Annotated in this window: 108 protein-coding genes, 1 other RNA gene and 1 pseudogene (2 of these 110 running past the window's edge); 36 read left to right on the plus strand and 74 right to left on the minus strand. The window is 64.6% G+C overall.

Annotation, left to right across the window (positions count from 1 at the left end; all coding sequences use genetic code 11):
- Window positions 1–345 carry the 5' portion of a TetR/AcrR family transcriptional regulator gene (locus IVB13_RS28145; protein WP_026232596.1) on the minus strand. It extends 336 nt beyond the left edge of the window, so only the first 345 of its 681 coding nucleotides appear in the window; the start codon lies at window positions 343–345; the stop codon falls past the left edge of the window.
- 268 nt (window positions 346–613) lie between these two features.
- On the opposite strand from IVB13_RS28145, the gene IVB13_RS28150 reads away from it, so the two are divergent.
- Window positions 614–1597, plus strand: coding sequence for a phosphatase PAP2 family protein (locus tag IVB13_RS28150; RefSeq protein ID WP_018453800.1), 984 nt, complete (start codon window positions 614–616; stop codon window positions 1595–1597).
- 229 nt (window positions 1598–1826) lie between these two features.
- Here the strand turns inward: IVB13_RS28150 and IVB13_RS28155 are convergent, their stop codons facing one another.
- A complete protein-coding gene (locus IVB13_RS28155; RefSeq protein ID WP_007614256.1) occupies window positions 1827–1991 on the minus strand; it encodes a Flp family type IVb pilin in 165 nt (54 codons plus the stop codon).
- A 298-nt stretch (window positions 1992–2289) separates the two neighbouring features.
- Here IVB13_RS28155 and IVB13_RS28160 point away from each other — a divergent pair, with 298 nt between their 5' ends.
- Together IVB13_RS28160 and IVB13_RS28165 are read left to right on the plus strand one after the other, a co-directional pair.
- The gene (locus IVB13_RS28160) at window positions 2290–3804 is read left to right on the plus strand and encodes a hypothetical protein (RefSeq protein ID WP_204512217.1); all 1515 of its coding nucleotides are present in this window, start codon (window positions 2290–2292) and stop codon (window positions 3802–3804) included.
- Window positions 3805–3866: 62 nt separating this feature from the next.
- Window positions 3867–5051, plus strand: coding sequence for a glycosyltransferase family 87 protein (locus IVB13_RS28165; RefSeq protein WP_018453798.1), 1185 nt, complete (start codon window positions 3867–3869; stop codon window positions 5049–5051).
- A 330-nt stretch (window positions 5052–5381) separates the two neighbouring features.
- Here the strand turns inward: IVB13_RS28165 and ftsH are convergent, their stop codons facing one another.
- From ftsH to tolQ, 10 genes are all read right to left on the minus strand, one after another.
- On the minus strand, window positions 5382–7304 hold the full coding sequence (gene ftsH / locus IVB13_RS28170; RefSeq protein WP_007596301.1) for an ATP-dependent zinc metalloprotease FtsH: 1923 nt from the start codon (window positions 7302–7304) through the stop codon (window positions 5382–5384).
- A 214-nt stretch (window positions 7305–7518) separates the two neighbouring features.
- Window positions 7519–8634 (minus strand): tRNA lysidine(34) synthetase TilS, encoded by a 1116-nt coding sequence (tilS, locus tag IVB13_RS28175; protein ID WP_018453796.1) that lies wholly within the window; start codon window positions 8632–8634, stop codon window positions 7519–7521.
- A 74-nt stretch (window positions 8635–8708) separates the two neighbouring features.
- The gene (gene ybgF, locus IVB13_RS28180; RefSeq protein WP_018453795.1) at window positions 8709–9767 is read right to left on the minus strand and encodes a tol-pal system protein YbgF; all 1059 of its coding nucleotides are present in this window, start codon (window positions 9765–9767) and stop codon (window positions 8709–8711) included.
- 187 nt (window positions 9768–9954) lie between these two features.
- Window positions 9955–10443, minus strand: a complete 489-nt coding sequence (gene pal / locus IVB13_RS28185) for a peptidoglycan-associated lipoprotein Pal (protein WP_026232595.1) — start codon at window positions 10441–10443, stop codon at window positions 9955–9957.
- A 236-nt stretch (window positions 10444–10679) separates the two neighbouring features.
- Window positions 10680–11444 carry a hypothetical protein gene (locus tag IVB13_RS28190; protein WP_026232594.1) on the minus strand — a complete coding sequence of 255 codons (765 nt, stop codon included), beginning with the start codon at window positions 11442–11444 and terminating at the stop codon, window positions 10680–10682.
- Window positions 11445–11606: 162 nt separating this feature from the next.
- The gene (locus tag IVB13_RS28195) at window positions 11607–13937 is read right to left on the minus strand and encodes an EAL domain-containing protein (protein WP_018453792.1); all 2331 of its coding nucleotides are present in this window, start codon (window positions 13935–13937) and stop codon (window positions 11607–11609) included.
- Window positions 13938–14179: 242 nt separating this feature from the next.
- On the minus strand, window positions 14180–15526 hold the full coding sequence (tolB, locus tag IVB13_RS28200; protein WP_026232593.1) for a Tol-Pal system beta propeller repeat protein TolB: 1347 nt from the start codon (window positions 15524–15526) through the stop codon (window positions 14180–14182).
- A gap of 41 nt (window positions 15527–15567) precedes the next feature.
- On the minus strand, window positions 15568–16530 hold the full coding sequence (locus IVB13_RS28205) for a hypothetical protein (protein ID WP_018453790.1): 963 nt from the start codon (window positions 16528–16530) through the stop codon (window positions 15568–15570).
- 3 nt (window positions 16531–16533) lie between these two features.
- Window positions 16534–16983 carry a protein TolR gene (tolR, locus tag IVB13_RS28210; protein ID WP_018453789.1) on the minus strand — a complete coding sequence of 150 codons (450 nt, stop codon included), beginning with the start codon at window positions 16981–16983 and terminating at the stop codon, window positions 16534–16536.
- 43 nt (window positions 16984–17026) lie between these two features.
- The gene (gene tolQ / locus IVB13_RS28215; protein WP_007596319.1) at window positions 17027–17743 is read right to left on the minus strand and encodes a protein TolQ; all 717 of its coding nucleotides are present in this window, start codon (window positions 17741–17743) and stop codon (window positions 17027–17029) included.
- A gap of 496 nt (window positions 17744–18239) precedes the next feature.
- On the opposite strand from tolQ, the gene IVB13_RS28220 reads away from it, so the two are divergent.
- Window positions 18240–18758: a DUF2231 domain-containing protein gene (locus tag IVB13_RS28220; protein WP_018453788.1), complete on the plus strand. Its 519-nt coding sequence runs from the start codon at window positions 18240–18242 to the stop codon at window positions 18756–18758.
- A gap of 35 nt (window positions 18759–18793) precedes the next feature.
- Here the strand turns inward: IVB13_RS28220 and IVB13_RS28225 are convergent, their stop codons facing one another.
- On the minus strand, window positions 18794–19561 hold the full coding sequence (locus IVB13_RS28225) for a serine acetyltransferase (RefSeq protein ID WP_247294056.1): 768 nt from the start codon (window positions 19559–19561) through the stop codon (window positions 18794–18796).
- Between the two features lie 314 nt (window positions 19562–19875).
- Between IVB13_RS28225 and IVB13_RS28230 the strand changes: the two genes are divergently transcribed.
- Window positions 19876–21039 carry an acyl-CoA desaturase gene (locus IVB13_RS28230; RefSeq protein ID WP_018453786.1) on the plus strand — a complete coding sequence of 388 codons (1164 nt, stop codon included), beginning with the start codon at window positions 19876–19878 and terminating at the stop codon, window positions 21037–21039.
- Window positions 21040–21243: 204 nt separating this feature from the next.
- Here IVB13_RS28230 and IVB13_RS28235 read toward each other — a convergent pair whose 3' ends face one another.
- The 5 genes from IVB13_RS28235 to IVB13_RS28255 all read right to left on the minus strand — a co-directional run bounded on the left by IVB13_RS28235 (window position 21244) and on the right by IVB13_RS28255 (window position 24011).
- Entirely contained in the window at window positions 21244–21729 is a 486-nt protein-coding gene (locus IVB13_RS28235) for a DUF2852 domain-containing protein (RefSeq protein ID WP_018453785.1), read from the minus strand.
- Window positions 21730–21849: 120 nt separating this feature from the next.
- A complete protein-coding gene (locus IVB13_RS28240; protein WP_085348908.1) occupies window positions 21850–22590 on the minus strand; it encodes a TetR/AcrR family transcriptional regulator in 741 nt (246 codons plus the stop codon).
- A 96-nt stretch (window positions 22591–22686) separates the two neighbouring features.
- On the minus strand, window positions 22687–23049 hold the full coding sequence (locus tag IVB13_RS28245) for a YciI family protein (RefSeq protein WP_018453783.1): 363 nt from the start codon (window positions 23047–23049) through the stop codon (window positions 22687–22689).
- 38 nt (window positions 23050–23087) lie between these two features.
- On the minus strand, window positions 23088–23489 hold the full coding sequence (locus tag IVB13_RS28250) for a YciI family protein (protein ID WP_247294054.1): 402 nt from the start codon (window positions 23487–23489) through the stop codon (window positions 23088–23090).
- 159 nt (window positions 23490–23648) lie between these two features.
- Window positions 23649–24011 carry a nuclear transport factor 2 family protein gene (locus IVB13_RS28255; protein ID WP_018453781.1) on the minus strand — a complete coding sequence of 121 codons (363 nt, stop codon included), beginning with the start codon at window positions 24009–24011 and terminating at the stop codon, window positions 23649–23651.
- Window positions 24012–24168: 157 nt separating this feature from the next.
- Between IVB13_RS28255 and IVB13_RS28260 the strand changes: the two genes are divergently transcribed.
- The 3 genes from IVB13_RS28260 to IVB13_RS28270 all read left to right on the plus strand — a co-directional run bounded on the left by IVB13_RS28260 (window position 24169) and on the right by IVB13_RS28270 (window position 26264).
- Complete coding sequence (locus IVB13_RS28260) at window positions 24169–24957, plus strand: SDR family oxidoreductase (RefSeq protein WP_018453780.1); 789 nt, start codon at window positions 24169–24171, stop codon at window positions 24955–24957.
- Window positions 24958–25038: 81 nt separating this feature from the next.
- Window positions 25039–25476, plus strand: a complete 438-nt coding sequence (locus IVB13_RS28265; RefSeq protein ID WP_018453779.1) for a hypothetical protein — start codon at window positions 25039–25041, stop codon at window positions 25474–25476.
- A gap of 434 nt (window positions 25477–25910) precedes the next feature.
- Window positions 25911–26264, plus strand: a complete 354-nt coding sequence (locus tag IVB13_RS28270; RefSeq protein ID WP_018453777.1) for a hypothetical protein — start codon at window positions 25911–25913, stop codon at window positions 26262–26264.
- Window positions 26265–26360: 96 nt separating this feature from the next.
- On the opposite strand, the gene IVB13_RS28275 is transcribed toward IVB13_RS28270, so the two are convergent.
- The 4 genes from IVB13_RS28275 to IVB13_RS28290 all read right to left on the minus strand — a co-directional run bounded on the left by IVB13_RS28275 (window position 26361) and on the right by IVB13_RS28290 (window position 29126).
- Window positions 26361–26774: a VOC family protein gene (locus IVB13_RS28275; protein ID WP_204512222.1), complete on the minus strand. Its 414-nt coding sequence runs from the start codon at window positions 26772–26774 to the stop codon at window positions 26361–26363.
- Between the two features lie 38 nt (window positions 26775–26812).
- Entirely contained in the window at window positions 26813–27349 is a 537-nt protein-coding gene (locus IVB13_RS28280) for an SRPBCC family protein (RefSeq protein WP_018453775.1), read from the minus strand.
- A gap of 95 nt (window positions 27350–27444) precedes the next feature.
- Window positions 27445–28761: an RNA polymerase sigma factor gene (locus IVB13_RS28285; protein ID WP_018453774.1), complete on the minus strand. Its 1317-nt coding sequence runs from the start codon at window positions 28759–28761 to the stop codon at window positions 27445–27447.
- Window positions 28758–29126 carry a YciI family protein gene (locus IVB13_RS28290; RefSeq protein ID WP_247490992.1) on the minus strand — a complete coding sequence of 123 codons (369 nt, stop codon included), beginning with the start codon at window positions 29124–29126 and terminating at the stop codon, window positions 28758–28760. The genes IVB13_RS28285 and IVB13_RS28290 overlap by 4 nt, the downstream gene beginning before the upstream one ends.
- 144 nt (window positions 29127–29270) lie before the next feature.
- Between IVB13_RS28290 and IVB13_RS28295 the strand changes: the two genes are divergently transcribed.
- Both IVB13_RS28295 and IVB13_RS40500 read left to right on the plus strand, forming a co-directional pair.
- A complete protein-coding gene (locus tag IVB13_RS28295) occupies window positions 29271–30236 on the plus strand; it encodes a glyoxylate/hydroxypyruvate reductase A (RefSeq protein ID WP_018453772.1) in 966 nt (321 codons plus the stop codon).
- 190 nt (window positions 30237–30426) lie between these two features.
- A pseudogene (locus IVB13_RS40500) lies at window positions 30427–32394 on the plus strand (cache domain-containing protein).
- Window positions 32395–32515: 121 nt separating this feature from the next.
- Here IVB13_RS40500 and IVB13_RS28310 read toward each other — a convergent pair.
- A complete protein-coding gene (locus IVB13_RS28310; protein ID WP_018453770.1) occupies window positions 32516–33160 on the minus strand; it encodes a TetR/AcrR family transcriptional regulator in 645 nt (214 codons plus the stop codon).
- A gap of 116 nt (window positions 33161–33276) precedes the next feature.
- On the opposite strand from IVB13_RS28310, the gene IVB13_RS28315 reads away from it, so the two are divergent.
- Window positions 33277–33921: a glutathione binding-like protein gene (locus IVB13_RS28315; protein WP_018453769.1), complete on the plus strand. Its 645-nt coding sequence runs from the start codon at window positions 33277–33279 to the stop codon at window positions 33919–33921.
- 52 nt (window positions 33922–33973) lie between these two features.
- Here the strand turns inward: IVB13_RS28315 and IVB13_RS28320 are convergent, their stop codons facing one another.
- From IVB13_RS28320 to IVB13_RS28355, 8 genes are all read right to left on the minus strand, one after another.
- On the minus strand, window positions 33974–35278 hold the full coding sequence (locus IVB13_RS28320; protein WP_018453768.1) for a TRAP transporter large permease subunit: 1305 nt from the start codon (window positions 35276–35278) through the stop codon (window positions 33974–33976).
- Window positions 35279–35312: 34 nt separating this feature from the next.
- The gene (locus tag IVB13_RS28325) at window positions 35313–35906 is read right to left on the minus strand and encodes a TRAP transporter small permease (RefSeq protein ID WP_018453767.1); all 594 of its coding nucleotides are present in this window, start codon (window positions 35904–35906) and stop codon (window positions 35313–35315) included.
- Between the two features lie 9 nt (window positions 35907–35915).
- The gene (locus IVB13_RS28330; protein ID WP_018453766.1) at window positions 35916–36914 is read right to left on the minus strand and encodes a TRAP transporter substrate-binding protein; all 999 of its coding nucleotides are present in this window, start codon (window positions 36912–36914) and stop codon (window positions 35916–35918) included.
- Window positions 36915–36953: 39 nt separating this feature from the next.
- Entirely contained in the window at window positions 36954–38612 is a 1659-nt protein-coding gene (locus tag IVB13_RS28335; RefSeq protein ID WP_018453765.1) for a hydantoinase B/oxoprolinase family protein, read from the minus strand.
- A 2-nt stretch (window positions 38613–38614) separates the two neighbouring features.
- Window positions 38615–40699 carry a hydantoinase/oxoprolinase family protein gene (locus IVB13_RS28340; RefSeq protein WP_018453764.1) on the minus strand — a complete coding sequence of 695 codons (2085 nt, stop codon included), beginning with the start codon at window positions 40697–40699 and terminating at the stop codon, window positions 38615–38617.
- Window positions 40700–40840: 141 nt separating this feature from the next.
- Window positions 40841–41647 carry an NAD-dependent protein deacetylase gene (locus tag IVB13_RS28345; protein WP_018453763.1) on the minus strand — a complete coding sequence of 269 codons (807 nt, stop codon included), beginning with the start codon at window positions 41645–41647 and terminating at the stop codon, window positions 40841–40843.
- Between the two features lie 52 nt (window positions 41648–41699).
- Entirely contained in the window at window positions 41700–42536 is an 837-nt protein-coding gene (locus IVB13_RS28350; protein ID WP_247294038.1) for an SDR family oxidoreductase, read from the minus strand.
- A gap of 80 nt (window positions 42537–42616) precedes the next feature.
- A complete protein-coding gene (locus IVB13_RS28355; protein WP_085394694.1) occupies window positions 42617–43930 on the minus strand; it encodes a solute carrier family 23 protein in 1314 nt (437 codons plus the stop codon).
- Window positions 43931–44054: 124 nt separating this feature from the next.
- Here IVB13_RS28355 and IVB13_RS28360 point away from each other — a divergent pair, with 124 nt between their 5' ends.
- Window positions 44055–45389, plus strand: coding sequence for a dicarboxylate/amino acid:cation symporter (locus IVB13_RS28360; RefSeq protein ID WP_247490994.1), 1335 nt, complete (start codon window positions 44055–44057; stop codon window positions 45387–45389).
- Window positions 45390–45576: 187 nt separating this feature from the next.
- Here the strand turns inward: IVB13_RS28360 and IVB13_RS28365 are convergent, their stop codons facing one another.
- From IVB13_RS28365 to IVB13_RS28410, 10 genes are all read right to left on the minus strand, one after another.
- Window positions 45577–47190, minus strand: coding sequence for an ABC-F family ATP-binding cassette domain-containing protein (locus IVB13_RS28365; protein WP_247294036.1), 1614 nt, complete (start codon window positions 47188–47190; stop codon window positions 45577–45579).
- Between the two features lie 171 nt (window positions 47191–47361).
- Window positions 47362–47709 (minus strand): RidA family protein, encoded by a 348-nt coding sequence (locus IVB13_RS28370; RefSeq protein ID WP_007596366.1) that lies wholly within the window; start codon window positions 47707–47709, stop codon window positions 47362–47364.
- Window positions 47710–47723: 14 nt separating this feature from the next.
- Entirely contained in the window at window positions 47724–48845 is a 1122-nt protein-coding gene (locus IVB13_RS28375) for an FAD-dependent oxidoreductase (protein ID WP_018453758.1), read from the minus strand.
- On the minus strand, window positions 48842–50260 hold the full coding sequence (locus IVB13_RS28380) for a (2Fe-2S)-binding protein (protein WP_018453757.1): 1419 nt from the start codon (window positions 50258–50260) through the stop codon (window positions 48842–48844). The genes IVB13_RS28375 and IVB13_RS28380 overlap by 4 nt, the downstream gene beginning before the upstream one ends.
- The gene (locus IVB13_RS28385; RefSeq protein ID WP_018453756.1) at window positions 50257–50553 is read right to left on the minus strand and encodes a (2Fe-2S)-binding protein; all 297 of its coding nucleotides are present in this window, start codon (window positions 50551–50553) and stop codon (window positions 50257–50259) included. Before IVB13_RS28385 ends, IVB13_RS28380 begins: the two co-directional genes overlap by 4 nt.
- A gap of 19 nt (window positions 50554–50572) precedes the next feature.
- Window positions 50573–51709 carry an FAD-dependent oxidoreductase gene (locus tag IVB13_RS28390; protein WP_018453755.1) on the minus strand — a complete coding sequence of 379 codons (1137 nt, stop codon included), beginning with the start codon at window positions 51707–51709 and terminating at the stop codon, window positions 50573–50575.
- Window positions 51710–51717: 8 nt separating this feature from the next.
- The gene (locus tag IVB13_RS28395) at window positions 51718–52524 is read right to left on the minus strand and encodes an ABC transporter permease (protein ID WP_018453754.1); all 807 of its coding nucleotides are present in this window, start codon (window positions 52522–52524) and stop codon (window positions 51718–51720) included.
- Entirely contained in the window at window positions 52521–53396 is an 876-nt protein-coding gene (locus IVB13_RS28400) for an ABC transporter permease (protein WP_018453753.1), read from the minus strand. Before IVB13_RS28400 ends, IVB13_RS28395 begins: the two co-directional genes overlap by 4 nt.
- A complete protein-coding gene (locus IVB13_RS28405; RefSeq protein ID WP_026232591.1) occupies window positions 53393–54427 on the minus strand; it encodes an ABC transporter ATP-binding protein in 1035 nt (344 codons plus the stop codon). The genes IVB13_RS28400 and IVB13_RS28405 overlap by 4 nt, the downstream gene beginning before the upstream one ends.
- A gap of 23 nt (window positions 54428–54450) precedes the next feature.
- Window positions 54451–55485 (minus strand): ABC transporter substrate-binding protein, encoded by a 1035-nt coding sequence (locus IVB13_RS28410; protein WP_018453751.1) that lies wholly within the window; start codon window positions 55483–55485, stop codon window positions 54451–54453.
- Between the two features lie 272 nt (window positions 55486–55757).
- On the opposite strand from IVB13_RS28410, the gene IVB13_RS28415 reads away from it, so the two are divergent.
- Window positions 55758–56672 (plus strand): LysR substrate-binding domain-containing protein, encoded by a 915-nt coding sequence (locus tag IVB13_RS28415; protein WP_018453750.1) that lies wholly within the window; start codon window positions 55758–55760, stop codon window positions 56670–56672.
- Here the strand turns inward: IVB13_RS28415 and IVB13_RS28420 are convergent.
- From IVB13_RS28420 to IVB13_RS28460, 9 genes are read right to left on the minus strand one after another with little or no spacing between them, the layout of a single operon-like run.
- Window positions 56662–58035 (minus strand): amidohydrolase family protein, encoded by a 1374-nt coding sequence (locus IVB13_RS28420; protein ID WP_247490996.1) that lies wholly within the window; start codon window positions 58033–58035, stop codon window positions 56662–56664. The genes IVB13_RS28415 and IVB13_RS28420 overlap by 11 nt on opposite strands.
- Entirely contained in the window at window positions 58032–59615 is a 1584-nt protein-coding gene (locus tag IVB13_RS28425; RefSeq protein WP_018453748.1) for an ABC transporter substrate-binding protein, read from the minus strand. The genes IVB13_RS28420 and IVB13_RS28425 overlap by 4 nt, the downstream gene beginning before the upstream one ends.
- Window positions 59616–59637: 22 nt before the next feature.
- Entirely contained in the window at window positions 59638–60288 is a 651-nt protein-coding gene (locus IVB13_RS28430; RefSeq protein WP_247294022.1) for an aspartate/glutamate racemase family protein, read from the minus strand.
- Window positions 60289–60296: 8 nt separating this feature from the next.
- Window positions 60297–61181 (minus strand): polysaccharide deacetylase, encoded by an 885-nt coding sequence (locus tag IVB13_RS28435; RefSeq protein ID WP_018453746.1) that lies wholly within the window; start codon window positions 61179–61181, stop codon window positions 60297–60299.
- Window positions 61168–61983 (minus strand): ABC transporter substrate-binding protein, encoded by an 816-nt coding sequence (locus IVB13_RS28440; protein ID WP_026232589.1) that lies wholly within the window; start codon window positions 61981–61983, stop codon window positions 61168–61170. The genes IVB13_RS28435 and IVB13_RS28440 overlap by 14 nt, the downstream gene beginning before the upstream one ends.
- A 14-nt stretch (window positions 61984–61997) precedes the next feature.
- Window positions 61998–62762 carry an amino acid ABC transporter ATP-binding protein gene (locus tag IVB13_RS28445; RefSeq protein ID WP_018453744.1) on the minus strand — a complete coding sequence of 255 codons (765 nt, stop codon included), beginning with the start codon at window positions 62760–62762 and terminating at the stop codon, window positions 61998–62000.
- Window positions 62759–63616: an amino acid ABC transporter permease gene (locus tag IVB13_RS28450; protein ID WP_018453743.1), complete on the minus strand. Its 858-nt coding sequence runs from the start codon at window positions 63614–63616 to the stop codon at window positions 62759–62761. The genes IVB13_RS28445 and IVB13_RS28450 overlap by 4 nt, the downstream gene beginning before the upstream one ends.
- Complete coding sequence (locus IVB13_RS28455) at window positions 63613–64437, minus strand: ABC transporter substrate-binding protein (protein WP_247294020.1); 825 nt, start codon at window positions 64435–64437, stop codon at window positions 63613–63615. The genes IVB13_RS28450 and IVB13_RS28455 overlap by 4 nt, the downstream gene beginning before the upstream one ends.
- 35 nt (window positions 64438–64472) lie before the next feature.
- The gene (locus IVB13_RS28460; protein WP_083926347.1) at window positions 64473–65429 is read right to left on the minus strand and encodes an N-carbamoyl-D-amino-acid hydrolase; all 957 of its coding nucleotides are present in this window, start codon (window positions 65427–65429) and stop codon (window positions 64473–64475) included.
- A gap of 151 nt (window positions 65430–65580) precedes the next feature.
- Between IVB13_RS28460 and IVB13_RS28465 the strand changes: the two genes are divergently transcribed.
- The gene (locus IVB13_RS28465; protein WP_018453740.1) at window positions 65581–66507 is read left to right on the plus strand and encodes a LysR family transcriptional regulator; all 927 of its coding nucleotides are present in this window, start codon (window positions 65581–65583) and stop codon (window positions 66505–66507) included.
- A 23-nt stretch (window positions 66508–66530) separates the two neighbouring features.
- Window positions 66531–67244, plus strand: a complete 714-nt coding sequence (locus IVB13_RS28470) for a type 1 glutamine amidotransferase (protein ID WP_247490998.1) — start codon at window positions 66531–66533, stop codon at window positions 67242–67244.
- A 207-nt stretch (window positions 67245–67451) separates the two neighbouring features.
- Here IVB13_RS28470 and IVB13_RS28475 read toward each other — a convergent pair whose 3' ends face one another.
- From IVB13_RS28475 to IVB13_RS28505, 7 genes are all read right to left on the minus strand, one after another.
- Window positions 67452–67919 carry a nuclear transport factor 2 family protein gene (locus IVB13_RS28475; RefSeq protein ID WP_018453738.1) on the minus strand — a complete coding sequence of 156 codons (468 nt, stop codon included), beginning with the start codon at window positions 67917–67919 and terminating at the stop codon, window positions 67452–67454.
- Window positions 67920–67996: 77 nt separating this feature from the next.
- Window positions 67997–68401 (minus strand): tol-pal system-associated acyl-CoA thioesterase, encoded by a 405-nt coding sequence (ybgC, locus tag IVB13_RS28480; RefSeq protein WP_247483532.1) that lies wholly within the window; start codon window positions 68399–68401, stop codon window positions 67997–67999.
- A gap of 114 nt (window positions 68402–68515) precedes the next feature.
- On the minus strand, window positions 68516–69433 hold the full coding sequence (locus tag IVB13_RS28485; RefSeq protein WP_018454588.1) for a metallophosphoesterase: 918 nt from the start codon (window positions 69431–69433) through the stop codon (window positions 68516–68518).
- A 128-nt stretch (window positions 69434–69561) separates the two neighbouring features.
- Complete coding sequence (gene ruvB, locus IVB13_RS28490) at window positions 69562–70620, minus strand: Holliday junction branch migration DNA helicase RuvB (RefSeq protein ID WP_026232771.1); 1059 nt, start codon at window positions 70618–70620, stop codon at window positions 69562–69564.
- Window positions 70617–71234, minus strand: a complete 618-nt coding sequence (gene ruvA, locus IVB13_RS28495) for a Holliday junction branch migration protein RuvA (RefSeq protein WP_018454590.1) — start codon at window positions 71232–71234, stop codon at window positions 70617–70619. The genes ruvB and ruvA overlap by 4 nt, the downstream gene beginning before the upstream one ends.
- Window positions 71231–71758: a crossover junction endodeoxyribonuclease RuvC gene (gene ruvC, locus IVB13_RS28500; RefSeq protein ID WP_018454591.1), complete on the minus strand. Its 528-nt coding sequence runs from the start codon at window positions 71756–71758 to the stop codon at window positions 71231–71233. The genes ruvA and ruvC overlap by 4 nt, the downstream gene beginning before the upstream one ends.
- A 71-nt stretch (window positions 71759–71829) precedes the next feature.
- Complete coding sequence (locus IVB13_RS28505; protein ID WP_018454592.1) at window positions 71830–72576, minus strand: YebC/PmpR family DNA-binding transcriptional regulator; 747 nt, start codon at window positions 72574–72576, stop codon at window positions 71830–71832.
- 205 nt (window positions 72577–72781) lie between these two features.
- Here IVB13_RS28505 and IVB13_RS28510 point away from each other — a divergent pair, with 205 nt between their 5' ends.
- Window positions 72782–74530, plus strand: coding sequence for a methyl-accepting chemotaxis protein (locus IVB13_RS28510; protein ID WP_247336586.1), 1749 nt, complete (start codon window positions 72782–72784; stop codon window positions 74528–74530).
- Window positions 74531–74639: 109 nt separating this feature from the next.
- Complete coding sequence (locus IVB13_RS28515; RefSeq protein WP_247294131.1) at window positions 74640–76064, plus strand: methyl-accepting chemotaxis protein; 1425 nt, start codon at window positions 74640–74642, stop codon at window positions 76062–76064.
- A 742-nt stretch (window positions 76065–76806) separates the two neighbouring features.
- On the opposite strand, the gene IVB13_RS28520 is transcribed toward IVB13_RS28515, so the two are convergent.
- Together IVB13_RS28520 and IVB13_RS28525 are read right to left on the minus strand one after the other, a co-directional pair.
- Complete coding sequence (locus IVB13_RS28520; RefSeq protein ID WP_231191003.1) at window positions 76807–77196, minus strand: hypothetical protein; 390 nt, start codon at window positions 77194–77196, stop codon at window positions 76807–76809.
- Window positions 77162–77425 (minus strand): hypothetical protein, encoded by a 264-nt coding sequence (locus IVB13_RS28525; protein WP_083926371.1) that lies wholly within the window; start codon window positions 77423–77425, stop codon window positions 77162–77164. The genes IVB13_RS28520 and IVB13_RS28525 overlap by 35 nt, the downstream gene beginning before the upstream one ends.
- Before the next feature lie 877 nt (window positions 77426–78302).
- Between IVB13_RS28525 and IVB13_RS28530 the strand changes: the two genes are divergently transcribed.
- From IVB13_RS28530 to IVB13_RS28545, 4 genes are all read left to right on the plus strand, one after another.
- The gene (locus tag IVB13_RS28530; RefSeq protein ID WP_247336589.1) at window positions 78303–80207 is read left to right on the plus strand and encodes an ATP-binding protein; all 1905 of its coding nucleotides are present in this window, start codon (window positions 78303–78305) and stop codon (window positions 80205–80207) included.
- Window positions 80208–80645: 438 nt separating this feature from the next.
- Window positions 80646–81110, plus strand: coding sequence for a (2Fe-2S)-binding protein (locus IVB13_RS28535; RefSeq protein WP_018454596.1), 465 nt, complete (start codon window positions 80646–80648; stop codon window positions 81108–81110).
- Between the two features lie 8 nt (window positions 81111–81118).
- Window positions 81119–83296 carry a molybdopterin cofactor-binding domain-containing protein gene (locus IVB13_RS28540; RefSeq protein ID WP_247491000.1) on the plus strand — a complete coding sequence of 726 codons (2178 nt, stop codon included), beginning with the start codon at window positions 81119–81121 and terminating at the stop codon, window positions 83294–83296.
- A complete protein-coding gene (locus tag IVB13_RS28545; RefSeq protein WP_018454598.1) occupies window positions 83293–84636 on the plus strand; it encodes a cytochrome c in 1344 nt (447 codons plus the stop codon). The genes IVB13_RS28540 and IVB13_RS28545 overlap by 4 nt, the downstream gene beginning before the upstream one ends.
- Before the next feature lie 190 nt (window positions 84637–84826).
- Here IVB13_RS28545 and IVB13_RS28550 read toward each other — a convergent pair whose 3' ends face one another.
- The 5 genes from IVB13_RS28550 to IVB13_RS28570 all read right to left on the minus strand — a co-directional run bounded on the left by IVB13_RS28550 (window position 84827) and on the right by IVB13_RS28570 (window position 87332).
- A complete protein-coding gene (locus tag IVB13_RS28550; RefSeq protein WP_018454599.1) occupies window positions 84827–85651 on the minus strand; it encodes a TIGR00282 family metallophosphoesterase in 825 nt (274 codons plus the stop codon).
- Window positions 85629–86225 (minus strand): 5-formyltetrahydrofolate cyclo-ligase, encoded by a 597-nt coding sequence (locus IVB13_RS28555; RefSeq protein ID WP_018454600.1) that lies wholly within the window; start codon window positions 86223–86225, stop codon window positions 85629–85631. Before IVB13_RS28555 ends, IVB13_RS28550 begins: the two co-directional genes overlap by 23 nt.
- 228 nt (window positions 86226–86453) lie before the next feature.
- Window positions 86454–86613: non-coding RNA, 6S RNA (ssrS, locus tag IVB13_RS28560), on the minus strand.
- A gap of 48 nt (window positions 86614–86661) precedes the next feature.
- On the minus strand, window positions 86662–87045 hold the full coding sequence (locus IVB13_RS28565) for a cell division protein ZapA (RefSeq protein WP_007599950.1): 384 nt from the start codon (window positions 87043–87045) through the stop codon (window positions 86662–86664).
- Window positions 87042–87332 carry a DUF4164 domain-containing protein gene (locus IVB13_RS28570; RefSeq protein ID WP_007599949.1) on the minus strand — a complete coding sequence of 97 codons (291 nt, stop codon included), beginning with the start codon at window positions 87330–87332 and terminating at the stop codon, window positions 87042–87044. Before IVB13_RS28570 ends, IVB13_RS28565 begins: the two co-directional genes overlap by 4 nt.
- Here IVB13_RS28570 and IVB13_RS28575 point away from each other — a divergent pair.
- The 9 genes from IVB13_RS28575 to IVB13_RS28615 all read left to right on the plus strand — a co-directional run bounded on the left by IVB13_RS28575 (window position 87331) and on the right by IVB13_RS28615 (window position 97251).
- The gene (locus tag IVB13_RS28575; protein ID WP_018454601.1) at window positions 87331–87489 is read left to right on the plus strand and encodes a hypothetical protein; all 159 of its coding nucleotides are present in this window, start codon (window positions 87331–87333) and stop codon (window positions 87487–87489) included. The genes IVB13_RS28570 and IVB13_RS28575 overlap by 2 nt on opposite strands.
- A 185-nt stretch (window positions 87490–87674) precedes the next feature.
- Entirely contained in the window at window positions 87675–89660 is a 1986-nt protein-coding gene (gene tkt, locus IVB13_RS28580; protein ID WP_018454602.1) for a transketolase, read from the plus strand.
- A gap of 147 nt (window positions 89661–89807) precedes the next feature.
- Entirely contained in the window at window positions 89808–90815 is a 1008-nt protein-coding gene (gap, locus tag IVB13_RS28585) for a type I glyceraldehyde-3-phosphate dehydrogenase (RefSeq protein WP_018454603.1), read from the plus strand.
- Between the two features lie 152 nt (window positions 90816–90967).
- The gene (locus IVB13_RS28590; RefSeq protein WP_018454604.1) at window positions 90968–92164 is read left to right on the plus strand and encodes a phosphoglycerate kinase; all 1197 of its coding nucleotides are present in this window, start codon (window positions 90968–90970) and stop codon (window positions 92162–92164) included.
- A gap of 67 nt (window positions 92165–92231) precedes the next feature.
- Window positions 92232–93299, plus strand: a complete 1068-nt coding sequence (gene fba, locus IVB13_RS28595) for a class II fructose-bisphosphate aldolase (RefSeq protein WP_018454605.1) — start codon at window positions 92232–92234, stop codon at window positions 93297–93299.
- A gap of 274 nt (window positions 93300–93573) precedes the next feature.
- Window positions 93574–94599, plus strand: a complete 1026-nt coding sequence (locus IVB13_RS28600; RefSeq protein WP_018454606.1) for a class I fructose-bisphosphate aldolase — start codon at window positions 93574–93576, stop codon at window positions 94597–94599.
- Window positions 94600–94602: 3 nt separating this feature from the next.
- Window positions 94603–95277 carry a thiamine phosphate synthase gene (locus tag IVB13_RS28605; protein ID WP_018454607.1) on the plus strand — a complete coding sequence of 225 codons (675 nt, stop codon included), beginning with the start codon at window positions 94603–94605 and terminating at the stop codon, window positions 95275–95277.
- Window positions 95278–95285: 8 nt separating this feature from the next.
- Complete coding sequence (locus IVB13_RS28610) at window positions 95286–96380, plus strand: tetratricopeptide repeat protein (RefSeq protein ID WP_018454608.1); 1095 nt, start codon at window positions 95286–95288, stop codon at window positions 96378–96380.
- An 85-nt stretch (window positions 96381–96465) separates the two neighbouring features.
- The gene (locus tag IVB13_RS28615; protein ID WP_018454609.1) at window positions 96466–97251 is read left to right on the plus strand and encodes an inositol monophosphatase family protein; all 786 of its coding nucleotides are present in this window, start codon (window positions 96466–96468) and stop codon (window positions 97249–97251) included.
- 33 nt (window positions 97252–97284) lie between these two features.
- Here IVB13_RS28615 and IVB13_RS28620 read toward each other — a convergent pair whose 3' ends face one another.
- The 4 genes from IVB13_RS28620 to IVB13_RS28635 form a co-directional block, all read right to left on the minus strand.
- A complete protein-coding gene (locus IVB13_RS28620) occupies window positions 97285–98424 on the minus strand; it encodes an AAA family ATPase (RefSeq protein ID WP_018454610.1) in 1140 nt (379 codons plus the stop codon).
- Between the two features lie 262 nt (window positions 98425–98686).
- Complete coding sequence (locus IVB13_RS28625) at window positions 98687–101839, minus strand: efflux RND transporter permease subunit (protein ID WP_018454611.1); 3153 nt, start codon at window positions 101837–101839, stop codon at window positions 98687–98689.
- A 6-nt stretch (window positions 101840–101845) separates the two neighbouring features.
- Window positions 101846–103039: an efflux RND transporter periplasmic adaptor subunit gene (locus IVB13_RS28630; protein WP_085351844.1), complete on the minus strand. Its 1194-nt coding sequence runs from the start codon at window positions 103037–103039 to the stop codon at window positions 101846–101848.
- Window positions 103040–103270: 231 nt separating this feature from the next.
- On the minus strand, window positions 103271–104290 hold the full coding sequence (locus tag IVB13_RS28635) for a cyclopropane-fatty-acyl-phospholipid synthase family protein (protein ID WP_247491002.1): 1020 nt from the start codon (window positions 104288–104290) through the stop codon (window positions 103271–103273).
- Between the two features lie 216 nt (window positions 104291–104506).
- On the opposite strand from IVB13_RS28635, the gene IVB13_RS28640 reads away from it, so the two are divergent.
- The 4 genes from IVB13_RS28640 (at window position 104507) to IVB13_RS28655 (ending at window position 107334) form a co-directional block, all read left to right on the plus strand.
- Entirely contained in the window at window positions 104507–105526 is a 1020-nt protein-coding gene (locus IVB13_RS28640) for a flagellar motor protein MotA (RefSeq protein ID WP_018454614.1), read from the plus strand.
- A gap of 4 nt (window positions 105527–105530) precedes the next feature.
- Window positions 105531–106559, plus strand: a complete 1029-nt coding sequence (locus IVB13_RS28645; RefSeq protein WP_018454615.1) for a peptidoglycan -binding protein — start codon at window positions 105531–105533, stop codon at window positions 106557–106559.
- Window positions 106559–107005 carry a GNAT family N-acetyltransferase gene (locus IVB13_RS28650; RefSeq protein WP_018454616.1) on the plus strand — a complete coding sequence of 149 codons (447 nt, stop codon included), beginning with the start codon at window positions 106559–106561 and terminating at the stop codon, window positions 107003–107005. Before IVB13_RS28645 ends, IVB13_RS28650 begins: the two co-directional genes overlap by 1 nt.
- Window positions 107006–107115: 110 nt before the next feature.
- Window positions 107116–107334, plus strand: coding sequence for a hypothetical protein (locus tag IVB13_RS28655; protein WP_018454617.1), 219 nt, complete (start codon window positions 107116–107118; stop codon window positions 107332–107334).
- 15 nt (window positions 107335–107349) lie between these two features.
- Here IVB13_RS28655 and IVB13_RS28660 read toward each other — a convergent pair whose 3' ends face one another.
- The 4 genes from IVB13_RS28660 to IVB13_RS28675 all read right to left on the minus strand — a co-directional run bounded on the left by IVB13_RS28660 (window position 107350) and on the right by IVB13_RS28675 (window position 110324).
- A complete protein-coding gene (locus tag IVB13_RS28660) occupies window positions 107350–107520 on the minus strand; it encodes a hypothetical protein (protein WP_247491004.1) in 171 nt (56 codons plus the stop codon).
- A gap of 146 nt (window positions 107521–107666) precedes the next feature.
- Window positions 107667–107840 carry a hypothetical protein gene (locus tag IVB13_RS28665; protein WP_018454619.1) on the minus strand — a complete coding sequence of 58 codons (174 nt, stop codon included), beginning with the start codon at window positions 107838–107840 and terminating at the stop codon, window positions 107667–107669.
- Window positions 107841–107865: 25 nt separating this feature from the next.
- Window positions 107866–108075 (minus strand): hypothetical protein, encoded by a 210-nt coding sequence (locus IVB13_RS28670; protein WP_018454620.1) that lies wholly within the window; start codon window positions 108073–108075, stop codon window positions 107866–107868.
- A 422-nt stretch (window positions 108076–108497) separates the two neighbouring features.
- Window positions 108498–110324, minus strand: coding sequence for an ABC transporter ATP-binding protein/permease (locus tag IVB13_RS28675; protein ID WP_018454621.1), 1827 nt, complete (start codon window positions 110322–110324; stop codon window positions 108498–108500).
- Between the two features lie 220 nt (window positions 110325–110544).
- On the opposite strand from IVB13_RS28675, the gene rpmE reads away from it, so the two are divergent.
- The gene (gene rpmE / locus IVB13_RS28680; RefSeq protein WP_018454622.1) at window positions 110545–110772 is read left to right on the plus strand and encodes a 50S ribosomal protein L31; all 228 of its coding nucleotides are present in this window, start codon (window positions 110545–110547) and stop codon (window positions 110770–110772) included.
- 88 nt (window positions 110773–110860) lie between these two features.
- On the opposite strand, the gene IVB13_RS28685 is transcribed toward rpmE, so the two are convergent.
- Together IVB13_RS28685 and IVB13_RS28690 are read right to left on the minus strand one after the other, a co-directional pair.
- Window positions 110861–111370 (minus strand): DUF1465 family protein, encoded by a 510-nt coding sequence (locus IVB13_RS28685; protein WP_018454623.1) that lies wholly within the window; start codon window positions 111368–111370, stop codon window positions 110861–110863.
- Window positions 111371–111894: 524 nt separating this feature from the next.
- Window positions 111895–112086 carry a DUF1192 domain-containing protein gene (locus tag IVB13_RS28690; RefSeq protein WP_018454624.1) on the minus strand — a complete coding sequence of 64 codons (192 nt, stop codon included), beginning with the start codon at window positions 112084–112086 and terminating at the stop codon, window positions 111895–111897.
- Window positions 112087–112197: 111 nt separating this feature from the next.
- On the opposite strand from IVB13_RS28690, the gene IVB13_RS28695 reads away from it, so the two are divergent.
- On the plus strand, window positions 112198–112850 hold the 5' portion of the coding sequence (locus tag IVB13_RS28695; protein ID WP_018454625.1) for an NAD(P)H-quinone oxidoreductase. It continues 346 nt past the right edge of the window; only the first 653 of its 999 coding nucleotides appear in the window; it begins with the start codon at window positions 112198–112200; the stop codon falls past the right edge of the window.

Consider the following 112850-nt stretch of genomic DNA (forward strand, 5'->3'; position numbering starts at 1 on the left):
GGCCAGGATGCCCCAGGCGAGCCTGCGCTGTGACAGGGTATGGACAGCCACGGTGGTGACCGCCGCCGCCAGCGCCGAGGACGGCCCCGGCGCGGCATCGGCGGCTCGCCGGATCGCCGTGAGCTCGTCGCGGGAGACTTCGGCAATCAACTCGGAGATCAAATCGGCCTTGGAGGGGAAGTAGCGGTAGACCGTACCCGCAGCGACGCCGGCGCGAACCGCGACTGGCGCAATCTGCACCGCCGCCATCCCGCCTTCCGCCGCCGCCTCCCGCGCCGCCGCCAGTATCGCACTGCGCCGGGCCGCAAGGCGCTTCACCACTTGATGCGTCCGCCGATAAACCATGGCGCGCTTCCTGTCCCACACGCCGGTCGCACGCCTTGCGGCCGAACGCTTCGTCACTGATATCGCAAATCGCCCCGCAAGGACTGAACAACTATTCAGAGTGGATGACAAGGTGCAAATGCATGAAGCGTCACGCAAAAAAAACGCGAGCTCAAACAGCTAAAAACGTCGCGAACTGCTTTGGTGAAGGGGTAACCACGATCGTTACCGCCATCTTAAACCTGCTCCGCGACTGTGCTGCGGTATCGCGATCCCACCTCGGTGCAGCATGGTCGACACGGACGCCAGGACCGCCTGGCAGCTCTTCCACCTGAACTGGCTTCCCATCGCAGCCATGGGCAGCCTGCTGGCGCTGGGCCTCGCCTTCACCGGCCTGAGCCTCGAACCAGTCGCCTATTGGGTGACGCTGGCAGTTGCTGCAGTCTTGCTCGCGCTGGCCTATGGCCACCGCATCGTCAAAGGCGAGCTTGCCGACCCGAAGCTGCTGTTTTCGCTCGGAACGATCGGACAGATCATTCTCACCTGCGCCATCGTCGGACCGCTCAGCTATGTCGCGGCTAAGCTGAACTGGCCGCTGCAGGACCAGGCGCTGCTTGCGATCGACCGTGCACTCGGCCTCGATCCCGAACCGATCGCGCGATACGTCAACGACCATCCCTGGCTCGCGGACTGCCTGGCTCGCGGATATGGGCTGATCAAATTGCCGCTGCTCGGCATTCCCGTCGTGCTGGCACTGACGGCGCACTATATGCGGCTGCAATTGTTCATGCTCGCGATGAGCCTCGCGCTCGCGGTCACCATCGCGATCTCCGCCGTCGTGCCCGCGATCGGCACCTATTGGGGGCTGCAGCTGTCCGCCGCGCATTTTCCCGAAATCAACACCGCGGTCTATGCCGGGCAGTTGCGCGACATCCTCGCGCTTCGCGACGGTAGCCTGCACGAGCTCCAGTTGTTCTTCCTCGCCGGCGTTGTCTCGTTTCCGAGCTTCCACGCCGCATCCGCCGTGCTCTACATGTGGGCGCTGTGGCCGGTGCGCGGCCTCGGCGGCATCGCGGCTGCGCTCAATCTGCTGATGATTGCGGCAACACCGGTGATCGGCGCGCATTACGTCATCGACGTCGCCGGCGGAATCGCAGTCGCCGCAGCGTCGATCTGGGCGGCGAAATTCTATCTCGAATGGCACCGCCGCGCGCAGCAGACGTCTGCCGCGCCTGCGCCGTCGGCGGTCTGGCAGCCCGGCCTCGCGGAATGACAGCCGACAAGTTGCCCTAGGGTCCGCGCGTAGCGGCGTGCCCGCCGGCAACTTTCAATGTTCAATGTTCTCGACGGTGGGAACGCCTGCGCTTTCGGAGCCGCGGCAGACGCTTTGCCGCCCTACAAGCTTGCTACAGCTTCACGACTTCCCAGATCCGGAAATCGTCCGCCAAAAGAAAAGAGCCCCGTCAAGGACGGGGCTCTTTGAATTCGCGATTCGTACAGCGTTACTTGAGGCTGCTCGAGATCGAGGTGAACTTGGCGTTCAACGTGGTGCCCAGGTTATTGACGACAGTGATGATCGCCAGCGCAATGCCGGCGGCGATCAGACCGTATTCAATAGCGGTGGCGCCGGATTCATCTTTCGCAAAACGCGCAACGAGGTTCTTCATAAAGAGCTCCAAATGAGTACACGAGGCTACAACTGATCTGGTCTTTTGGGCTTCCCAGCGCCGCTTGACCATGGAACCGAACGTAGAGGCAAAGAATTGCGCCGCAGTTAATTCGACTGCGGAAACACAGAGCGGTTTGCGTGTATGCGTCGATGGTAAACCGAAATCTAAAACGATCCGTTAAATTGTCGAGACATCAAGCCGGCCCCGCCTCACCGGTTTACCCGGAATTATGACCGCCGTGGTCCAATGTCGATCGCTCGGCACAACGACAAAAACACCAGGACGACGAGGCGGCATGTCCCTTTCCTTTGCCAACAGCATCACGGTGCAGGGTCGTGCGCGAGCCCTGGTGCCGCTGTGCGTCGGTGCGGGCGCCTATCTCTTCTTCGCGTATGTCGGCGACACGCTGCTTCAGGACTCCGACTCGCTCTGGCAGATCAAGATCGGACAATGGATCCTCGATCACCAGGCGCTTCCCTACACGGACTTCTATTCCTTCACCCGTCCGGGGGCGCCCTGGGTTTCGACCTCATGGCTGTCGCAGGTCCTGTTCGCCCTCTCCTATGCGCAATGGGATTGGGCCGGCCCGGTGGTCCTCACCGCGCTTGCGGTCGCATTGTCGGCGGCGATGCTGGTCGGCCTGCTCGAGGCCCATCTGGAAATTCCGCGAGCGGTCCTGTTCGCGATGTTCGCGCTGTTGCTGTCGCTGCACCACGTTCTGGCGCGGCCACACATGCTGGCGCTGCCCGTGATGATCGCGTGGGTCGGCGTATTGATGGCCGCAGCCGACCGCAAGGGCGCCCCGTCATGGTACTGGCTGCCGCTGATGTCCCTGTGGTCGAACCTGCATGGCGGCTTCGTGCTGGGCCTGGCCCTGATCGGCCCGATGTCATTTGTGGCGCTCTGGGGCATGGAGTCCGGCAAGCAGGTCCGACTGCTGTCGCGCTGGTTCCTGTTCGGTGTTGCGGCACTCGCCGCAAGCTGCGTCACGCCTTATGGCTGGCGCACATTGCTCGGCGCGATCAACATCCTCAATCTGGGCGAGCTGCTGACGATCATCTCCGAGTGGGCGCCCGCGAACTTCGCCTCCTTCAACGCATTCGAAGGCGCGCTGTTCGGCCTGATTGCGATCGGGCTGTATCGCGGCCTGACGCTCTCGCCCCCGCGTATTCTTCTGATCCTGCTTCTGACCTGGATGGCGCTCACCCACGTCAGGAGCATCGAGGCCTTCGCCTTCCTGGTGCCGCTGGTGCTGGCCAAGCCCCTCGGCGAACGGTCTGCGCTGCCGCAGCCTGGCACGCAGGGCGGCGAGAGTTGGGCTGCCCGTTACGTCACCGCGACCGGCGCGCTGATGATCGTGGCCGCAGGCTGGACCTCGACCTCACTCTACATGGCGCATCACCGCTTCACCTTCACGATGGATCAGACACCGGTCGCCGCCGTCGATCTGCTCGAGAAACGCAAGGCGCAACGCATCTTCAACGCCTACCAGTTCGGCGGCTATCTGATCTCGCGTGACATCCCGGTCTTCATCGACGGCCGCGCCGAGCTCTACGGCGAAACCTTCGCCATGGACGTCTTCAAGGCCGTGGAGCTCAAGAAGCTCGACAGTCTGACGCGGCTGCTCGACGCGTACCAGATCGACGCCACGCTCATGGTCGCGGACGCACCGGCCGCCCAGGTGCTGGACCACATCAAGGGCTGGAAGCGGCTCTACGCGGACAACATCGCCGTGATCCACGTGCGAACCGGCGGCACAGAGGCCGGCGCGATGCCGGAAGCGGAGTCCTCGAGGGAAGCCGTCAAGTGAGCGCGTCAGCTCAGCAGCCGATATCCGGTCCATCGCGCCGCTGGATCGGAATTCCTCTCGTGATGCTGCCAGCGTTTTCGATCGCAACGCTCTTCGCCTGGGGCGTCCTGATCTCCACCTTCACCCATCCCGGTTGGATCGGGCTGAACCACGTCGCTCCCGGCACCGACTGGATGGTGTTTTACGGCGCCGTCAAATCGTCGCTCGCCGGCAATCTTGCGCTGGTCACCGATGGTGACGCGTTCACGGCCTATCTCAACCAGTCGTTCGCATCATGGCTCACGGTGCCTCTGGAGTTCCGTCCATGGTTCTATCCGCCCGGCTTCCTCGTTCTGCTGCTGCCATTCGCGCCGCTTGGCTTCATCGGCTCCTATGTCGCATTCCAGGCCGCGACCGCAGGCTTCCTGGCCTGGGCGCTTCGCAACCGGTCCGATCAGCCGCAACTGACGCCCTACATCATCGCGGCCGTGCTGGTCTCGCCATCGGCATCTCTCAACCTGGCCGATGGACAATGCGCCTTTCTCGTTGCCGCACTGCTGGTCGCGGGCGTCAGGCTGCTCGGACCGCGACCGCTCCTGGCCGGGGCAATCCTCGGGCTGCTGAGTTTCAAGCCGCAATTCTTCCTGCTCGTCCCGCTCGCGCTAATGGGGGCGCGCCGCTATGGCAGCCTGTGCGCTGCTGCATGCTCGGCATTCGCATTGGCGGCTGCAAGTGCCATGATTTTTGGCGTCGAATTGTGGCTCTGGTGGATACCGCAGGCGTACAACAATCTGGTCAGCCCCGACGCGAAATGGCTGGCCTATGGCCGCATCTGGGGTCACAGCGTGTGGGCCTGCGCGATGCTGCTAGGCCTGCCGGAGCGGCTGGCCTCCATCCTGCAGCTGGCCGCGATCCTTTCGAGCGCGGCGGCAACGTTCGCGGTCTTTCGCTCCTCGCTCCGTACCAACAACAAGCTGATCGTACTGCTTGCGGCAACCGTGCTGGCAGCCCCGCATTCGGGCCCTTATGACGCGACGCTGCTGACGGTCGCCGTCGTGCTGTGGCTTGCCGCATCGATCGATGCTCCACGCTTTCGCGACTGGCTGATCGGGCTCGGCATCTGGATGGTGCCGTTGCTCAGCCCGGCGGTGTATATTCCGGCGGGACGACTATCGCCGCTCCTCATCGTCGCTCTCATCGGCGTCGTGTTCGGCGCGTTGCGCAGTCCGGCAGGGTCTGGCGAGCCGGCAATGTCGCCGCATTCCTGAATCCAATCTGCGGCTGGCGATGCGGGCGCCGAAGTGATGACGCAAACTCCGGAGCGTGTGCCACCACTTCTAGCGTGATTGGCGAGAGATGGTGGGCCCGGCGCTTAGGCACCTTTGCCTGCCGTACTTCTGAGTTTCCAGTGCAACTGCATCAAAATCGTCAATGCGAGCGCAGTGAAGCAAATCCAGACTGTCACCGCGGATCTATTCTGGATTTCTTCGCTGCGCTCGCAATGACGGGCGCTGAGTTGGCACCACCCGCAAATCACCATCACCAACAAAAAACGCGGCGTTTCCGCCGCGTTTTTCAATTCGATCTGCCGTACGCGATTACGCCTGCGGCTGCGGCTCCAGGCCGGGATCCGGATCGGGTCGCGGGCGCGACTTGCCGGCCGGCGGCACGGCCGAGGCGCGCGGTGTGGTCGGCTCGAGCACGGATTCGCGGTTCGGCTTCTTGCCCTTGAGCAGGTCGATGATCTCGTCGCCGGAGAGCGTCTCGAATTCGAGCAGGCCCTTGGCGAGAGCTTCGAGATCGGCGCGCTTCTCGGTGAGAATACGCGTTGCCTCGTTATAGCCTTCTTCGACGAAGCGCCGGATCTCGGTATCGATCTTCTGAACCGTCGCTTCCGATGCGTTCTGGGTGCGCGACACCGACATGCCCAGGAAAACCTCGTCCTGATTCTCGCCGTAGGACACGGTACCGAGCGCCTCGGACAGGCCCCAGCGCGTCACCATCATGCGCGCCAGACGCGTCGCCTGTTCGATGTCGGACGACGCACCCGAGGTTACCTTCTCGCGACCGAAGATCAGCTCTTCGGCGACGCGGCCACCCATCATGATGGCAAGGCGCGAGGTCATCTGCTCCAGCGACATCGACAGCTTGTCACGCTCGGGCAACTGCATGACCATACCCAGCGCACGCCCGCGCGGAATGATGGTCGCCTTGTGGATCGGATCGGTCGCGACGACGTTGAGGCCGACGATGGCGTGGCCGCCCTCGTGATAGGCCGTCAGCAGCTTCTCTTCCTCGGTCATGACGAGCGACTTGCGCTCGGCGCCCATCATCACCTTGTCCTTGGCTTCCTCGAACTCGGCCTGGGTCACCATCCGCTTGTTGCGGCGGGCGGCGGTGAGCGCGGCTTCGTTGACGAGGTTCATCAGGTCGGCGCCGGAGAAACCCGGGGTGCCGCGCGCGATGGTCTTGAGGTTGATATCCGGCGCCAGCGGCACCTTGCGGACGTGGACCTTGAGGATCTGCTCGCGGCCGACGACGTCCGGGTTGGGCACCACGACCTGACGGTCGAAGCGGCCGGGACGCAGCAGCGCGGGATCGAGCACGTCGGGACGGTTGGTCGCGGCGATCAGGATCACGCCCTCGTTGGCCTCGAAGCCGTCCATCTCGACCAGCAACTGGTTCAGCGTCTGCTCGCGCTCGTCATTGCCGCCGCCGAGGCCGGCGCCACGGTGACGACCGACGGCGTCGATTTCGTCGATGAAGATGATGCAGGGCGCGTTCTTCTTAGCCTGCTCGAACATGTCGCGGACGCGGCTGGCGCCGACGCCGACGAACATCTCGACGAAGTCAGAACCCGAAATGGTGAAGAACGGCACGTTGGCTTCGCCCGCGACCGCACGCGCGATCAGGGTCTTGCCGGTGCCGGGAGGTCCGACCAGCAGCACGCCGCGCGGAATTCGGCCGCCGAGGCGCTGGAATTTGCCGGGGTCGCGCAGGAATTCGACGATCTCCTGCAGGTCCTGCTTGGCCTCGTCGACGCCCGCGACGTCCTCGAAGGTGACGCGGCCATGCGCTTCAGTCAGCATTTTTGCGCGCGACTTGCCGAAGCCCATCGCCTTGCCGGCGCCGCCCTGCATCTGCCGCGACAGGAATATCCACACGCCGATCAGCGCGATGAAGGGCAGCCAGGAGACCAGCAGCGAGACGAACCACGGCACGTTGTCGCCGGGCGGCTTCGCGGTGATCTGCACCTTGCTGTCATAGAGGCGCTTCACGAGCGTCGGATCGCTCGGCGCATAGGTCTGGAAGCTCGAGCCGTTGGTGAAGGTGCCGTGAATGTCCGGCCCCTGGATTACGACGTCGCGCACATTGCCGCGGTCAACCTCGCTCAGGAGCTGGGAGAAGGCGATGTCCTGCGAGGAGGCGCGCTGACCCGGATTCTGGAAGAGCGTGAACAACGCCAACAGCAGCAGGACAATGATGACCCAGAGGGCGAAATTGCGCAGATTGGCGTTCATCGATCTTCCTTCGTGGTCGCGCGGATCGCGGCCTGAGCCTTGGGCAGTTATTTGGGCAGCGCGAGGAAATCCCCAAGGAATCCTCTCGGTTAGACGCATACAATCTAGGTGTCGCTCCGGTCGCTGCCAAGGGAACGAGATGGGACTATTTAGCCCATCTTAGTCCGATTCCCGCTGAAATAATGGCGCCCGGATCCGGGTTTTTCCTGCCTGGTTAAGGTGTCCTCACGGCGCGGTCTCGAAATGGCCGGTGCCATGATCCGCCCTTATCCACCCTTGATCCACCCTTGCGCCGGGCCGGCGCCGGGGCGATGCGGATACGTCCCCCGGCAAGGCTGATCAAGGCTCCCGCAAGCGTCTGCTTCAGGGCCGGCCGGCCATTTGCGGGTGCGCGGGCACTTGCGGCAATGGCCTGATCGAGCACGGCCAGGAGGGATTCGACCTTGCCGAGTTCCGCCGGCCCCTCATGCCCGAACGCGTTGATGGCCCGCAGCAGGATCCGCAGCCGGACCTCCTCCGGCAGGGCGGCAAACCCGGAGGCCTCGAAGCTTCGAACGCCGGCCTGCGGCGCATCGCCGCGATCCCGCAAACGGAGGAAGCGCTCGGCTCCATCGGTCAGCACCTCGACGGCCAAATTGGCGCGCGCCAGCCTTGCCGCGAGCCGAGCCAGGCTGCGGGCATCACCGCCCTCCGCCGCGAGCTGCGGCAGCAGCGCACGCAGCCGCGGCCGGGTAAAGGCAGCGTCGTGGTTGGTGGGATCGTCGGCAAAGCCGATCTTCGCCCGCTTCAAGGTCGCGATCAGCTGCGACTTCGGAACATCGAGTAGTGGACGCGCAAGAACGACGCCGTCGCGCTCGGTGAGACGGGCCATCGCCGACAGCCCGGCTAATCCGCTGCCGCGCACAAGCCGCATCAACAGGGTCTCGGCCTGGTCGTCGCGGGTGTGGGCGGTCAGCACGTGGCTCGCACCGGCGAGGCGCGCGGCCTGCACAAGCAGGCGGTAGCGAGCTTCGCGCGCGGCGGCCGGCAGTCCCGTTTTCGGCTTTGCCCCGCGCCAGCGCACGGTCCGGTGCGGCAGGCCAAGCCCGGTTGCGAGACGCTTGACCGCGCGCGCCTCGCGCGCCGCCTCCGGCCGCAAGCCGTGGTCGATGGTGACTACGGTGAGACGCGGGCCGCGCGAAAGGCTGCGATGCCAGCGCGCCGCAAGCCACATCAGCGCCACCGAGTCGGGCCCGCCGGAGACCGCGAGCAGCAGTCCCTGCGCGCCTTTCAGGCCTGCGAAGAGGCGCTTGGCCTCACGCGCCGAGATCGGTGAATTGTCCTCTGACATGACACTGCAATCGTCCGCGGATGGACACTGTTTAGCGCAGCGCCATCCGTCTTGTCAGGATCAATCGCCGCGCCTCAGCACTTCACCCGCTTCTGCTCGCGGTCGACCGCAGCTTTGACGCCGGCGGAAGCGCGCGGATATTTGCGCCCGACTTCACCGAAGGCGGCACACGCCGCCTCCTTCTCCTTCAGCGCCGCCAGCGACTGGCCGAGCCGCAGCAGGGCATCCGGTGCCTTGGCGGATTTGTCGTATTTCGTGGTGACGGCGAGGAAGGCTTCCGCGGAGTCGCGATATTGCTGGCGCTGGAAATAGCTCTCGCCGAGCCAGTATTGCGCGTCACCGAGCAGCGGGTCGCTCGGATATTTCTGCGAGAAATTCTTCATGGTCTGCTCGGCCAGCGCGTAGTCCTTGCGCTGCATGTAGCCGATTCCGAGGTCGAATTCGTCGCGCGGCGTTGCCGAGGGCGGCAGGGTCGCAAGGCCCGTGCCGCCTGATGGCGCGGGAGAGCCGGATGAGACCGGCGGATAGCCGGGCTGCGCAGCCTGAGGCCCGACCGCCTGCGGATAGCGGGGGCCGCTGTTGGCGAGATCAAGCGGTTCGCCGGCGCCACGGCCGCCGGGCGCGCCGCTCGGGGCACCTGCAGGCATCGGTTGCTGCCCGCCGCCGAGCGCGCGCGGCGCACCCGGCGCATTCGGACTCTGGTTCGGGTCGAAGGCATCGCCGCGGCGGCGCGTGCCCGGCGCGCCGGGCGCAGGCTGCTCCTGAACGATCGGTGCCGGAGAGGCGATCTGCGGCTGCTCGTAATTCGGCTGGGCCGCTTGCTGGTGCGGCGGCTGCTGGCGATAGGCCGGCGCGGCTTGTGCGGGCGGCATGGCCGCGACATTGGGCTGGACCGGCGTCTGGCCGGGCGAAGCTTGCGCGCCGCCCTCGAGCGCTCTTAGCCGCTCTTCGAGCTGGCGGTTGCGATATTGCAGCTCTTCGTTCTGACCGGTGAGCTGGCGCAGCTGGTTCTCCAGCCGCTCGATCCGCATCTCGGGATCTGCATCGTCCGATTGTGCGAGGGCGGGCGAGCACAACGAAAGCAGCGCGGCGATCGCCACGGTGCCGGTGAAGACCTTAAATCTGGATGACATCTTGCCCTGACGACGAAAGCGAAATGGCCTGCGACCGAACATTCGACGCGCCACACATTGAAGGGGAGTACGCCAAAACTGTGACTGTAACAAACGGGTTTCTGTCACAGATCGCTGAAACGAAACCGGCGCCCGAGAGGGCGCCGGCATAATCGCTATCTGAAGATGAACGGCGCCTGACCGATCGTCAGGAGCTCGCGTTCAGCACGGTGACGGCGCGGCGGTTCTGCGACCAGCAGGAGATGTCGTTGCAAACGGCCACCGGCCGCTCCTTGCCGTACGAGATCGTGCGCATGCGGTTCGGATCGATGCCGCGCGAGGCGAGGAACGAACGCACCGATTGGGCGCGGCGAGCGCCGAGCGCGATGTTGTATTCGCGGGTGCCGCGTTCGTCGGCATGACCTTCGACGGTGAAGCTGTAGCGCGGATAGCTCTGGAGCCACTGCGCCTGCTTCTCCAGGGTCACGATCGCCTGCGGGGTCAGATCGGTCTGGTCGCTTTCGAAGAACACGCGGTCGCCGACATTGACGACGAAGTCTTGCTGGCTGCCCGGCGTCGCCGCGTTGGCCATCGCATCCGTGGCAGAGTTCTTGTTGGCGCAGGCACCCATCGACAACGCGACGGCAAGCACCGCGGCCAGCTTCAATCCCTGGAGGATGCGCATAGGATGTTTCATTCCGGAGCCTCCACGCTCACGTTTCGTCCACTGCTGTCCGGTCTACAGGGGGTTGGTTAAGCGAACGTTCCGTCAACCTTGATGGAACCTTGCCACAGCCGGTCAAATGCCCCCAACCAGCGAAAAGCAACCGTCATGGTTAATGGGTTGTAAATGTGGCGCGACGGTGAAGGCAAGCCGCAACGACCGGCAAAAACCGCGGCCTTTGCTGGAATTTTAGGCTCGTCGCGTGGGGCCTAGCGGGCAGAACCCGTTGCCGAGACGGCTACGTCCGGGGGCCGCTGCGTGGCCAGCGACACCGGGCGCGCGGCAGCCTGGCGGGGGCTGCTGCGTTGAAACAGCATGCGCCGCTCAAACGCGCTGGAGCGCATGATCGGAAAGCGCGTCAGGACCTTTTCCCGCTGGTTCCGGAAATCGGACGCCATCAGCACGGCCTTCTTGGTGGGCCAGCCCGGAAACCCGCGTGGCTCCGGTGAAATGGTCTCGTGCAGGAAGATGCGACGATAAAACGCCTGGTGGTCGGTCCGGATCATGGCCAGCCCGGTATCGGCGTTGAAATGATCGCAGGCCACAAAGGCCAGCCGCACCGTCAGATAGGGCAGCTCCGGAAAACGCTGGTGCTTTTCGGGATCGGCAACAAACCGGCATGGATCGATGAGAACTTCGCCGCGGTCGAGGCGGGGATGCAGCACGTCGCCAAACACTTCGGTCGTGTAGGACATCCGCCAGTCCGACGTCAGGACGTGAATGCGAACGGAGCTGCAGAGCTCTCCATCGACATAGACCCCGAAATTCCAGGTGTTGGGCGCATCGTCGAAGCGATCGGTTACGCGCCGCGACTCCGACGGCTCGATCAGACCGGCGTGCAGATAGGCCCGGTACCGCATCAAATAGAGGTTGTCTCGGTCCTCGGGAGTTTCGATCAGGCGGTAATCGATGCGGTCAAACAGAGCGGCTCCCCGCGGAAGGAGCACCGTTTGCGGTTCAGCTCCAGACGTCATCCAGTACCCCTACACTCCAAAGCAACTTCTGCGAGTGTGAGGAGATTAATGGTTCATTAACGGAATTGCAAAGGCTTAGAAACGTTAGGGTTAACCTTTGCAGCCCGCAAAAACACGGGCGAACGAGAGCTAAATGCGTTGAAGGAGCGAGGCGGAGAAAGATCAGGCGATCGATCGCGAGGACACCATGACGATGTGGTCCTCAGCCCCGCGGCGGCCATGCGAGGCATTGAGCAATTGGCGAATCCGGACTGCCGGCACCGGCCGGCTGAACAGATAGCCCTGCCCTTCGGTCACGGTGCCGTCGGCGCTGATCAACTCGAGCTGATCATTGGTCTCGATGCCCTCGACCACGACCGCCATGCCGAGATCGGCCGACAGCCGCGCTACGCCGCGCAGCAGCGTCAGCGGCCGGTCGGCATCGATGCCCTCGAGGAAGGAGCGGTCGATCTTCACCTTCTGCATCGGGAAATTGTGCAGGTAGCTGAGGCTCGAATAGCCGGTGCCGAAATCATCCAGCGAAATGCGCACGCCGATCGCATGCAATTGCGACAGGATGTCGTGCGTGAGCTGGGTGTTGCGCAACAGGGAGGATTCGGTGATCTCGATCTCCAGCCGATGCGCCGGGAGCCCCGAAACCTCGAGCGCGTAGCGGATTTCGCTCAAGACGTCGCGCTGGTGGAATTGCTGCGGCGAGAAGTTGACGGCGACGCTGACGCCCTCCGGCCATTTCATGCATTCCATGCAAGCGCGGCGCAGGATCCAGCGGCCGAGATCGACGATCAGCCCCATGTCCTCGGCGACCGGGATGATGTCGATCGGCGAGACCGTGCCGCGCACCGGATGATTCCAGCGCAGCAGCGCCTCGCACGTCGTGATCTTGCCGGATTTCAGATTGACCAGCGGCTGATAGAACAGCTCGAACTCCTCGTTGGCGAGCGCCTTGCGCAGATCGAGCTCGAGGATGCGGCGCGCCTCGACGGTCGCCGCCATCTCGTCGCGGAAGAAGCAGAAGGTGCCGCGGCCGTCGGCCTTGGCCCGGTACAGCGCCATGTCGGCATTCTTGAGCAGCGTGTCTGCGCTGATGCCCTCCGGCAAGGTCAATGCGATGCCGACGCTGGCGCCGATCTCGACCAGATGATTGTCGATGCGGTAACGCTCGCTCAGCCGTTCGACGATCCGGCGCGCCAGCGCAGCGGCGTCCTCGGGCGAGGAGATGTTCTCCTGGAACACGACGAATTCGTCACCGCCGAAGCGGGCGACGAAATCCTCGGGGCGCAGCATCTCGCGCAGACGGTTGGCGACCGCGCACAGGAGCTGGTCGCCGCAGGGATGGCCGAGCGTGTCGTTGACCTGCTTGAACTGGTCGAGGTCGACGAACAGCAGCGCGGACAGGCGCTCGGCGCCGTGCGAGATCGCCAGCAGCCTTTCGATCTCATCGCGGAAATGAACGCGGTTGGGCAGCGCGGTGAGGTCGTCGTAGCGCGCCAGATGCGTGATCTTGGCCTCGGCGCTACGTCGCTCGGTAATGTCCTCGAGCAGCACCACCGCGCCACCGTCAGCCATCGGCTGGACAGTCCAGGACAACGACCGGTTTCGCTGCGTATCGGGATCGGCGGTGATGATCTCCTTGGCTTGCGAACTCTCGATGTCCGCGACGATTCGCTCGCCGCTCCCAGCGGAGATGGATCCCGCGCTCACGCACGCCGCGACGATGTCACGCGCGTTGACCCCGCGCTGCGCGAGACCTTCCGGCAGATTCATCATTGCGCCGAAGCGGTGGTTCATGACCGCCAGCTGTCCGTCGACGCGGAACATGCAGAGGCCGTGCGGCATGTTGTTCAGAGCCGTATCGAACTGGCCGGCGAGCGCGGCTTCACGCTCACGTGCCACGACCGCTCCCATGAAGATTCGATGCAGATTCACCGAGAGCTGCATGATCGCCATCAGGAACGCGGCGCTGACCAGCGCCATCGCGATGTAGTAGGGTGTTCCACGCAGCGCCAAGGCAAGCACGGCCGGGCCGAAGATCAGCACGGCCTGGAGGTGGAAGATCGCAGGCCGGCCATATGCCCTGCCCGCGCCGCCTGCCGCGATTCCGGTCGTGACGGACAAGGCGATCATGTGGGCCACGGCGTCGTCCGTGGCCAACAGGGTGGTGGCGCACCAGATGCCGATCGCAGCCGCCTGGATCTTTGCTCCGATCTGATAGCGCTTCTGCCAGCGTGCGGCCGCCTCGACGGTCATGACCGCGTGACGTGCCTGATAGAGGCGCAGGTCGATCGCCCGCGCGGTCCCGGCCAGGATCAGAAGTGCGACGCACGCCCAGATCAGCGGCTCGCCCGTCCTCAGCGCGGTGAGGGCCGCACCAATCGACACGAAAATGAGTCCCGCCAGCAACGGGCCAGGCGCTTCGAACAGCGAATCGATTTGCGCCGCCGAAGTTTTCGGCGGCCGCTGTTCCGGCTCTCCGCTCTGACTTGCAAACTGCATCTGGTGTTTACGCGCGTCCTGTCTGGAGCGCAGTTTTACCGATCCGGTATGAAGTCTTTCTGAGGGAACATCGTTAAAGTCGAGTTGTTTTGAATGACCAATAGTCGGAATACATCAATAGAAACAAACCCATGGGAAAAGTTTGCCTAGTGCAACCTTAAAGAACAATTATCGCGGGGAAACATCTCGCCAAGTTTTCGGAAAAGGCGCGCGGTCAAATCATCGCGCGCCGGGGGCGGCGGCTAGCCCGATGTCGAGGACAAGAGCGGCGACCATGCCGGGTCGGAGGCGAAGCCCGGCGTCGGCACTTTCAGCTCGTTGCGCCCCGAGATGTCGACGGAGAACAGCGACGGCCCGCCGCTGCCGCCCGGATCGCGGAAGAACATCAGCACGCGGCCGTTCGGCGAGAAGGTCGGACCTTCGTTATGATAGCCGGAGGTGAGAAGCCGTTCGCCGGAGCCGTCCGGCTTCATCACGCCGATCGAAAACTGCCCGCCACCTTGCCTGGTGAAGGCGATGTAATCGCCCCGCGGCGACCACACCGGCGTCGAATAGGTGGCGTTGTTGTCGTCCTTGGAGAAAGAGATGCGCTGCGCCGCTCCGCCGCCCGCGGCCATGACATAGATCTGCGATCTGCCGCCGCGATCGGACTCGAAGCAGATGCGGGTGCCGTCCGGGGAGTAGGAAGGCGAGGTGTCGATCGCGGGCGTGTCGGTGAGGCGCGTGGTCGAGCGCGAGCGCAGATCCATCACGAACAGGTTGGAATTGCCGCCCTGCTGCAGACTCATGATGACGCGCTGGCCGTCCGGCGAGAACCTCGGCGCAAAGGTCATGCCGGGGAAGTTGCCGACGATCTCGCGCTGGCCGGTCTCGATGTTGAACAGGTAGACCTTCGGATCGCCCTGGCCAAATTCCATGTAGGTGATCTCTTGCGAGTTCGGCGAGAAGCGCGGCGTCAGCACGAGGTCGGAGCCGCGGGTCAGATAGCGCACATTGGCGCCGTCCTGGTCCATCATCGCGAGCCGCTTGACGCGGCGCTCTTTCGGCCCGGTCTCGTCAACGAACACCACGCGGCTGTCGAAATAGCCCTTCTCGCCGGTCAGCTTCTCATAGATCTGGTCGGAGATGATGTGGGCGATGCGACGCCAATATTCCGGCGAGGTGAAATATTGTTGGCCGGCGAGCTGCTGGCCCGTGACGACGTCCCACAAGCGGAATTCAGCCTTGAGGCGGCCGTCCGGCTGCCGCGTCATGCGGCCGGTGACGAGGGCCTGCGCGTTCAGGGTCTTCCAGTTCTCGAACTGCGGCGCGACGTCGATGTTGCTGATGCGCTCGATGAAGGCGGCCTGGTCGACCGGCGCAAACAGGCCCGAGCGCTTCAGATTGTTGGTGATGACCTGGGTGACGCCGTTGCCGACGTCACCGTCGGCCGGCGAGCCCGGCACAAAATTGGTGATCGCAATCGGAATCGGCCGAAACTCGGTGGGATCGATGCGGAGCCGTCCCTGCGGCTGCTGGGCCAAGGCTTGTCCGCCCCCCAGCATCGCGAGCGTCGATCCGGTCAGGGTCATGAAGCGGCGGCGGTTCATCGATCGAACGTCATTCATCGCAAAATTCTTTTGTTCGGATGTCACAACATGTCTTTCAGGCCGAAAGTCATCGGAATGAGCTTCCAGCTCTCGTATTGCTGCTTCGGCATGAACGAATAGACCTGACACTGCACGATGGCGCGTCTGGCACTCTCCGCCACCGCCTGTGCGATCGATCGCGACGGTCCCCTCACCGCGACGACGATCGGCTCGGACGCGAGCGATCCGTCGATCTTCATGGGAATGTCGATGTCGGCTTCGTATTGATCCGCATCCTGGCCGTTATAGGTCGGCGTGAAGCAGCGCTTCACCGCCCCCTGGAACGCGCCCCGCCAGGTCGCAATGTTGTTGGCGGCCGTTCCGGTCGTCGATCCCAGCGAGGCCGACGCATTCAGCGTCGAGCCGGCGAGTTCGTGCCGGGTCGCGGCGCGCTTGTCGAGATCGCGCTGGATCTGCGCGGGATCGAAGCTGCGCTCCTTGGGCTTCGGCAGCTGCTGTTGCGGCTGCACCGCCGCGACCTTTTGCTCCGGCGGCTTGGGCGGCGGCTTCTTGGTTTCGAGCTTTTTCTGCAGCTCGGCGATCGGATCTTCCTTGGCCGGGTCAGGCTTTTTTTCCGGCGGCTTCGGTTCTTCCTTGGGCTTCGCCTCAGCGACGGGCTTGGGCGGCTCGGGCTTCTTCTCGACCGGCTTCTCCACGGGTTTTGGCGGCGGCTCCGGCGTCGAGTTGGTCTTGATCAGCTCTTTCTTCTCGGTGACCTTGCCGACAGCGTCTTCCTCGGGCTTGGCTTCCGCGATCTTCTCGACCTTCGGCTTCGGCTCTTTCTTGTCGCCGGTCTTCTGCCCCGACATCATCTGCGCGAGTTGATCGGTGGAGATGATGTCGATCGGCAGCGACTCTTCCGCCGGCACAAAAGCCCTGCTGCTAAAGGTGACGAGCCCCCATCCCAGCACGAGGACGTGGAGGGCAATCGACGCAACGAGTGTCTTGTCGACCTTCACCTTCACGGTTTACCCCTGATCCGCTTCCGTGACGAGCGCCAGCTTCTTGAAGCCTGCGCCGGACAACTGGCCCATGACCTTGGCCACCGTCCCGTAATCCGCCTTCTTGTCGGCACGCAAATAGATGCGTTCCTCGAGCCCGCCGCGCGCGTCCGTGATCGCCTTCAGCTTGGGGATCAGTTCGTTGATCGCGATCTCGGCGTCGTTGATGAACACCTTGCCCTTGATGTCCACCGACATCTGGATCGGCTTCTGGTCGTTGTTTTCGAGGCTCTTGGCCTGGGTCTGCGGCAGGTCGAGCGGCACGCCGACCGTCAACATCGGCGCCGAGACCATGAAGATGATGAGCAGCACCAGCATCACGTCCACCATCGGCGTGACGTTGATTTCGGCCACGACCGGCTTGCGCCGGCCACGGCGCCCACCGCCTCCGGACGAACTCGCAACGTTCATGCCCATGGTCTGGTGCCCAAATTGCCCTTCACACTATACATGCCGTCCGTCAGCCCCGCTCGTCGATCTGGCGCGACAGGATGGCTGAAAATTCATCGGCGAAGCCTTCGAGCCGCTGGGCCTGCCGGTTCACCTCGGAGGTGAACTTATTGTAGAAAATAGTGGCAGGAATGGCGGCGATAAGGCCGACGGCGGTCGCAAACAGCGCCTCCGCGATGCCAGGGGCCACCACCGCCAAAGAGGTGTTTTTCGACGCCGCGATCGACTGGAAGCTCGACATGATGCCCCAGACGGTGCCGAACAGGCCGACGAAGGGGCCTGCGGAGCCGACGGTGGCGAGCACCAGCAGCCGGCGTTCCAGCCGCTCGACCTCGCGGGCGATCGAGACATTCATGACCTTGTCGATGCGCATCTGAAGGCCTGCGACCGAGCGGGCCTGGCTCTCGAACGAACGCTTCCACTCGCGCATCGCGGCGACGAAGCAGGCCGCCATGGAATGTGTCGGCTTGGCCGAGAGCGTGCGATAGAGGTCCTCGATCGACTCGCCGGACCAGAAAGCCTGCTCGAAACGGTCCATCGAGCGGCGGGTGCGGGCAAACAGGAAGATCTTGTCGATGGCGATCGCCCAGACCCAGACCGAGCAGGCGAGAAGCCCCAGCATCACCGCTTTCACGATCCAGTGAGCCTGCCAGAACAGCGCGATCAGCGACACGTCCGCGGAAGCGGCAACCGGAAGGGCTGACTGAGCCACGTCGGCCGGATTCATAAGCAGTATCCTCTCAAGGCGATCGTTACCTGATGTCCCGACCTAATGTCCCGGCCAGCAAATGGCCGCCGGTTCCCCAATAGCCGCGCTAGAACCGGCGCGGCCGGCAAGCCCGCTCAAAGCCTTGTCTTTCTGGGGTGCAGGGCTCGTCCAAAGCCGGCCGCCTGCATTCCCTGCCAAGATGTCAAAACTATGGGCCCGACCCCAAGGCTCAGACTTCAGGCTTTGGGCGCGCGATTGTCCGCAATTACCAGAGCCCGGCGATGGTTAATGCTGGGTTACCGCAGACGAATTTGAGTGCGGGAAAGGGAGGTCGCACAGGGGGATGGGAGGCGCGGCGGGCGGGCCGTGTTCCCGACGGGACGGTGCGCTGCGCCCGGGACAGCAGAGTTCCGCTTTCCCGTGCGCATCAGGAGCGGAGCCCGCTATCCCGGTCAGAGGAACCAGCCTCCGTCCGAAAAATTGTCTGGAAAATCACTTCTCGCGAGGTTTTGCCATGAGCATCAACCCCAAGACGACCGCCGCGGTCGGCGATCATCCGCTCCACCCCATGATCATCCCGTTCCCCGTCGCCTTCCTGGTCGGCGCGCCCATCGCCGATCTCGCCTTCATCGGCACCGGTGACGGCTTTTGGGCCAGAGCCGCGATCTGGCTGATCGGCGCCGGTATTGTGATGGCGCTCGTTGCGGCCGTGGCCGGCTTCACCGACTTCTTCAGCGACGCCCGCATCCGCAGCCTCAATGACGCCTGGTATCACATGATCGGCAATCTCGTAGCCGTCGTGCTGGCCCTGATCAATTTCTACCTCCGCTACGCGCAAGGCGCGGAAGCTGCAATCAAGCCGTGGGGCGTGGCGCTGTCCCTAGTCGTGGTCGGCATTCTGCTTTTCACGGGCTGGAAGGGCTGGGAGTTGGTCTACCGGCATCACGTCGCGGTGCTGGACGCGCCGGGCCAGACCAGTTCGGAGCCGGTCAGCCCGCGTCATGGCGGCGAGAGCCGCCGCCGCGCCGCGTGAACGAGGAGCACGTCGCCTGATGACGTGACGGCGAGTCAGGCCGCGGAAGCGGGCTCTGGGCAATTGGTCAGCCGCGCCGGATTGCCGATTGCGGTGCAGCCCCGGGGCACGTCGCTCGTCACGACGGTGTCGGCGCCGATCTTTGCAAAATCGCCGATTCTGACGTTGCCGAGAATTGTCGCGCCGGAGCCGATGAACACGCCGCGACCAATGCGAGGCGAGCGCGCCGGCAGTTCCGTGCCACGACCGATGCTGACGTTCTGAAGGATGGTGGCCTCGTCGCCGATCACCACATCGGCACCGATCACGATGCCGGTGGCGTGGTCGAGATACACCGACGATCCCAAGCTCGCCGCCGGATGAATGCTGACCTGCAGGACGTTCGACGCCTCGTTCTGAAACAGCAGCGCCGCGTCACCATGGTCGTGATGCCAGAGCCAGTTCGAGACGCGCCACGCCTGCAAGGCGACGTAGCCCTTCAAGTGCAGCAGCGGCGCCAACACTCCGCTGATGGCGGGATCGCCAAGCACGATGGCCTGCAAGTCGCGGCCGGCCGCCTCGATCAGATCCGGCTGACCATTGAAGGCGTCGCGGGAAAATGTCGTGAAGCGCGCGCGTTCGACCTCGCTGTCGCCAAGCCGGCGTCCGATCAGGTCGGACAGTGCGGCGGTAAAATCGTCATGGACGAGGATGAGTCCGACAAGAGCCTTGCCGAATATGGCGTCGGCTGCCGCGGTGCGCTGCGCCTCGTCGCGGATCTTCTGCCAGAGGGTTTCGCTCGCCATCATCGCCGCTTCCGCCATCGTTGCTGCCTGCGGTATTTTGACGCTTCCTTTTCACTGTCGGCTATAGGCCGTCGGCAGCCCGCGCGCCACGCACCCCGTGAGGCTACGAGCTTGCATGCCAAGCAGTCGGGATCATATATATGGAGGCAGCCGAGTTCCGCCCGTAGCTATGGTCTCAGGTTCGTGCTGCCGCGCTGGCCCGGGTTGCTCAGGCAAAGCATCTCGTTCAAAGCCCCGCAGTGGTCCGCCATCCCCGGGATTGTCGCACACAGCGGCCCTCAGTGCTGCCGAAGCGAATCCCGAATCCCCGTCCTCCAAGGTCACGCCAATACATGTCGCCCAACGCCCCCGCTGACGACCAACACGACGACATCATGTATCCCTCCGCCCTGCCGTTCCTGCTGGTCCATCTCGGCTGCATTGCTGCGATCTGGACCGGCGTTACCTGGCAGGCCATCGCGATCTGCGCCTCACTCTATGTCGTCCGTATGTTTGCGATCGGAGCAGGCTACCACCGCTATTTCTCCCATCGGGCTTTTGCGACCGGTCGAGTGTTTCAGTTCATCCTGGCCTGGCTTGCGCAAAGCACCGCGCAGAAAAGCGTTTTGTGGTGGGCGGCCAAGCATCGACATCATCATCTGCATTCCGATACCGAAGACGACGTGCATTCGCCGCGTCATCGAGGCTTCCTCTACAGTCATCTCGGCTGGATTTTTTACAGGGAGCACGATGGCACCGACCTCGTGAAAGTCGGAGATTTCGCCGCCTATCCGGAGTTGATGTGGCTGCATCGCCTGGAACTCCTGCCAGCCGTCACGCTGGCTGCGCTCTGCTTCCTGGTTGGCGGATGGTCCGGTCTCGTCGTCGGCTTCCTGTGGAGCACCGTGCTGGTCTATCACGCGACCTTCTGCATCAATTCCCTCGCCCACGTGCATGGACGCAAGCGGTACGTGACCGGCGATGATTCACGCAACAATTGGCTGCTGGCCTTGTTCACTCTCGGTGAGGGCTGGCACAACAATCACCACGCCTACCAGAGCAGCGTGCGGCAGGGTTTTCGCTGGTGGGAAATCGACGTCACCTATTACATCCTGAAGGTGCTGTCCTGGTTCGGCATCGTCTGGAACATGAAGTCGCCACCCGAGCAGGTGCTGCGCAACGAGCAGCCGCTTGGCGCACGCGTCATCAACCGGGCGGCCCGCGAGCTTGCCGGACGGTTCGATGCGCAGACCCTGGCGCATGCGATTTCGTCGGCGCTCCGCCGAGCCGATTTGGCCCAGTTGCAACTGCCGACGCTGCACGACATCCTGAGTCGCGCGCACGAAGGTGTCGATGCACTGACGCATCTGCATTTGCCGAAGATTCCGACCCGCGACGAGTTTCTCGCCGAGGCCAAGGCGATGTTTGCGCGAACGCGATCACTGAACGAGATCGTGGACTATGCCTACGAACACTTCCTGGAGTCGGTTCGCGCGCAGCTCGCCACGGCGCGCTGACCAAGTCTCTCTGGACCAGGACTTTCCAGATCAAGACTTTTCCAAACCAAGGCAATCCGGACGGTCGCGGCAGCCTGACGCGCATTCCCAAAATCAAACCGCCCGCCTGCGGGTTGCGCAGGCGGGCGGCTCGGGGCCATCAGGACTTTGGGGGCATGCGCCTGACGGCTTTGAGAGGCGTCAGTCCCGAGATCAAGCTTGAGATCAACCTTGCTGCTGGTCGGTCGGCGGCGGGGTCGGGCGTGTCTTGTGTTGCGCCATGAACTGGTCGAACTCTTCCTTGTCCTTGGCGTGACGCAGACGGTCGAGGAAGTTCTTGAACTCGACCTGCTCCTCCTCGAGCCGCTGCAATGTCTCGGTGCGGTACTCGTCAAAGGCGCGGTTGCCGCTCGAGGGCGGACCGAAGCCAAAGCCGAAACCGTGGCGCTCCATGCGGCCGCGCATACGATCCATCTTGTACTGCATCCGCTCCATCTTGTTCTGCCAGCGATCCTGGTTGCTCCAGCACGACATTCTTCTGCTCCCGAGTGTGAAAAAGAGAAGGGCAAGTCCGATCGGCCACCAGATGATGAAGCCGAGGATGGTCACGGCGATCCAGCCGGGATGCCAGGGCGTATTGAGCATGTGGGGGCGCTCGTATTGTTGGTCCGAAGGGCCGCGCCATCGATTGACATCAGCGGTGTAGGCCATTTCCCTCTCCATGACGGCATCAGCGCCGTTGTGAATGTAAATAACATTTACATAGGTAGATCATCCCGCGGTTTTGTCAAGCCGACCGCCTGACAGGGCGGGGCAATTATTTGGGTAACTTTATTTCGGCTTGCCCCAGGGACCACCGGGCGGCACGCCTGAACCGGAGGATGCCTCCGGCGGCACCGGCGGCGGCTCGGCGCTTTTCGCCGGGGGACGGCGATCGGTCGGGAAGCCGAGACCGCGCAGATAGATCAGCACCTCAGCTTCGAGCAGCTCGTCCGGCGACATCGGCAGCTTTCGACGCGCGGCGTCACCGCGGGAGAACAGCGAGGCCACGCCATGCGCCATGGACCAGATGTGCAGCGCCATCATCATCGCCGGCGGCCGCGGCGTGCCCGGCGGCGCCAGCGCGGCAAGCCGCTCCGCCGCGGCACGAATGATGTTGAAAGCACGCTCGCTGGCCGCCTGGAGCGCCGGATTGGCATCCACCGGGAGGCCAGATTCGAACATCGCGTTGTAGAACGCGGGCTCCTCGCGGGCGAAGGCGAGATAGGCCCTGCCGACACGCTCGAACGCCGTGACGGTGTCGGGCCGTCCGTCGTCCCAAGCCGCGGTCAGGCGCGATTCAAACTGCTCGAAGCCGCGCTGCGCGATCGAGGACAGCAGTTCTTCACGGTCGCGAAAATGCCGGTACGGCGCCGCCGCACTGACGCCGGCCATGCGCGCGGCATCGGCAAAGGTGAAGCCGGCCGCGCCCTTCTCGGCGATCAATCCGAGGGCGGCCTGCAACAGGGCTTCCTTCAGATTGCCGTGGTGATAGCCGCGCTCGGCGCGGCGCGTCTCCTTGCGCCAGCTCATGTGAACGACCTTTACATGAGCCGGCGGTGAAGGTCACTAGCGGCGACGGGTTGATCAGCCCGTATTCTTCCCGGTCCGGCGAGGCGGCCCGAGATCCTAGCCGCTAGGGATCGGCAGCACCGGCATGATCTCGACGCGTTCGCCGGGGAAGATCGTGAAGTGCGGGTGGTTCTCGAACATCTTCGCCGCGGCTTCATGGGACGCTGCGCGCACCACGGTGAAGGCGCCCATCTCGTTGGCGATGTCGGCGATGCCCTTGCCGTCGACCTTCTTGGTCTTGCCGAGCGGGCCGCCCATGGCCTCGATCGCGCCCTGGTGCTTTTCGACCCAGCCTTTCCACGCCGCCATGCCCTCCTGCTCTTTCGCCTTGCGCTCGGCCTCGGGCATCGCATTCCATGCGGTCCATTTGGAACTGGTCTTGCTGCCGAGGAAAACGGCGAGATAGGTGTCGGTGCTCATCGGTTCTCTCCTTTGGTGATGGATAGACGAAGCTGCGGCTATTTCTTCAGGTCGCCGAAACCGGCGGCCTCCCGCACGTCAGGCGGGAAGTCGCTCATCTCCTGCACCTGACGGATCTCGATGATTTCGTTCGGTGCGGCCGGACACCGCCTGGCCCAGGCGATCGCCTCGGCACGCGAGGCAACCTCGATCATCCAGTAGCCGCCCAGGACCTCCTTGGCCTCGGCGAACGGACCATCGGTCACGATGGGCTTGCCGGCCGCAAACGAGACGCGCGCGCCCATCGAGGGCGGGTGCAGGCCGTCGAGCGTGATCAGCACGCCGGCGTCCTTCAGCGCCTCGTTGTAGCGCATCATCGCAGCGACCCGCTCGGGATCGAGTTGAACGTCGGGCGCCGCGGTCTCGTAGCCGAGCGGGATCATCAGCATCATGAATCGCATGAGCACTCCTTGCGTGCTTTTTCGTTCGGGTTGCGCGCCGAGGCGCCACTCCGGATGGGCGGAGCGACGGCCCGGGCCGCCCACCCTCACCTCCAAGACGAAGGAACCTTGACGAAACCGACAGGTGACGAAAATTATTCTGGCGATTATTGGCTGGCCCTAGCGCGCCTGCGGCAGGAAACGCCCGTCCTGCCGGGCAGCGCCGAAATAGACGTCGATGCAGCGAATCTTGCCGCCGGCGAAGGTGAAGAACTCGGTGTTGCGAAAGCTCCTGCCATCTGTCGCCAGGCAGAGATAGGTGACGAAGGCCTCGTCGCCTTGGACGAAAATCCGCTCGATGTCGTGCCGCGCAATCCAGCCGGTGTCCCTCCAGCAACGCTCGAAATAAGCCGCCTTGTCGAGATCGTCGTCGAACGGGCTGGTGAAGCGAAAATCGTCCGCCAACGCGTCGGCGACCCGTTGCCGGTCGTTGCCGAGATAAGCGGCGAAAAGGTCTCGAATCTGGCGCTCGTGGTTGGACATTGCGGATCTCCCTGGCAATGATCCCCTGGAAGACGATCCATCGAGGACCGTCCCGACATCGTGCCTTCGAGTTAAGGCCTTCCTCGTCGGGACGAAAGCGAAGTAAAAAGAGGCTCGCGTTTGCGCGACCCAATCTTTCATAAGGACCGATCAGCCAATGCCCCCTACCCCGCACCGCGTTGCCCTCGTCACCGGAGCCGCGCGTGGCATCGGGCTTGCGACCGCGAAGAAGTTTTTGAGCGAGGGCTGGCGGGTGGCGTTGATCGACATCGAGGGCGAGTTGCTCGGCTGCGCGGTCGCCGAGATCGGCCGGGACGAGGCCACGCTGGCGTTGACCTGCGACGTCTCGGACGCAGCCGCGGTTGCCGCCGCGATGACGACGGTCGAACAGCGGTTTGGCCGGCTCGATGCGCTCGTCAATAATGCCGGCGTTGCCGTGTTCGCGCCGCTGATGGAGACGTCGGAGACCGATTGGCGGCGCGTGCTCGAGGTCAACCTCACCGGCCCGTTCCTCTGCACCAAGGCGGCGGTGCCGCTGATGCGCGACGGCAATGGCGGCGCCATCGTCAACATCACCTCGATCTCGGCAGTGCGCGCCTCGACGCTGCGCTCGGCCTACGGCACCAGCAAGGCCGGCCTCGCGCACCTTACCAAGCAGCTCGCGGTTGAGCTCGCGTCCCTCAACATCCGCGTCAACGCGGTCGCGCCGGGACCGGTCGACACCGCGATGGCGAAGCAGGTGCACACCAGCGAGATCCGCGCCGATTATCACGACGCCATTCCGCTCAACCGCTACGGCCTGGAAGAGGAACTCGCCGAAGCCATCTACTTCCTGTGCTCGGAACGATCGAGCTACATCACCGGACAAATTTTGGCCGTCGATGGCGGCTTCGATGCGGCAGGCATCGGCCTGCCGACGCTGCGCGGCGAGCGGAGGAACGGGTAGGCACCGCGTAGGTTGGCCTAGCGAAGCGTTACCACCTCTTCTCGTCGGCCTATCCTACGGACTCGAATTCGCGGAGGCTTCATGCGGCGCGTCACCTTTCTCAGGGCCCTGATCCTCGCATCCGCGCTGCTCGCCGCCACACCTGCCTCGGCCGAAATCCGCATCATCCAGTCGCCCGGTGGACAGGTCGGGCCGTTCCTCGATTTGTTCGAGAAGGTGCGCGAGAGCGGCGAGCGCGTGGTGATCGACGGTCCCTGCCTGTCCGCCTGCACACTGGTACTGAGCATCGTGCCGGGCGAGCGGATTTGTGTGACAAAACGCGCCGTGCTCGGCTTCCATGCGGCGCGCTCGGTCGATCGGCGCGGACGCTTCTACGCCGAGCCGGAAGCATCCGATGCGGTGCTTGCGGCCTATCCCGGCCCGGTGCGCGACTGGATCAGTCGCCGCGGCGGCCTCTCGTCGCGGTTGCTTCTGCTGAAGGGACGCGACCTCGCCGCGATCTATCCGCGCTGCCGGTGATGATCGACGGACGCGAGTGCCCGGCAAAATTGCGCCGGTCACCTGCTTCGAGAGCTCTAGTAAAAACTCTGGATCAACTCGGTCAATTCCATGCTCGCGCAGATGAGCATACCCCAAAGTGCAAAGTTGATCTGCAGCGCCGCCGCCATCGGTCGCTCCCCTTCCAAGTCCGCCCGCCCCAGTTTTTAGAATTTATGACGGAATAAATAACGATTCTGTCCCGGAGTTCACAGCCTAATATTGCGCCAGTTGTTGTGCGATGCGGTCCGCATCATTTCACGAAGCGGCCTCACTGCTCTCGCAATGTGGTGCGACAGCAGAATTCATATTCGGCCATGTCGGCCACGCGTTTCCCTTAGGTTCCATTTGAGCGGTGCGACGCAAGCTTCGGTAAGCGGACTTGGCGCGTCGCATACAACACCCAAGGGTCCGGCATGATCCGACACGGCTTCGTCTTGCTCACTTTTTGCGCAACGCTCATGGGATGCGTGGTCGCGCCTGCGCAGGATCGCCGTCCGATCGCATGGGACGGCCTCGGTCAGGATCCGAACCGTCCCTCCGGCATCAAGCGTCGCGTGGCGACCCAAGCTCCCGCGGCGAGTGATCCGAATCAGGAGCGGGAGAGAGTCCTCGGCACCTTGCGCCCGTACTCCCCGGCGTGGTGGGCAATCCATGACGAAATCGAAGCGGAGAATGACAGGCAGCTCGGGACAAAGCTCGTGATCTGTCCGCGCTGCGTTCCCTCCTCCCAGCCACCGAGCAATGACGTGACCGGATCGATCCGCTGAGGGGCACGCGGTCGACGCGACGTCCTCATGGGCGCCCCTCTCCCGCATCGTAGAGGAGAGGGGATCGCCGTTCAGCGCGTCAGGCGATCGCGCCTGTCACATTTCCTCGGCCGGGCAGTTCACCATCCAGGGAATGCCGAACTTGTCGACGCACATGCCAAAACCCTTGGCCCAGAACGTCTTGCTGAAGGGCATGGTGACGTTGCCCCCATCGGCGAGCGCGTTGAACTTGCGCTCGCCCTCCGCCGGGTCCGCGACCGTGAGCGAGATCGAAAAGCCCTGCGGCTTGTGAAAATGTTCGCTTGGTGCGTCGGAGGCCATCAGCACGCTGCCGTCGGGCAGCGACATCCGCGCATGCATGATCGTCTTCTCGCGGCCGGGCGCCGCAGCCATGTCCGGCGGTGCGTCCGAAGAACGCATCATGGCGTCGATCTTGCCGCCGAGAACCTTGGCGTAATAATTGAACGCCGCTTCGCAGGTGTCCTGATAGAACAGATAGGGATTGAGCATCGTTTCTCTCCTTTTTGCTTTGGTTCGGGGTGACGGCGCTACTTCTCGGTGAGCTTCTTCAGGCTGGCCAAGCCCGCCTCGAAATCCTTGCCGATCATGTTGTCCATGTTGACGAACACCTGCATGACTTTGGACAGGAACGGGGCCGGACCGGACATCGCCCACGTGACCAGTGTGGCATCGCCTTGCGGCACAAAGGTGAACTCGGCGGTGTTGTGGCCTTCGAAAGGCCGCTCGAAATCGAGCTTGATGCGTAGTTTTGACGACGCACTCGCCTCGAGGATCTCCATATGGCCGGCGCCGACATTGTTGTTGCCGTCCCAGGCATAGGTCGCGCCCTTGCCTTGCGCGGTGCCGCCAAACGCCCGCTTCATCGCAGGATCGCGGTTCTCGTAGGGGGACCAGGCCGTCCAGCGATGGAAATCGGCAACCAAGGGATAGACTGCATTGGCCGGCGCTTTCACGGCGAGGCTGCGCTCGACGCGGAATGTGTCGGGCTTCGTCAGGGCAAAGCCGAGCACGCCCACGATTCCGACCGCGAGCAGGATGGCGATGACGGCAATGGCTTTCAGCATGAATGGCTCCCTGGATACGCTCCTAGGACGAAGGGAGGGGACCGGGCCCGACAAGGCGAAGCGGAAAAATTTGTTATGCCCCAGGCAGGCGCTCCCTACTTCACCTTTGCGCCTTCGACCTTAGCGTCTTGCCTGGCGCCGCCATTGGCGCCCTTGGGCTGGCTGTCCCGGATCAGGCGATCGAGATGCATGCGGATGTGAGCGGCTTCTGCGGACGTGTTGGCGAGGGCGATGGCGCGGTCGAAGGCGATGCGGGCTTCGTCGTTGCGGCCGAGCTGCATCAGGAAGGCGCCGCGCACGCCATAGAAATGGAAGTAGTTGGCAAGCTTTGGCGCCAGCGGCTCGATCAGGTCGAGCGCGGCTTGCGGTCCGCGCACCTTGGAAACCGCGACCGCGCGGTTGAGCGTCACCACCGGCGAGGGCTGCACCACCTCCAGCGCACCATAGAGCAGGTCGATCTGCGCCCAGTCGGTCTCCTCAGGCGTGGAGGCGCGGGCATGCAGCGCAGCAATCGCGGCCTGGATCTGGTAGGGCCCGCTGCGGCGATGGCGTATCGCCTTGTCGATCAGCGCGAGGCCTTCCGCGATCATCGTGCCGTTCCACAGCGAACGATCCTGGTCGTCCAGCAGGATCAGCGAGCCATCCGCGGCAAAGCGCGAGGCACTGCGCGCATGCTGCAACAAGATGAGCGCCGTGAGTCCCATGATCTCCGGCTCGCTCTGGAACAGCCGCAGCAGCAGCCGCGCCAGCCGGATCGCTTCCTCGCACAGCGGCTTTCTGATTTCGGCGGTGTCGCCGCTCGCCGAATAGCCCTCGTTGAAGATCAAATAGATCATCGCCGCGACAACGGCGAGCCGCTCCGAGCGCTCGACCGCGCCCGGCGTTTCAAACGGCGTCCCGGCCTCCGCGACCTTGGCCTTGGCACGCGTGATGCGCTGCTCCATCGCCGCTTCCGACACCAGGAAGGCGCGCGCGATCTGCTTCACCGTCAGGCCGCAGACGATGCGGAGCGCCAGCGCGATCTGCTGCGTTGCCGGCAGCCCTGGATGGCAGCAGATGAACATCAGCCGCAAGATGTCGTCGCGGTAGTGCGAGCCGTCGAGCCGCTCGGCGAGCGCGCCCTCGGCGTCGTCGAGATCGGAGATCGCCTGGTCGTCCTCCGGCAGCGGCTGCTGCTTGCGGGTGCGGCGCACCTCGTCGATGGCAACGTTGCGGCCGACCATGATCAGCCAGGCGGCGGGATCGCGCGGCGGTCCGTTCTGCGGCCAGGTCTTCAGCGCGCGCAGGCAGGCGTTCTGGAAGGCCTCCTCCGCGGTGTCGAGATCGCGGAAATAGCGCAGCAGCGCGCCGACCGCCTGGGGGCGCGCCGAGGTCAGCGCGGTCTCGATCCAGGCGGTATCGGCTTCGCTCATTTCAGATTCCCTCCGGGACTGAACACGCCGACGGGGCGCACCTCGTAGGCGCCGCCGGGATTGGCGGCACCGAGGTCGCGGGCGACATCGAGTGCGTCATCGAGATTCTTGCAATCCACGATATAGAAGCCGAGCAACTGCTCCTTGGTCTCAGCGTAGGGGCCGTCGAGCACCAGTGGCGGGTTCTCCTTGCGCAGCGTCGCTGCCGCAGTGGTCGGCAGCAGCCGCGCCACCGGGCCGAGCCTGCCCTGCTTCGCGAGACCTTCCTGCACCACGGCGAGCTTCTTCATCACGGTCTCGTCCTGGTCCTTGCTCCATGAGCCGACGAAGTCCTCGTCGTGATAGCAAAGGATCGCATAAAGCATGGGCAGTACCTTCTCTGAGCGCTTGTTTTGAAGACGATCCAGTATGCCTTGCCCCGACATGGCTGCGGAAAAAAATTGCAAGAAAAATCCGGCAGATCGTGCCAAGGAGGGCCTTCAAAAGCGGAACTTAAAGAGGCACTTCGAATGACCGTTGGCACCCTGGCCGTCCTGATCAACAGCACGCAGCAGAACTGGCTGCCTGAGCGCTGGAAGGCCCGGTTCGACGCCGTCTGCGGCGGCCGCCGCGTGGTGCTGCTGCCCGATGCCGGGCTCGATCCGGCCGAGGTGCATTATGCCGCGGTGTGGAAGCCGGTGCCGGGCGACCTCGGCTCTTTCCCCAATCTGCGTGCGATCTTCAATCTGGGCGCCGGCGTCGACGCGCTGATGGCGGACAAGAGCCTTCCGAACGTGCCGCTGGTGCGCGTGGCCGTGCCTGATCTGACCGGCCGCATGACCGAATACGTCGTGCAGCACGTGCTGATGCACCACCGCCAGGAGCTTTATCTGCGCCAGTCGCAGCGCGAAAAGCGCTGGGAGCCGACCTATCAATGGCCAGCGAGCGCCGTCACGGTGGGTATCATGGGCCTGGGCACGCTCGGTACTGATGCGGCCGATGTGCTGCGGCGGCTTGGTTTCCGCGTCGCCGGCTGGAGCCGCAGCCCGCGTATCATCGCGGGTGTCGAATGTTTCCATGGCGCCGGGCAAATCGACGCGTTCCTGCGCACGACCGATATTCTCGTCAGCCTATTGCCGCTGACGCCTGATACACACGGCATCCTCAACCGCGACGTCTTCACCAAGCTCAACCGCAAGAGCCCGCTCGGTGCGCCCGTGCTGATCAACGCCGGCCGCGGCGGCCTCCAGAATGAAGCCGACATCCTGGCCTGCCTCGACGACGGCACGCTGGGCGCCGCCTCGCTCGACGTCTTCGTACAGGAGCCGCAGCCGGCGGACAGCCGGTTCTGGACCCATCCCAAGGTTTTGCTGACCCCGCACAACGCCGCCGACACCGACGCCGACGCGATCTCGGCCTATGTCGCCGAGCAGATCGCGCGGTTCGAGGCGTGTGGTGTGCTGGAGAACGTGGTGGACCGGACGCGGGGGTATTAGGCCGCACGCCTGAAAAAGGCACGACCGCTCCCTACCCTCCGTGTCGTCCTGGCGAAAGCCAGGACGACACCAGACTTCTTTGGTCACTCCGTCACCCCCGAAGGCACCCGCTCGGCCGGCATCCCGTTCACCCTCTCTTAGCGAGAAGTTGATAGGTCTCCTTAATCAACGCTCAACGAACGAGTCGGACATGCGCTTCACGCTCGGCCTCAGGATGCGGATCACGGTTGCGCTGGCGGTGACGGCGGCGGCGACCGCCCTGTTCGCCGTGCTCGGGGCGATGTGGATCATTTCCGGCATCATCGACCGGGCCGACCAGCGCGAGCTTCGCAGTCATTACGACGCGCTCCAGTCGCGAATTGCCGAGGAATCCCAGCGCGCCGCCGCCATGAGCGCCGTCGTCGCCGCGATGCCGGCAACGCAGGACGCGATGGCCAAACAGGATCGCAATGCCCTGATCAGCCTGTTCGGGCCGGTGTTTGCTGCGACCAAATCGGAGTACGGCGTCGAACAGTTCCAGTTCCACGTGGCGCCCGCGACCTCGTTCCTGCGCGTGCACTAGCCTGCTAAATTTGGCGACGACCTCTCGGGCTTCCGCAAAACCGTGATCATGGCCAACCAGGAGCGCAAGGTCGTGGTCGGCCTCGAGGGCGGCTTGGCTGGGCTCGGCATCCGCGGCGTCGTGCCGATCGCGCAAGGCGGCAAGCATCTCGGCTCAGTGGAGTTTGGCCTGACCTTCGGCCAGTCCTTCCTCGACGATTTCAAGACCAACCGCCATGTCGACATCGCCTTCCATCTCGCGGACGGCGGCGGCTTCAAGCTGTTCGGCGGCACGCTGAAGGGGAAGAGCTTCTTCGATGCGGCCGATTACGGCCGCGCCGCCGGCGGCGACTTCACGGTACGGCAGGCCAAGCTCGACACGACGCCGGTAGCGGCGCTGCTCGGACCGATCAGGGATTTTTCCGGCAAGCCGCTCGGCGCCGTCGAACTGGTGATGGACAATGCCGACTATGTGGCCTCCGCCGACCGTGCCTGGCTGCTGGCATTCGGCATCGCCGCGCTCGGGCTCGTGCTCGCCGCCATCGTCGGCTATCTCATCGCCCGCAGCATCTCGCGCCCGATCATTTCCATCACCAGCGTGATGCGCGAGCTGGCCGACGGACACCTCGATGTCACCGTCCCCGTCAGCAAGGCGAATGACGAGGTCGGCGCGATGGTCAAGGCTGTCGCGGTGTTCCGCGACAACGCCGTCAACTTCAACCGGCTCCAGGCCGAACAGGCCGACACTAAGGCGCAATCCGAAGCGGAGAAGCGACGCGCGTTCGCCGCGCTCGCCGACAATTTCGAAGCCAGCATCCGCGAGGTCGTCACCACGGTCTCCTCGGCCGCGGTCGAGATGGAGAACACGGCGCGCTCGATGTCTGATATCGTCGAGCGGTCGCGGCAGCAGACCGGCACGGTGTCGTCGGCCTCGGCGCTCGCCTCGGAAAATGTGCAGACGGTCGCTGCCGCCGCGGAAGAGCTGTCGTCGTCCATGACCGAGATCAGCCGGCGCCTTGCGCACGCGACCGCGGTGGTCGGCAAAGCCGCGAGCGACGGACGACGGTCGAACGAGCGCGTGCAAAGTCTGGCCGACGCCGCGCAAAAAATCGGCGACGTCGTCTCCTTCATCAGCGGCATCGCCGAGCAGACCAATCTGCTGGCACTCAACGCGACGATCGAGGCGGCGCGCGCGGGCGAAGCCGGCCGCGGCTTTGCGGTGGTCGCCTCCGAGGTGAAGGCGCTGGCAACCCAGACCGCCAAAGCGACCGAGGAGATCGGCGCCCAGGTCACGGCGGTACAAGGCGAGACCACCGGCGCAGTGGACGGCATCCAGTCGATCTGCGCAACGATCCAGGAGGTCGACGAGATCTCCGCCGCGATCGCCGCCGCCGTCGGCCAGCAGGGCACCGCAACGCAGGAGATCGCCCAGAACGTGCAGCAGGCAGCCGCCCGCACCGGCGAGGTCTCGCAAAACATCGCAGGCGTCACCGCCGGCATCGCCGCGACGGGAACAGCAGCGGAGGAGGTGCTGGGCTCCGCGATCGAGCTGTCAAAGCAATCGCAGCGGCTGCGGGACGAGGTGGACCGCTTCCTCGCGCATATTCGCGCGGCGTAGGCGGGCTACAGGGAGGAGCTGCGGCGCGACGGCGGCAACTCCGAATCTTCGCCAAACCAGATTCGGTGGCTAGGGGTCCTGGCTTTCGCCAGGACGACGTTAGCTCGCGCCACGCAACCGCCTAGCTCTTTCGTCCCACCATCACGTCGATCGCTCCCTTCACGATCGCCTCGAGATCCTTCCGCGACACGCGCGCGCGCGAACGAATGGCAATTGAGTGCACGGTCGCTGAAGCGAGCTGCGCCAGCACGGCGGGATCGGCGCTTTCGGGCAATTCGCCTTTCTCCTTGGCGCGGCGGAAGCAACTCGCAAACGCCTTGTCGAGTTCGTTAAGGCCATCGAGCACCATGGCGCGGATGTCGGGATCGCCGACCGCTTCGGAGGCCGCCGTGACCACGGTGAAGCAGCCGCGCGGGCCGGTTGCGCCGGACAGATAGATGTTCAGCGCGGAGGCGAAGATACGCTCCAGCCGCTGGCGCACGGGCATCTCCTGTCGAAAGATCTCCACCATGGATGCGCGCGCGTCCTCACGGTAGCGCTGATAGCTCTTGATGTAGAGCTCGCGCTTGTCGCCGAAGGCGCCATAGAGGCTCGGGCGATTCATGCCGGTGGCTTCGCTGAGATCGTCGAGCGAGGTCGCGGCGAAACCCTGCGTGCGGAACAGGTCGAGCGCCTTGCCGAGCGCGACCTCGGGTTCGTAGGCGCGCGGACGGCCGCGGCGCTTGGGCTCAGTGGCAGCAGCTGGCGGCTTCGATTTTTGTACCATTTCGCAATTTAATCCTTGACCAACTCCATAATATGCAAGACAGTACAAAAATCAATCTGGCCAGGTTGAGCGCCACTCCAAAAGTCACATCGAAGAATTGCCCAAGGAGGCTCAAGATGGATCTTTATTTCTCGCCGCTCGCCTGTTCGATGGCGAGCCGCGTCGCGCTGTATGAAGCCGGCGCCGAAGCCAATTATCTCGAAGTCGATCCGCCGACCAAGACGGTGCTGAGCGACGGCACCGACTTTCGAACCGTGAACCCGATCGGCCTGGTGCCGACACTGCGGACGGACGACGGCGTGGTGCTGACCGAGAACGCCGCGATCCTGCAATATATCGCCGACCGCTTCCCGCAATCGGGTCTCGGAGCCGCAGCGGGCATCGAGCGCACGCGACTGCATCAATGGCTCTGCTTCATCGGCACCGAGCTGCACAAGGGCCTGTTCATCCCGGTGCTCGACCGCAAGGCGCCGCAGGAGACGAAAGCCTACGCGCTGGAGAAGAACCTGTCGCGGCTGGACTATCTCGACAATTACCTGAAGGGGCGCGACTTCCTGCTCGACCAATTCAGCGTCGCCGACGCCTATCTCGTCACGGTCATCAACTGGACCATGGCGACGCCGCCGATCGAGCTCGCCAAATGGCCGAACGTGAAGGCCTATTACGAACGCCTGCGTCAACGGCCCTCGATCGCCAAGGCGATCGCGGAAGAGTTCGAGCTGTACAAGGCCGAGCAGGCGCGGAAGAAGGCCGCGGCGTAAGCTTTGACGATTGAGGCGCGCCGTCCCGGCTGAGCGGCCGGGACGGCGCAATCTATCCGTACAACACCCTCGGCAGGATCGTGACTATGCCGGGCCAGAGCGTCAGCAGCAGCACGAATCCGACCATGATGAGGAGATAGGGCATCGTGACGCGCGCGATGTAGCCGAGGCCGTCGTCGGTCAGGCCTTGGATCACGAACAGGTTGAAGCCGACCGGCGGCGTGATCTGGGCCATCTCGACCGCGAGCACGAGGAAGATGCCGAACCAGATCTCGTCGAAGCCCGCGCCCTTCACGATCGGCAGCACGATCGGCAGCGTCATCACGATCATCGAGAAGCCATCGAGGAAACAGCCGAGGATCAGATAAAAGATAATCAGCACCACGATCAGCATGAACGGCGATAGCCCCAAGCCCTTCACGAAGGCGGCGACTGCCTGCGGGATGCCGAGGAAGGCCGCGGCGTTGCCGAGGATCGAGGCGCCGAGCACGATCAGCGCGATCATCGAACAGGTCACGACCGAGCCGATCAGCACGTCACGCATCACCTGCTGCGACATCGAGCCCTGCGCCCAGGCGACCAGCGCCGCGCCGAACACGCCGACCGCGGCGGCCTCCGACGGCGTCGCCAGCCCGCCATACATCGAGCCGAGCACGCAGGCGATCAGGAACAGCGCCGGCGCGAGGTCCTTGAGCGCCGCAAACCGTTCGCGCCATGGCACTTGCGAGAGCTTGGCTTCCGCCTCCGGCACCATGCCGGGGTTAAGGGTCGTGTGCAGCATCACCCACCCCATGAAGGTGGCGGCCAGCAGCAGTCCGGGCAGCACCCCGGCCGTGAACAGTTTCAGGATCGAGACGTCGCCGAGCACGCCGTAGATGATCATGATGTTGGATGGCGGGATCAAAAAGCCGAGCGTGCCGGCGCCGGCGAGCGAGCCGATCGCGATGTCGCGGGAATAGCCGCGGCGCAGCAGTTCGTTCAGGGACATGCGGCCGATCACCTGCGTCGTCGCCGCCGACGAGCCGGAGATTGCGGCGAAGATGGTGCAGCCGATCACGTTCACATGCAGAAGACGACCCGGCAAAAGCCCCGCCCAGGGCGCGAGCCCCTGGAACAGAGAACGTGACAGACGGGTGCGAAACAGCAACTCGCCCATCAGGATGAACAGCGGCAGCGCCAGCAGTTCCTGCGTCGTCAAGATGTTCCAGGCGTATTGCGGCAGCAGCTTGTCGAGCGGGATTGAGCGGAACATCGCCAGCAGCAGCGTTGCGGTGAGCGCAAGCGTCAGGCCGATCCATACGCCGCATGCCAGAAGCGCAAACAGGATCCCGAAGAGAGCAATGACTTCGATGGTCATGGTATCCGGTGTCTGCTGGCTGGCGCGTGGGCGATCATTCGACGGGCGAGGCCTTCATGCGGTGGTCCTCCAGCGGCAGGCCGAGCACGGCCTGGATCACGCGCGCCAGGAACTGCAGCGTCAGCAGCAGCATGCCGAAGGTGACGACGGCCTGTGGAAACCACAGCGGGGTGTCGCTCGAGGTCGAGACCTGGCCGCGCACATAGGCGCCGAAGGCGAACTTCGCCATCGACGATGTCAGGAAGGCCATGAAGGCGAAGCCGGCGGCGGCCGACAGGATTTCGATCGCGCGCTGAAACGGAGCGGGGACGTTCTTCAGCAGCAGCACGACACGGATATGGCCGCCGACGCGCAGGGTCATGGCGGCGCCGAAGGTGAAGGACGCCGCCATCAGATAGGAGGAATACTCCCACGCGATCGAGATTGTGGGCGGAAAGAACGGCAGGAAGTTCGAGAGGAAGCGCGTTGCGACCTCGCACAGCATCAGCAGCGTCAGCATCAAGAGGCAGCCGCCACCGATCCAGCCGTCCAGCCGGCCAAGACGGTCGATGCCGTCGAGCAGGATGCGCAGCGGCTCCGGCGCCGCCGCGTTGAGACTATGGGACGACGCAGGCAAAACATCCGCCACTGCAAGTCCTCAGCGCTTCATTTCCGCGAGATAGGCCCGCACCGGCTTGTCGGCCGCCGGCACGCGCTTGACGAAAGCGTCGAGCTGCGGCGCGGTCTTGGCGCGAATGTCCGTGATCATGGCATCCGAGACCGGCACCACCTCCATGCCGCCTTCCTTGAGCCGGTTGAGGCTGTCGACGTCCGCCTTGAGCGAGTTCGCCCAGAAGCCCGGCTCCATCTTCGCGGCAATGCCGGCGACGAGCTGCTGCTGATCGGCACTCAGCGCCTTCCAGGAATCGAGGTTGACGGTGAGCATCTGCGACGACCAGACGTGGTTGGTCGGGTAGATGTATTTCAGGAATTCCCAGAATTTTCCGTCGACGCCCGACACCGACGAGGTGGATACGCCGGAGACCGCGCCCGACGCCAGCGCCGGGATGGTCTCGCCCCACGGAATCATCACCGGCGCCATGCCGACCACGGCCAGCATGTCGACGGCGTTCTTGTCGGGCACGCGGATCTTGATGTTCTTCAAGCCGTCGACATCGGCGACCTTGACCTTGAGATGCAGATATTGCGTCGGCCAGGGCACGATGTAGAGGATCTTCTGGTTGTTGCGCGCGGCGACCTTCTCGTATTCGGGCCGCACGTATTTGTGCAGCACCTTCAATTCGTCCATGGAGCCGCAGAGAAAGGGAATGCTTTCGACGCCCATGAAGGGTTCGTCGCCGACCTGCTGAATATTGAGGACGTCGGCGAGCGGCACCAGACCGTCGCGGACGGCGCGCAGATGCTCGGGGCCCTTGAAGCCGAGCTGTCCACCGGCCTTCACGGTGATCGCGACCGAGCCAGCCGTCTGCTTCTTCACCTCTTCCGCGAAGGCAAACGCGTTCTGGGTGTGGAAATTGCCGTCGGGCCATACCGTCGACATGTCCCAGCTTACCGTCGCCGCTCGCGCGCGGGTCGAGATGTGGCCGGCTGCGAGCAGCGTCGCTGCGCCCGCGGTAAAAGTCCGTCGCGTGATCATTGAGCCCCTCCGTTTGCTACGCGCACGACGCCTGAAGCGTCATCGCGTGTGCCCATAAATTTCAACCGCATTGTCGGCAGACACGAGGCCGCTTTCGATGTCGTCGTTGACGGCTGTCGGCGCGCGCTCCCGGGGATCGCCGATGCCGGCGCCGCCTGGTGTCAGCACCACCAGCCGGTCGTCCGGCGGCACCTGCTGAAAGCCTTTTCCACGCAGCTTCTTGCCGGACTTCAGGCCGACATAGCCGGCCTCGCCGTTCTTGCCGCCATCACGTCCGCGTGGCGGATGATCGATGCGATCGAATGCCGCCAGGATGTCGAACGGCCCATCGACACCGCTGCCGACCTCGATGATCTGGCCGAGGCCCCCGCGGGTTCGCCCTGCCCCGCCGGAATCCGGACGCAGTTCCTTGCGCCAGAAGATCAGCGGCGTCTGCGTCTCGGCGATCTCAACCGGCGTGCCGCGCACGCCGCTGGGATAGGCGGTCGCCGACAGCCCGTCCTTCGCGAAGCGCGCGCCGGTCCCGCCATTGGAGGTCACCGCCATCGAAAATCCGTAATTGCCGCCGGCGCCCGAGCGGGTCTGGCCGCGCACGTTGAGATTCCACAGGCACGAGGTGCCTTCCGCGGGCACGCGCTCGGGAATGATCTGGCGCAGGCAGCCGAACACGACATCGGGCAGCATCTGGCCGATGATGTGGCGCGAGGCGACCGGCGCCGGCTTTGGCGCATTGAGGATCGCGCCTTTGGGAGCCGACACCGTCAGTGGCGAGAGCGAACCGGCATTGTTCGGAATCTGGGAGGCGACGACGCAGCCGAGACCGAACACGGTGTAAGCGATGGTGTAGGACAGAGGCACGTTGATGCCGAACCTGGACGCGGCCGAGGTGCCGTCGAAGTCGACGTGGATGCCTTCGTCCGAGATCGTCAGCACGGCGGCCAGCGTGACCGGCTCATCATAGCCGTCGACCACCATGGTGTTGCGCCAGCTGCCTTTCGGCAGTTTGGCGATCTCGGCCAGCACGGCCTCGCGCGAGCGGTCGCAGATGTAGTCGCCGAGCGCATCGAGCGAGTCGATGCCGAACTCGGTCATCATCTCGACCAGGCGCTCGCAGCCGACGTCGTTGCAGCCGGCGAGCGAATAGGTATCGCCCTCGGTGTCGATCGGCAGCCGCGTGTTGGTGCGGATCATCGCCATCAGCGTCTCGTTGACGACGCCCTGGTCGATCAGCTTCAGCATGGGGATGTAGAGCCCCTCCATGAACACGTCGGTGGCGTCGGGTCCGAAGCCGATGCCGCCGATGTCCATGAGATGGCTGGTGCAGGAAAACAGCGCGACCGGCTTGCCGTCCTTGAAGCAGGGCGTGGTGACGACGAAATCGTTGAGATGGCCGGTGCCCATCCAGGGATCGTTGGTGATGTAGGCGTCGCCCTCCTTCATCGTCTCGATCGGAAAGTGGGCGATGAAGTGCTTGACCGATTCCGCCATCGAGTTGACGTGGCCGGGCGTGCCGGTCACCGCCTGCGCCAGCATCCGTCCCTTGAGGTCGAACACGCCGGCCGAGAGGTCGCCGCATTCGCGCACGATCGGGCTGAAGGCCGTGCGGAGCAGCACCTGCGCCTGCTCCTCGACCACGGCGATCAGCCGGTGCCACATGATCTGAAGGTCGATCAGGCTCGCGCCGCTTGCCTTGCTCATGATCAGGCCGCCTTCCGTTCCATGACGATGCTGCCGGCACCGTCGATATGGGCATCAAAACTGTTGGAGACGAACGTCGAGGTCTCGTCCTCCGCGATCACGGCGGGACCTGCAATCGTCGCGCCTGGCGCCATGTCCTCGCGGCGATAGAGCGGGATCTCGATCACCTCCCCGACCCGGCCATCGAAGAACTTGCGGCTGCCGGTCGCCTTCCCGGCGGGCTTGCGCGTAACGGCCGCGACAATAGGCGGATTGCGCGCCTCGGTCGTCGCAAGCACCGACCAGCTCAAGACCTCGATCGCCGCACCCGGGATCGGCCGCTCGAACATCACCGCATAATCCGCCTCGAACTTCTGACGCAGGCCGGCCAGATCGGCCGTCGCCAGCCGCCGGTTCGGCAGTTCGATCGAGATCTCATGGCCTTGACCGACATAGCGCATGAAGGCCGCGCGGCGCTCGCGGACCGGCGCGCCTGCCGCACCCGTCTCGACCAGCGCACGCGCTTCGGTCACCATCTCCTGGAGCAGATCGGAGACCCCTTCGGTGTCGAAATCGTCGAGCCGCACATGACGGCTGCGCACCAGCTCGTAGGCGATCGGAGCCGCGAGGAAGCCAACGGCCGAGCCGACGCCGGCATTGGAAGGAACGATCACGCGGGAGACACCGATCTTCTCGGCGACGCGCGCCGCATGCAGAGGCGCCGCGCCGCCGAAGGCGATCAGCGTGTGCTGACCGACAATCTCACCGCGCTCGACCGCATGCACGCGCGCCGCGCTCGCCATGTTCTCGCAGACGACCTCGTGCACGGCATAGGCCGCAGTCTCTGCCGACAGACCCAGCGGCTCGCCGACGCTGCGCAGCAGCGCCTGCTTCGAGAGTTCAGGGTCGAGCTTGATCGTGCCACCCGCGAAGTCGTCCGGATCGATCATGCCGAGCGCGACGTCGGCATCCGTCACGGCCGGGCGCAGGCCGCCGCGGCCGTAGCAGGCGGGCCCGGGCTCCGACGAGGCACTCTCAGGACCGACCGTGACGCGCTTCATCGCATCGACATGGGCGATCGAGCCGCCGCCGGCGCCGATCTCGACCATCTCGATCACGGGAATCCGCACCGGCAGACCCGAACCTTTCAGGAAGCGCGCTGCGCGATCGACCTCGAACACGCGCGAGGTCTCGGGCTGGTATTTTTCGATCAGACAGATCTTTGCCGTGGTACCGCCCATATCGAAGGACAGCACCTTGCTCTCGCCGAGACGCGCCGCGATCTGCGCCGCGAAAATGGCGCCGCCGGCAGGACCGGATTCGACGAGGCGCACCGGAAAGCGCCGCGCCGTCTCGATCGAGGTGACACCGCCGCCGGAGGTGACGAGATAGATCGCGCCGCGGTACTGCTCGACCTGCAAGGCGTCGGACATGCGAGCGAGATAACCATCGATTAGCGGCTGCACATAGGCGTTGGCCACTGCAGTCGATGTGCGCTCATATTCGCGGATCTCCGGGCACACCGCGGACGATACGGTCACGGAAATGCCGGGCATCTCCTCACTGATGATCGCGGCCGTGCGGCGCTCGTGCTCGGGATTGGCGTAGGAGTGCAGGAACGCGATTGCGACGCTCTCGACGTTCAGCGCGCGCAATCTTGGCGCGAGCGCGCGCACCGCCGCTTCGTCCAACGGGAGGCGGACGGCGCCATGCGCGTCGATGCGCTCGGGCACGGTGAAGCGCAAAGATCGCGGCGCCAGCGGCTTCGGCTTGTCGATGGAGAGGTCATACTGGTCGTAGCGGCTCTCGGTGCCGATATCGAGCACGTCGCGAAAGCCCTCGGTCGCGATCAACGCCGTCTTGGCGCCGCGACGCTCGATGATGGCGTTGGTCGCGAGCGTCGTGCCGTGAATGAAGACGTCGATGTCGCTGATATAGGCGCGCGCATCAGCGAGAATGAGCCGCATGCCGTCCAGCACCGCCTCTTCCGGCCGCTGCGGCGTCGTCAGCAATTTGCGCGTCTTGCGCACCTCGCCCACGTCCAGCACGATGTCGGTGAACGTGCCACCGATATCGACGGCAAGCCGCACCTCGGCTCCCTCAAGCATTCCAAACTCTCCGTGCTGATCGTCAAGACCGAGGACAAAAGCGCAGCAATTTCCATGCCATGGATGACAGGAACATGCTGCCGTCCAGCTATTCTGCTTGGCACCCATGCAATAGGCAAGGCGTGTTCGCAGGCCGCGCGATCAGAGCAGGAATGCAAGCGCCGCTTCGCAGCGCTCCTCGACCTTCAGCGTGAGGAGATCATCGGCGCGGGTGCGTCCGAGATTGACCGCAGCGATCGGGATTTGCCGTTGCGCGGCCGCCTGCACAAAGCGGAAACCGGAATAGACCATCAGTGACGAGCCGACGATGAGCATGGCGTCCGCCTGCGCCAGATGATCCTGCGCGGTCACGACCACGTCGCGCGGGACGGTCTCGCCGAAGAACACGACGTCGGGCTTGAGGATGCCGCCGCAGGATTCGCAGGCCGGCACCTTGAACGACGAAAAATCCGCATGCTCCAGGTCCGCATCGCCGTCGGGCGCATCGGCCGCGTCGAGCGTCAACCATTCCGCATTGGCGTGGCCGAGCGTCTTCTGGAATTCGCTCCGCGGGGTCTTTTGACCGCAGCCCATGCAGCGGACCAGATCGAGCCGGCCGTGCAGGTCGATCACCTGGCGGTGGCCGGCGGATTGATGCAGCCGGTCGACGTTCTGGGTCAGCAGCATTCCGCAACGCCCGCTCGCCTCGAGCCGGGCGAGCGCGTGATGCGCATCGTTCGGCCTCGCCTGGCCGAACCGCCGCCAGCCGATCAGGCTGCGCGCCCAATAGCGCCGACGCGTATGCTCTTCCGACATGAAAGCCTGGAAGTTCACCGGCTGGGTCCGCTTCCAGTTGCCGTGACTGTCGCGATAATCGGGGATGCCCGAATTGGTGCTGCAGCCAGCGCCGGTCAGCACGAACAGATTTTCGTGCCGTCCGACGAAATCGCGGAGCGGATGATTTGCCATGACGCAGATGTAGTCTGCGCAGGCCGGTTTTGCCAGATGGCGAGGAAGCCCGCTAGCTTGCCCAGTTCTCGCGGAATTCGGGAAACAGCGTCAGACCTCCGCACGCATAGATGGTCTGCCCCGTGATGTAGCTGGCCTCATCCGAGGCGAGGAAGGCGAACACGCCGGCGATCTCCTCCGGCGTGCCGACACGGCCGAGCGGAATGTGGCTGGTGACCACACCGCGCTTTTCCGGATCGCCGGTCCAGGCCGCGTTGATTGGGGTGTCGATCGCGCCTGGACCGACCGCATTGACGCGAATGCCGCGGCCGGCGAATTCGAGTGCCAGCGTGCGTGTCAGATTGGCCATGCCGCCCTTGCTGATGGAATAGGCGAGGTAGCCGGGTTTCGGGATGATCTGGTGGACGCTGGAGCAATTGATGATGCTGCCGCCTGCGCCGCGCGCAACGAAATGCGCGAGCGCCTTCTGGGCGCAGAGCACGGCGCCGTTGAGATTGACGTCGATGATGCGGCGATAGGTGTCGATGTCGAGCGCCTCGCTCGGCGATTCCCGCTGGAAGCCCGCATTGTTGACCAGGCAGTCGAGACGCTTCCAGCGCGCCAGGATCGTCTCGAACATCGCGGCTACGTCCTGCTCGTTGCTGACGTCGGCCCTGACGACGATATGGTCGAGCTTGCCGTGGCCGCGATCGCTCGATGCCGTACGCGCGGACGCGAGCACCTCCTCTGCCTTTTCCGGATGATCGACATAGTTGATGGCGACGGTCGCGCCTTCCTGGGCAAGCCGAATGGCGACGGCGCGGCCGATGCCTTGCGAGGCGCCCGTCACCAGCGCGTATTGGCCGACGAGGCGCGAAGAAAAGGTGGTCGAGCGGTCGATATGTGGCATCGTTCTTCTCCGGGGGACACATCAACATGGAGGGAACCGGCGTTTTGTTCCATCCGTCGGCGCACCGCTGGGATTCACTCCTAGCGGCGAGCCAGTCGCGAAGTCAGGATCTGGTACAGGATGATGGCGCCAAAGGTTGCGGTGCCGATCCCGCCGATCGTGAAGGCGCCGAATTTGAGCGTGAGGTCGCCGGCGCCTGCGGTGAGCGCGACCGCGACGGTGATCAGGTTTGCCGGACTTGAGAAGTCGACCTTGTTCTCGACCCAGATCCGGCCGGCCATTGCGGCGATCAACCCGAACAGCACGATCGAGAGCCCACCGATGACGGGACCCGGGATCGACAGGACCAGCGCGCCGAATTTCGGCGAGAAGCCGAGCACGATCGACACCATCGCCGCGAAGGCAAACAGCAAGGTCGAATAGACCTTCGTCGCCGCCATGACGCCGATGTTTTCGGCATAGGTGGTGACGCCGGTGCCGCCGCCGCAGGCGGCCACCATGGTCGCGAGGCTGTCGGCAAGCAAGGCGCGGCCGAGATAGTCATCGAGGCTCCGGCCCGTCATGGCGCCGACGGCCTTGATGTGACCGAGGTTCTCGGCGACGAGAATGATCGCGACCGGCGCGATCAGGACGATTGCATCGGCCTGGAAGGTCGGCGTGGTAAGACTCGGCAGGCCGATCCACGACGCAGCCGAAACTTGCGTGAAGTCGATCGGCCTGCCGAAGCCGAGGCCGTTCGCGAACAGCAGGTACAAAAGATATCCGCCGATCGCGCCGAGAATGATCGGCAGGCGGCGCCACAGGCCAGGCGCGCCAACGGCAACCACGCCGATGATCAGAACGGTCGCGAGCCCGATTCCTGTGTCGAACGCATTGGCGCTCACTGCCTTGACCGCCACCGGCGCGAGGTTGAGGCCGATCGCGGCGACCACAGCGCCGGTGACGACCGGCGGCAACAGCTTCTCGATCCAGCCAACCCCCGACCACATCACGACCAGCGCGATCAGGCCGTAGAGGACGCCGGCTCCTACGATGCCGCCAAGCGCAACCGACAGGTTCGGGTTCGGCCCGTGCCCGGCATAGCCTGTGGCGGCGATCACGACCGCGATGAACGCGAAGCTCGAGCCGAGGTAGCTCGGCACGCGCCCCGCGACGATGACGAAGAAGATCAGCGTGCCGATGCCGGAAAACAGCACCGCAACATTGGGATCGAACCCCATCAGCAGCGGCGCGATGATCGTCGAGCCCGACATTGCGACGCAATGCTGGAGACCGGAGACGACGGTCTGGCCAAGCGGCAGCCGCTGCTCGGGCATGATCACGCCGGAGGACTTCAGAATCCAACGCGGAAAATAGCCTTGCGCTCGCTCATCGGAGCCCGTTGCAATCGGCATGTTCCCCCCAGTTGCGGTGCAGCGACAGATCTTCGTGCGAACAGATAAAAATGTGATTGTCGCTTCTGCAGCGGCCATCACATGATGCAAATCAAACAAGATCAATACGTCCGGGGCCTATTCTATGACACACATTGCGATCCAGCCAGCCGTCCACCGCCGGCACCAGCCCTGGTACAAGATCCTCTACATTCAGGTGCTGATCGCGATCGCACTCGGGGTGCTCGTCGGCTATTTCTATCCCGATCTCGGCAAGGCCCTGAAGCCGCTCGGCGACGGTTTCATCGCGCTGATCAAGATGATGATCGCGCCGGTGATCTTCTGCACCGTGGTGCACGGCATCTCCTCGATGGGCGACCTCAAGCGCGTCGGTCGGGTCGGGCTGAAGTCGCTGATCTATTTCGAGACGGTCTCGACCGTGGCGCTCGCGGTCGGCCTGCTGGTCGGCGAGGTGCTCCAGCCCGGGCACGGCTTCAACATCGATCCCGCCACGATCGACCCGAAATCGGTGGCGACCTACGTCACCAAGGCCAAGGAAGAAGGCATCGTCGCCCATCTGATGGCGATCATCCCCGACAGCTATCTGGGCGCCATCGCACGCGGCGATCTGTTGCAGGTGCTACTGATCTCGATCCTGTCGGGCTTCGCCATCGCGTTCCTCGGCAAGGCCGGCGAGCCCATTGCGGAGGCGATCGACAAGGCCGCAAAGATGTTCTTCGGCATCATCCGCATCATCGTGCGCGTCGCCCCGATCGGAGCGTTCGGCGCGATGGCGTTCACCGTCGGTGCCTACGGCCTCGGTTCGCTGCTCAACCTCGCGGCCCTGATCGGCACGTTCTATCTCACCAGCATCCTGTTCGTGGTGGTCGTGCTCGGCGCAATCGCGCGGCTCGCCGGCTTCTCGATCTTGCGTTTCATCGCCTACCTCAAGGACGAGCTGCTGATCGTGCTCGGCACCTCGTCATCAGAAACGGTGCTGCCGCAGATGATCCAGAAGATGGAGCATCTCGGCGCCTCGCGTTCGGTGGTCGGCCTCGTCATTCCGACCGGTTACAGCTTCAACCTCGACGGCACCAACATCTACATGACGCTGGCAACGCTGTTCCTGGCGCAGGCGACCAATACCCATCTGACCATCTGGCAGGAGCTCGGCATTCTCGGCATCGCCATGATCACCTCGAAGGGCGCCTCTGGCGTGACGGGGGCGGGCTTCATCACGCTGGCGGCGACGCTCTCGATCGTGCCCGACATCCCGATCCAGTCGATTGCGATCCTGGTCGGCATCGACAAGTTCATGAGCGAGTGCCGCGCGCTGACCAATCTGATCGGCAACGGCGTCGCCTGTGTCGTCATCAGCATCTCCGAAGGCGAGCTCGACCGCGATGCGCTGCACGAGACCATGGCCCATCCGCTGGAGATGGGTGAGGCGCTCGAACCGGGCGGCAGCGCCGCCTCCTAGGCCGCGCGCAGGTTGGGCGGCGTCCGGTTCCAACGCGGTAGTTTCCCGGAGTGGTAAATTGGAGCGACGCGAGTCACAACTGCTGCGTTGGGATCACGGATTGATACTCATCTTTTTCCACCCGACGCGCTGGGGGCAGGGCGTCGGGTTTTTGAAAATTGTCGTCGTGCCGAACCGCAAAGCGGGATCAAATGATCCTGCAACCGGCGCGCTGCCTCGGGGCAGCAAGATCGAGCCGTCGGGTAATCCCGATCGCCTGCAAAAACGCCTCATCATGACTGACGACGAGCAGCGCGCCGTCATAGGCCCTCAAGCCCGCTTCGACGGCTTCGATGGATTCGATGTCCAGATGATTGGTCGGCTCGTCGAGGATCAGCAGCGACGGCGGCATCGCTCCGCCCAGCACGCAGGCAAGGCCTGCACGAAACATCTGCCCGCCGCTCAAATGTCCCGCAATCTGCAAGGCGGCATCGGCTCGAAACATGAACCGGGCCAGCGCCGCATGGCATTCATTTGCACCCGCCTTCGGATGGAAGCGCCTGAAGTTATCCAGGATGGAGACCGCGGGATCGAGCAGGCTGGCCTTCTGATCGAACAGCGCAAGATCCGGCCTGACCCGCATGGTGCCGGAGAGCGGACGTAGTTCGCCGGCGACGAGTTTCAGCAGCGTCGTCTTGCCGGAACCGTTGGGTCCGACAATTGCCAGGCGCTCCGGACCAACGATCGCGAGCGATAGATCGCGCAAGACTTCCCGGTCCGGCCGATAGCCGGCGCTGACGCAATCGAGCCAAACCACCTCCCTGCCCGCTGGCAGCCGGGTCGAGGGCAGCTTCACCGACAGCGGCTGAAGAATCTCGATGCGCCGGCGCGCCGTATCAAGGGCCTCAAGCGCATCCGCACGCCGCCGCTCGGCGATCTGCGCGGTCTTGCCGCCGGTGTCTTCGCTACGGTCCTTGCGTGCGCCGGCCAGGATGCGCGGCATGTCGCCCTTGGCGCGCTTCTTCTTGCCCCCGCCGTCCTTGCGCGCTTTCCTCTCCGCGGCCTCCTGCGCTTTCCCGTCGATCTCGGACAGGCGCCTCTGGGCATGCGCGAGGTCGTGCCTGACAGCCGCGAGCGCAACGGCTTTCTGCTCGCAATAACTGCTCCAATTGCCGCCGTATCGCGTAGCTCCGAGCGACCTCAGCTCGACGATCGCATCCATGGTTTCGAGCAGGCTCCGATCGTGGCTGACGACGATCGCCCCACCGCGCCAAGACGCAAGGAAATCGATCACCGCCTTGCGCCCCTCCCGATCGAGATTGTTGGTGGGCTCGTCGAGCAGCAGGAAGTCTGGCTCCGCAAAGATCAGCGCGGCCAGACGAACCCGCGTGACCTGCCCGCCCGACAGGCGGTCGAGCTCGATCTCCGGAGCGACGTCGAACCCGACACGCGCAAGGGCGGACGTAAGCCGTGTTTCGAGGGTCCAATCGACCTCGGAAACCTCCTCGGCCAAGGCATCCCCGCGCTCGGCACGGCGAAGCACATCGAGCGCGGCTCGCGCACCGAACAGGTCGATCACCTTCGCGCCCGCAAGGGGCTGGACGTCCTGGCGCAACAGACCAACGGTTCCGTTGATAGCAACGCGCCCCGATTGAGGAATGTGCTCTCGCGAAATCGACGCAAGCAGCGTCGTCTTCCCGACGCCGTTGCGGCCGACGAGGCCGGTCCGCTCGGCGCCGAACGTCAGATCGATATTGGAAAAAAGAGAGCGGCCGTCAGGCGAGGACAGCGACAGGTTGGACAGGATGATGGAAGCAGGCATGGAATTCCCCGTGAGCAAGGCAGGTCGGCTTTGCGGTCGGGGTCAAATCCATGGATCTCGAATATCCTGTTTGAGGGCTCTCTAACTAATCCCATCGAAGGGCGAGATCAAGGCGAGGCTCTGAGGAACGACGGCGCGCGGAGCGCCGACGTCCGCCGCAGGCCCGCGCGATCAACCCTTGAGCGCGGTGACCACGACCTCGATCAGCGCGCTGCCGCCGAGATCGGCGACGCCGACGGTGGCGCGGGTCGGCAGATTGTCGCCGAAGAACTCGGTCCAGACCGCGTCCATCTCCTTCTTCTTGGAAAGGTCCGTGACGAAGATCGAGGTGCTCACGACGCGCGACTTGTCGGTGCCCGCTTCCTTCAGATAGCCGGCGATCTTGCCGAGGATGTTGCGGGTCTGCTCGCCCATCGACACAGAGGTGTCGTCGGCGATGGTGCCGCCAATGAAGACGAAGCCGTTGGCTTCGACGGCGCGGTGCATGATGGGCGTGCGGATGCTGCGGGTAATGCTCATGATGTCCTCTTTTGCTAGAGCGTGGAGGGGTGGAAACGGTCGATGCCGAGATCGCCGATGCGGGTCTGGGTGCCGCCGTTGACGATCAGCTCCGCCATGACGGCGCCCGCGCCGGGGCCGAGCTGGAAACCGTGCAGCGAAAAACCGAATTGGTGATAGAGGCCCTTGTGCCGGCTGCTCGGTCCAAACACGGGCAGATCGTCCTTGGTCTTGGCCTCGATGCCGGCCCAGGCCCGCATGATCGTCGCGTCGCGCATGACCGGGAACAGCTCGAACACGGTGCGGGCGCTGGTCGCGAGGCTTTTCCAGTCCAACACCGTCTCGTTGCGATCCTGATGGGGCGTAGCCAAATGGCCGCCGCCGATCAGCACCGTGCCGTTCTTGAATTGCTTGAAGGACAGCTTGCGGCCGCGCAGGATCACGACCGGATCGATGAAATGCGGCACGCGCGAGGTGATCATCAACATCGGCGCCACCGTCTCGACCGGAACGGGCTCACCGAGCGCGGCTGCGATGGTCCCGGCCCAGGCGCCGGCGGCATTGACGAGCACCGGCGCGGCAAAGCTCTCGGCGCCGACATCGACATGCCAGAGACCATCGGTGTGCCGGATATTCGTGGCGGCAATGCCCTCGCGCACGGTCGCACCTAGTTGCTCCGCCTTGCGACGGAACGCCGTCGTCGCCTGCGCGGGATTGGCCGCACCGTCGCGGCGCGAGACCACGCCGCCGGGACAGGTCTCGGCCACCGCCGGCACGAGGCGCCGCAGCTCTGCGGCATCGATCAGCTCTTCGTGGGTGAAGCCGAGCGCGTTGAGCTCGGCCACACGTGCGCGGCAGACCGCGAGTTCCTCTTCGTTCTCGGCGACGAGGACCTGGCCATAGCTCTCAAAGCTGCAATCGTCGTCGAGGAGATCGGTGATCTTCTCCCAGATACCCATCGAGCGGATCGAAAGCGGGATTTCGGGGATGTGCCGCGCAAGCTGGCGCACGCCGCCGGCGTTGACACCGGAAGCGTGCCGGCCGGCATAGTCCTTCTCGATCAGCACCGGCTTGAGGCCGGCGAGACACAGATATAGCGCGGTCGAGCACCCGTGGATGCCGCCGCCGACGACGATCGCATCCACGTTTTTCGTCATCCGCGCACCACCGCCTTGATGTCGTCTGCGCTCTTCGGAACGGCGGCGAGCTCGGCGAGCGTGATCGGCTTGACCGGCGCGCGCAGCCGGTAATAGCCAATCTCCTGCGGGCTCTTGCCCCGCGCCTGCGCCATCAGCTCGGTGACGGTGAGGCCGCAGAGCCGGCCCTGGCACGGCCCCATGCCGGTGCGGCGGTAGGCCTTGAGCTGGTTCGGCCCGGTCGCGCCGATCGCGACGGCGTCGAGAATATCCTTTGCGGTGACCTCCTCACAGCGACAGACGATGGTGTCGCCTGCGGGAATGCGAAACTGCGGCGCCGGCCGGAACAGCGTGTCGAGAAAAACGCGACCACGTTCGGCCTTGGCGAGATCGGCGCGGAGGCTCGCCATCGGCGCAGATTTTTTTGCAGCCGCAGGCGCCAACGCCTCCACTGCCGCGCGTGCCGCGATGCGGCCGCGCACTACGGCTGCGTTCGCCCCGCCGATGCCGGCGCCGTCGCCAGCAATCGCAATGCCGGCGACCGACGAATTGCCGCTGGCATCCAGCACCGGAGACCAGCACAATTGCAAATCATCCCAGCGATGCTCGATTCCGGCCGCCATCGCCAGATTGACGTTGGGCACGACGCCCTGGTGCAGCAGCAAGAGATCCGCAAGGACGGTCTCGCGTTTGCCGCCGGCGACATAGCTGACGTTCGCGAGTTGGCCGTCACCAGAGGCAGCAAGCTCGCTGACACCTGAGACGACCTGCACCTTCGCCTTCACCTCGCGCATCATCGACAAGCCCTTGGCGAAATACGGCGAGGTCAGGAAAGCGAAAGCGTGGGGGAGTGCGGCGAAATAGTTTCCGCGCTCGGTGGTGTCGAGAATGCGATCGATGCGACCGCCGAGACGCAAGATCTGCGCGGCGAGCAGCCAGAGCAGCGGCCCCTGCCCCGCGATCACCGTGCGGCCATCCGGCACCAGGGCCGATGTTTTCAACATGGTCTGCGCGGCGCCCGCGGTCATCACGCCCGGAAGCGTCCACCCGGGAATCGGAAACGGCCGCTCCAGCGCGCCGGTCGCGAGGATCACGCGCCTGGCCTTGACGAAGGCGGACGCGCCGCCGACCGAGACGGCGATATCGAGATTGCGATCGAGGCTCCAGACCGTTGCGCGCTGAATGACCTCCGCGTTGCCTGCGCGTAGCGCCTGCACGAGATCGGTACCGACCCAATAGTCCTCACCGAGCTGGCTGCGGTCGGTCACCGGCGTCGAGGCGATGGCACGAAACACCTGGCCTCCGGGGCCGATATTCTCGTCGAGCAGCAGCGTGGACAGGCCGGCTTCGGCGGCCGTCGCGGCGGCGGCAAGGCCGGCAGGCCCGGCCCCGATCACCACGACGTCATATTCTTCGCGCTTGGGAGCCACAGTCATTTCCCGATCTCCCGCTTGCCCTTCTGAATCTCGATCTGCATGCCGTCGGTGACCGGCACCAGGCAGCCCTGTCGGTTGCCGACGCCATCGATGGTGACGAGGCAATCGAAGCACACGCCCATCATGCAATAGGGCAAACGCAGCGCCCCGCTGACTGCGGTCGAACGGCGTGCATCGCAGCTCGAGGCCAGCAGCGCGGCGGAGACGGTGTCGCCCTGCCGCGCCGCGACGGCAACGCCATCGACGAAGATTTGCACCGCTGGCCGCTTGTCCTGCTCGGATCGTTTGAACATCCTGGCTCCTTCAATGTCCCTAGTAGCCGCTGTTGTTCGCGGCACCGGCGGCGCCAAAACGGCTGGCCGAGAACGCGCCGACCAGCTCGGGCTCGAGCGCGCCTTGCGCAACCATCCGCGCGATCTCGAAGGCGTGGTTGGAGGCGAGTGTCACCCCGGAGTGGCAGCAGGCGACGAAGGCACCGGGATGCGTCTCCGACTGGTCGTAGATCGGAAAGCCGTCCTGCGGCATGACGCGGATGCCGGCCCAGCTCCGGACCACGTTGAGCCGCGCGAGATGCGGAAACATGCGCTGGGCGCGATCCGTCATCACGGCGCTGATCGAGTGCTTCAGCGCGCGATCGTCGAGCTCGTCTTCCTTGCTGTCGCCGATCATCACCGTGCCCTCGTCGGTCTGGCGGATCGTGGTCAGCGGATGCGGCAGAAAGGGCATGGTGCGCTCGGTCACCACGATCTGGCCGCGGGTCGGGCCCATCGGGGCGTGGAGACCGACCATCGGCGCCAGGGTCTGGTTAGCATTGCCGGCGGCGAGCACGATCTTGGCGGCACGGAGCTCGCCCTGCGGCGTCGTCAGGCAGAATTCGCCGCTGCTCCTGCTGATCGCCGAGACCGGGCGCTCCGGAAGATAGTCGATGCCGAATGCCTTGAAGCCGGTGTGGAACGCACGAAACGTGCGCAGCGAATTGACGTGACCGTCGAGTGGACAATAACTGCCGCCGGAGACCTCGGGCCCGATCAGCGGCAGCGCCTTCTTCACCTCGGATGCCGGCAGCATCTCCATCTTGTAATCGGCGGCACCCGTCTGGTTGTGCATGCGCTTGACCAGCTCGGCGCGCTGACCGAACTCGTCCTCGCCAAGCGTCAGATGAAAACCGCCGTTCTGCTGAAGCGAGACATCGAGGCCGGTCTGCTGCTTCAGCTCCGAGGCGAGCCTGCTCCACGCCTGTGACGCCTGCACCGTCCAGACGGTATAGGCTGGCATGCCGAGCCCCTTGCTCTGGACCCAAACCAGCGCAAAGTTCGCGCGTGAGGCGCGCTTGGTGATGTCGCCTTCGTCGAGCACGGCCACCTTCTTGCCGAGTCTTCCCAGGCCCCAGGCGATGGCGGAGCCGAGCAATCCGCCGCCGACGACGGCGACGTCGTAATCTGTTCGCATGGATTCTCCTATCGCCCTGTATCGCCCTTGCCGGCGAGCACGCGGTCGAGCCCGTAGAAGCGATCGAGCAGAATGAGGGCGGTCATGGTGATCGCGATCACGCAGGCCGAGACGGACGTCACCAGCGGATCGATGTTGTCCTGGATGTAGAGGAACATGCGCACCGGCAGTGTTTCGGTGCCGGGTCCCGCGAGGAAGACGGTCATGGTGAGATCGTCGAAGGACTGGATGAAGGCGAGCGCCCAGCCGCTGATGACGCCGGGCAGGATCAACGGCAGCGTCACGCGGCGGAATAGCGTCCAGCCGCCGGCACCGAGCGAGACCGCCGCCATCTCGACCGAAAGGTCCATGCCGGTCGCCGCCGCCAGGGTCAGCCGTAGCGCGAACGGAAACACGATGATGACATGCGCGATGATCAGCGCGGCGAAGCTGCCGCCCATCCCGGCCGAGGTGAAGAAGCGCAGGAACGCGATGCCGAGCACGACATGCGGGATCATCAGCGGCGAGAGAAAGAGGGCCGCGAGCGCATCACGGCCGCGGAAGCGATAGCGCGCGATCGCGAGCGCCGCCGGTACCGCGAATAATAGCGCGACGAACGACGATAGTGCGCCCAGGCCAAGGCTGACCCAGAAAGCATGGACGAATTCGGGATAGTTGGCGATCGCCCTGAACCAGCGCAACGAAAAACCGTTTGTCGGCAACGACAGGAAGCCTTCAGGCGTGAACGCAACGAGGCAGACGACGAGGATCGGCGCCACCATGACGATGACAAAGATGGTGTGGAAGATCAGCGCGAGCGGGCCATTCCGGCTCATCGGAACACCTCCGCGTAACGGCGCTCGATCAGTGCGTTGCTGCCGACGACGATCAAGACCAGCGCGGCCAGCAGCAGCGTGGCGACCGCCGCCCCCAGCGGCCAGTTCAGCGTGTTGAGGAACTCGTCATAGGCCAGCGTCGCCGCGACCTTGAGTCGACGGCCGCCGATGATGGCGGGCGTCGCAAACGCGCTGGCCGAGAGCGAGAACACGATGATCGCCCCAGACAGCACGCCCGGCATGATCTGCGGCATGATGATGCGGTGGATGATGGTCGCAGGGCCGGCGCCGAGCGACATCGCGGCATTCTCGATCTGCGGATCGAGCCGCTGCAGCGCCGCCCACACCGACAGCACCATGAACGGCATCATCACGTGCGCGAGTGCGACCACCATGCCGGTTTCGGTGAACATGAAGGGGATAGGCGCGCGGATCAGCCCGGCCGACATCAGCAGCTTATTGACGAGGCCGTTGTTGCCGCCGAACAGCAGCGCCCAGCCGAGCGTCCGCGCCACCACGGAAATCAGCAACGGCCCCAGGATGACCAGGAGAAAAACGCTCTTCCAGCGTCCGCTCATGCGGTTGAGGATGTAGGCTTCGGGTGCACCGAGCACGGCCGTGAGCAGCGTAGTCAGGATCGCGATGCGAAACGTCCGCCCGAACATCTCGGCGTAATAGGGATCGGTTACGATCTCATGCCAGTTCTTGAGGATGAAGACCGGCTCGATGCCCTTGTACTGGCCCCAATCATGGAAGGACAGCATCACGGTCATTGCCAGCGGAATCAGGAGCACGCCGACGAACAGCATCAAAGCGGGCGCCGTCAGCGCCCAGGGCGTGCGTGCGTTTCGTTCCTCGGCGGAAGCGCTCATGCGACGCCCCTCACGCTCATGTCCTCGGGCCGCCAGGTGAGGTGAACGGCCTCGCCTTCGACCGGCTGCGACCGGCCGTCATTCTGGCGGATCACGGTCGCCGGGCCGCATTCGCTCTCGCACTGGAACAGCCAGTGATTGCCCTGGAAGATGCGTGTGACGATCTTTGCGCTGAGGCCCGCGTCGCCAAAGTCGATCCGCTCGGGGCGAATGCTAATGGTGACGGGACCGCTGCGCCCGACATGCGCAGGCGCGCTCCACGAGCCGACAATCAATCGCCCAGGCGCACTGGTCCGATCGATCGTCGCGGCAAAGTCGTTGGTCTTTCCCAAAAACTGCGAGACGAAGGCCGAGGCCGGCTTCTCATAAGTCTCTTGCGGCGTGCCGATCTGCTCGATCCGGCCCTGGCTCATCACCACGATGCGGTCGGACAACGACATCGCCTCGTTCTGGTCGTGGGTGACGAGGATCGTGGTGGTGCCGATGGTACGCTGGATCTGGCGCAGCTCGATCTGCATCTCCTCGCGCAGCTTGGCGTCGAGATTCGATAGCGGCTCGTCGAGCAACAGCACGCTCGGCTTGATCACCAGCGCGCGCGCCAGCGCCACGCGCTGCTGCTGGCCGCCGGACATGCGACGCGGATGGCGATCCTCGTAGCCGGCAAGCCCGACCATCGCGAGCGCTGCGCGAACGCGCTCGGTCCGTTCGCCGCGCGGCACATTGCGCATCTCGAGCCCGAAGGCGACATTCTCGGCCGCGGTCATGTGCGGAAACAGCGCGTAGCTCTGGAACACGATCCCGAGCCCGCGTTTGGCCGGATGGATCGCGGTCAGATCCTTGCCTTGCAGCCGGATCGCGCCGCGGGTGGGATCGAGGAAGCCCGCGATCATCTGCAGGGTCGTGGTCTTGCCGCAGCCGGAGGGGCCGAGAAAGGAGACGAACTCCCCCTTCCCGACCGCGAGACTGAAGTCGTCGACGACAGTCTGCGCTCCGAATTGCTTGGCGACCCCTTCGAGCTCGAGATAGGCCATCGCACTGTCTCCGGGATGACCGATCAGCGCTCGACCTCGCGATTCCAGCGCTTGGTCCATTCCTCGCGCTTCTCGTTGATGACGGTCCAGTCCGGATTATAGAGCTTTGCCGCGCGCTCGCCGATCGGCGCCATCTTGCCGAGCTCGGGCGGGATCACCAGCGATTTCAGCACCGGGCCGTAGCCGTAATCCTTCAGCATCACGAGCTGGATCTTGGGTTCGAGCAGCATCTTGACGAAGCTAGACGCAAGCGGCGAGGCGTTCGGCTTGGTGATCGGACAGGCGGTCGTCAGCAACGTCGCGGCGCCCTCCTTCGGATAGACGAAATCGACGGGGAAGCCGGTATTGGCAAAGCTCTGCACGCGGCCGGTGCCCCACACCGCGATCACAGCCTGCCCGGACTGGAACAGCTCGGTCATCTTGCCCGGCGACGGCTCATAGGCGAGCACGTTCGGATTGATCTGCTCCTTGAAGATCTTGAAGCCGGAATCGACATTGGACTCGCCGCCGCCATTCATCTTCGACAGCATCACCAGCGCTTCGAGGCCATAGGTGTTGTTGATCGGCGGGATCACGAGCTGCTTGGCGTATTTCGTGTCCTTGAGATCGTTCCAGGAGGTCGGCGGCGCCCAGCCCTTCTCCGCAAACACCTTGGTGTTGTACATCAGGCCGGTCGCGACGATGCCGATCGCGACCGCACGATCGTCCTTGAAGCGCGCGGTGTCGTAGAGATCGGTCGGCAGGCCATCGAGCTTGCCGCAGAAGCCGAGTTGGATCGCCTGGTACATCGGGCCGTCGTCAACGATGGCGACGTCGATCTGCTGGTTGCCCTTCTGCGCCTGGAGCTTGGCCAGCGTGTCGGTGGAGTTGCCGGCGACGTACTCGACCTTGACGCCGTTCTCCTTCTCAAAAGTCGGGATCACCTCGTCGCGGATGGTCTTCTCGAACGAGCCGCCATAGCCGGCGACATAGAGCGTCTTTTGCTGAGCCGTGGCAACCGAGGGGGCGGCGATGAGGGCCGCGATGCTGACCGCTGTCAGAAGGCGAAAAGTCTTCATGTGGTCCGATCTCCATACCGGGATGAGGTGACGTGCCGACGAGTCTCGTTGGCTGAACCTTCCGCATTTCCTTCCGCGCAGATCCCTCTCCGACTAGGGCTCCAGCCCTTGCGCGGCGAATTTTGGCGCGATCCGGAGGTTTAAACCCCTCCAATCTGCCGAAAAAGCGGGCCGTCTCCAGCACTGATGAAAAAGATCGCAAACTCCGGCTTCCATCGTCCAATGAATAATGGCAGCCTCTGCATGCCTAAATATTATGAATGGAAATGGGGATGGCCCGGATCAATTCGCGGCAGGTGGAGGCTTTCCGGGCGACGATGCTGACCGGCAGCGTGACGGAGGCGGCGGCGCTGATGACCGTGACGCAGCCGGCGGTCTCCCGGTTGCTGCGCGACCTCCAGGCGCTGTTGAAGATGGAGCTGTTCGAACGGCGCGGCACCGGCCTCGTGCCGACCGCTGCGGCCATGGCACTCTACACCGAAGTCGAGCGCTCCTTCGTCGGCCTCGAACGCATCACCGCGGCAGCCGAGGAAATCCGCGGCCGCCGCACCGGCTCACTGCGGATCGCGGCACTTCCAGCATTGTCGAATGGCTATTTGCCGCGGCTCACCGGGCACTTCCTGAGGGAGCGGCCGAACCTCAACCTCGCTTTCTTCGGCGTGATCTCGCCGATCGTGGTCGACTGGGTACTGAACAATCAGTGCGACGTCGGCTTTGCCGAGGTGCCCATCGCGCATTCGGGCTTGCCGAGCCAGAAGCTGCCGGCGCCCGCGCGTGTGGCTGTACTGCCCACCGGTCACCGCCTCGCGGAAAAGGAAGTGCTGGAGCCCCGCGACTTCGAGGGCGAGACTTTCATCTCGCTGTCGGCGGGCTCGTCGAGCCGCCACCTCGTCGACCAGGTCTTCCATCGCCACGATGTCCGCCGCGTGCTCAGGGTCGAGACCACGCTGTCGGAGATCATGTGCGGCATGGTGTCGTCAGGACTTGGCGTCGCCATCTGCGATCCCTTCACCGCCCAGGAATTTTCCACCCGCGGCGTCGTCGTGCGCCGCTTCCTGCCGCGCATCGACTTCGAATTCTCGGCGGTCTTTCCGGCACAGCGCAGCCCCTCGCCGGTAGCGCTCGATCTGGTCGAGACCATACGCAAGGCGCTCGCCGAATTCGACGAGCCACCCCTCAGCCGTTGAACGCCGCCTGTGCCTCCGGCAGGTCCCAGATCTTGCCAATCGCAGCGGTGCCGGCAGCCGTGATCGCCGCCTCGTCGGCGCCGAGATAGCGGCCGGCATCGACCAGCATGCGGCCGTCGACCATGACCTGATCGATATTGGCGCGATTGGCGAGCGCGATCAGCGCGCGGCGCGGGTCGAACAGCGGCTGAAGATGCGGATGGGTGAGATCGACGATCGTGAGGTCGGCGGTCGCGCCCGGCTCGATACGGCCGAGATCGGGCCGCTTGATGACATCGGCCGCGATTGCCGTGTTCGCCTCGATCAACTCGGGCGCGTTCGCGACATCGGCACGCGCCGAGGTGATCTTGGAGATCAGCGACGCCGCATTGAGCTCGCCGAGCAGGTCCATGTTGTAGCCGTCGGTGCCGACCACCGTGCGCACGCCGTGCTCCGCGAACTGGCTGAAGGCCGCGGTGACGCCGGCGCGCGCGAACACGCGCGGGCAGTTGAGAACCGTCATACCGCGCGCGGCCATCAGCTTGAGATCGTCATCGGTGCTGAACATGCAGTGTGCCGCCATCAGGTCGGGCGCCAGCAGGCCGAGCCAGTCGAGATATTGCGCCGGCGTGCGGCCGCCATAGCGCTTGCCGATGGTTTCGACCTCGGCGCGGCTCTGCGCCATATGCGTCGTGACGGGCACGCCGAGCTCGCGTGCCCGCGCGGCACAGGCCCTCAACAGATCAGGCCCGCAGGTGTCGGTGGCATGCGGACTCATCGCAAGGCCGATGCGGCCGTCGCCGCGATTATTCCAGCGCTGGTAGAGTGCATCCCAGGTCGCCATGTCGGCTGTGCCGTCATCGCCGGAATAGTGCACCACGCCGTCGGGGCCGGCCTTGGCGTCCGACGTCGAGAACAGATAGGGCGCGCCGTAGAAGCGGATGCCCATCTCCTCGGCGGCATCGAACATCTCCGGGATCGAGTTGCGGAACGGCTCCATCACCGTGGTGGCGCCGCCCTTCAGGAGTTGGAGGATGCCGAGCCGCGCGACCGCCATGCGCTCTTCCGCCGACAAGATATCTGCACCGCGCTTGGTCAGCGGCAAAAGCACCGTGTAAACGATGCTCTGATTGTTGCGGCGGCCGTTGCCGTCCTCGGTGTGGCTGCGCGCCAGCGCTTCGGAGAAGCAGTGATTGTGCAGGTTCAACAGGCCCGGCAGAACGAAGCGGCCGGGACGGTCATGCACCTCGTCCGCCCGCGGCTTGTCGCGCGTGACCGCGGCAATCTTCTTGCCTTCGACCAGAACCCAATGGTCGCGCAACACGTCCTGCGCGCCGTCCTTGCGTGCCAGCACATAGCTGCCGAAGATTGCGATCATGCTCATGCGGGGCGTACGTTCCAGAAGACGGCGGTGCCGTCGAGAATGCCGGTGATGGCTTTGCGATAGGCCGTCGGCTGCTTGTACAGGCCAATCGGAATATAGGGGATTTCCTGGAAAGCCACCGCCTGGATCTCACGGCAGATGCGCTGCTGCTCCGCGAGCTCGGAGGCCGCCAGCCACTGGCTGCGGAGCCCGGCCATCTTCTCGCTCGCATACCAGCCGGCGACCTTGCCCTCACCACGGATATTGGTGTTGCCGGCCGGATTGAGCCAGTCGATGCCCTGCCAGTTGCCGACCGCCGCGCTCCAGCCGCCCTGCCCGATCGGGTCCTTCTTGAGTTGGCGTTGCAGCACCACGGCGAAATCGAGCCCGGCATATTCGACGTTCATGCCGGCCTTGCGCAAGGAGTCGACGGCGATCTCGCCAAGCGGCTTCTGCGCCAGTGAGTTGGTGGGCACGAGCACCACGACCTTCTTGCCATTATACCCCGCGGCCTTGAGATCGGCCTTCACTTTGGCGTAGTCACGCGGGCCGCGGAAGACATCGAGGCCGACATCGCTGGCCATCGGCGTATTCGGCGCGAAATAGCCGATCGGTGAGACCTGGAAGTTCGGATCGGTACCGGCCACCGCGGTCATGAAGGCGGATTGATCGATGGCCCCCAGGAGCGCGCGGCGAACGGCAGGATTGTCGAACGGTGGCTGAAGATGATTGAGGCGCAGCATGCAGGCGTAACCGCGGGGATCGAGGATCCGCGTCTCGATGTCGCCGGCCGCCTTGATGATCGGCAGCAGGTCGTGTGGCGTGGTCTCTTGCCAGTCCTGCTCCCCGGTCTGCAGCGCGGCGACGCCGGTGCCGGCATCGGGCGTGGTGGTCCAGACCACCCGATCGTAGTGCACGATCTTCGGGCCCGCTGTCCAATCCGGTTTGCCGTCCGTGCGCGGCTGATAGCGCTCGAACCTGGCATACGCGTTGCGCGCACCCTGCACGCGCTCGTCGGCGAGATAGCGGAACGGGCCGCTGCCGATCACTTCGGTGAGCGGCTTGAACGGATCCTGGCCCGCCAGCCGCTCCGGCATCATGAAGCACGCGTTGATCGCGGCCTTGCCCAGCGCTTGCGGCAACAGCGGGAATGGACGTTTGAGGCGGAAGCGGATGGTGCGGTCGTCAGTGGCCGACAGCTCGTCAGTCGCCTCCATCAGCTCGCCGCCAAAGCCGTCGCGCGCGGCCCAGCGGCGGATGCTCGCGACGCAGTCGCGGGCGAGCACGCGCTCGCCATCGTGCCAGAACAGACCGTCGCGCAAGCTGAGGTCCCATTGCAGCCGGTCGCCGGAGACGACATGGCCCGACAGCATCTGAGGCGAGACCTGGAGCGAAGAGCTCATGCCGTAGAGCGTGTCGTAGACCATGAAGCCGTGGTTTCGCGACACTTGTGCCGTCGAATAGATGGGATCGACGAAGGCGAGGTCGATCACCGGAATGAAGCGTAGCGTGGTCTGGGATTCGGCGCGCAGGATGCCCGGAAATGACAGCGCCGGCACCGCGGCTACGGCCTTGAGGAGCGAACGGCGGGAGACGGGCATTGCAAGAGGCTCCTGAAGGATCTTACGTGTTCAACAAGACCGCGCCGATCGCAGCGGCCACCGCCTGCTGCGCCGGCTCGACCACGGGCACACCGATGGCATCCGCAATCGCCGCGCGGTGCGAGGCCATGCCGGCGCAGCCCATCACCACGACATCGGCACGGCATTGCGAGACCAGCGCGCGGCCAGCTTCAATCAACCGTCCCCGGATGTCCGCGCCTGCCGTCTCCGCCGCGCTCGCGCCGACCGACCAGCTTCCGGCATAGCGGCTGTCGATGCCCATCAGCCGCACCATCCGCTGCTGGCGGCGAATGCTCGACGGCGACAGCGCGATGACGCCAAATCGCTCGCCCAGCATCATTGCGCGAAAGATGCCGCACTCGGCGATGCCCATCACCGGGCGCCCGCCGGCCGCCTCGCGCACCGCATGCAGGCCGGGATCACTGAAGCAGGCGAGCACGAAGGCATCCGCATCGGCGCGCGACACACGGTTGACCAGCGGCATCACCATGCTGTCGGCGTCGCGTTGCGAGCTGATGCCCGGCGGCCCCCCGGCAAGGCCGACGACCTCGATTGCGGGTCCGCCGGCGATGCGTAGCGGCGCGACGGCGTCGTCGATCGCCGCCGTCACCGATGCGGAGGAGTTGGGGTTGATGACGAGGATACGGGTCATGGCGTGGCTCAACTTTTTCCGGCCTCGTGGCGCAGGAAGTTGGCCGCGATCTTCTCACCGGTCGTGATCCAGACATCCGGGCACGACTTTGCGTAGGTCAGGAATTCGCGCAGCAGGCGCAGCCGCATCGGTCGACCGCTGCATTGTGGATGCAGCACGGTCGTCACCATCGCGCCCCAGTCTCTGGTTTCGTCGAGCTCGTCCTTCCAGATCGAGAGCACATGCTCCTTGGGGAAAATCGAGCGCGGACTGAAGCGCGCGGACAGGCCGTGCATCCAGTCGTCATAGCTGGCGGTCACCGGCAGCTCGATCGTGCCCGGCTTGCCGTCGGCGAGACGATGGCGATAGGGCCGCACGTCGTCGCGGAACGAGGAGGTGTAGACGATGCCGTGGCGCACTAACGCCACCCGCAGTTCCTCGGTGAATTCGCCGTAGGGCGCGCGGTAGCCGGTCGGCCTGACGCCGAGCCGGCGCTTGAGCGCCTCGAACCCGCGCTCGAGCTCCTCCTCGATCCAGGGATCGCCGGGATCGGGCAACAGATGGTGATAGCCGTGGTGGCCGATCTCGTGACCGGCCTTGAGAATGGCCTCGGCCATCGCCGGATGCGCGTCGACCGACCATCCCGTGACGAAGAAGGTCGCCTTGAGATCGAGCTGTTCGAGCAGCTCCAGGAGCTTCGGCGTGCCGACGCGCGCCTCATAGCCGCCATAGCTCATGGTGATGAGCCGCTGGGCGTGCACCGCGTCCTTGCTGGTCCAGGCGCTCTCCGCGTCCACGTCGAACGACAGGAACATCGCCGAATTGTACGGCTTCGGCCAGGGGTATTCCGGTGCAGGATCCGCGGTGTTGGCCGGAACGAGCGGAATGCTCTGGAGTGCCTTACTGTCCAGCATTGATGGTCGCCTTTTCGAGTGCGTTGTCGGTCAGTTTCCACTTGGCGAGGAGCGTGCGATAGGTGCCATCCGCGATCAGTGCATCGACCGCCTCGAGCATGGCTTGCTGCAGCGCCTTTTCCTTGACCGGCAGAGCGATGCCGGTGAATTGCTGCGCGATGGGCTCGCCCACGGTCGCATAGGTGCCGGGCTCGAGGTCCATGATGTAGGGCAGCGTCTCGTTGCCCTGGGCGGCGGCATCGATGCGGCCCTGCCTGAGCTGGGTGCGGGCGTCGGCCGAGCCGTCGGTGCCGACGAACTGGATCGGATTGGTGCCGCAATTCTTCTCGCTCCAGGCCGCGATCTGCGCGGGGAACATGGTGCGGCGGCTGGCGCCGACCTTCTTGCCACAGAGCGCGGCTGCGTCCTTGAACTCCGCCTTGCGCGACTGCTGCACGAAGAACTGCGGGCCGCTGCGCAAATAATCGACGAAGGACGCGATCTCGTGCCGGCTGGCATAGTCCGTGAAGCCGGACAGGATGGCGTCCACCCGCCCGGTCGAGATCGACGGCATGAACTCGGCAAAGCTGGTCTCCTGCCACTCGATCTTGACGCCGAGCTTGCGGCCGATGGCCTCGCCGAGATCGATGTCGAAGCCGGACAACGCGTTGGTGGCGGGATCGCGGAACTCCATCGGTGGATAGTTCGGCACCAGCGCGACCTTGATGCTGCCGCGCTTGGCGATCTCCGCCGGCAGCTCGACTGCCATGACCGGAGCGCTCATGGCGCCAACGAGTGCCGCCGTAACCAGAAGTCTCTTCATCGATACGCCCCCATTCAGATCACTGCCGAAAGAAATGCCTTGGTACGCTCCTCGCGCGGCGCGCCCAACACATCGGATGCGCGCCCGTGCTCGATGATCGCGCCCTGGTCCATGTAGACGACGCGGTCGGCGGCCTCGCGCGCGAAGCCGAGTTCGTGCGTCACGACCATCATGCTCATGCCGCTCCGCGCCAGCTCCTTCATGACCGCCAAGACCTCGCCGACGAGCTCGGGATCGAGCGCGCTGGTCGGCTCGTCGAACAGCATCAGCATCGGCTTCATGGCAAGCGCGCGGGCAATCGCGACCCGCTGCTGCTGGCCGCCGGAGAGCTGGGCGGGATACGCGTCCGCTTTGGCCGACAATCCGACGCGCCGCAGCAGCTCGATCGCCTCAGCGCGCACCTCGTCGGATTTTCGGCCTTGAACCTGGAGCGGACCCTCTGTGATGTTTTCGAGCGCGGTCTTGTGCGGAAACAGGTTGAAGCGCTGGAACACCATGCCGGTTTTCAGCCGTTGCCGCCCGATTTCGCGCTCGCTGAGCCGATGCAGTCGTCCGCCCTGCTCGCGCACGCCCAGGAGCTCGCCGTCGAGCCAGATGCCGCCGCTGTCGATCGCCGCGAGCTGGTTGATGCAGCGGAGCAGTGTGGTCTTGCCCGAGCCGGAGGCGCCGATCAGACACATCACCTCGCCGGGCCAGACGTCGAGCGTGACGCTCTTGAGAGCCTGGAACTCGCCGAAATTCTTGGCGACGGAGCGAATCGCGACGAGGGGTCTTGTCATCGCGCGAGCCGCAATGTGCCGCGCGCAAAACGGCGTTCGAGCAGCATCTGGAGCGGCGTCAGGATTGAGACGACGAGCAGGTACCAGAGCCCGGCCACGATCAGGAGCTCGATCACGCGCGAATTGGCGTAGTAGATGTTTTCGGCGTTGTGCAGCAGTTCCGGATACTGGATGACGCTGGCGAGCGAGGTCGCCTTCACCATGCCGATGAACTCGTTGCCGAGCGGCGGGATCACCACCCGCATCGCCTGCGGCAGCACGATCCGGCGCAGCGCACGCAGGCGTCCCATGCCAATCGCCTGCGCGGCCTCATATTGCCCGATATCGACTGACAGCATGCCGGCGCGCATCACTTCCGAGGTATAGGCACCCTGGTTGATGCCGAGCCCGAGCAGCGCGGCAAGGAACGGCGTCATGACGTCGACGGCGCGCGCACTCCACAGGCCGGGAATGCCGATGGTCGGAAACACCAGCGCGAGATTGAACCACAGCAGCAGTTGCAGGATCAGCGGCGTGCCGCGGAACAACCAAGTGTAGCCGGCGGCAACGGTCTTCAGTACCGGGTTGGGCGACAGCCGCATGATCGCGACGACGACGCCAAGGAAGATACCGAGCGCCATCGCCAGCACCGCCATCACCATGGTGTTGACGATGCCCTCTATGATCACCTTTGCGGTCAGGAAGCGGCCGACATAAGACCATTCGATCTGGCCGCCCGCAAAAGCGCGCCCGATCAATGCAAGCACGAGGACGATCAGCGCCGCGCTGAGCCAGCGAAACCAGTGCGGCTCGCGCGCGACCCGCATTCCCGACAGATCGGGAAAACCCTCCGCGAGTGCCGGTGCCGGCTTCATTGCGGCGCCGCGTTCAGCATGGGCTGGGCGACCGCGTTGCCGCCAAGGCTCCATTTGTCGAGGACGGCCTTGTAGGAACCGTCGGCGATCATCGCGATGAGCTTCTCGGTCACCACTTCACGAAGCGCCGCATCGTCCTTGCGGAACATGATGCCCTGATAGCCTTTGGCAAAGGGCTCGCCGATCACGCGGTATTTGCCGGGTTCCTGCGTCTGCGCATAAGGCAGCGTCTCGCTGCCCTGTACGGCGGCGTCGATACGGCCCTGCTTGAGCTGGTTGCGAACGTCGATCGAGTTCTCGCCCGGCACGTACTGGATCGCCGGCTTGCCGGCCGGCTCGCAATTCTGCTTGCTCCACTTCTCGATCTCGACCGGGAAGCTGGTGCTGCGGGTGGTCCCGACCTTCTTGCCGCAGAGATCGGTCGCAGCCTTGGCTTCGTTCTCCGCCATCACGAAGAACTGCGGGCCGGTCCCGAGATAATCGACGAAATCTGCGGTCTCGCGCCGCGAGGCGCGATCGGAGATGCCGGAGATGATGAAGTCGGCGCGCCTGGTCTGGAGCGACGGGATCAATTCGGCGAACGGCGTCTCGCTCCAGACGATCTTCACGCCGAGGCGCTTGGCGAGCTCGTTCGCCAGATCGACGTCGAGCCCGACGAGCTCATTCGTTGCGGGATCGCGATATTCCATCGGCGCGTATGTCGAGTTGACCGTGAGCTTCAACGCGCCCGCCTGCTTGATCTCGGCCGGAAGCTCCGCCGCCTGCGCGGACGTGGCGGCCGTCAGCGCTGCGATGCCGAGGAAATACGAGAGGCGCGTCATATCGGCTCCTTTGCCAACGTTGCTGGAACGTCCTGTCAGTCCGCGTCGAGAACCGCGGGTTCGATGACGCCGGCGCGTTCGGTGATCACCCTGTATTGCTCCGGCCGCCGGTGCGCGGCGAAGTTGAACATCTTGTCCTTGCCCTGGCGGCAGAGGTCCAGATCGATATCGGCGACGATCACCTCGTCGGTCAGCGTTGCGGCCTGCGCGACGATGCGGCCATTGGGATCGACGATGCAGGAGCCGCCGATCAGCCCGGAGCCGTCCTCCTCGCCCGCCTTCGCCACCGAGATCGCCCAGGTCGCGTTCATATAGGCGTTGGCCTGCGTCACCAGCGTGGAGTGGAAGGTGCGCAAGGAGGCATCTTCCGTGCTACCGCCATTGGGATCATAGGCCGCCGAATTGTAGCCGATGCAGACAAGCTCGACGCCCTGCAGGCCAAGCACGCGCCAGGATTCCGGCCAGCGGCGATCGTTGCAGATCATCATGCCCATAATGGCGTGGGCCCAGGCCGAGCCGGCGCGGAAGGCCGGAAAGCCGAGGTCGCCATAGTCGAAATAGCGTTTCTCAAGCTGCTGGTAGCGCGCACCTTGTCGCGGCTCGACCGAGCCCGGCAGGTGCACCTTGCGATAGCGGCCGAGCAGCTCGCCGTCGCGGTCAACCAGGATGGCGCAATTGTAGCGGCGTCCATCCGGCGTCAGCTCGGCATAGCCAACATAGAAGCCGACGCGCAGCGCACGCGCACGGTCAAACAAGGCGGCGACGTTCGGGTTCGGCATTCCGCGTTCGAAATAATGGTCGAGCGCGTCGCCTTCGAGCAACCAGCGCGGAAAGAATGTGGTGAAGGCAAGCTCGGGAAACACCACGAGGCTGGCGCCGCGGCCGGCCGCCTCTTCCAGCAGCGCAAGCATCCGCGACAGCGTATGCTCGCGCGGATCGGCTTTTTGCGTCGGCCCCATCTGTGCGGCGGCAGCGCGAAGGACACGAACCAAGATTGCCTCCAATCTGTGCGCAGTGGCGCCTCAATGGGCGGATGAACCCTTTGATGCGACGTGCAAATCCGCGGCCATTACGCGGAAGCGGGGCTGCAAAATCAATTCGTTCTGCTATGATGTTTTGGCCCAGAGTATAATCGGCAGTGATATGAACCTGCGCCAGCTCGAGATTCTCCGCGCCGTCATCCGCCACCGCACCACGGTTGCGGCCGCCGACGAACTGGCGCTGTCGCAGCCTGCCGTCAGCAATGCGCTGAAGACGATGGAGGCGCAGGCGGGTTTTGCGCTGTTCGAGCGCGTCAACAACCGGCTGTTTCCGACCACGGAAGCGATGGCGCTCTACAAGGAGAGCGAGGCGATCTTCGCGCTGCACGCAAAGCTCGAGAACCGCGTGCGCGATCTGCGCGAGAACCGCTCCGGGCATCTCGCGCTGGTCGCGACGCCGCCGCTCGCCTACAGCATCATCCCCGCGGCGCTGTCAGGCTTCCTGCGCCGCCGCCCGGAGACGCGGGTGTTCTTCGACGTGCGGCGCTATGAGGGCATCATCGAAGGCGTGCTCAACCGCGTCGCCGAGCTCGGCTTCGCGCTCGGGCTGACACATCATCCGGGCATCGCCCATGAGGTGGTGCACACCGGCGAGATGGTCTGCGTGCTGCCGCCGCAGCACCCGCTCGCCGACCGGCCGGTGATCTCGGCAGCCGACCTGTCCGGCCTGCCCTTCATCGGGCTCGAGCGCGGCACGCGGCTTGGCGAGGCCGTGCGCGACAGTTTCGCACGCGCCGGCGCGCCGTTCCAGCCGACCGTCGAGGTGCGCTACTGCAACACGGCCTGCGTGCTCGCCGCCGCTGGCGTCGGCGCCGCGGTGGTCGATCCCTTCTCGCCACGGCAGAACGGCGGGACCGGCCTCGCCGTACGGCCGTTCGCGCCGACGACGCACGCCGTGGCCTATATGCTATGGTCGGAAGCCGAGCCGCTGTCGCGCCTGGCCAAGGCGTTTCTCAACGAGGTCCGGAAAGAGAGTGCGCTGCTGGAGCGCACAGCGCCACACCAACAACATGGGGCAGGAAGCGACTGAGCTTGACCTTTACCGGAGGGCACATGGCACGCATCACCATCATCGAGACCGGACAGGTCCCACAAAAATATTGCGAGCGCCACGGTTCATTCCCGGACATGTTCGAGCGCATGGTCCGCGCCGAGGATCCGACAGCTACGGTCGAAATCGTCAGCATCCCGAACGGCGATGCGCTGCCCGATCCGCGCAATTTGGAGGCGGTGCTGATCACCGGCGCGGCCGCCGGCGTCTATGACGGGCTCGACTGGATCGCGCCGCTGGAAGATTTCGTGCGCACGGCCTACGCCAACAGGACACCCATGGTCGGCGTCTGCTTCGGCCATCAGTTGATCGCGCAGGCGCTCGGCGGCACCGTGCGCAAGTCGGAGAAGGGCTGGGGCATCGGCCGGCACGTCTATCAGGTGCTGCCGGACAACGGCGTCTTTGACGGCGAAGCGGTCGCCATCGCCTGCTCGCATCAGGACCAGGTGATGGAGCCGCCCAACGATGCGCTGACGATCCTCTCCTCCGATTTCACCCCGCATGCCGGCCTGCTCTACGCCAACGGCGCGACGCTCACCCTGCAGCCGCATCCGGAGTTCGACGTGGAGTTTGCGCAAGTGTGCTGCGAGCTGCGCATCGGCAAGGCGCCGGAGGATGTCGTTGCCACCGCGAGGGAATCACTGGCGCAGCCGATGGATCACGCCAAGCTTGGTGGCGCGATTGCAAGGTTTCTGGCGAAGCGTACGGCAACGTAGTCCGCAGCTCTCGCCACGCAGACTCTTCCCTTCTCCCCTTGTGGGAGAAGGTGGCGCGAAGCGCCGGATGAGGGGTCTCTATCCGCGGATTCAATCGCGAGAGGTGCTCGCTGAGGGAGACCCCTCACCCGTCTCGCCGCTTCGCGGCGAGCCACCCTCTCCCACAAGGGGAGAGGGAAGAAAGCGACAAGCTCGTCTTGATAGGCCTCAGAACGGATCCGTCCCCAGCCCCACCACATCCGCAGGCCTCGGCCCCGGTGCCGGCCAGTGAAACCGCCGGTCCTTCTCCGCAATCGCGATGTCGTTGATCGAGGCCTCGCGGCGCCGCATCAGGCCGTGCTCGTCGAACTCCCACTGCTCGTTGCCGTAGGAGCGATACCACTGGCCGCTCGCATCGTGCCATTCGTACTGGAAGCGAACCGCGATGCGGTGTTCGTCAAACGCCCAGAGGTCCTTGATCAGGCGGTAGTCGTGCTCCTTCTCCCATTTGCGGGTGAGGAACGTGACGATGGCCTCGCGCCCCTGAAAAACCTCGGAGCGATTGCGCCAGCGGCTGTCCTCGGTATAGGCGAGCGAGACGCGCACCGGGTCGCGCGAATTCCAGGCATCCTCGGCCATGCGGGCCTTTTGCGCTGCGGTCTCACGGGTAAAGGGCGGGAGCGGCGGGCGCGACATGAGGGCCTCATCGGTTGGCGGGAGTGCAATCTATCGCCGCGCGCGGAGGAGTCGAGAGGCCGTCCGCTATCGCCCGATCACGAAATCAGATCAGCCTTCATCAAGGCGCGGATCGATTTCGGGATCGGCTGGGCACGTCCGCCGCTGATGAAGGCGACCTGCACCTCGGCTTTGACCAGCACGACTTCGCCGCGCCGCACCTCCTGCGCCAGCATGATGGAGGCGCCCTTCACGGCGACCGGCCAGGTCACGACATCGAGCACGTCGTCCATCCGGGCAGGCTTGAGGAAATCGAGATGCATCGAGCGCACCACGAAGGCGAAGCTTGCCTCTTCCGCCCCGGCCTGCTCGAACAATGCCTGCTGCTCGGCGCCCATCAGCCGCAGATGATTGGTCCGCCCGCGCTCCATGAAGCGCAGATAGTTGGCGTGATAGACGATGCCGGAAAAATCCGTGTCCTCGTAATAGACGCGGACCTGCATATGGTGGCGGCCGTCGCGGATCTCGCCGTCGAGATGAGCTGTCACGTCGCGAGCCTCTTCGCTTTTCGGTAACCAGCCCGTTTTGCGCAAAAACGGCCGGCTGCGCAAGCGTGGCTAGACCACCGCCGGCCCACGCCCCAGCGTCACCTCGACGATCTCCGGCGGCACGCCGACGCGGAGCGGCATGATGCTGCAACCGAGGCCGCCGGAGATGATGACGTCGCATTTCAGCCGGACATGACCATAGGCGAGCCGGATGCCGTGCTGCGGCGGAACCGCCGGCGACCAGCCGAGCAGGCGGACCTGGCCACCATGGGTGTGGCCGGACAGTTGCAGCGCGACGCGGGCGGGCATGCGCGGCGCGATATTGGGCTCATGCGCGAGCAGGATGATCGGCGCGTCGTCGGTGACCTTGGCAAGCGTCGCGTCGAGATCGTCGGCGCCGAAGCGTCCCGTGCTCCGGAAGCGTCGCGCCGGCAGAAAGGCGAGTTGATCGCCAAGGCCGGCGAGCCAGAATGCGCGGCCATCCTTGGCGAGCCGCACGACGTCGTTCTCGTAGACGGGAATGCCGGCCGCCTCCAGCGCGCGATGCGCGACCGTCGGCCCGTGGCCGGCCTGCTGCACGGTCCTATCGGCCCAATAGTCATGGTTGCCCATGACGGCATGGACGCCGAGCGGCGCTTTCAGGCCGGCCAGCACCTTGGCCCATTCGCTCGCCGGAATGATGCGCGTGACCTGGTGCAGACCGGCAACATAGTCGCCGAGCAGCACGATGATATCCGCGCTGAGCGCATTGGTGCGGTCGACGATGGCTTCGATCCGCTCCAGCGGCATCCAGGGATCGCAGGCATGGATGTCGGCGATCACGGCAATCTTCAGCGGGAAGTCCGCCGGCCATTGCCGCGGGGTTGGATGATAGCGGGTGACGCGAAGCCGCAGCACCGGCTCGACGCCGACGCCGTAGGCCGCGGTCGAGACGGCGAGAGCGGAGAGGCCGCCGAAGGAACGGATGAGGTGACGGCGCGTGATCATGGCAGCCCGATCGTGATGCAGCTTGTTGATGCGACCCGATTGAAGCGGAAATGGGGTGCGCTTGTGCAGACCCTCTGCACGAGATCACCGGAAATTCATGACGGCCCGACCGTCCGTACTTGCGCAGATCAGTCGTCGCTCTCGTCGGTGCCGAACAGGCCGAACTGTGCCGCCGCATCGCGCGATGGCTCGCTGATGCCGAGATGGCGAAAGGCGTGCGAGGTGAGCAGGCGGCCGCGCGGAGTGCGCTGCAGATAGCCGCACTGGATCAGATAGGGCTCGATGATGTCTTCGATCGCATCGCGCGGCTCCGACAGAGCGGCGGCCATCGTCTCGACGCCGACCGGGCCGCCGCCATAGTTCTGCGCGATGGTCGTGAGGTAACGGCGGTCCATCGCGTCGAGGCCGGCGGCATCGACCTCGAGCGCGCTCAGCGCGTGGTCGGCAATCTTGCGATCGATCCTGTCGGCATCGGCCGCCGAAGCAAAATCGCGCACGCGGCGCAGCAGCCGGCCGGCGATACGCGGCGTGCCACGCGCGCGTCGCGCGATCTCGTTGGCGCCATCCGCGCTCATGCCGACGTTGAGCACGCGGGCACCACGGGTGACGATGCTTTCCAGCTCCTCGATGGTGTAGAAATTCAACCGGACCGGAATGCCGAAGCGGTCGCGCAAGGGATTGGTGAGCAGACCGGCGCGGGTGGTGGCGCCGACGAGGGTGAATTTCGATAGCTCGATCTTGACCGAGCGCGCCGCCGGACCCTCGCCGATGATGAGGTCGAGCTGGAAATCCTCCATCGCGGGATAGAGTACTTCTTCCACCGCCGGGCTCAGGCGATGGATCTCGTCGATGAACAGCACGTCGCGCTCTTCGAGATTGGTGAGCAGCGCGGCGAGATCGCCGGCCTTGGCGATCACCGGGCCCGACGTGGCACGAAAGCCGACGCCGAGCTCCTTGGCCACGATCTGCGCCAGCGTGGTCTTGCCGAGGCCGGGAGGACCGACGAACAACACGTGATCCAGCGCCTCGCCGCGCTTGCGCGCCGCCTCGATGAAGATGGACAGATTCTTGCGCGCCTGCTGCTGGCCGACGAAGTCGGACAGCGATTGCGGACGCAGCGCAGTGTCGCCGACATCGTCGCTGCGGCGCTCGGGCGTGACCATGCGGTTGGCCTTAGGATCGCTCACTTCGCGAGCTCCTTCAGGCCAAGGCGAATGAGCTGCGCGGTCTCCGCATTCTCACCCGCGCTGCGCGATGCAGATGCAATGGCCGCGGCAGCTTGCGGCTGGCCGTAGCCGAGATTGACCAGCGCGGAGATCGCGTCCGCCACGGGCCGCGGCGCGCGCTGGTCGTCGACGGCGCCGGCGAGGTGCACGACCGCCGGATCGACATTGGCAAAGGCCGGCGCCTTGTCCTTCAACTCGGTGACGATGCGCTCTGCGACTTTGGGGCCGACACCCGGCGTGCGCGCCACCGCAGCCTTGTCGCGCAACGCGATCGCGTTGGCGAGGTCGGACGGCCCAAGCGTGCCGAGCACGGCGAGCGCGACCTTGGCGCCGACGCCCTGCACGGTCTGAAGCAGGCGAAACCATTCGCGCTCCTGATCGCTGCGGAAGCCGAACAGCTTGATCTGATCCTCGCGAACATAGGTCTCGATCGACAGCACGGCGGCCTCGCCCGGCGAGGGCAGATGCTGCAGCGTGCGCGTCGAGCAATGCACCTGATAACCGACCCCGCCGACGTCGAGGATGACGAAATCCTCGCCGTAGGAATCGATCAGGCCCTTGAGCTTGCCGATCATAAGCCTGCCACCTTCAGCCGCAGCGCGGTGCTCTGGCGATGATGGGCATGGGTGATGGCGATGGCGAGCGCGTCGGCGGCGTCCGCGGACGGCGGATCGGCCTTCGGCAGCAAAATCTTGAGCATCATCGCGATCTGCTGCTTGTCGGCGTGGCCGGCGCCGACCACCGTCTTCTTCACCTGGTTCGGCGCGTATTCGGCAACACTGATGCCGAACATCGCAGGCGCGAGCATGGCGACGCCGCGGGCCTGGCCGAGCTTCAGCGTCGCGACGCCGTCCTTATTGACGAAAGTCTGCTCGACCGCGGCTTCCATCGGCTTGTGACTGGACAGGACGGCGGCCAGCCCCTCATGGATCGCGAGCAGCCGGCTCGCCAGCGGCAAATCGTCCGGCGGCTCCACCGAGCCGCAGGCGACGTAGATCAGGCGGTTGCCCTCGGCCTCGATCACGCCCCAGCCGGTGCGGCGCAGGCCAGGGTCGATGCCGATGATGCGAACGGGGCCACGAATCGGGAGCGTCGTCATGAGCCAGTGATAGCGGCTGGCCGCCGTGGGGGAAACAGAAACAGAACGGAAGTAACAGGGGAAGTGCCCCCCTACCCGCCCATCTTCGCCAGCAGCGCGTCCGACACCTCGAAATTGGCGTAGACGTGCTGGACGTCGTCGTGCTCGTTGAGCAGGTCCATCAGCTTGAGCAGCTTCTCGCCGGTCTCGTCGTCGACTGCGACCGTGTTCTGCGGCTTCCAGATCAGCGCGGCCTTGCGCGGCTCGCCGAACTTGGCCTCCAGCGCCTTGGCGACGTCGCGATAGCCTTCGGTCGAGGCGTAGATCTCGTGGCCGCCTTCGCTCGAGATCACGTCGTCGGCGCCGGCCTCGATCGCGGCATCCAGCACCGCATCGTCGGAGGCGATGCTGCGGTCGTATTCGATGATGCCGGTTCGGTCGAACATGAAGGAGACCGAGCCGGTTTCACCGAGATTGCCGCCGGACTTGGCGAAGAAGGAGCGGATGTCGGAAGCCGCGCGGTTGCGATTGTCGGTCAGCGCCTCGACGATGACGGCAACGCCGCCCGGGCCGTAACCCTCGTAGCGGATCTCGTCATAATTCTCGCTGTCGCTGCCGAGCGCCTTCTTGACGGCGCGCTCGATATTGTCCTTCGGCATGTTCTCCTGGCGCGCCGCGGTGATGGCGGCACGCAGGCGCGGGTTCATGTTGGGGTCGGGCGTCCCCAGCTTGGCCGCGACGGTGATTTCCCGCGCCAGCTTGCCGAACAGTTTCGACTTCTGGGCATCCTGCCGCCCCTTGCGGTGCATGATGTTCTTGAATTGGGAATGTCCGGCCATGCGTGATCTTCTCTAGGGACTCGTGCGCCAAGGTGAGCGTGGGAAGCGCGGCCTTATAGGCCGCGACCCCCCTGGAAAGAAAGAGGCTCTACGACTTTAAGGTAACACCGTACGGGCCCGTGCCTAGATGTCAGGCATCGTTAACCCTGATTTCATTCCAGCCTGCGAAAATAGCCTCCGACCGTCCCGTGACAAGAGAGAGCTGATGGCATTCGAACTATTTCGGAAGCGTCTGCCGGACATGGCTGCAACTGCGGCTGCCCCGCAGGCCGCGCAGCCGGCGGCCCATCCCGAGCCTGCCGCGGCCGTCGAAAGCGATTCGGCCAAGGAAATCCTGGAACTGCTGGAACTCGAGCTGGGCGCCATGATTCGCCAGCTCGAGCGCGCCGCCAATTCGGTGGCCGGCGGCGCCGAGGCGACCGCCACGACGCTTGCCGCCATTCGCGACCGCACCGACGCCCTGACCGGCCGGACCAACGCCGCGCAATCGAATGCCTCCACCTTCGCCCATGCCGCCGACAAATTCACCCAGTCGGCGCTGGGCATCGGGGCGCAGGTTCGCGAGGCCGGCAAGCTCGCCGACGAGGCCAGTGCCGCGGCACAGGAAGCCCGCGCCAATGTCGATCGCTTGCGCGAATCCTCGGCCGCCATCGGCAACGTCGTCAATCTGATCGCACAGATCGCGCGGCAGACGACGCTGCTCGCGCTCAACTCGACCATCGAGGCCGCGCGCGCGGGCGCTGCGGGAAGAGGCTTCGCGGTCGTCGCCACCGAGGTCAAGGCACTCGCGGTGCAGACCCAGGGCGCGACGGAGGAGATCACCAAAAAGATCGACGCTCTGCAGCGCGACGCCGCCGGCTCAGCAGATGCGGTGCACCGCATCTCGCAGGCGATCGAGGCGATCCGTCCGGTGTTCGAGACCGTCAACGGCGCGGTCGCCGAACAGAATGCCACCACCAGCGAAGTCTCCGGCAACGCGACCAGCGCGTCGCAGTTCATCATCTCGGTCGGCGAAAGCGCAGCCGAGATCGATGCTGCGACCAAGGCGGCCGAGAGCCACGGCGAGCACGTCGCCAGCGCAGGCAAGGCCGTGACCGCCTTCGCACAGAAACTGAAATCGCGCTGCGCCGTGCTGCTGCGCCAGAGCGAGCACGACGACCGCCGCAAGACCGAGCGGCTGCCCTGCCATCTCAAGCTCGAAACCGCCCGCGGCGTGCTGCCGGTCTACGAGATAGCGATGGACGGCGTGCTGATCGGCGGCGCGGACGCGGGCCGCCTTGCATCGCAAGCCATGGTCGAAGGCACCCTCGAAGGCGTCGGTGCCTGCCGCCTGCGCGTGGTCGAGCAGTCCAAGGCCGGGGCCCGCGCGCAATTCGTTAGTCCCAATGCCGAGCTACGCGAGAAGATCGAGGACAGGCTGTGGTCGATCCACGAGGAGAACACGGAGTTTGTCACCCGCGCCATGGAGGCGGGTAACGCGCTGACCGCGATCTTCGAGCAGGCGGTTGCCCGCGGCGAGGTGAAGATCGACCACCTCTTCGACACCGATTATGCCGAAATCGCCGGAACCAATCCGCAGCAGTACCGCACCAGATATCTGGATTGGGCCGATCGCGCGCTGCCGGCGTTCCAGGAAGCCTTTCTGGCGAAGGACCCGCGCATGGCATTCTGCGCCATGGTCGATCGCAACGGCTTCCTGCCGGTGCACAATAGGATCTATTCGCATCCGCAGCGGCCTGGTGATGCCGCCTGGAACACGGCCAACAGCCGCAACCGGCGGATGTTCAACGATCCGGCGGGGTTGGCTGCCGCGCGCAACCTGCGCTCGTATCTGGTGCAGAGCTATGCACGCGACATGGGCAACGGAAATACGGTGATGATGCGCGAGATCGACGTTCCGATCCGCGTGCAAGGCCGGCACTGGGGCGGATTCAGGACGGCCTACAAGCTCTAGTGCGCGCTCAGGCAAGACGCCAAAGCGCGAATCACCTCCTAAGATCGATATTGGAATGGGAATGCCGCGGAGAGCCGGCGAATGGCTCTGACTGGAGGACTCTCAAGACATGTCCGTCGTACAACTTGCAGTACTGGACACCGGCTCCAACCGAACACTTTCCGAACGGCTGATCGATCAGCTCGCCGACCGCATCGGCGGCCTCGGCGTGGAACTGGCTGACATCGCCGGCAACGTCCAGGAAGTCGCAAGCCGCGTCGCGAACCAGTCGGAACGTTTCCACCACCTCCAGGAAACCGCCGAGACGATGGTGTCGGCCAACCACGACATCGCCAATGCGTCACAGGCGGTGCAAACGACCACGTCAGCGGCGGTCGGCGAGATCGCGCAGTCGCGCGGCGCAGTCGACGCCGCGGTTAGCCACATCTCCGAACTCGTTGCAGCCGTCGAACGCATCGAGGCGCGGCTCAGCGCAGTCGGCTCCGCGCTGGCACAAGTCGCAAAGGTCTCCGGCTCGATCGAGGCGATCGCGAAGCAGACCAATCTGCTCGCGCTCAATGCCACCATCGAGGCGGCACGCGCCGGCAATGCCGGCCGCGGCTTCGCGGTGGTGGCAAGCGAGGTCAAGAACCTCGCGGAAGCCACCCGCCAGGCCACGCACCAGATCTCCGACACCGTGCGCGATCTCGACGGCCAGATCGAAGGTCTGATCGGCGAGAGCAGCGATGCCTCGCAGCGCGCGAAGACGGCCGGCGAAGGCGCCCAGCGGATCTCCGGCATCATCTCGCGGGTTCAGCAGGGCTTCGCCTCGGTGGAAGCGGAGATCGGCAGCGTCACGCGCGCGGCAACCTCCAACCTCGGACACTGCGACACCGTCATCAGCGAGCTCAACGAACTCGCCAAGGGCGTCGATCTCTCCTCACGCGATCTCAAGAACGCCGATCAGCGCGTGACCAAACTGCTCGACACGTCGGAAGGGCTGATCGCGCTGATCGCCGACAGCGGCGTCGAGACATCGGATGCGCCGCTGATCCGAATTGTCGTCGAGATCGCAAAGCGGATCTCGGACGAGTTCGAAGCCGCCATCGGCCGCGGCGAGATCACGCTCGACCAGTTCATGGACGAGAACTATCGGGAAATCCCCGGCACCGATCCCAAGCAGTACAACACCAACTATGTCGACTTCACAGACCGCGTGCTGCCCGCGATCCAGGACCCGATCCAGAAATCCGATCCCCGCATCGTGTTCTGCGTCGCCTGGGCCAAGGGCGGCTATCTGCCGACGCACAACCCGAACTACCGCCTGCCGCAGGGCAAGGACCCGGTCTGGAATAACGCCAATTGCCGCAACCGCCGCCTGTTCACCGATCGCGCGGTGCAGAAGGTCGCGGCCAACACCAAGCCGTTCCTGCTGCAGACCTATCGCCGCGACATGGGCGGCGGGCAGTTCGTGCTGATGAAGGACCTGTCCTCGCCGATCATGATCCGCGGCAAGCACTGGGGCGCCTTCCGGATGGGCTTTCGGCAGAGCTGAGGGTCGTCGCGACGCGCTTGCGGCGGGGGCGCATGGTCTCCCTGAATCAGAAACCTCGAAAACAACCCCATGCACAGTAGCCGGGGCGGGCAGAATCAATGGCTTAAGCGCCTGATGAATCCCTCGATCCAGACGCCTCTGAAGCGCTTGCGCCGTCGGGCAAAACAGGCGTATACTGCTATTATTCCGAAATTTCCATCCCCTCCTCTTCTCCCCTCGCGAGAGAAGCCGATTTCGATAGCCCCGCCCCGCTTTCCGTAGACGGCGCTGGCCGCGCGCTGTACGGCCTTCCGGGCCTACGCTTGGGCGGCCCGGTAGCTGTGCTTGGCAATGAACGGACTACTTCTTTTGCTCGGTGGTCGTCGTGGCGGCCGGGGTGCCGTCGCGAGCGTCCCGTCGCTCGTCGCGTCCCGTACGCCTCTCTTGGCGCCGCTCTGTGCGTCCCGTGCGGCGTTCCTGGCGGCGCTCTGTTCGCCCGCTGCGCCGCTCCTGGCGGCGTTCTGTGCCTGACTTCGGCGCGTCCGCTGGCGGCGTGGTAGGCGCGGCGGCTGGCGCAGTGGTTTGAGCAACAGCCTCTGAGGCCGCCAAAATTGAGGACGAAACCACAAGCCCAAACACCCCTGCGTATCCAAGGAAGGTTAGTGCGTTGCGACGACAGACCTGTTTCGGCTCCGAACGTTCATTCATGGTCAGGCTCCCGGTTGCTGCCCCTTAGAGCATGTCACCAGCGTCGGTGGCCTAGTTATTGATCTGGATCAACTTGGTTCGGTGCTTCGAGCCACGTTGGGATTTCGGCCGATGGGATCGACACTCTCGGAAAGTGAGGGATGACAGTCCCTGCACTGACGATCAGTCCGTCGTTGAATTTGGTTCGCGCAAAATCCTTGGCTGCTGCTTCGCTTTCAAACGTGTTGGTTAGCCGCGGATGTCGCCGTCTTGACAGTGTGCCATCCAGCGGCACTTCAAAAGTGACGTACCAAGTGTGTTTCATGCCTAAAGCCGCCCCGTCGGTACCGTGGCCTATCCCCGCCAGACAAAGCAAAGCCGCCACCGGGACGAAGCGATGGCGGCTTCTTCCTGGCTTGCGAAACCGGCCTTTACCGCCTGGCTCCGACACGATTGACGCCACCATTCGCATTGCCGCCGGCGTTATGACGGACTGCGGCGCGCGCCACCGGGCGGGGCCTGAGCACGACGCCTGCCCGAGCAACGCAACCCGCTGGGTAGGCAGTGTATTGGCAATACACGACCGCATTGGCTGGGCCTGGATTGAGCGTGAGACCTGCAAGGCCCAACAGGGCGCTGGCAGCAATCCCGGCAACAGTCGCTGACCTGATCGAAAGATGCTTGCTCGGATGCATGGCGGACCTCTCTCTTGGAACTTGCGCAACTGAGGCTCATCGCCTTCTCAGGTGCGGCAGAACACAGCGTAGTCGCCGCAGTGCGCGGGTTCGATTGATCTACATCAAGCTCCTGCGCGGAGAGAGCCGCAATCTCGCGAGCGGGGCTTAAGGAATTCATGGAAGGGTTTCTGTCATGCTCCGCTTCATTCTTGCTTCTCTTGCAGCTTTCGTTTTGCTCACCGCCTGCTTGATCCCCGATGATGCCGAGGCTCGGCGCGGCGGAGGTGCCTATCGGGGTGGCGGCGGTTATCGCGGCGGTGCGGTCGCAGTTCGAGGACCGCGAGGCGGCGGCGCTGTTGCGGTGCGCGGCGCAGGCTACCGTGGCTACGGCTATCGGGGCGGCTATCGCGGCTACGGCTATCGGGGCTACGGTGTAGGAGCGGCAGCGGTAGGCGCGGCTGCCGTTGGCACTGCTGCGTACCGCCGCAGTTGCTACGATGCTTACGGAAACTATATTTGCGCCTATTAACCCGTCGACCGCGACTTCCATCGTCTTCCGCTCAAGTCCGCGCCTGATCGAGCGAATAGGCGTGGACGGTGAAGAGCGGCTTCGGGCTTTGGCCGGGACCGGCTGATAGACGGTGAACGGCTTCGGGCTTCGCATGGCTTGCTCCTGTTGAAGCTCGGGCGAACCCCGAGCTTCAACTTTCAGCCACCGTTAGCGCGTGCAGTTAAACCAAGATTTCGGCTGGAATTCATTGTCCCCGGAATCGTTGCGGTCCGCTGCCGCTGGGTCCAGTCCTGATCGCTCTCCCCGGCCAAGCCGCCGACAGCCGTTTTTCGGCCTATTAAACATTCGGCCGTGCCATTAGGCTCCGGGACCGAGGGGACTAGGATGGCAATGCGGTTTTGCCTGTTCTCACTATCCTGGCGATCCTTTTGCAGGCGGACCTTCGCCGCCCCGCTGGTCGTCGCATTGTTGCTGGCAACACTGGGGCCGGGTCGGGCGGCTGATCCTGAGCCCAAGCGCGTTTTGATGCTGCAATCATTCGGCCTCCGCTTCAAACCGTGGACCGATTTCGCTGAGTTTCTTCGCCCTCAAATGATCAAGCAATCGAAAGTCCCAATCGACTTTCAGGACCACTCGCTGCTAAGCGCCCTTGTGGACGACGACAAGGCGCTCGCACCCTTTATCGGTTACCTCCAAGCATTGTACGGGGCCAAACCTCCCGACCTCATTGTCGCCCTCGGTGCGCCAGCTGCCGAGTTTGTGCAGCGGTATCGCGCTCAGCTTTTCCCCAAGACACCAATGATGTTTACTTCCGTCGAGGCGCGACGGGTCCAATACGACAAGCTGACCGAGTATGACACCGTGGCCGCTGCGGCTCATAATTTTCCTGCCGCCATCGAAACTATTCTGAAGGTGTTGCCCGACACGAAAGTGATCGCCGTCGTGAATGGGGCTTCGCCCAATGAAACATTTTGGCAAGGGGTATTGGAGCGAGAACTCGCACCGTTCAGCGGGCGGGTTGAACTACGATGGTATAACAAGCTGTCATTTGAAGATATCCTGAAAGACGCGGCACATCTTCCACCTCACAGCGCCATCTTCTGGCATCTGATGAGCGTTGATGCGGCGGGTGTTACACATGAGGGCACTGCCGCCTTGCACAGGCTCTCGGCTGCCGCCGATGCTCCCATCTTTTCCTATCTTGACGGATTTTTTGATGGCTCGATTGTCGGCGGCTCTATGCATTCGATCGAGAAGGGCATGACTATCGCAGCCGCGGCGGCAATCCGTATTCTAAACGGTGAAAAAGCTGGCGACGTAAAGGTCGCACCCAGCCAATTCGAGCTGCCAAGGTTCGATTGGCGGCAAATGCAGCGGTTCGGGATCAGCGACAGCCACCTGCCGCCCGGCAGCACGGTCTACTTCCGCGAGCCATCGGTGTGGGAACGGTATTTATGGCTGATCGCATCCGTCGTCGCGGTTTTTCTCATACAAGCCGGGCTTATTGCTATCCTGCTACGTGAGCATCGCCGTCGTCAATTCGCCGAAGTACAGTCGCGACAGCGCATGACTGAACTGGCCCACGTTAATCGCTTCGCGACCGCTGGCGAACTGACCGCCTCGATTGCTCACGAGATCAACCAGCCGCTTGGGTCTATTCTGACGAACGCCGAAACCGCAGCCGCGATCCTGCAATCGCAGCGTCCCGATATCGCTGCACTTTCCGATGTCGTTGAACTCAGGGAAATTGTGAACGATATTTTACAGGATGACCGGCGTGCCACCGAGGTCATTCGCAGGATGCGCAGCCTCCTAAAGAAGGCGCCGTTCGAATTGAAGCAACTGGACCTCAATGAGGTTGTGCAAGAGACGGTCAGATTTCTTTCGGCGCTAACCGTCAGCCGAAAATTCGAAATGGTCAACGTGATCACGCCAGATGCGCTACCGATCCTCGGCGATCGCATTCAGCTTCAACAAGTCATTTTGAACCTTGTGCTGAACGGGGTCGAGGCTATGAAGGACACGTCTCACGAAAGCCGCACTATCAGCATCCGGACCGCGCGCGTCGAGCAATTCGCCGAGCTATCCGTGTCAGATCGCGGACCCGGCATTCCAGAAGACAAATTGAAACAGGTTTTCGAGCCGTTTTACAGCAGTAAAGCGGAAGGCATGGGCATGGGCTTGTCCATTGCGCGCACCATTATCGAAGCACACAACGGGTTCATATCAGCGAGCAATCGGGAGCATGGCGGTGCCTCGTTCGCGATCAGGCTTCCCTTTGTCGCTTGATCCAAAACGGCGCCCGTACGCGGAGACGGACCCCTCACCCGAATGAGCCTGCGTCTACCGGCCTCGCTGCCCTCTCCCACAAGGGGAGAGGGCACAACAATGAGTCGCGGCAATTGATCGCGCCGTCGATCGACTTCCACAATCGCACGAGTTTCGTCATCGCATGATTATTTTGCGCATTCGCACGATCTTCTGTGGCCATCAATGACGCTTGTGAGCAAAATGCGTCAGAAAATGACGATTATCATATCAATTAGCCCAAAATTACTGCAGTGATCGCCGCACAAATTCGTGAACGTCATGGCCTAACGCGCTCACTGCGCAAAAATGCATTGCCGGACATGTCGACGCTTCATCGTTTCGCATCGATATGATTATTGTGCGCGCAAATTCGCTGACTAGATCGCCGCAAGCGATCGAGCGAGCAAGGGGATGCATATGGCAACTGTTCTCACCATCAACGGCGAAACGAAATCGTTCGACGCGCCACCTGACATGCCGCTGCTGTGGGTGCTGCGCGACGTCCTTGGGATGACCGGCACCAAGTTCGGCTGCGGGATTGCGCAGTGTGGCGCCTGCACCGTGCACGTCGACGGCAAGGCAGTCCGCTCCTGCGTCTTGCCGGTCAGCGCGGTCGCGAACCGCGCCATCACCACGATCGAGCATGTCGGCAGCACGCCAGCGGGCGCAAAGGTGCAGAAGGCCTGGCTCGATGCCGAAGTGATCCAGTGCGGCTACTGCCAGTCCGGCCAGATCATGTCGGCCGCGGCACTGCTGGCGGCAACGCCCAGCCCTGACGATTCCGACATCGACGCCGCGATGGCCGGCAACATCTGCCGCTGCGGCACCTATGTGCGCATCCGCGAGGCCATCAAGCAAGCCGCCTCCGGCCGTCAGTCGTGAGGTCCGCCATGATCACCGACAAGACTCTTCCTGACGTCTCCCGCCGTGCGGTTCTGACCGGCGGTCTCGCCACCGGCTTCCTGCTCGCCTTCCATCTGCCGCTCCGCGCCGCCGTCAACGAGCCGGAGCAGCCGAAGGACACGACCGACGGCAAATTCGCGCCGAACGCCTTCATCCGGGTCGAAGACACCGGCCGCACCGTGCTCCTGATGCCGCAAGTCGAGATGGGCCAGGGGGTCTATACCTCGATTGCGATGATCCTGGCCGAAGAGCTCGACGCGGATTGGGCAAAGGTTGCGGTGCTGCACGCGCCGCCCAACGACAAGCTCTACGCCAATCCGGCGTTCGGCCTGCAGGCCACGGGTGGTTCGACCTCGATCCGCGCCTGGTGGAATCCGTTGCGCGCCGCCGGCGCCAGCGCGAAGGCGATGCTGGTGCAGGCCGCAGCGGCGCAATGGCAGGTCGAGCCGGCAAGCTGCACGACATCGAAAGGCGAGGTCGTGCATGCCGCAAGCGGCCGCAAGCTCGGCTATGGCGAACTGGCACTGGCCGCACAGGGCCAAACGCCGCCGAAGGACGTCCGGGTGAAGGCCCCCAAGGACTTCGTCATCATCGGCCAGCCGCTGAAGCGGCTCGACACGCCGGACAAGGTCAATGGCAAGGTCGTCTACGGCATCGACGCGATCCTGCCCGGCATGAAGATCGCCGCGATCGCCAATTGCCCGGTCTTTGGCGGCAAGGTCGGCAAGGTCGACGACAGCGCGGCGGTCAAAATTGCGGGCGTACGCAAGGTCGTGGTGCTCGAGGATGCGGTCGCGGTGATCGGCGATCACATGTGGGCCGCAAAGAAGGGCCTCGATGCGCTCAAGATCGAGTGGAACGAGGGACCGAACGCGAAGCTCAGCACGAAGGACGTCTGGCAGCATCTGCGCGCCGCCAGCGAGAAGGACGGCGTGGTCGCGAAATCGGTCGGCGACATCGCCAAGGGGCTCGCCAGCGGCGACAGGTTCGAGGCAAGCTTCGAACTGCCGTTCCTTGCGCATGCCTCGATGGAGCCGATCAACGCCACCGTTCACGTCAGGCCGGATGCCTGCGAGATCTGGACCGGCACGCAGATCATGACGCGCGTGCAGTCGGAGGCGGCGAAGGCTGCGGGCCTCCCGGTCGACAAGGTGATTGTCAACCAGCATCTGCTCGGTGGCGGCTTCGGCCGCAAGCTCGAGCCGGATATGGTGGTGGCCGCCGTGAAGATCGCAAAGCAGGTCGACTATCCCGTCAAGGTGATATGGACCCGTGAGGAGGACATCCAGCACGACGTCTACCGTCCGGTCTATCGCGACCAGGTCACGGCGTCGCTGGTCGACGGCAAGGTCGCGGCCTGGAAGTACAAGGTCGCCGGTTCCGCCGTGCTGGCGCGCTGGCTGCCGCCGGCGTTCCAGAAGGGTATCGACATCGACGCGGTCGATGCCGCCGTGGATGCACCCTACGACTTCACCAACTTCCATGTCGAATATGTCCGCGCCGAACCGCCGGCGGTGCCCACCGGCTTCTGGCGCGGCGTCGGTCCGAACAACAACGTGTTTGCGGTCGAATGCGCGATGGACGAGCTCGCGCGCAAGGCCGGCAAGGATCCGGTCGAATTCCGCCGCTCGATGCTGACGAAGAATCCGCGCATGCTCGCGGTGCTCAATCTTGCCGCCGAGAAATCTGGCTGGGGCCAACCGCTGCCACCGCGCGTCGGCCGCGGCGTCTGCGTCCAGCCGTCGTTTGCAAGCTTCCTCGCCACCGTGGTGGAAGCGGAGATCGACGATATCGGCGAGATCGTGCTCCGCCGTATCGTCTCGGTGGTCGACACCGGCATCGCGGTCAACCCCGACACGGTGAAGGCGCAGATCGAAGGCGGCCTGGTGTTCGGCCTCACCGCCGCACTCTATGGCGAGATCACCATCGAGAAGGGCCGCGTGCAGCAGTCGAACTTCCACGACTACCGCATGATGCGCATCAATGAGACACCGAAGATCGAGGTCGTCGTCGTCAAGAGCGGCGAAGCGCCCGGCGGCATCGGCGAGGCCGGCGTCAACGCCGGCCCGCCGGCGCTGCGCAACGCCATTTACGCAGCAACCGGCGTGGCGCTGCGGCGCCTGCCGATCGATCGGAAACTGCTGGCTGCGGGGAAAAAGGCATGAGCGGCAAGATGCGTATCCTCACTGGCATCGTCGTGATCGCCATTGTCGTCGTGGCGCTCGGCGTCTGGATCATCCGCGGGCCCGGCCCGCTCGACTTCGCCGGCGGCACCAAGGTGGCGCTGGCGGATTACCGTGCCGGCAAACCGGCCGGCGTGCCGGCAAAGTTGGAGAAGGCGAGCCTGGTCGAACGCGGCGAATACCTGGCGAAGGCGGCCGACTGCATGGTTTGCCACACCAAGCCCGGCGAGACGGACTATTCCGGCGGGCTCGGCTTCAAGCTGCCGTTCGGCACGCTCTATTCCACCAACATTACGCCGGACACGGACACCGGCATCGGCAATTACAGCGACCAGGATTTTCTCAACGCCGTCCAGCGCGGCAAGCGCCATGACGGCGCCCGGCTCTATCCGGCGATGCCCTACACGTCCTACACCTACATGACCGACGACGACGTGCTGGCGGTGAAGGCCTATCTGTTCAGCCTGCCTGCGGTGCGCGCGAAGCCGCCGGAGAACACGCTGTCCTTCCCTTTCAACCAGCGCTGGGCGATGATTGTCTGGTCGGCCGTGTTCAATCCGGACACGCGCTTTGCGCCCGATACGTCGAAGAGCCCGCAGTGGAATCGCGGCGCCTATCTCGTGGAGGCGCTGGCGCATTGCGGCGAATGCCACACGCCGCGCAATCTCGGCTTTGCGCTGGACAACCGCAAGAAATTTGCAGGCGCGATCACGGCCGGGTGGCGCGCCTTCAACATCTCCTCCGACAAGGCCACCGGCCTCGGCAGCTGGCGTGACGAGGACCTGGTCTCCTATCTGTCGCTCGGCCATGCGCCGGGCCACGGCTCGGCGTCGGGTCCGATGGGCGAAGCGGTCGACCACAGCTTTAGCCAGTTCGCGCCTGAGGACATAAGCAGCATCGTCGCTTATCTGCGCAGCGTGCCGCCGCAGCCCTCGCCCGACCTGCCCGCAATCACCGCGCCCGTCGCACCCGCCTCGCACAAGGACGGCGTCACGGCGGATGCGCGCGGCAAAATGGTGTTCGCCAGCGCCTGCGCCAGTTGCCATGGCTGGAGCGGCGAAAGCCCGGTCTCGCCGATGGCGACGCTGACCGGCACCTGGGCCGTCAACGACCCCGCCGCCACCAACGTCGCGCAAATCGTGCTGTCAGGCACCAAGCGCGACACGCCGGACGGCGCGCTGTCGATGCCGGCGTTCGGCAAGGCCTATAGCGACGACGAGATCGCGGCGGTGGCGAACTACGTGACAGCGCGGTTCGGCGCGAAGGGCTCGAAGCTGACGGCGAAGGATGTTGCGGAGTTGCGGGAGCAGACGGCGGAGTAATTCTCGCGCCGACTGACGCTGCACCCTCTCCCCTTGCAGGAGAGGGTGGCTTCGCGAAGCGAAGCCGGGTAAGGGGTTGTCTCCACGCGTCCAACTCGCATTTGAATTCGCGGAAGCGACCCCTCATCCGGCGCTTCGCGCCACCTTCTCCCACAAGGGGAGAAGGTGCAGCGGGATCTGCCGCTGCAATTCAGCTCAGCCAGAATTTCGGCGTCGTCGGCTCCAGCCTGCCGCCGGCGCGCACCGGCCCAATACGGAGCGCAAGCCCCGTCGCGTCATCCGTCTCGACCGCAACGCCGCTGAGCGTCGCAGCGCCCGCTGCCGGCTCGAAGCGGCCTGAGGGGATCCCGGAGGTGAACCTGCGCAACGGCTCCTCCTTCTGCATGCCGATGATGGAATCGTAGTCGCCGGTCATGCCGGCATCGGTCATGTAGGCGGTGCCGCCCGACAGGATCTGGTGGTCGGCGGTCGGCACATGGGTGTGGGTGCCGACGACGAGGCTGGCGCGGCCGTCGCAGAAGAAGCCGATGCCCTGCTTCTCGCTGGTCGCCTCGCAATGGAAGTCGACGACGATGGCGTCCGCGGCAATGCCGAGCGGGCAGGCGCCGAGCTCGCGCTCGAGGGCCGCGAAGGGATCGTCGAACGGGGTCATGAAGACGCGGCCCAAAGCGTTGACGACGAGCGCGTGCTTGCCGTTCTTGGTCTCGACCAACGCGGCGCCACGGCCGGGCGTCCCGCGCGGATAGTTCGCCGGCCGCACCAGGCGCTCCGCGCGCTCGATGAACACCAGTGCTTCGCGCTGATCCCAGGAGTGATTGCCGAGCGTCACCGCGTCGGCGCCGGCGTCGAGAAACTCCTGATAGATCGCTTCCGTGATGCCGAAGCCGCCGGCGGAATTCTCGCCGTTGACGACGACGAAATCGAGCGACCAGTCCTTGACCATGCCAGGCAGATATTCGGCGATGGCATTGCGCCCGGCACGGCCGACGACATCACCCACGAAGAGAATGCGCAACTTCAGAACTCCGGAAATCGAATACGTCCGATTCCGTTAGCACATAATCCAGCGCCACGTCGTGGGCTAGTGCCGGAACCGCCTTGATCTCCTGCGCTGCAAAAGCGAGCCCGATGCCGACGATGGTCTTGGTTTTTCGCAGATGCGCGAAGGTGTGGTCGTAGTGCCCCGCGCCATAGCCGATGCGATGGCCGAGACGATCGAAGGCAGCGAGCGGCGTCAGCATGATGTCGGGAATGACTTCAGCGGCCCCAGGCGACGGCTCGGGAATGCCGAGCGGGCCGAGCATCAGGCGATCGTTCGGATGGAAGATGCGGAAGATCAGCGCCTGGCCCCGCGCAGTGACGCAAGGCAGCGCAAGCCTGGCACCCTGCTCGGCGAGCTTCTTCAGCAGCGGCATCGGATCGATCTCGCTGCGGATCGGCGAATAGCCCGATACGATGCTGCCAGGCAGAAGCTGGAATGGCAGCCCGCGCTTGGCGAGCTTGGCGGCGGCGGCGATGCGTTTCTTTTCGCTCAGCGCATCGCGCGCCGCGAGGGCTTTGGCACGGAGTTCGGCTTTGGTGTTGGTCATGCGCGCTTGCTCCGAAGGCTGAGCCTTGCTCCGCCGTCATCACCCGCCTTGTGCGCCCTTGCGCACTGGGGCGGGTGATCCAGTATTCCAGAGACGCCAATGCAAAAACCTCGACAGCGCGGCGTACTGGATGCCCCGCCTGCGCGGGGCATGACACCGAAATCAAACCGCGAGCGTGTCGGGGACGCAATTTCGACAGGCACGAACCAGAAGGAAGAAAAACAAAAGTGCGAAGCCGCGAACGCCGTTGAAGCACTCGATCCCGGAGTTCCCTACGAAAGTAGGTGGGCACCATATGTCCGAGCCCACGGGCCCGGCCAGGGACAGTTCCCTAAAGGATCGATAAGGCCCCGGGGATAATGGCTCCTGACGCGCGTCGCAGCCCCGCTTGGGCAATGTAACAACGATGCTGACGAATCGCCAGCCCGGTGAAGGGTCAGCCGATGGCGATCCCGTTGCCGACGGTGCGGTTCAGGACCTGGGTCGACTTCTCGATGCGCTCGGCGGCAGAGTTCAGTGCGTTCACGACCGCGGTCTGGGTCAACCGGGCGCGCTCGACGGCGGCGTTGCGGAAATCCCGCAGTTCGGTCAGCTCCTGCTCCATGGTCCGGATGCGGTTGCCGGCATCGACCAGTTCGTCGCAGACGGTCAGCGCCGCCATCACGGTGAGCCTGGCATCACCGATCTCGCCGAACTTTCCGCGCAGCGACTGAATCCGCGTCTCCAGGCTTTCAGCCAGCTTGAGCAGCCGCACCTCCTGGCCTTCCTCGCAGGCCATGCGGTATTGCCGGCCGTTGATGGTGACGTTGATGTGGCTCATCCGTCCTCTCCGGTATCGAGCACCGAACGTATCGTGACGATCGCGGAATCCAGCCGATCGGAGATCTCGCGGCTGGAGCGCTCGAGCTTGCGTGCCTTCACCAGCGCGCCGTCGAGCTCGTCGGCAAGCCGCGAGCGGTCCGCGCCGAGCGCCTGAATCCGCGCCGCGAGCTCGTTCTCGTCGCGATCGGCATCGCGCCGCCGCTCCACCGCGCTTTCGAGCGAGTCGAGCGCCGCCATGAGCCTGCGGGTCGCGATCTCGATCTCGACGGCCGAGGACTCGGTCATGGCAGAGCTGTTGGATACGCGATCGTTCATGCAGTCAGCGGCGGAACCTGTGGCCTTGCCCTTGGAGTTTTCCTTTGGGCTTTTCCTGGGGCTTGCCGTCCGGCAAAAGACTCGGTTCGGCAAGCGGTTAGAAGCAGAAATTTACGTGGCAAGCTAGGGAATCGCAACGCCGCCGCGAAACCTATGCACTGCTAAGCAACTTTTGCGGCCAAACCGGCGTTTGATTGCCTTGGCCTGTCGGAACCGAGATGCTATCCCAGCCGCGACCCCAGCGGCCGAAAGGCTCCTTCCGGCGCGGCCAAATCCAGCCACAAGCGCCTCATTTCAGACGGATTTTCAGACATGACGCAGGTCGATCACAACCGTATGGCCAATGCGATCCGCGGCCTTGCCATGGACGGCGTCGAGAAGGCGAAATCGGGTCATCCGGGCCTGCCGATGGGCGCCGCCGACATGGCGACCGTGCTGTTCACGCAATTCCTGAAATTCGACGTCGCCGCGCTGGACTGGCCGGACCGCGACCGCTTCGTGCTCTCGGCCGGGCACGGCTCGATGCTGATCTATTCGCTGCTGTATCTGATCGGCAGCCCAGAGATGACGATCGACCAGCTCAAGGACTTTCGCCAGTTGGGATCGCTGACACCCGGACATCCCGAGCACGGCCACACCAAGGGCATCGAGACCACCACCGGTCCGCTCGGCCAGGGCATTTCCACCGCCGTCGGCATGGCGCTCGCCGAGAAGATGCTCGCCGCCGAGTTCGGCAAGAAGATTGTCGATCACCATACCTATGTGATCGCTTCCGACGGCGATTTGATGGAAGGCGTGTCGCAGGAAGCGATCGCGTTGGCCGGGCACTGGAAGCTCAACAAGCTGATCGTGCTCTATGACGACAACGGCATTTCGATCGACGGTCCGACCTCGCTTTCCGACTCCGTCGACCAGGTGAAGCGGTTCAAGTCGGCGGGCTGGGCCGCCGAAAAGATCGACGGCCACGACCAGGCCGCAATCGCCGCCGCGATCACGCGCGCGCAGAAATCAAACAAGCCGACGCTGATCGCCTGCCGCACCACCATCGGCTTCGGCGCCCCGCATAAGGCCGGCACCAACAAGGTGCACGGCGAAGCGCTCGGCGCCGACGAGCTCAAGGCCGCCAAGGAAAATCTCGGCATTTCGCTGGAGCCGTTCTCGGTGCCCGACGACGTGCTCAAGGCCTGGCGCGCGGCCGGCAGCCGCGGCGCGGCGGCACGACAGGAATGGGAAGCAAGGCTCGGTGAACTCGGCAGCCGCAAGCGCGCCGAGTTCGAGCGTCGCCTGCGCCACGAGCGCCCGGCCGCGCTCGCGAAGGCGGTGCGCGCCTACAAGAAGGAGCTGCTGGAAAAGCCGATGAATGCGGCGACCCGCAAATCCTCCGAAGCCGTGATCGAAGTGATTGCCGGCGCGATGCCGATGGAATTTCTGGCGGGCTCGGCCGACCTCACCGGCTCCAACAACAACAAGGCGAAGTCCGCAACCGCGTTCTCGGCCAAGACGCCGAAGGGCCGCTTCATCCATTACGGCATCCGCGAGCACGGCATGTGCGCGGCGATGAACGGCATCTTCCTGCACGGTGGTTTTGCGCCGAACGGCGCGACCTTCCTGGTGTTCACCGATTATGCGCGGCCCGCGATGCGGCTCGCCGCATTGATGGGGACCGGGGTCGTTTATGTCATGACCCACGATTCCATCGGCCTCGGCGAAGACGGCCCGACCCACCAGCCGGTCGAGCATCTCTCAGCACTTCGCGCCATTCCCAACATGCGCGTGTTCCGTCCGTGCGATTCCATCGAGGTTGCCGAGTGCTGGGAGCTCGCGCTCAACCGCATCGACGGCCCGACAGTCTTGGCGCTGACCCGTCAGAACCTGCCGCAACTGCGCACCACCGCACCGAACGAGAGCCCCTGCCGGTTCGGTGCCTACGAGCTGGTGGCCGCCCAGGGCGAAGCCAAGGCGACGCTGTTCGCCTCGGGCTCCGAAGTGGAGATGGCCGTGGCCGCCCAGAAGCAGCTCGCCGAGCGCGGCATTCCGACCCGGGTGGTTTCGGTTCCCTCGCTCGAGCTCCTGCTAGCGCAACCAAAGGAGCGCCGCGACGAGATCATCGGCAATGCCCCCATCAAGGTCGCAATCGAGGCCGCCGTGCGCTGGGGCTGGGACGCCGTGATCGGCCAGGATGGCGAGTTTATCGGCATGCACTCCTTCGGCGCCAGCGCCCCTCTCAACAAGGTATTCCAGCACTTTGGCATTACCGCCGAGGCCGCGGTTAACGCCGTTCTGAAACGCGTTTCCTGAGAGTTGAGATTACCGAAAAAAAGGACTACCTAACGTCCCATATGATCAAGCCCCGCCCGGCCGAACCGGGCGTCCGCCCTAAAAAAACCCTCGCAGGCGCGCTAGCGCGTTGTGCGGGATGACAACGGTCATTGAAGGAGACGAAACATGGCAGTCCGCGTCGGAATCAACGGTTTTGGCCGCATCGGCCGCAACATTCTGCGGGCCATCGCTGAGTCCGGCCGCAAGGACATCGAGGTCGTCGGCATCAACGACCTCGGCCCGGTCGAGACCAACGCCCATCTGCTTCGCTTCGACAGCGTCCATGGCCGTTTCCCCGGCACCGTGACCGTCGATGGCGACACGATCAGCCTCGGTGGCAACAAGATCAAGGTGACCGCCGAGCGCGATCCCTCGAAGCTGCCCTGGAAAGATCTCGGCATCGACATCGCGATGGAATGCACCGGCATCTTCACCTCGAAGGACAAGGCCTCCGCGCATCTGACTGCCGGCGCCAAGCGCGTTCTCGTTTCTGCGCCCGCCGACGGCGCCGACGCCACCATCGTCTACGGCGTCAACCACGACACGCTGACCCGGGAACATCTGGTCGTCTCCAACGGCTCCTGCACCACCAACTGTCTTGCGCCGATCGCCAAGGTGCTGAACGACCTCGTCGGCATCGAGACCGGCTTCATGACCACGATCCACGCCTATACCGGCGACCAGCCGACTCTCGACACCATGCACAAGGATCTCTATCGCGGCCGCGCGGCTGCGATGTCGATGATCCCGACCTCGACCGGCGCCGCCAAGGCGATCGGCCTCGTGCTGCCGGAACTGAAGGGCAAGCTCGACGGCGTCGCGATCCGCGTGCCGACCCCGAACGTCTCGGTCGTCGATCTCAAGATCGTGGCCAAGCGCGCCACCGATCCGAAGGAAATCAACGAGGCGATGAAGCGTGCCTCCGAGCAGCAGCTCAAGGGCATTCTCGGCTACACCACCGCGCCGAACGTCTCGATCGACTTCAACCACGACCCGCACTCCTCGACATTCCACATGGACCAGACCAAGGTGCAGAACGGCACGCTGGTGCGCGTGATGTCCTGGTACGACAACGAGTGGGGCTTCTCGAATCGTATGGCGGATACCGCCGTCGCGATGTCGAAGGTGATCTAACTCCGCTCTCGTGTCCCGGACGCGACGTAGCGTGAAGCGCTGCGTCGCAGAGCCGGGGCCCGTTTAACTAACCGCGGGACTCGCCGCAATTTGGGTCCCGGTTCTGCACGGCGGCACTACGCGCCGCGGTGCGCCCGGGACAAGGGCCTCCGATGACGAAATCATTCCGCACCCTCGACGACGTCGATGTGAAGGGCAAGCGCGTGCTGCTGCGCGTTGACCTCAACGTGCCCATGGAGAACGGCCGCGTCAGCGACGCAACCCGGCTCGAGCGCGTCGCGCCGACCATCACCGAAATCTCGGACAAGGGTGGCAAGGTCATCCTGCTCGCGCATTTCGGCCGGCCGAAAGGGCGCGATGCCAAGGACTCGCTCAAGCCCGTGGCCGAGGCGCTGTCGAAGGTGGTGAAGAAGCCCGTCGCCTTCGCCGACGACTGCATCGGCGAGCCCGCGGTCAAGGCCGTTGCCGGCTTGAAGGACGGTGACATCCTCTGTCTCGAAAACACCCGCTTCCACAAAGAGGAAGAGAAGAACGATCCGGCCTTTGTCGCGGAGCTCGCAAAACTCGGCGACATCTGGGTCAATGACGCGTTCTCGGCCGCGCACCGCGCCCACGCCTCGACCGAAGGCCTCGGCCACAAGCTGCCCGCCTATGCCGGCCGCACCATGCAGGCCGAATTGGTCGCGCTGGAGAAGGCGCTGGGCTCACCGACCAAGCCTGTCATCGCTATCATCGGCGGCGCCAAGGTCTCGACCAAGATCGACCTGCTCGAAAACCTCGTGACTAAGGTCGACGCGCTCGTGATCGGCGGCGGCATGGCCAACACCTTCCTGCACGCCCAGGGCGTCGGCATCGGCAAGTCGCTGGCCGAGAAGGATCTCGCCGCGACCGCGTTGCGCATCATGGAAAAGGCCGAAGCCGCCAACTGCGCCATCATCCTGCCGGTCGACGCTACCGTCGCCTATCATTTCGCGGCCAACGCGCCGTCGCACGCCTATGGCCTCGACGCGATCCCGGCCGACGGCATGATCCTCGACGTCGGTCCGCAGTCGATCGCACGTGTCCATGCCGCGATCGACGATGCGGCGACGCTGGTCTGGAACGGACCGCTCGGTGCCTTCGAGATGCAGCCGTTCGACCGCGGCACGATGTCCGCCGCCAAGCATGCCGCCGAGCGCACCAGGGCCAAGAAGCTGATCTCGATCGCGGGCGGCGGCGACACCGTCGCGGCTCTCAACCAGGCCCATGTGGCCGGTCAGTTCACCTATGTCTCGACCGCCGGTGGCGCATTTCTTGAATGGATGGAAGGCAAGCCCCTGCCCGGCGTCGAAGTTCTGCGCACCAAGTAATCGGTCGGCAAGTCGTCAGCCGCCTTCAAGCAGTGGCCTTGCAGGCCCAAACGGGAGAAAAACACAGATGGCTCGGATCACGTTGCGTCAATTGCTCGACCATGCGGCGGAGAACGATTACGGCGTCCCGGCCTTCAACATCAACAACATGGAGCAGGCGCTGGCGATCATGGACGCGGCCAACCAGGTCGACGCGCCCGTCATCATCCAGGCCTCGCGCGGTGCGCGCTCCTACGCCAACGACGTCATGCTCAAGCACATGATGGACGCGGTGACCGAGATCTACCCGCACATCCCGGTCTGCGTGCATCTCGACCACGGCAACGAGCCGGCCACCTGCATGACCGCGATCCAGGCCGGCTTCACCTCGGTGATGATGGACGGCTCGCTCAAGGCCGACGGCAAGACCCCCGGTGACTGGGGCTACAATGTCGGCGTCACCAAGACCGTAACCGACATGGCCCATCTCGGCGGCATCTCGGTCGAGGGCGAGCTTGGCGTGCTCGGCTCGCTCGAGACCGGCATGGGCGACAAGGAAGACGGCCACGGCGCCGAGGGCAAGCTCAGCCACGACCAACTCCTGACCAATCCGGATGAAGCCGTGAAGTTCGTCCAGGAGACCCAGGTCGACGCGCTCGCGATCGCGATGGGGACGTCTCACGGTGCCTACAAATTCACCCGCAAACCCGACGGCGACATCCTCGCCATGAACGTGATCGAGGAGATCCACCGCAAGCTGCCGAACATGCATCTCGTCATGCACGGCTCCTCCTCGGTGCCGCAGGACCTCCAGGACATCATCAACGCCTATGGCGGCAAGATGAAGCCGACCTGGGGCGTGCCTGTTGCCGAGATCCAGCGCGGCATCAAGAACGGCGTGCGCAAGATCAACATCGACACCGACAACCGCATGGCGATGACCGGCCAGATCCGGAAAGTGCTCAAGGACAATCCCGAAGAGTTCGATCCGCGCAAGTACCTGAAGCCCGCGATGGAAGCGATGACCAGGCTGTGCAAGCAGCGGCTCCAGGAATTCAATACCGCGGGCCAAGCCTCCAAGATCAAGAAGGTGCTGACCACGGCCGAGATGGCCAAGCGCTACGCCAAGGGCGAGCTCGCCCCGAAGGTGGCGTAAGCTGCTCTATCCTTCCCCTCTCCCCGCCCTTCGCGGGGAGAGGGTTGGGGTGAGGGGCTCTCTCGGCAGATGAGATGACTGCGGGACCTGTACCCCCCTCACCCGGATCGCAAGGGCGATCCGACCTCTCCCCGAAGCGGGGCGAGGTGAAGAGTCGCCCGGCCGGCCCAACGCTGCCCCAGCCCTTACCCTGCGACGAACGTTAACTCGGCATTTGCCCGAGAACGGTCTATTTTCACCGGCAAGGGCAGAATCGTTTTGGGAGGACATCTCGATGAATCTGACTGAGCTGAACAGGATCGCGACCGCCCTGGTCGCGCCCGGCAAGGGCATCCTTGCCGCCGACGAATCCTCCGGCACCATCAAGAAGCGTTTCGACGCGATCGGCGTGGAATCGACCGAAGAGAACCGCCGCGACTATCGCGAGATGCTGTTCCGCTCGAACGAAGCCATGAGCCGCTACATCTCCGGCGTCATCCTCTATGACGAGACGATCTGGCAGAACGCGAAGGACGGCACGCCCCTGGTCAAGCTGATCGAGAGCAGCGGCGCCATCCCCGGGATCAAGGTCGACGAAGGCACCCAAGCCCTGCCGATGTGTCCGGGCGAGCTCGTCACCGTCGGGCTCGACAAGCTCGCCGAACGGCTGAAGAAATATCACGAGCGCGGCGCACGCTTCGCCAAATGGCGCGCGGTGATCGACATCGGCAGTGGCATCCCTTCCATGACTGCGATCAGCGTCAACGCCCACGCGCTGGCGCGCTACGCAGCGCTGTGCCAGGCCGCGCAGATCGTGCCGATCGTCGAACCCGAAGTGTTGATGGACGGCGATCACGACATCGATCGCTGCTATGAGGTGACGAGCCGTGTGCTCAACAAGACGTTTCAGGAATTGCGCGTGCAGCGCGTCGCGCTCGAGGGCATGGTGCTGAAGCCGAACATGGCCATCTCCGGCAAGAAGTGCGCGAAGCAGGCTTGCGTCGAGGAGGTCGCGGAGAAGACGATACGGCTGCTCAAGGCGTGCGTGCCCGCGGCGGTGCCCGGCATCGCCTTCCTCTCCGGCGGCCAATCGGATGAAGAGGCAACGGCGCATCTCAACGCCATGCACAAGCTCGGCCCGCTGCCCTGGGGCCTGACCTTCTCCTATGGTCGCGCACTCCAGGCCGCGCCGCAGAAGGCCTGGTCAGGCAAGGCCGAGAACGTCGCGGCCGGACAAAGCGCATTCAGTCACCGCGCGCGCATGAATGGCCTCGCCTGCAAAGGCGAATGGCAAAGCAGCCTGGAACAGAAAGCGGCCTAGATCTTGTCGAACAAATCTCCTCCGCCGCGCCCGGCGCCGCGCCTTTATCTCGCGACGCCTGTCGTCGACGATCCCGCTTCGCTCCTGGCCGAGCTGCCCGGCCTGCTCGCCGCCGCCGATGTCGCGGCCGTGCTGCTGCGGCTGAAGCAGACCGATCAGCGCACCATGATCTCGCGGATCAAGGCCTTGGCGCCGCCGGCTCAGAAAGCGGGCGCGGCGCTGCTTGTCGATGGCCATCCTGAGCTCGTCGCACGCGGCGGCGCCGACGGCGCGCATCTGCCCGGCATCGCCGCGCTGAAAGAGGCGCTGCCATCGCTGAAGCCCGATCGCATCGCGGGCGTTGGCGGGCTGACGACGCGGCACCATTCGATGGATGCGGGCGAGATTGGCGCGGATTACGTGCTGTTCGGCGAACCCGACGCAAAGGGCCAGCGGCCGTCGTCGCAAGCGATCGCTGAGCGGCTGGACTGGTGGGCCGAGCTGTTCGAACCGCCCTGCGTCGGCTTTGCCATCTCGCTGGAGGAGGCCCACGAATTCGCCGCCAGCGGCGCCGATTTCGTGCTGGTGGGCGACTTCATCTGGGCCGATCCGCGCGGACCCAAGGCTGCGCTGATCGAGGCCGACGCTGCGATCAAGAAGGCTCATGCGACTGCGCTTGCAGACCAGGAGCACGGCTAGCGCCCGACATGAAGCTCCCGCGCATCATCATGCTGGCCACGCTGCTGCTGACGGCGCCCGCGGCCGCGCAGCTCCAGATCACGCCGCCGGTGGCAACGCCGGGCGCTTCGGCCGAGAAAACCAAAGACAAGCCGAAGGCCACGCCGCACACCATCACCAAGAAGAAGGAAGCGCCGCCGGCACCCAAACCTTCAGCCTCCCCGAAACCTTCCGCTTCCCCAAAGCCTGCTCCGGCCGCGACCGTGATTCCGGCGCCGCCGACCGACAACCCCAACGTCGATCTGGTGTACGGCGCCTATCAGCGCGGCCAGTACAAGACCGCCTTCGAACTCGCCACGGCCCGTGCCGAAACCGGCGATGCCAAAGCGATGACCATGCTGGGTGAGCTCTATTCCAACGCCATGGGCATCCGACGCGACTACACCAAGGCGCTGCAATGGTACAAGCGCGCCTCCGACGCCGGAGACCGCGAGGCGATGTTCGCGCTCGCCATGCTGAGGATGACCGGCCGCGGCGGCCCGGTCGACAAAAATGAGGCGGTCAAGCTGATGGCGTCCGCCGCCAAGCTCGGCGAACCCAAGGCGGCCTATAATCTCGCGCTGCTCTATCTCGACGGCCAGACCCTGCCGCAGGACGTCAAGCGCTCCGCCGAGCTGCTGCGCCAGGCGGCTGATGCCGGCCTGCCCGAGGCGCAATACGCGCTCGCGACCTTCTACAAGGAAGGCACTGGCGTGCCGAAGGATTTGGAACGGGCGGTGCGTCTGCTCCAGGTCGCCACGCTGACCGACAATGTCGATGCCGAGGTCGAATACGCCATCGCGCTGTTCAACGGCACCGGCACGCCGAAGAACCAGCCGGCGGCCGTCGCCCTGCTCCGCAAGGCGTCCCGCCAGGGCAGCGCGATCGCGCAGAACCGGCTGGCCTGGGTGCTGATCAACGGCATGGGCACGGCCGTGGACAAGGTCGAAGGCTTCAAGTGGCATCTGGTGGCCAAGACCTCCGGCAAGGGCGATCCGGAGCTGGACAAGCAATTGTCCGATTTGCCGGCCGAGGACCGGGCCAAGGCCGAGGCCGCCGCCAGGAAATGGCTCGGGGCCAAATGACTTGACGTTGAGGCCCCCGCAGGGCACCCCATCCCTCAAACAGGCGCGATTTCGCGCCATTTCCCCCGATCAAGACCGGAAGCTCATGCTATATTCCGCAACTATCAACGTCATGGTCAAGGCCGCGCGCCGCGCCGGCCGCAGCCTCAAGCGCGATCTCGGCGAGATCGAGCATCTCCAGGTCTCGCTGAAGGGACCGGCGAATTTCGTCTCGCTGGCCGACAAGCGCGCCGAGGAGATCCTCTACCAGGACCTCGCCAAGGCGCGGCCCGGCTACGGCTTCATCGGCGAGGAAGGCGGAACGCGCGAGGGCTCCGACAAGAGCCACACCTGGATCGTCGATCCGCTCGACGGCACCACCAACTTCCTGCACGGCATCCCGCAATTCGCGATCTCGATCGGGCTTTCGCGCGAGGGCACGATCATCGCCGGCGTGATCTACAATCCCGCCAATGACGAGCTCTACATCGCCGAGCGCGGCAAGGGCGCCTTCCTCAACGACCAGCGGCTGCGCGTGGCCGGCCGCCGTCAGCTCAACGAATGCGTGGTGGCCTGCGGCCTGCCTCATATCGGCCGCGGCGACCACGAGGAATTCCGTCGCGAGATGACCGCGATGCAGGAGCGCGTCGCCGGCCTGCGCCGCTTCGGCGCCGCCTCGCTCGACTTGGCCTTCGTCGCCGCCGGCCGCCTCGACGGCTACTGGGAGCGCAATTTGCAATCCTGGGACATCGCGGCGGGTCTGATCATGCTGCGCGAGGCGGGCGGAACGATCACCGACATCGATACGCCGGGCGACGCGCTGGTGACAGGCAATGTCGTGTGCGGGAATGAATACGTGCACGGGGAATTGGTGAAGATCTTGCGGAAGTAGGCCGCAGCAGCACGACGGCTCGATCGACGACGGTTAGGAATCGTCGTCCTCATCGTCCTCGTCGGCTTCGTCGTCGCGATATTCACCGCCGATGGTCAGGCCCTCGATCGCCGTGGCGCCTTTCGACTTGATCACCCGGCGGAGCGGGACCGAACTCTCGCTTCGCAGTGCGTCCATCAACTGTTCCGAATGGGTGACAATCCAGATGTCGGCGCGGCGCGATGCCTTGGCGATGAGCCGGGCCAGCGGCGCAAGCAGCGACGGATGCAGGCTGGTCTCGGGTTCGTTCAGCGCAATGAACGGCGGCAGCCGATAGCCCATGAATACCGCGAGCAGGCAGATGTATTTCAGCGTCCCGTCGGATAGTTCATGAGCCCTGAACGGCCGCGGCATATCCGGCAATTGCAGATCGAATTCACACCTGCCATTTTCTTCCCATGCGCGGAGTTCGGCACCCGGGAATGCATCCTGGATCGCGTCCTGCAGGTCGTCGGCGTCTTCCCGAATGACATAGAGGGTCGCCAGGGTGGCAGCCAGATCGATGCCATCGGCGCTGAGCGAGGGCGTTGCGATCGCCAGACAAGGCTTTCGTATCGGTGACGCCGGATCAGTGCGAAAGTCATGATAGAATCGCCAGCCCAGCATTGCATTTCTGATCAGGTCGATTTCCGGGCATTGCTTGCCATCGGAAAAAGCCGCAAGCGCGGTCTCTGACGGCAGCACCGCATCCTTGTGAGCGTTCCAGGCGCCACTCTCGCCGCGGACGCTGATGAGCGAATTGATCCGCTCCATCAGCTTGACCGTGCGTTTGCCGCGCGTCGTTTCGATCGTTTCGGCCTTGATCATCGGCTCGCCGGAAAATGCCGCCTGAAGCGGGCTGGGAAATCCGAGCTCGATGGAATATCTCATGCCGTCGAATGTCGCCGACAGCCGCAGCCGCCCGTCTTCGCCTCGCTTGCGTATGCCGGACCAGCAGACCGAATTCAAACCGCCTTCATCGGCGATCGTGCGGGTGATCTGACCGGTCGCCGCGTCGCGCAACAGCGACAAGGACTTGTAGAGATTGGACTTGCCGACTCCATTTTCGCCGACGAACACCGACAGGGGATGGATGGGTATGGAGAGCCGCCGAATGGAGCGATAGTTCGAGATCGCAATGTCGGTCGGACGCATCACATGCTCTCAATCGGCGGGCTATCTCCGCATTCGCAGTAAGGTGCGAATACGATGTTTCAATCCAGGGGTGCAGTCTGGATTGAGGCCTCCGAGAAATCAAGCCGACCGATCCGGCGTTCAATGGCCGACTCTCACCAGCGCAAACCCGACGGTCATCATCCGCGAAGGCGGATGATCCAGTATTCCAGAGACGCCGCTCGGATACGGAAAGGCCGCGGGGTACGGCATGCCCCGCCTGCGCGGGGCATGACACCTCACCTTACAGCTCGGCCGGCGCCGGCGGCCCGTACATCTCGCCCTGCTTCGCCGCCTTCTCCCGATCCCCGCCCAGCACGCGCTGCACCGAGACGAAGAACACCGGCACCATCAGCAGCGCCAGGATCACTACCGCGATCATGCCGCCCATCACGACACTGCCGAGCGCCTGCTGGCTGGCGCCGCCGGCGCCATGGGCGATGGCCATCGGCAGCACGCCGCAGATGAAGGCAAGGCCGGTCATCAGGATCGGGCGGAAGCGCAGGCGGCAGGCCTCGATGGTGGCGTCCACCAGCGGCTTGCCTTCTTTCCGCAGATCCTTGGCGAACTCGATGATCAGGATCGCGTCCTTGGCCGCAAGGCCAATGATGGTGATCAGGCCGACGGTGAAATAGACGTCGTTGGGCAGGCCGCGCAGCATCGCCGCGACCACCGCGCCGACGATGCCGAGCGGCACGGTGAGCAGCACCGCGAGCGGAATGGTCCAGCTCTCGTAAAGCGCGGCCAGACACAGGAACACCACGAATACCGAGAGCCCGAGCAGGAACGGCGCCTGCGAGCCCGACAGCTTCTCCTGGAGCGACTGCCCGGTCCATTCATAGCCGAAGCCGCGCGGCAGCTTGCCGGCAAGCCGTTCCATCTCCGCGATGGCATCGCCCGAGGTGAAGCCGGGTTTCGCCTCGCCCGAGATGCGCACCGCCGGATAATAATTGAAGCCGGCGATCTGCGTCGGTCCGCGCGCCCATTCCACGGTGGTAAAGGACGAGAACGGCACGAGCTGGCCGCGGCTGTTCTTGACGTTGTAGTTGAGGATGTCCTCGGTCCGCATGCGGTCGCGGGCATCGGCCTGCACCACGACACGCTGCATGCGGCCGCGGTTCGGGAAGTCGTTGATGTAGTTCGAGCCGAGATTGGTCGAGATCGTATTGTTGATGTCCTCGAAGGTGACGCCGAAGGCGCCCGCCTTTTCGCGGTCGATCACGAGATTGACCACGCCGGCCTCGGGCAGGCCCTCGACATAGACCTTCTGCAGCACAGCGCTCGCATTGGCCTCCGCGATCAACTGATCGGCGGCGCGCATCAAGGCCGGATAACCCTTCTGGCCGCGGTCCTGGAGACGGAACGAGAAGCCCGAGGAGTTGCCGAGATTGTCGATTGGCGGCGGCTGCAGCGCGGAGATTTTTGCGTCGCGGATCGACGACGACAAATCGCGGTTGATGTCGGCGACGATCGCGGCCGCAGAATCCTTCGGCCCGCGTTCCGACCAGTCCTTCAGGGTGATGAAGGCCTGCGCGGTGTTCATGCCCTGGCCGGAGAAGCTGAAGCCGGTGAGGAAGGTGACGTTGTCGACGCCCGGACGCTGCGCCAGGTATTTTTCCACTTTCTCGATCACCGCCTCGGTTCGGCCGTAGGACGAGTCCGACGGCGTCTGCACGTCGGTGGTGACGAAGCCCTGGTCGTCGACGGGCAGGAAGCCGCCGGGCAGATTGACGAAGGCCCAGGACAGGCCGGCGAGCAGCGCGACATAGACCAGCATCAAGCGGCCGGTGCGCTTCAGCGAGAAGCCGACGGTGCGGGAATATCCCTCCTTGCTGCCGTCGAGCATGCGGTTGAACCAGCCGAACACGCCCTTCTTGGCATGGCCATGACCGGCCGCGACGGGCTTGAGCAGCGTCGCACACAGTGCCGGCGTCAGCGACAGCGCGAGGAAGGCCGAGAAGCCGATCGCGGCGACCATGGTCACGGAGAACTGGCGGTAGATGATGCCGACCGAGCCCGGGAAGAACGCCATCGGCACGAACACGGCCATCAAGACCAGCGTGATGCCGATGATGGCGCCGGTGATCTGCGACATCGCTTTCCGCGTCGCTTCCTTGGGCGGCAGCCCCTCCTCGGCCATGATGCGCTCGACGTTCTCGACTACGACGATGGCATCGTCGACGAGGATGCCGACGGCGAGCACCATGCCGAACATCGAGAGCATGTTGATGGAATAGCCGGCGAGCAGCAGCGTGGTACAGGCGCCCAGCAGCGCCACCGGCACCACGATGGTCGGAATGATGGTGTAGCGGATGTTCTGCAGGAACAGGAACATCACCACGAACACCAGCACGATGGCTTCGACCAGCGTCGACAACACCTTCTTGATCGAGGCCTCGACCACGGGCGTGATGTTGTATGGAATCTCGTAGCCGATATTGGCCGGGAAGAAGCGAGACAGCTCCTTCATCTTCTCTTCGACGGCGCTCGCGGTCGCCAGCGCATTGCCGGTCGGCGACATCAGCACGGAAAGACCGGCGGTCGGCTTGCCATCGAGACGGGTGTTGAACTGGTAGCTGAGGCCGCCGACCTCGATCCGCGCGACATCGCGCAGCCGCACGGTCGACCCGTCGGCATTGGCGCGCAGGATGATGGTACCGAATTCATCCGGGGACGAGAGCTGGCCCTTGACCAGCACCAGCGCGGAGGTGCGCTGGGTCGAGGTCGACGGCTCGGCGCCGATGCTGCCCGAAGCGACCTGCGCGTTCTGCGCGGCAATGGCCTTGTTGACGTCGTCGGCGGTCAGGCCATAGCCGACCAGCTTTGCCGGGTCGACCCAGACGCGCAGGCTACGTTCCGTCGAATACAGCGTGGCGCGGCCGACGCCGGGGATGCGGCGGATCTCGCCCAGCACGTTACGGATCATGAAGTCGCCCAGGCCGACCTCATCCAGGCTGCCGTCGGTCGAGTTCAGCGTGATGATCTGGAGCACCGCGCTGGAGGCTTCCTCGATCAGAATGCCCTGCTGGATCACCGCGCGCGGCAGCCGCGCCTCGACGCGCTTGATGCGGTTCTGCACCTCGACCGAGGCGGCGCTGGTATCGGTGCCCGGCACGAAATTGGCGATGATCTCGACCTGGCCGAGCGAGTCGCTGGTCGATTCGAAATTGAGGATGCCGGAGGCGCCGTTGAGCTCCTCCTCGATCAGCCGCGTGACGCTGTTGTAGAGGTTCTCGGGCGAGGCACCGGGATAGCTGGTCGAGATCGAGATCGAGGGCGGCGCGATGATCGGGTACTGCGCGATCGGCAACAGCGGAATCGAAATTGCGCCGACCAGACAGATGAACAGCGCGACGACCCAGGCGAAGATCGGCCTGTCGATGAAGAAGCTCGCCATGGTCTATTACCGCATCAGCTTCTGGGCGTGCCGGTTGTCGGCGGTCGCATCCGCTTCCGACCAGGATTGCGGCTTGACCTTGTCGCCGGCGGCGAACTTCTGGAAGCCTTCGACCACGACCTTGTCGCCAGCCTTCAGGCCGTCGGTGACGAACCAGATGCCGTCCTGCACCGAACCGGTGCGCACCGGCTGCACCGAGATGCGATTGTCGTCCTTGACGACGAACACCTCGCTGCCGCCGCCGCCATTGCGCTGAATCGCCTGCTGCGGCACGGCGATCGCATCGCTATCGAGACCCTGGTCGATGCGGACGCGGACATACATGCCCGGCAGCAGCTCGCGCTTCGGATTGCGGAACTCACCACGCAAGGTCACCTGACCGGTATTGGCGTCGACCTTGGCATCCGAAAACAGCAACTTGCCGTCGAGCGAGTAGAGGGTGTTGTCGTCGAGCACGAGATGCACCTTGGCGGCGTCGGGCGCGATGCGCTCGAGGTCACCGCTCTCGAAGGCGCGGCGGAGCTGGTTGAGCTCGTTCACCGACTGGGTGAAATCCGCATAGATCGGATCGAGCTGCTGAATGGTGGCCAGATTGGTCTCGTTCTGGACCGCGAGCGCGCCCTCGCTGACCAGGGCGGCACCGACGACGCCGTCGATCGGCGCGCGTACGGTGGCATAGTCGAGATTGAGCTTTGCGCGCGCGAGATCGGCCTTGCGGCCCTCGACCTCGGCATGGGCCTGGCGCTCGGCCGCGATCGCCTTCTCGTTCTCGGCTTCGGGCGCGGCGCGCTGGCTGGTGAGCGTGGCGATGCGGCGCGCCTGCTGCTGGGACTGCATCAACGCGGCCTCGGCCTTGGCGACCGCAGCCTCGTTGGCCATCACCTCGACCTCGAACGGACGCGGATCGATCCGATACAGTGGATCGCCGGCCTTCACCTCGCTGCCCTGCCGGAACAGGCGCTCGACCACGATGCCGGACACGCGCGGCCGCACGTCGGAGACGCGCGTCGGCGCAATGCGGCCCGGCAGCTCGCGCACCACGGCACGCGGCTGCGGCTTGACGATGACGATGCTGACGTCGGGGTCGTTGGGCTGGGCGGCTGAAATGGCGGAGCTGGATTCGTCGCAGCCCGCCAACAGCGGCGTAAAGGCCGCGAGCATCATTGCAACGCATGCCGATCGCGCGCGAAGTCCTGACATGAAATGGGGTGCCCCGATATTGTTGAAACCGATCCCGCTCGGCGCGAGGCCCGTTCTGGGCCATGGCACGCGGCTGATGCGGTCAAAATAGAGCGGACGTGCTGCGACGCAACGCACCTTGCGGGCGGCCCAATGTCACACGGCCTAGGGTGCTGAGTTCACGGCGTTTTTCGCGTCTCACCCGATTGTGAGTCCGGTTCCATCACCGCGTGCTGCGTCAGAAGACCGCAATTACCCCGCCGCCTTCATGCGGTAGTGGCTGACGCCCCACTCGGTTCCGTCGGCATAGCCGAACAGGCCCGAGGTCGCGAGAAAGAACCAGCGCCAGCGTCGCATTCGCTGGGCGGTCTCCTCGCCATGGATGTTGCGCAAGGCCGCTTCGATGAAACAGCGATGCGCGTCGAAATTGGCGAGCCAGTCGTTGGCGTTGCGCTGATAGTGCGTGCCGCTCCAGCACCATTCCTTCTCGACTGTGAAAATATCGTCGAATTGCCTGACGAGGTGATGGCTCGGCATCAGCCCGCCCGTGGAGACGCGCTGCGCGATCCAGTCGTCGCGATCGGCCCGGTCGAACAGGTGAGAGCCGGAGCGATGGGCGACGATGTGCATGAAGAACCGCCCCTCCGGCGCGAGCCATGATCGCAAGCGCGTCATCAGCTTGCGCCAGTTCATCACATGCTCGAACATTTCGACCGACACGATGCGGTCGAATTGCCCGTCGGGCGCGAACACGTTGATGTCCGCGCAGACCACCCGCAGATTAAGAAGACCGCGCAGCCGCGCCTCTTCCTCGATATGGGCGCGCTGCGCCTGCGAGCTCGACACCGCCGTCACCTTGGCGTGCGGAAACTGCCGCGCCATCCACAGCGACAGCGAGCCCCAGCCGCAGCCGAGTTCGAGGATGGTCTGAGCATCGGCGAGAGCGGCATGCTCGGCGGTCTGACGCAGCGCCTCCTCCTCGGCCTCCCGCAAGGTGGTCGCGTCGGTCTTGTAGAAGCAGCAGGAGTATTTGCGGTTGGGGCCGAGCACCTTCGCAAAGAACGAAGCGGGCACCTCGTCGTGCTCGGCATCCGCGTCCTCGGCGATCGGCCGCAGCATCATCCGCCCGGCGAAGGCGGCATCGTCCGCCCCGCCCAGCGCGGACAGGCGCGTCACCGTGCGCGAGCACAGGCGCTGGATCGCCGCGCGGATCACGACATCAGGCAACGGCACCCGTTCGGCAGTCCCGATGATCGCGGACACGACGCTCATGCGACGACTCCGTCTTGGGCGGCGGGTTTTGGCGCCAGGGGAAAAGTGCGACTTGAACCTGTGGAATGCCGACGATTTGCAAAGTACGTCCTTACCAAAGCCGGTTTCAGCCTTGGGTTCCCCAGCTCTCCCCGAAATCGGCGCATCCGGCGCTTTTTTTGGGCTGGCGCTGTGCCATAGTGCGCGCCGCAAGCAAGTTAACGGATGATACCGGCCATGCCGCCAGGCGCCTCGCCCCGCTCCTCCCTCGACATCGAATACACCAAGCTATCCTCGCCCAGCGTCTTCCTGGTGCGGATGCTGGTCTTCCTGGTGCTCTGCACCCTGGTGGGCGTGGTGCTCTATAAGCAGATCATCCAGGCCTTCTTCGCCAATCCCGGCCTCAATGCCCTGATCGGCGGCGTGCTGTTCATCGGCATCATCCTGGCCTTCCGCCAGGTGATCCGGCTGTATCCCGAAGTCTCCTGGGTCAACAATTTCCGCATCGCCGATCCCGGCCTTGCGCCCGCTCGCCACCCCAAGCTGCTGGCGCCGATGGCGATGATCCTCGGCGGCGAGCGCACCGGGCGGATGTCGATCACCCAGACCACCATGCGGCACCTGCTCGATTCGATCGCGACCCGCCTCGACGAGGCCCGCGACATCTCCCGCTACATGACCGGGCTTCTGGTCTTCCTCGGCCTGCTCGGTACCTTCTGGGGCCTGATCGAAACGGTCGGCTCGGTCGGCAAGGTGATCGACGGGCTCAAGGTCGGCGGCGATTCCGGCGCCCTGTTCGACACGCTGAAGGAGGGGCTGGCCGCCCCGCTCGGCGGCATGGGCATCTCGTTCTCGAGCTCGCTGTTCGGCCTCGCCGGCTCGCTGATCCTGGGCTTCCTCGACCTGCAATCGAGCCAGGCGCAGAACCGTTTCTACACCGACCTCGAAGACTGGCTTGCCACCACCGTGCGCGAATATGGCAGCGGCGAGGTGGCTGTTGCCGGCACTGGCGGTGGCATTGCCAGCGGCGAGCTTCAGGCCGTCGTCGAGCGCTTACGCTCCGTGCTCGAGGAAGGCAGCGGCAGCCGCGGCACCACCGCGGCGATGGCGAGCCTCGCCGAAGCCATCCAGGCGCTGGTCTCGCATATGCGGACCGAGCAGCAGATGATCCGCGAATGGGCCGACGGCCAGGGCGAGCAGAACCGCGAGATCCGGCGCCTGCTGGAGCGCATCGCGCGTCAGCCCGAGAAGGGTTAGCGACATGGCACTGGCGCGCGGTCGCCGCGGCGATACCTCCTTCAACTACTGGCCCGGCTTCGTCGACGCGCTGTCGACGCTGGTGCTGTCGATCGTGTTCCTGCTGTCGGTGTTCCTGGTCGTGCAGTTCTTCCTGTCGCAGGAGGTCACCGGCAAGGACAAGGCGCTGGAGCAGCTCAACGCCAAGATCGCGCAGCTCAACGAATTACTGTCGCTGGAGAAGCTCGGCAAGCTCACGCTCGACGACCAGGTCTCGTCACTGAAAGCCGGCCTCGCTTCGGCCGAGAGCGAGCGCGACCGCATCAAGGGCCTCTATGAGGGGCTCGCCGCGGCCGGCAACGATGCGCAAGGCAAGTCCTCCGAGCTCGGCAAGGCGCTGGATTCCGAGAAGGCGGTTTCGGCCCGGGCGCTGGCGCAGATCGAGGTGCTGAACCAGCAGATCAGCGCGCTGCGGCGGCAATTGGCCGCGCTGGAAGAGGCGCTCGACGTTAGCGAGAAGCGCGACAAGGAATCGCAAAATCGCATCGCCGACCTGGGCTCTCGCCTGAATGTCGCCCTGGCGCAGCGCGTGCAGGAATTGTCGCGCTATCGCTCGGAATTCTTCGGCCGCCTGCGCGCCATCCTCGGCAACCGCCCCGACATCCGCATCGTCGGCGATCGCTTCGTATTCCAGTCCGAAGTGTTCTTCGACACCGGACAGGCGGTGCTGCTGCCCGAAGGCCGCGCCGAGCTCGACACGCTCGCAACCGCGCTGATCGATCTCGACAAGAAAATCCCGAACGAGATCCCCTGGGTGCTGCGTGTCGACGGCCATACCGACGTGCGCCCGGTCAACGGTCCGAACTTCAAGTCGAACTGGGACCTCTCGGCCGCGCGCTCGATCTCCGTGGTGCAGTACCTGATCTCGCTCGGCGTGCCGGCCCAGCGCCTGGTCGCCGCCGGCTTCGGCGAATTCCAGCCGCTCGACACGGCCAACACCGAGGAAGCCTACAAGCGCAACCGCCGCATCGAGCTGAAGCTGACGGAGCGGTAGTGAGCGCCCTCCACCTCCGCCGTTACCGTCCCGAGGACGAGGCCGCCTCGATTGACCTGTGGCATCGCACCTGGCAGCAGGCCTATCCGCAGATCGACTTCGCGGCCCGCCTGGACTGGTGGCGCGAGCGCTGGCGCAAGGAGCTGGTGCCGAAGGCTTCGATCGTGGTCGCGGAGCAGGACGGCGCGCTGACCGGCTTCGTCACCATCGACGGCGACGGTTATCTCGACCAGCTCGTGGTCGATCCCGCGCACTGGGGCTCGGACGCGGCGCGGCTGCTGGTGGATGAGGCCAAGCGCCTGTCACCGGCGGGCGTGACGCTGCTTGTCAACAAGGACAACAGCCGCGCCATCCGCTTCTACGAGCGCAAAGGCTTCGCGCATGCCGGCGACGAGGTGAACCCGACCTCGGGACGTCCGGTGCTGAAGATGATTTGGCAACCTTAGATTCTGGCGATCTTGATTCTGGACGCGTGACGGCCGTCACGTCGGGATCCCAGGACGTCAGCTAGTCGTTGTGCCCGCAAGTTGCGCCGGCAAGCGGATGGAGATGACCGATGAAATTGAGCGATCTGGCCAAGGGGTCTTCGGTCCTGCTCGGCGTCATCGTCGCCGGATATGTTTCGACGAGCTATGTCGACCAGCACCTCGCCACGCCGGTCAAGACGACGAGTGCTCCGACGAATGGCCTTGGGCCATCGGCCTGCGTTGATGAGGACGGGAGCTGGAAGAACTGGCCATGGCCGAACGTGCCGGCGCTGTCGCCGAAGTGCTGATAAGCAGTGCTGCCGTCAACTCGCCGCGGTGCGCTCTCGGCTCAAGCGGAGTTCAAGCTCGAACTGCCAGCTTTCGGCTTGGCGGATCGCGCGTTGGCTGTCTTCGCGAAGCCGGATCGACTCATCGATCGCTCGCTGCGCCCGCTCCAAAAGTTCGTGGGTTTCGTTGCTGAATGGCGGGGCCATGAGGCGCACTCCCATTGAGGCGGGAGCACAAATCATCTCTCAGGCACCGACGCCTACGGACGAGCCTTTGGCCGGCGATACCTGATTAGGCGCCACATCCGGGGGAACTGCAAGGTTCATCCACTCGGCTCAGGGCGCGGGCTGCCCTATCCGAAATTCCGGAAGCCCACGATGGGCAATCCGAAACTCAGCACAACGATGACGCCGCTACCAGCGACAACAAGCAGCGCCGCTTTCCACCCCGCAAGGCCGCGCATCTGCTGTCGAATAGCGAACAGGATGAGGAGGATGAACAGTACCGGACCGATCAGAACAATCATTCACAACACCGTCCACTCCGTCAGCTCAACGAACAACGCCTGCCGCATCGTTCTTGCTAGGAACCACCCAATCGATTGCGAGCAGGCAACTTTCGACGACAATGAAGGCGGCCAGACCGCCGAGCCAACCGAAGAAGACCACGGAAAAGGTAGCAAGCAAGAGCGCGCAGAAGACGTCGGCGACAAGCTTGCCGTTGCGCTCGCCTCGGGTCTGGTCGGCTGTCGAATAAGGCATTTGGCGTCTCCTGGGTCGGCCCGAACCCTAGCTTCAGCAGCCGCGGCCGTCCACTCCCTCCGGGCGCGCCAACGCTGTCCGAAATTCCGGAAGCCAACGACGAGCATTCCGAAACTCATCAAAACGACGACGCCCATGTTCTGCGACAGCCAGCAGCGCCGCTTCCATCGATCACCTTACGATGTGGCCGATTCGAATCGCGCAGCCGATCAGATCGACAAATGTCCGCTATCGACCCGGCTACGAAGGGAGACCACGTGGTGCGACGCTCTCGCCAAAAGCTCCGCTGTCATTCCCCGCGGAGGCGGGGAATCCAGTACGCCGCGGCTTATCGCTTGATCACTTCCGTCTCGGAGTACTGGATCGCCCGCCTGCGCGGGGGATGACAGCCTGAATGAAGCGGCAGTCCAGACTACCTCGCCTCACGCCCCCTCGAACTGCAACCTCGCCAGCCTGGCATAGAGCCCGTTCGCAGCGACGAGCTCCGCATGCGTGCCCTGCTCGACGATCCGGCCCTGGTCCATCACCAAGATGCGGTCGCACGACAAGACGGTTGCGAGGCGGTGCGCGATGACGAGCGTGGTGCGGTGGCGCATCAGCTCTTCCAGCGCGGTCTGCACCAACGTCTCGCTTTCGGCATCGAGCGCGGAGGTGGCTTCGTCCAGAAGCAGCAGCGGCGCATCGCGCAGGATCGCGCGCGCAATCGCGATGCGCTGGCGCTGGCCGCCGGACAGCGTCACGCCGCGCTCGCCGAGCGGGGTGTCGAAACCTTCGGGCAGGCGGCGGATGAACTCGGCGGCGTGCGCCAGCTCGGCCGCGCGCTCGACCTCGGCATCGGTGGCATCGGGCCGGCCGAAGCGGATGTTGTCGCGGGCACTGGCCGCGAACACGTTGGATTCCTGCGGCACCAGCGCAATGCGCGAACGGAATTCACGGGGATCGGCGGATTTGACCGGCACGCCGTCGAGCGAGATCGCGCCGCTGCGCGGATCGTAGAAGCGCAACAAGAGATGAAAGATCGTGCTCTTGCCGGCGCCGGACGGACCGACGATCGCGACCTTCTCGCCGGGACGCACGGCGAACGACACGGCATCGAGCACATTGACGTCGCGCCGCGCCGGATAGGCGAAGCTGACCTGGTCGAAGCCGACTTCGCCGCGCGCCGGCACCGGCAGCGCGCGCGGCGACGCGGGCGCGGTGATGTCGGGCTGCACATGCAGGATCTCGAACAGGCGCTCGGCAGCGCCTGATGCCGCCGAGATCTCGCCCCAGACTTCGCTGAGCTGGCCGAGGCCGGCCGCGGCGAAGGCCGCATAGAGCACGAACTGGCCGAGCCGGCCCGGCGTGATGGTGCCGGTCAGCACGTCGTGCGAACCGATCCAGAGGATCGCGACCACGCTTGCGAACACGATGAAGATGATGATGGCGGTGAGCACGGCACGCGCCTGCGTGGAGGTGCGCGCGGCTTCATAGGCCTGCTCGACCTCGCCGCCGAAGCGCCTCTCGGCGAGGCTCTCGCTGGTATAGGCCTGCACGGTACGGATCGCACCGACCAGCTCGCTCGCATAGGCGGAGGCCTCGGCCAGCGTGTCCTGCGCGTTGCGCGACAGCCGCCGCACCCAGCGCCCGAAGGCGACCAGCGGCAGCACGATCAGGGGAATCGCCAGCAGCACGAATCCCGACAGACGCGGGCTGGTGATCACCATCATCGCCGCGGCACCGAAGAACATCATCAGATTGCGCAGCGCGATCGAGACCGAGGCGCCAACGGAGGATTTGATCTGCGTGGTGTCGGCGGTGAGGCGCGACACCAGCTCGCCGCTGCGCGCGGAATCGAAGAAGGCCGGCGACAGCGAGAGCAGATGGGCGAAGACGTCGCGCCTGAGATCGGCGACGATGCGCTCGCCGATCGTCATTACGAGGTAGTAGCGCGCGGCACTCGCCAGCGCGAGCACGGCGACGACGGCGATCATCACCGAGAAGTAACTGTTGATCAGCTCGATGCCCTCAGGCGTCAGGCCGAAATCGATCATCCTGCGCACCGCGACCGGCACCAGCAGGGTGGTCAGCGCCGCGATCGTCAGCGCGACAAAGGCCAGCGCCGCCCGGCCGCGATAGCGGGCGACATAGGGCGCGAGCGCCAACAGCGGCCGCAGCTTCGCGCGGCTCTTCGCCGGCGCCTCGATCAGGTCGGCCTCGATCGACGGGGCTTCCGCGGGCCCGGTTTCAAGCCGTTCTACTGCGCTCATGAGATCCGACCAAAAGACAAAGAGAAGGTGGTCCGTCCCAAATAGGCCGGGCGAGCGGGAGTGGCAAATCCGGGAAGTCCCTTAGGGGGCAGCCCGGCCCGCTAAGGCCCTCAAAAGGCTTGCAATGGCTTGTTTTACAGGGGCCCGTGGGGTATAGACCCCGCCAAATCCGTCATTCGATAGCCACTCAAGTGAGGCGCCGGGGCGCCGAGGAATTGCCATGAAAGCCGAAATTCACCCGAACTATCATACGATTAAGGTCGTGATGACCGACGGAACCGAGTACCTGACCCGCTCCACCTGGGGCAAGGAAGGCGACACGCTGAACCTCGACATCGACCCCAAGTCGCACCCGGCCTGGACCGGCGGCAACGCGCAGCTGCTGGATCGCGGCGGCCGCGTCTCGCGCTTCCAGAAGAAGTTTTCGGGCTTTCTCAAAAAGGATTGATCCGGCCCCTCGAGGCTGGAGACGAAAACGCCCCCGGAGAGCCGGAGGCGTTTTTTGTTTTGGGGGCGCTCGTCGCGATGACGGGAGCTTACCGCTCGAACGCCGCCTTCAACGCGTTGAGATGCGGCACCAGCGGGTTGCCGATCGAGGAATGATCGACCGGCGGGGTGTGGATGGTGTTGTCCAGGCGGCGCACGCGGGTCTGAAGGCTCATCGAGCGATGGATCAGGTCCTGGAGCTGCGACGGCAGCTTCTCGATGGTGTCGGTTGAGCCGGGATCGGCGGCGGAGAGCTTGACCTTGGTCTTTTCGCGATTGGCCTGGCCCAGCGTCATCTCGCCTTCCTTCACGGCGCGGTGCAGCAGCAGCCACGAGGCGAGCTGCATCAGGCGGGTGGTCAGACGCATGCTCTCGGTCGCATAGGTGAGGCTGACGGCACGATCGAGCGCCTTGGCCTCGGTGCGGCCGGCGCCATCGAGATAGGCGGCGGTCTCCTCGACCAAGTCCATGCCCTCGCGGAAGAGGACGCCGAACGCCGCAGAATTGGTGAACCGCTCGCTGAGTTGAACGAGAGCGCCTTCGGCTTGCAAACGTTCCATGGTTAACGCCCCTTACGCAACTGTCTGACGCCCGGCTTTGGCACCGGCTTATGATGAACAAATCATTGCGCGGGCGAGACGCCGAGTCCAGTGACAAGCGCGGATATGGTTTCCGCGGGTCTTTGCCCGGAATTCAACCGCGGCGAGACGCAAAAAGGCGGAGCTGGGCGCAAAAAAAGAGCCGCCGGAAAACCGGCGGCTTTGAAAGTTGATAACAGGGAGGCGTCAAACAGAGTGGACAGGAGCCACTCGGTGTCCAAACGAGGACAGTTCCCAGTCATAAACTCGAAAGCTTAATGTGGAGTAAACGAGCGATTATCTTGAGGGTTCGTTAGCCATGTCGGTCAGTGGCCGAGTGGGCCCGCGGAACAAACTGCCCGTCATGCCCGGGCTTCCACGTCCTCTCCTTCGGCGAAAGATCAAGAACGTGATGGCCGGGACATAGGCGAGCGGAAGCGACGCCGTCCTTCGGACGTGCCCGGCCATGACGCCGTGGAAGTGGCTGGCGCTCCTCTTCCAATCCGCTACTTCTTGAAAACGCTGTTGGCCGCATCACGCGAGGCGCGCTTCTTTGTTGCGGCTTCTTCCAATCTTGCGATCTCGCCCTTGAGAAGCGCGATGCGGTCGGTCAGTTCCTCCACCGACAAGAGTGAGAGATCCTGTCCGATGTCATGGCTGATCTTCTTGCGCGGGCGGTCGTCGTCTTCCATCGCCATCCTGGTTCCTCCTGCGTTCGCCTCACAAGCGGCTGAGGCGGTTGCCAGCCTGCACCGCGCTGGCTAAGCAATGGCCTCGTTCCATCCCGCACCTTTGCTCAAGGACACATCATGGACAAGCTGCCCGCGCAAATGACCGTGGTCGCCATCTCGAAACCCGGCGGACCGGAGGTGCTGGTGCCGGAACAACGGGCGCTGCCGCAGCCCGGCCCCGACGAGATCCTGGTCAAGGTGCAGGCCGCCGGCGTCAACCGGCCCGATGTCGCGCAGCGCTCCGGCGCCTATCCGCCGCCGCCCGGCGCCAGCGACCTGCCCGGCCTCGAAATCGCCGGCGAAGTGGTGGCCGTCGGCAGCAACGCCAAGCGGCACAAGATCGGTGACAAGGTGATGTCGCTGGTCGCCGGTGGCGGTTATGCGCAGTACTGCATCGCGCAGGACGGTCAGGCGATGAGCGTGCCGCCGTCGCTGTCGATCAAGGAAGCCGGCGCACTGCCGGAAACACTGATGACGGTCTGGCACAATGTGTTCGAGCGCGGCGCCCTGAAGGCCGGCGAGACGCTGCTGATCCACGGCGGCTCTTCCGGCATCGGCACCATGGCGATCCAGCTCGCAAAAGCTTTCGGCGCCAAGGTGATCGTCACCGTGGGATCGCAGGACAAGATCGATGCCTGCCTCAAGCTCGGCGCGGATCGTGCCATCAACTACAAGACCGAAGACTTCGTCGCCGTGGTCAAGGCGGAGACCAACAATGCCGGCGCCAATCT

Origin of the sequence: Bradyrhizobium sp. 17 (assembly GCF_023073515.1) — a bacterium.
GTDB classification, from domain to species: Bacteria; Pseudomonadota; Alphaproteobacteria; order Rhizobiales; family Xanthobacteraceae; genus Bradyrhizobium; species Bradyrhizobium canariense_D.

Bases quoted from the DNA above. Each gene is read 5' to 3' on its own strand.
- IVB13_RS28265 (WP_018453779.1), top strand. From the start codon at position 25,039: ATGCGGCGCGTCACCTTTCTCAGGGCCCTGATCCTCGCATCCGCGCTG.
- IVB13_RS28530 (WP_247336589.1), top strand. From the start codon at position 78,303: ATGGCAATGCGGTTTTGCCTGTTCTCACTATCCTGGCGATCCTTTTGC.
- IVB13_RS28240 (WP_085348908.1), bottom strand. From the start codon at position 22,590: ATGAGCTGGCGCAAGGAGACGCGCCGCGCCGAGCGCGGCTATCACCAC.
- IVB13_RS28160 (WP_204512217.1), top strand. From the start codon at position 2,290: ATGTCCCTTTCCTTTGCCAACAGCATCACGGTGCAGGGTCGTGCGCGA.
- IVB13_RS28675 (WP_018454621.1), bottom strand. From the start codon at position 110,324: ATGAGCGCAGTAGAACGGCTTGAAACCGGGCCCGCGGAAGCCCCGTCG.
- IVB13_RS28470 (WP_247490998.1), top strand. From the start codon at position 66,531: ATGGCACGCATCACCATCATCGAGACCGGACAGGTCCCACAAAAATAT.
- IVB13_RS28225 (WP_247294056.1), bottom strand. From the start codon at position 19,561: ATGGCGGAAGCGGCGATGATGGCGAGCGAAACCCTCTGGCAGAAGATC.
- IVB13_RS28615 (WP_018454609.1), top strand. From the start codon at position 96,466: ATGCTATATTCCGCAACTATCAACGTCATGGTCAAGGCCGCGCGCCGC.
- IVB13_RS28350 (WP_247294038.1), bottom strand. From the start codon at position 42,536: ATGCCACATATCGACCGCTCGACCACCTTTTCTTCGCGCCTCGTCGGC.
- tilS (WP_018453796.1), bottom strand. From the start codon at position 8,634: ATGTCAGAGGACAATTCACCGATCTCGGCGCGTGAGGCCAAGCGCCTC.
- IVB13_RS28340 (WP_018453764.1), bottom strand. From the start codon at position 40,699: ATGCTTGAGGGAGCCGAGGTGCGGCTTGCCGTCGATATCGGTGGCACG.
- IVB13_RS28565 (WP_007599950.1), bottom strand. From the start codon at position 87,045: ATGAGCCACATCAACGTCACCATCAACGGCCGGCAATACCGCATGGCC.
- IVB13_RS28555 (WP_018454600.1), bottom strand. From the start codon at position 86,225: ATGACCAACACCAAAGCCGAACTCCGTGCCAAAGCCCTCGCGGCGCGC.
- IVB13_RS28195 (WP_018453792.1), bottom strand. From the start codon at position 13,937: ATGCAGTTTGCAAGTCAGAGCGGAGAGCCGGAACAGCGGCCGCCGAAA.
- IVB13_RS28410 (WP_018453751.1), bottom strand. From the start codon at position 55,485: ATGAAGACTTTTCGCCTTCTGACAGCGGTCAGCATCGCGGCCCTCATC.
- IVB13_RS28155 (WP_007614256.1), bottom strand. From the start codon at position 1,991: ATGAAGAACCTCGTTGCGCGTTTTGCGAAAGATGAATCCGGCGCCACC.
- IVB13_RS28310 (WP_018453770.1), bottom strand. From the start codon at position 33,160: ATGGTACAAAAATCGAAGCCGCCAGCTGCTGCCACTGAGCCCAAGCGC.
- IVB13_RS28295 (WP_018453772.1), top strand. From the start codon at position 29,271: ATGACCGTTGGCACCCTGGCCGTCCTGATCAACAGCACGCAGCAGAAC.
- IVB13_RS28420 (WP_247490996.1), bottom strand. From the start codon at position 58,035: ATGAGCATGATCGCAATCTTCGGCAGCTATGTGCTGGCACGCAAGGAC.
- IVB13_RS28620 (WP_018454610.1), bottom strand. From the start codon at position 98,424: ATGCGTCCGACCGACATTGCGATCTCGAACTATCGCTCCATTCGGCGG.
- IVB13_RS28235 (WP_018453785.1), bottom strand. From the start codon at position 21,729: ATGGCCTACACCGCTGATGTCAATCGATGGCGCGGCCCTTCGGACCAA.
- IVB13_RS28370 (WP_007596366.1), bottom strand. From the start codon at position 47,709: ATGAGCATTACCCGCAGCATCCGCACGCCCATCATGCACCGCGCCGTC.
- tkt (WP_018454602.1), top strand. From the start codon at position 87,675: ATGACGCAGGTCGATCACAACCGTATGGCCAATGCGATCCGCGGCCTT.
- ftsH (WP_007596301.1), bottom strand. From the start codon at position 7,304: ATGAACGCCAATCTGCGCAATTTCGCCCTCTGGGTCATCATTGTCCTG.
- IVB13_RS28685 (WP_018454623.1), bottom strand. From the start codon at position 111,370: ATGGAACGTTTGCAAGCCGAAGGCGCTCTCGTTCAACTCAGCGAGCGG.
- IVB13_RS28415 (WP_018453750.1), top strand. From the start codon at position 55,758: ATGGCCCGGATCAATTCGCGGCAGGTGGAGGCTTTCCGGGCGACGATG.
- IVB13_RS28510 (WP_247336586.1), top strand. From the start codon at position 72,782: ATGGCATTCGAACTATTTCGGAAGCGTCTGCCGGACATGGCTGCAACT.
- tolR (WP_018453789.1), bottom strand. From the start codon at position 16,983: ATGGGCATGAACGTTGCGAGTTCGTCCGGAGGCGGTGGGCGCCGTGGC.
- IVB13_RS28575 (WP_018454601.1), top strand. From the start codon at position 87,331: ATGGCAGAGCTGTTGGATACGCGATCGTTCATGCAGTCAGCGGCGGAA.
- IVB13_RS28440 (WP_026232589.1), bottom strand. From the start codon at position 61,983: ATGAAGAGACTTCTGGTTACGGCGGCACTCGTTGGCGCCATGAGCGCT.
- IVB13_RS28450 (WP_018453743.1), bottom strand. From the start codon at position 63,616: ATGAAGCCGGCACCGGCACTCGCGGAGGGTTTTCCCGATCTGTCGGGA.
- tolB (WP_026232593.1), bottom strand. From the start codon at position 15,526: ATGAACCGCCGCCGCTTCATGACCCTGACCGGATCGACGCTCGCGATG.
- IVB13_RS28280 (WP_018453775.1), bottom strand. From the start codon at position 27,349: ATGCTGAAAGCCATTGCCGTCATCGCCATCCTGCTCGCGGTCGGAATC.
- IVB13_RS28190 (WP_026232594.1), bottom strand. From the start codon at position 11,444: ATGACGTCTGGAGCTGAACCGCAAACGGTGCTCCTTCCGCGGGGAGCC.
- pal (WP_026232595.1), bottom strand. From the start codon at position 10,443: ATGAAACATCCTATGCGCATCCTCCAGGGATTGAAGCTGGCCGCGGTG.
- IVB13_RS28365 (WP_247294036.1), bottom strand. From the start codon at position 47,190: ATGCCTGCTTCCATCATCCTGTCCAACCTGTCGCTGTCCTCGCCTGAC.
- IVB13_RS28625 (WP_018454611.1), bottom strand. From the start codon at position 101,839: ATGGCGAGCTTCTTCATCGACAGGCCGATCTTCGCCTGGGTCGTCGCG.
- IVB13_RS28165 (WP_018453798.1), top strand. From the start codon at position 3,867: ATGCTGCCAGCGTTTTCGATCGCAACGCTCTTCGCCTGGGGCGTCCTG.
- IVB13_RS28640 (WP_018454614.1), top strand. From the start codon at position 104,507: ATGCCGCCAGGCGCCTCGCCCCGCTCCTCCCTCGACATCGAATACACC.
- IVB13_RS28275 (WP_204512222.1), bottom strand. From the start codon at position 26,774: ATGCTCAATCCCTATCTGTTCTATCAGGACACCTGCGAAGCGGCGTTC.
- IVB13_RS28320 (WP_018453768.1), bottom strand. From the start codon at position 35,278: ATGACCATCGAAGTCATTGCTCTCTTCGGGATCCTGTTTGCGCTTCTG.
- IVB13_RS28220 (WP_018453788.1), top strand. From the start codon at position 18,240: ATGAGCATCAACCCCAAGACGACCGCCGCGGTCGGCGATCATCCGCTC.
- IVB13_RS28395 (WP_018453754.1), bottom strand. From the start codon at position 52,524: ATGAGCCGGAATGGCCCGCTCGCGCTGATCTTCCACACCATCTTTGTC.
- IVB13_RS28515 (WP_247294131.1), top strand. From the start codon at position 74,640: ATGTCCGTCGTACAACTTGCAGTACTGGACACCGGCTCCAACCGAACA.
- IVB13_RS28405 (WP_026232591.1), bottom strand. From the start codon at position 54,427: ATGGCCTATCTCGAGCTCGAAGGGGTCGCCAAGCAATTCGGAGCGCAG.
- tolQ (WP_007596319.1), bottom strand. From the start codon at position 17,743: ATGAATCCGGCCGACGTGGCTCAGTCAGCCCTTCCGGTTGCCGCTTCC.
- IVB13_RS28260 (WP_018453780.1), top strand. From the start codon at position 24,169: ATGCCCCCTACCCCGCACCGCGTTGCCCTCGTCACCGGAGCCGCGCGT.
- IVB13_RS28610 (WP_018454608.1), top strand. From the start codon at position 95,286: ATGAAGCTCCCGCGCATCATCATGCTGGCCACGCTGCTGCTGACGGCG.
- fba (WP_018454605.1), top strand. From the start codon at position 92,232: ATGGCTCGGATCACGTTGCGTCAATTGCTCGACCATGCGGCGGAGAAC.
- IVB13_RS28660 (WP_247491004.1), bottom strand. From the start codon at position 107,520: ATGGCCCCGCCATTCAGCAACGAAACCCACGAACTTTTGGAGCGGGCG.
- IVB13_RS28545 (WP_018454598.1), top strand. From the start codon at position 83,293: ATGAGCGGCAAGATGCGTATCCTCACTGGCATCGTCGTGATCGCCATT.
- IVB13_RS28400 (WP_018453753.1), bottom strand. From the start codon at position 53,396: ATGAGCGCTTCCGCCGAGGAACGAAACGCACGCACGCCCTGGGCGCTG.
- IVB13_RS28255 (WP_018453781.1), bottom strand. From the start codon at position 24,011: ATGTCCAACCACGAGCGCCAGATTCGAGACCTTTTCGCCGCTTATCTC.
- IVB13_RS28630 (WP_085351844.1), bottom strand. From the start codon at position 103,039: ATGTCAGGACTTCGCGCGCGATCGGCATGCGTTGCAATGATGCTCGCG.
- IVB13_RS28425 (WP_018453748.1), bottom strand. From the start codon at position 59,615: ATGCCCGTCTCCCGCCGTTCGCTCCTCAAGGCCGTAGCCGCGGTGCCG.
- IVB13_RS28375 (WP_018453758.1), bottom strand. From the start codon at position 48,845: ATGACGAAAAACGTGGATGCGATCGTCGTCGGCGGCGGCATCCACGGG.
- IVB13_RS28285 (WP_018453774.1), bottom strand. From the start codon at position 28,761: ATGAGCGAAGCCGATACCGCCTGGATCGAGACCGCGCTGACCTCGGCG.
- ybgC (WP_247483532.1), bottom strand. From the start codon at position 68,401: ATGCAGGTCCGCGTCTATTACGAGGACACGGATTTTTCCGGCATCGTC.
- IVB13_RS28645 (WP_018454615.1), top strand. From the start codon at position 105,531: ATGGCACTGGCGCGCGGTCGCCGCGGCGATACCTCCTTCAACTACTGG.
- IVB13_RS28540 (WP_247491000.1), top strand. From the start codon at position 81,119: ATGATCACCGACAAGACTCTTCCTGACGTCTCCCGCCGTGCGGTTCTG.
- IVB13_RS28290 (WP_247490992.1), bottom strand. From the start codon at position 29,126: ATGCTTTATGCGATCCTTTGCTATCACGACGAGGACTTCGTCGGCTCA.
- IVB13_RS28525 (WP_083926371.1), bottom strand. From the start codon at position 77,425: ATGCATCCGAGCAAGCATCTTTCGATCAGGTCAGCGACTGTTGCCGGG.
- IVB13_RS28445 (WP_018453744.1), bottom strand. From the start codon at position 62,762: ATGACAAGACCCCTCGTCGCGATTCGCTCCGTCGCCAAGAATTTCGGC.
- IVB13_RS28230 (WP_018453786.1), top strand. From the start codon at position 19,876: ATGTCGCCCAACGCCCCCGCTGACGACCAACACGACGACATCATGTAT.
- IVB13_RS28270 (WP_018453777.1), top strand. From the start codon at position 25,911: ATGATCCGACACGGCTTCGTCTTGCTCACTTTTTGCGCAACGCTCATG.
- IVB13_RS28590 (WP_018454604.1), top strand. From the start codon at position 90,968: ATGACGAAATCATTCCGCACCCTCGACGACGTCGATGTGAAGGGCAAG.
- ruvC (WP_018454591.1), bottom strand. From the start codon at position 71,758: ATGACGACGCTCCCGATTCGTGGCCCCGTTCGCATCATCGGCATCGAC.
- IVB13_RS28475 (WP_018453738.1), bottom strand. From the start codon at position 67,919: ATGTCGCGCCCGCCGCTCCCGCCCTTTACCCGTGAGACCGCAGCGCAA.
- IVB13_RS28245 (WP_018453783.1), bottom strand. From the start codon at position 23,049: ATGAGCACCGACACCTATCTCGCCGTTTTCCTCGGCAGCAAGACCAGT.
- IVB13_RS28670 (WP_018454620.1), bottom strand. From the start codon at position 108,075: ATGCCTTATTCGACAGCCGACCAGACCCGAGGCGAGCGCAACGGCAAG.
- rpmE (WP_018454622.1), top strand. From the start codon at position 110,545: ATGAAAGCCGAAATTCACCCGAACTATCATACGATTAAGGTCGTGATG.
- IVB13_RS28600 (WP_018454606.1), top strand. From the start codon at position 93,574: ATGAATCTGACTGAGCTGAACAGGATCGCGACCGCCCTGGTCGCGCCC.
- IVB13_RS28385 (WP_018453756.1), bottom strand. From the start codon at position 50,553: ATGTTCAAACGATCCGAGCAGGACAAGCGGCCAGCGGTGCAAATCTTC.
- IVB13_RS28250 (WP_247294054.1), bottom strand. From the start codon at position 23,489: ATGCGATTCATGATGCTGATGATCCCGCTCGGCTACGAGACCGCGGCG.
- IVB13_RS28330 (WP_018453766.1), bottom strand. From the start codon at position 36,914: ATGATCACGCGACGGACTTTTACCGCGGGCGCAGCGACGCTGCTCGCA.
- IVB13_RS28430 (WP_247294022.1), bottom strand. From the start codon at position 60,288: ATGACCCGTATCCTCGTCATCAACCCCAACTCCTCCGCATCGGTGACG.
- IVB13_RS28505 (WP_018454592.1), bottom strand. From the start codon at position 72,576: ATGGCCGGACATTCCCAATTCAAGAACATCATGCACCGCAAGGGGCGG.
- IVB13_RS28535 (WP_018454596.1), top strand. From the start codon at position 80,646: ATGGCAACTGTTCTCACCATCAACGGCGAAACGAAATCGTTCGACGCG.
- ybgF (WP_018453795.1), bottom strand. From the start codon at position 9,767: ATGTCATCCAGATTTAAGGTCTTCACCGGCACCGTGGCGATCGCCGCG.
- IVB13_RS28465 (WP_018453740.1), top strand. From the start codon at position 65,581: ATGAACCTGCGCCAGCTCGAGATTCTCCGCGCCGTCATCCGCCACCGC.
- IVB13_RS28520 (WP_231191003.1), bottom strand. From the start codon at position 77,196: ATGGTGGCGTCAATCGTGTCGGAGCCAGGCGGTAAAGGCCGGTTTCGC.
- IVB13_RS28655 (WP_018454617.1), top strand. From the start codon at position 107,116: ATGAAATTGAGCGATCTGGCCAAGGGGTCTTCGGTCCTGCTCGGCGTC.
- IVB13_RS28570 (WP_007599949.1), bottom strand. From the start codon at position 87,332: ATGACCGAGTCCTCGGCCGTCGAGATCGAGATCGCGACCCGCAGGCTC.
- gap (WP_018454603.1), top strand. From the start codon at position 89,808: ATGGCAGTCCGCGTCGGAATCAACGGTTTTGGCCGCATCGGCCGCAAC.
- IVB13_RS28360 (WP_247490994.1), top strand. From the start codon at position 44,055: ATGACACACATTGCGATCCAGCCAGCCGTCCACCGCCGGCACCAGCCC.
- IVB13_RS28380 (WP_018453757.1), bottom strand. From the start codon at position 50,260: ATGACTGTGGCTCCCAAGCGCGAAGAATATGACGTCGTGGTGATCGGG.
- IVB13_RS28435 (WP_018453746.1), bottom strand. From the start codon at position 61,181: ATGCTGGACAGTAAGGCACTCCAGAGCATTCCGCTCGTTCCGGCCAAC.
- IVB13_RS28345 (WP_018453763.1), bottom strand. From the start codon at position 41,647: ATGGCAAATCATCCGCTCCGCGATTTCGTCGGACGGCACGAAAATCTG.
- ruvA (WP_018454590.1), bottom strand. From the start codon at position 71,234: ATGATCGGCAAGCTCAAGGGCCTGATCGATTCCTACGGCGAGGATTTC.
- IVB13_RS28665 (WP_018454619.1), bottom strand. From the start codon at position 107,840: ATGATTGTTCTGATCGGTCCGGTACTGTTCATCCTCCTCATCCTGTTC.
- IVB13_RS28150 (WP_018453800.1), top strand. From the start codon at position 614: ATGGTCGACACGGACGCCAGGACCGCCTGGCAGCTCTTCCACCTGAAC.
- IVB13_RS28635 (WP_247491002.1), bottom strand. From the start codon at position 104,290: ATGAGCGTCGTGTCCGCGATCATCGGGACTGCCGAACGGGTGCCGTTG.
- IVB13_RS28485 (WP_018454588.1), bottom strand. From the start codon at position 69,433: ATGATCACGCGCCGTCACCTCATCCGTTCCTTCGGCGGCCTCTCCGCT.
- IVB13_RS28690 (WP_018454624.1), bottom strand. From the start codon at position 112,086: ATGGCGATGGAAGACGACGACCGCCCGCGCAAGAAGATCAGCCATGAC.
- IVB13_RS28455 (WP_247294020.1), bottom strand. From the start codon at position 64,437: ATGACGCGCCTCTCGTATTTCCTCGGCATCGCAGCGCTGACGGCCGCC.
- IVB13_RS28355 (WP_085394694.1), bottom strand. From the start codon at position 43,930: ATGCCGATTGCAACGGGCTCCGATGAGCGAGCGCAAGGCTATTTTCCG.
- IVB13_RS28335 (WP_018453765.1), bottom strand. From the start codon at position 38,612: ATGAGCAAGGCAAGCGGCGCGAGCCTGATCGACCTTCAGATCATGTGG.
- IVB13_RS28315 (WP_018453769.1), top strand. From the start codon at position 33,277: ATGGATCTTTATTTCTCGCCGCTCGCCTGTTCGATGGCGAGCCGCGTC.
- IVB13_RS28390 (WP_018453755.1), bottom strand. From the start codon at position 51,709: ATGCGAACAGATTACGACGTCGCCGTCGTCGGCGGCGGATTGCTCGGC.